At 58.9% G+C, this 115,343-nt stretch carries 94 protein-coding genes and 3 tRNA genes (2 of these 97 cut by a window edge); 43 read left to right on the top strand and 54 right to left on the bottom strand.

What is annotated here, in order from left to right:
• The 7 genes from lon to ACZ3HH_RS23015 form a co-directional block, all read right to left on the bottom strand.
• Positions 1-1,932, bottom strand: the 5' portion of a protein-coding gene (gene lon / locus ACZ3HH_RS22985) for an endopeptidase La (RefSeq protein WP_007901802.1). It extends 465 nt beyond the left edge of the window; 1,932 of the gene's 2,397 nt are visible here — the first part of the coding sequence; its start codon is at positions 1,930-1,932; its stop codon lies off the left edge, out of view.
• A gap of 263 nt (positions 1,933-2,195) precedes the next feature.
• Complete coding sequence (gene clpX, locus ACZ3HH_RS22990; protein ID WP_007946893.1) at positions 2,196-3,479, bottom strand: ATP-dependent Clp protease ATP-binding subunit ClpX; 1,284 nt, start codon at positions 3,477-3,479, stop codon at positions 2,196-2,198.
• 112 nt (positions 3,480-3,591) lie between these two features.
• Positions 3,592-4,227, bottom strand: coding sequence for an ATP-dependent Clp endopeptidase proteolytic subunit ClpP (gene clpP / locus ACZ3HH_RS22995; protein ID WP_007901795.1), 636 nt, complete (start codon positions 4,225-4,227; stop codon positions 3,592-3,594).
• Between the two features lie 93 nt (positions 4,228-4,320).
• Complete coding sequence (gene tig, locus ACZ3HH_RS23000; protein WP_258616129.1) at positions 4,321-5,631, bottom strand: trigger factor; 1,311 nt, start codon at positions 5,629-5,631, stop codon at positions 4,321-4,323.
• Positions 5,632-6,051: 420 nt separating this feature from the next.
• Positions 6,052-6,136 (bottom strand) — tRNA-Leu (locus ACZ3HH_RS23005).
• A gap of 54 nt (positions 6,137-6,190) precedes the next feature.
• Positions 6,191-6,266, bottom strand: a tRNA-His gene (locus ACZ3HH_RS23010).
• 41 nt (positions 6,267-6,307) lie between these two features.
• Positions 6,308-6,384: transfer RNA gene (locus ACZ3HH_RS23015), tRNA-Arg, on the bottom strand.
• A gap of 279 nt (positions 6,385-6,663) precedes the next feature.
• On the opposite strand from ACZ3HH_RS23015, the gene folD reads away from it, so the two are divergent.
• Together folD and pbpG are read left to right on the top strand one after the other, a co-directional pair.
• Entirely contained in the window at positions 6,664-7,518 is an 855-nt protein-coding gene (gene folD, locus ACZ3HH_RS23020; protein WP_192342578.1) for a bifunctional methylenetetrahydrofolate dehydrogenase/methenyltetrahydrofolate cyclohydrolase FolD, read from the top strand.
• A gap of 273 nt (positions 7,519-7,791) precedes the next feature.
• Entirely contained in the window at positions 7,792-8,730 is a 939-nt protein-coding gene (pbpG, locus tag ACZ3HH_RS23025; RefSeq protein WP_465807966.1) for a D-alanyl-D-alanine endopeptidase, read from the top strand.
• A 57-nt stretch (positions 8,731-8,787) separates the two neighbouring features.
• Here the strand turns inward: pbpG and ACZ3HH_RS23030 are convergent, their stop codons facing one another.
• The 3 genes from ACZ3HH_RS23030 to ACZ3HH_RS23040 form a co-directional block, all read right to left on the bottom strand.
• The gene (locus ACZ3HH_RS23030; RefSeq protein WP_465807968.1) at positions 8,788-9,012 is read right to left on the bottom strand and encodes a hypothetical protein; all 225 of its coding nucleotides are present in this window, start codon (positions 9,010-9,012) and stop codon (positions 8,788-8,790) included.
• A 7-nt stretch (positions 9,013-9,019) separates the two neighbouring features.
• Entirely contained in the window at positions 9,020-9,238 is a 219-nt protein-coding gene (locus ACZ3HH_RS23035; RefSeq protein WP_465807970.1) for a DUF6021 family protein, read from the bottom strand.
• 93 nt (positions 9,239-9,331) lie between these two features.
• On the bottom strand, positions 9,332-10,060 hold the full coding sequence (locus ACZ3HH_RS23040) for a peptidase C39 family protein (protein ID WP_465807972.1): 729 nt from the start codon (positions 10,058-10,060) through the stop codon (positions 9,332-9,334).
• Positions 10,061-10,230: 170 nt separating this feature from the next.
• Between ACZ3HH_RS23040 and ACZ3HH_RS23045 the strand changes: the two genes are divergently transcribed.
• Positions 10,231-10,401 (top strand): hypothetical protein, encoded by a 171-nt coding sequence (locus ACZ3HH_RS23045; protein ID WP_465807974.1) that lies wholly within the window; start codon positions 10,231-10,233, stop codon positions 10,399-10,401.
• A gap of 151 nt (positions 10,402-10,552) precedes the next feature.
• On the opposite strand, the gene ACZ3HH_RS23050 is transcribed toward ACZ3HH_RS23045, so the two are convergent.
• Together ACZ3HH_RS23050 and ACZ3HH_RS23055 are read right to left on the bottom strand one after the other, a co-directional pair.
• Positions 10,553-11,302 carry a TerC family protein gene (locus ACZ3HH_RS23050; RefSeq protein WP_123357534.1) on the bottom strand — a complete coding sequence of 250 codons (750 nt, stop codon included), beginning with the start codon at positions 11,300-11,302 and terminating at the stop codon, positions 10,553-10,555.
• Between the two features lie 28 nt (positions 11,303-11,330).
• A complete protein-coding gene (locus ACZ3HH_RS23055) occupies positions 11,331-11,573 on the bottom strand; it encodes a hypothetical protein (RefSeq protein ID WP_465807976.1) in 243 nt (80 codons plus the stop codon).
• A 165-nt stretch (positions 11,574-11,738) separates the two neighbouring features.
• Here ACZ3HH_RS23055 and nhaR point away from each other — a divergent pair, with 165 nt between their 5' ends.
• Positions 11,739-12,638, top strand: coding sequence for a transcriptional activator NhaR (gene nhaR, locus ACZ3HH_RS23060; RefSeq protein WP_465807978.1), 900 nt, complete (start codon positions 11,739-11,741; stop codon positions 12,636-12,638).
• A 4-nt stretch (positions 12,639-12,642) separates the two neighbouring features.
• Here the strand turns inward: nhaR and ACZ3HH_RS23065 are convergent, their stop codons facing one another.
• Complete coding sequence (locus ACZ3HH_RS23065) at positions 12,643-13,797, bottom strand: MFS transporter (RefSeq protein WP_465807980.1); 1,155 nt, start codon at positions 13,795-13,797, stop codon at positions 12,643-12,645.
• Positions 13,798-14,127: 330 nt separating this feature from the next.
• On the opposite strand from ACZ3HH_RS23065, the gene sstT reads away from it, so the two are divergent.
• Positions 14,128-15,366 carry a serine/threonine transporter SstT gene (gene sstT / locus ACZ3HH_RS23070; RefSeq protein WP_465807982.1) on the top strand — a complete coding sequence of 413 codons (1,239 nt, stop codon included), beginning with the start codon at positions 14,128-14,130 and terminating at the stop codon, positions 15,364-15,366.
• 207 nt (positions 15,367-15,573) lie between these two features.
• On the opposite strand, the gene ACZ3HH_RS23075 is transcribed toward sstT, so the two are convergent.
• Complete coding sequence (locus ACZ3HH_RS23075; RefSeq protein WP_465807984.1) at positions 15,574-16,083, bottom strand: DUF1993 domain-containing protein; 510 nt, start codon at positions 16,081-16,083, stop codon at positions 15,574-15,576.
• A 140-nt stretch (positions 16,084-16,223) separates the two neighbouring features.
• Between ACZ3HH_RS23075 and ACZ3HH_RS23080 the strand changes: the two genes are divergently transcribed.
• Entirely contained in the window at positions 16,224-16,871 is a 648-nt protein-coding gene (locus ACZ3HH_RS23080) for a YceH family protein (protein WP_465807986.1), read from the top strand.
• A 169-nt stretch (positions 16,872-17,040) separates the two neighbouring features.
• Here ACZ3HH_RS23080 and ACZ3HH_RS23085 read toward each other — a convergent pair whose 3' ends face one another.
• Complete coding sequence (locus tag ACZ3HH_RS23085) at positions 17,041-17,559, bottom strand: cupin domain-containing protein (RefSeq protein ID WP_465807988.1); 519 nt, start codon at positions 17,557-17,559, stop codon at positions 17,041-17,043.
• Positions 17,560-17,768: 209 nt separating this feature from the next.
• Entirely contained in the window at positions 17,769-18,587 is an 819-nt protein-coding gene (locus ACZ3HH_RS23090; protein WP_465807990.1) for a shikimate 5-dehydrogenase, read from the bottom strand.
• Positions 18,588-18,829: 242 nt separating this feature from the next.
• Here ACZ3HH_RS23090 and ACZ3HH_RS23095 point away from each other — a divergent pair, with 242 nt between their 5' ends.
• The 3 genes from ACZ3HH_RS23095 to ACZ3HH_RS23105 all read left to right on the top strand — a co-directional run bounded on the left by ACZ3HH_RS23095 (position 18,830) and on the right by ACZ3HH_RS23105 (position 19,876).
• Positions 18,830-19,204: a hypothetical protein gene (locus tag ACZ3HH_RS23095; protein WP_192342568.1), complete on the top strand. Its 375-nt coding sequence runs from the start codon at positions 18,830-18,832 to the stop codon at positions 19,202-19,204.
• Positions 19,205-19,398: 194 nt separating this feature from the next.
• Entirely contained in the window at positions 19,399-19,593 is a 195-nt protein-coding gene (locus tag ACZ3HH_RS23100) for a hypothetical protein (RefSeq protein ID WP_007901759.1), read from the top strand.
• A 100-nt stretch (positions 19,594-19,693) separates the two neighbouring features.
• Positions 19,694-19,876: a hypothetical protein gene (locus ACZ3HH_RS23105; RefSeq protein ID WP_007901757.1), complete on the top strand. Its 183-nt coding sequence runs from the start codon at positions 19,694-19,696 to the stop codon at positions 19,874-19,876.
• Here ACZ3HH_RS23105 and ACZ3HH_RS23110 read toward each other — a convergent pair.
• A complete protein-coding gene (locus tag ACZ3HH_RS23110; RefSeq protein WP_465807993.1) occupies positions 19,873-20,934 on the bottom strand; it encodes an AI-2E family transporter in 1,062 nt (353 codons plus the stop codon). The two genes, ACZ3HH_RS23105 and ACZ3HH_RS23110, sit on opposite strands and share 4 nt — an antisense overlap.
• Positions 20,935-21,097: 163 nt before the next feature.
• On the opposite strand from ACZ3HH_RS23110, the gene trhP reads away from it, so the two are divergent.
• Positions 21,098-22,435, top strand: coding sequence for a prephenate-dependent tRNA uridine(34) hydroxylase TrhP (gene trhP, locus ACZ3HH_RS23115; protein ID WP_465807995.1), 1,338 nt, complete (start codon positions 21,098-21,100; stop codon positions 22,433-22,435).
• Between the two features lie 461 nt (positions 22,436-22,896).
• Here the strand turns inward: trhP and ACZ3HH_RS23120 are convergent, their stop codons facing one another.
• Entirely contained in the window at positions 22,897-23,247 is a 351-nt protein-coding gene (locus ACZ3HH_RS23120) for a hypothetical protein (RefSeq protein WP_465807997.1), read from the bottom strand.
• A 301-nt stretch (positions 23,248-23,548) separates the two neighbouring features.
• Here ACZ3HH_RS23120 and bcsQ point away from each other — a divergent pair, with 301 nt between their 5' ends.
• Genes bcsQ through ACZ3HH_RS23165 form a run of 9 tightly spaced genes read left to right on the top strand, consistent with a single transcriptional unit; the run spans position 23,549 to position 38,263 of the window.
• Positions 23,549-24,709: a cellulose biosynthesis protein BcsQ gene (gene bcsQ, locus ACZ3HH_RS23125; protein ID WP_465807999.1), complete on the top strand. Its 1,161-nt coding sequence runs from the start codon at positions 23,549-23,551 to the stop codon at positions 24,707-24,709.
• On the top strand, positions 24,706-26,937 hold the full coding sequence (bcsA, locus tag ACZ3HH_RS23130; RefSeq protein WP_465808001.1) for a UDP-forming cellulose synthase catalytic subunit: 2,232 nt from the start codon (positions 24,706-24,708) through the stop codon (positions 26,935-26,937). Before bcsQ ends, bcsA begins: the two co-directional genes overlap by 4 nt.
• Positions 26,938-26,945: 8 nt before the next feature.
• Positions 26,946-29,237: a cellulose biosynthesis cyclic di-GMP-binding regulatory protein BcsB gene (bcsB, locus tag ACZ3HH_RS23135; protein ID WP_465808181.1), complete on the top strand. Its 2,292-nt coding sequence runs from the start codon at positions 26,946-26,948 to the stop codon at positions 29,235-29,237.
• Positions 29,238-29,244: 7 nt separating this feature from the next.
• The gene (gene bcsZ / locus ACZ3HH_RS23140) at positions 29,245-30,486 is read left to right on the top strand and encodes a cellulose synthase complex periplasmic endoglucanase BcsZ (RefSeq protein ID WP_465808003.1); all 1,242 of its coding nucleotides are present in this window, start codon (positions 29,245-29,247) and stop codon (positions 30,484-30,486) included.
• Complete coding sequence (locus ACZ3HH_RS23145) at positions 30,462-34,325, top strand: cellulose biosynthesis protein BcsC (RefSeq protein WP_465808005.1); 3,864 nt, start codon at positions 30,462-30,464, stop codon at positions 34,323-34,325. The genes bcsZ and ACZ3HH_RS23145 overlap by 25 nt, the downstream gene beginning before the upstream one ends.
• A 17-nt stretch (positions 34,326-34,342) precedes the next feature.
• On the top strand, positions 34,343-35,011 hold the full coding sequence (locus tag ACZ3HH_RS23150) for an SGNH/GDSL hydrolase family protein (protein ID WP_465808007.1): 669 nt from the start codon (positions 34,343-34,345) through the stop codon (positions 35,009-35,011).
• Positions 35,008-35,682, top strand: a complete 675-nt coding sequence (locus ACZ3HH_RS23155; protein WP_465808009.1) for an alginate O-acetyltransferase AlgF — start codon at positions 35,008-35,010, stop codon at positions 35,680-35,682. Before ACZ3HH_RS23150 ends, ACZ3HH_RS23155 begins: the two co-directional genes overlap by 4 nt.
• Positions 35,683-35,699: 17 nt before the next feature.
• Positions 35,700-37,109 (top strand): MBOAT family O-acyltransferase, encoded by a 1,410-nt coding sequence (locus ACZ3HH_RS23160; protein WP_465808010.1) that lies wholly within the window; start codon positions 35,700-35,702, stop codon positions 37,107-37,109.
• Positions 37,109-38,263, top strand: coding sequence for an alginate O-acetyltransferase AlgX-related protein (locus tag ACZ3HH_RS23165; RefSeq protein ID WP_465808183.1), 1,155 nt, complete (start codon positions 37,109-37,111; stop codon positions 38,261-38,263). The genes ACZ3HH_RS23160 and ACZ3HH_RS23165 overlap by 1 nt, the downstream gene beginning before the upstream one ends.
• A 497-nt stretch (positions 38,264-38,760) precedes the next feature.
• Here the strand turns inward: ACZ3HH_RS23165 and ACZ3HH_RS23170 are convergent, their stop codons facing one another.
• Positions 38,761-39,474, bottom strand: a complete 714-nt coding sequence (locus ACZ3HH_RS23170) for a FadR/GntR family transcriptional regulator (RefSeq protein ID WP_465808012.1) — start codon at positions 39,472-39,474, stop codon at positions 38,761-38,763.
• A 366-nt stretch (positions 39,475-39,840) separates the two neighbouring features.
• On the opposite strand from ACZ3HH_RS23170, the gene ACZ3HH_RS23175 reads away from it, so the two are divergent.
• Together ACZ3HH_RS23175 and gudD are read left to right on the top strand one after the other, a co-directional pair.
• Complete coding sequence (locus tag ACZ3HH_RS23175) at positions 39,841-41,187, top strand: MFS transporter (RefSeq protein ID WP_305446236.1); 1,347 nt, start codon at positions 39,841-39,843, stop codon at positions 41,185-41,187.
• Between the two features lie 36 nt (positions 41,188-41,223).
• On the top strand, positions 41,224-42,567 hold the full coding sequence (gene gudD, locus ACZ3HH_RS23180) for a glucarate dehydratase (protein ID WP_465808015.1): 1,344 nt from the start codon (positions 41,224-41,226) through the stop codon (positions 42,565-42,567).
• 197 nt (positions 42,568-42,764) lie between these two features.
• Here the strand turns inward: gudD and ACZ3HH_RS23185 are convergent, their stop codons facing one another.
• Complete coding sequence (locus tag ACZ3HH_RS23185) at positions 42,765-43,637, bottom strand: LysR family transcriptional regulator (protein ID WP_465808017.1); 873 nt, start codon at positions 43,635-43,637, stop codon at positions 42,765-42,767.
• 155 nt (positions 43,638-43,792) lie between these two features.
• On the opposite strand from ACZ3HH_RS23185, the gene ampC reads away from it, so the two are divergent.
• Positions 43,793-44,962 carry a class C beta-lactamase gene (gene ampC, locus ACZ3HH_RS23190; protein ID WP_465808019.1) on the top strand — a complete coding sequence of 390 codons (1,170 nt, stop codon included), beginning with the start codon at positions 43,793-43,795 and terminating at the stop codon, positions 44,960-44,962.
• A gap of 150 nt (positions 44,963-45,112) precedes the next feature.
• On the opposite strand, the gene ACZ3HH_RS23195 is transcribed toward ampC, so the two are convergent.
• Positions 45,113-45,646, bottom strand: coding sequence for a DUF4174 domain-containing protein (locus tag ACZ3HH_RS23195; protein WP_465808185.1), 534 nt, complete (start codon positions 45,644-45,646; stop codon positions 45,113-45,115).
• 179 nt (positions 45,647-45,825) lie between these two features.
• On the opposite strand from ACZ3HH_RS23195, the gene ACZ3HH_RS23200 reads away from it, so the two are divergent.
• On the top strand, positions 45,826-46,194 hold the full coding sequence (locus ACZ3HH_RS23200; protein ID WP_465808021.1) for a VOC family protein: 369 nt from the start codon (positions 45,826-45,828) through the stop codon (positions 46,192-46,194).
• A 226-nt stretch (positions 46,195-46,420) separates the two neighbouring features.
• Here ACZ3HH_RS23200 and ACZ3HH_RS23205 read toward each other — a convergent pair whose 3' ends face one another.
• The 3 genes from ACZ3HH_RS23205 to ACZ3HH_RS23215 form a co-directional block, all read right to left on the bottom strand.
• Positions 46,421-47,779 (bottom strand): erythromycin esterase family protein, encoded by a 1,359-nt coding sequence (locus ACZ3HH_RS23205; RefSeq protein WP_465808023.1) that lies wholly within the window; start codon positions 47,777-47,779, stop codon positions 46,421-46,423.
• Between the two features lie 93 nt (positions 47,780-47,872).
• Entirely contained in the window at positions 47,873-48,658 is a 786-nt protein-coding gene (locus ACZ3HH_RS23210; protein ID WP_465808025.1) for a sulfite exporter TauE/SafE family protein, read from the bottom strand.
• Between the two features lie 290 nt (positions 48,659-48,948).
• The gene (locus tag ACZ3HH_RS23215; RefSeq protein ID WP_465808027.1) at positions 48,949-49,698 is read right to left on the bottom strand and encodes a hypothetical protein; all 750 of its coding nucleotides are present in this window, start codon (positions 49,696-49,698) and stop codon (positions 48,949-48,951) included.
• Between the two features lie 250 nt (positions 49,699-49,948).
• Between ACZ3HH_RS23215 and ACZ3HH_RS23220 the strand changes: the two genes are divergently transcribed.
• The 3 genes from ACZ3HH_RS23220 (at position 49,949) to ACZ3HH_RS23230 (ending at position 52,588) form a co-directional block, all read left to right on the top strand.
• Positions 49,949-51,097 (top strand): aldose epimerase family protein, encoded by a 1,149-nt coding sequence (locus ACZ3HH_RS23220; protein ID WP_465808029.1) that lies wholly within the window; start codon positions 49,949-49,951, stop codon positions 51,095-51,097.
• Between the two features lie 168 nt (positions 51,098-51,265).
• The gene (locus ACZ3HH_RS23225) at positions 51,266-52,087 is read left to right on the top strand and encodes an aldo/keto reductase (RefSeq protein ID WP_465808031.1); all 822 of its coding nucleotides are present in this window, start codon (positions 51,266-51,268) and stop codon (positions 52,085-52,087) included.
• A gap of 30 nt (positions 52,088-52,117) precedes the next feature.
• The gene (locus ACZ3HH_RS23230) at positions 52,118-52,588 is read left to right on the top strand and encodes a DUF1810 domain-containing protein (protein WP_465808033.1); all 471 of its coding nucleotides are present in this window, start codon (positions 52,118-52,120) and stop codon (positions 52,586-52,588) included.
• Here ACZ3HH_RS23230 and ACZ3HH_RS23235 read toward each other — a convergent pair.
• The gene (locus ACZ3HH_RS23235) at positions 52,553-54,913 is read right to left on the bottom strand and encodes a DNA polymerase II (protein WP_465808035.1); all 2,361 of its coding nucleotides are present in this window, start codon (positions 54,911-54,913) and stop codon (positions 52,553-52,555) included. The genes ACZ3HH_RS23230 and ACZ3HH_RS23235 overlap by 36 nt on opposite strands.
• Before the next feature lie 195 nt (positions 54,914-55,108).
• Here ACZ3HH_RS23235 and ACZ3HH_RS23240 point away from each other — a divergent pair, with 195 nt between their 5' ends.
• Entirely contained in the window at positions 55,109-57,817 is a 2,709-nt protein-coding gene (locus tag ACZ3HH_RS23240; RefSeq protein WP_465808037.1) for an RHS repeat-associated core domain-containing protein, read from the top strand.
• A 101-nt stretch (positions 57,818-57,918) separates the two neighbouring features.
• Here ACZ3HH_RS23240 and ACZ3HH_RS23245 read toward each other — a convergent pair whose 3' ends face one another.
• Positions 57,919-62,874 carry an NEL-type E3 ubiquitin ligase domain-containing protein gene (locus ACZ3HH_RS23245; protein WP_465808039.1) on the bottom strand — a complete coding sequence of 1,652 codons (4,956 nt, stop codon included), beginning with the start codon at positions 62,872-62,874 and terminating at the stop codon, positions 57,919-57,921.
• 361 nt (positions 62,875-63,235) lie between these two features.
• On the opposite strand from ACZ3HH_RS23245, the gene ACZ3HH_RS23250 reads away from it, so the two are divergent.
• Positions 63,236-63,676: a CBS domain-containing protein gene (locus tag ACZ3HH_RS23250; protein ID WP_007901706.1), complete on the top strand. Its 441-nt coding sequence runs from the start codon at positions 63,236-63,238 to the stop codon at positions 63,674-63,676.
• A 161-nt stretch (positions 63,677-63,837) separates the two neighbouring features.
• Here ACZ3HH_RS23250 and ACZ3HH_RS23255 read toward each other — a convergent pair whose 3' ends face one another.
• A complete protein-coding gene (locus tag ACZ3HH_RS23255; protein WP_465808041.1) occupies positions 63,838-64,458 on the bottom strand; it encodes a glutathione S-transferase N-terminal domain-containing protein in 621 nt (206 codons plus the stop codon).
• 243 nt (positions 64,459-64,701) lie between these two features.
• Between ACZ3HH_RS23255 and ACZ3HH_RS23260 the strand changes: the two genes are divergently transcribed.
• Entirely contained in the window at positions 64,702-65,103 is a 402-nt protein-coding gene (locus ACZ3HH_RS23260) for a hypothetical protein (RefSeq protein WP_465808043.1), read from the top strand.
• A 79-nt stretch (positions 65,104-65,182) separates the two neighbouring features.
• Here the strand turns inward: ACZ3HH_RS23260 and ACZ3HH_RS23265 are convergent, their stop codons facing one another.
• Complete coding sequence (locus tag ACZ3HH_RS23265) at positions 65,183-66,277, bottom strand: DUF1615 domain-containing protein (protein WP_465808045.1); 1,095 nt, start codon at positions 66,275-66,277, stop codon at positions 65,183-65,185.
• Between the two features lie 193 nt (positions 66,278-66,470).
• On the opposite strand from ACZ3HH_RS23265, the gene ACZ3HH_RS23270 reads away from it, so the two are divergent.
• The gene (locus tag ACZ3HH_RS23270; RefSeq protein WP_465808047.1) at positions 66,471-68,000 is read left to right on the top strand and encodes an FAD-dependent monooxygenase; all 1,530 of its coding nucleotides are present in this window, start codon (positions 66,471-66,473) and stop codon (positions 67,998-68,000) included.
• A gap of 69 nt (positions 68,001-68,069) precedes the next feature.
• On the opposite strand, the gene hemB is transcribed toward ACZ3HH_RS23270, so the two are convergent.
• The 3 genes from hemB to ACZ3HH_RS23285 form a co-directional block, all read right to left on the bottom strand.
• Positions 68,070-69,044 carry a porphobilinogen synthase gene (gene hemB, locus ACZ3HH_RS23275; RefSeq protein WP_465808049.1) on the bottom strand — a complete coding sequence of 325 codons (975 nt, stop codon included), beginning with the start codon at positions 69,042-69,044 and terminating at the stop codon, positions 68,070-68,072.
• 232 nt (positions 69,045-69,276) lie between these two features.
• Positions 69,277-70,119: a PhzF family phenazine biosynthesis protein gene (locus tag ACZ3HH_RS23280; RefSeq protein ID WP_465808051.1), complete on the bottom strand. Its 843-nt coding sequence runs from the start codon at positions 70,117-70,119 to the stop codon at positions 69,277-69,279.
• A gap of 23 nt (positions 70,120-70,142) precedes the next feature.
• Complete coding sequence (locus ACZ3HH_RS23285; RefSeq protein ID WP_465808053.1) at positions 70,143-70,850, bottom strand: glutathione binding-like protein; 708 nt, start codon at positions 70,848-70,850, stop codon at positions 70,143-70,145.
• A 382-nt stretch (positions 70,851-71,232) separates the two neighbouring features.
• Between ACZ3HH_RS23285 and ACZ3HH_RS23290 the strand changes: the two genes are divergently transcribed.
• Positions 71,233-71,907: a histidine phosphatase family protein gene (locus tag ACZ3HH_RS23290; protein ID WP_465808054.1), complete on the top strand. Its 675-nt coding sequence runs from the start codon at positions 71,233-71,235 to the stop codon at positions 71,905-71,907.
• Between the two features lie 159 nt (positions 71,908-72,066).
• On the opposite strand, the gene mnmH is transcribed toward ACZ3HH_RS23290, so the two are convergent.
• Both mnmH and selD read right to left on the bottom strand, forming a co-directional pair.
• Positions 72,067-73,170, bottom strand: coding sequence for a tRNA 2-selenouridine(34) synthase MnmH (mnmH, locus tag ACZ3HH_RS23295; RefSeq protein ID WP_465808056.1), 1,104 nt, complete (start codon positions 73,168-73,170; stop codon positions 72,067-72,069).
• Positions 73,170-74,204: a selenide, water dikinase SelD gene (gene selD, locus ACZ3HH_RS23300; RefSeq protein ID WP_465808058.1), complete on the bottom strand. Its 1,035-nt coding sequence runs from the start codon at positions 74,202-74,204 to the stop codon at positions 73,170-73,172. Before selD ends, mnmH begins: the two co-directional genes overlap by 1 nt.
• A 535-nt stretch (positions 74,205-74,739) precedes the next feature.
• Here selD and ACZ3HH_RS23305 point away from each other — a divergent pair.
• The 3 genes from ACZ3HH_RS23305 to ACZ3HH_RS23315 all read left to right on the top strand — a co-directional run bounded on the left by ACZ3HH_RS23305 (position 74,740) and on the right by ACZ3HH_RS23315 (position 77,298).
• Positions 74,740-75,696, top strand: a complete 957-nt coding sequence (locus ACZ3HH_RS23305) for a nucleoside-specific channel-forming protein Tsx (protein ID WP_465808059.1) — start codon at positions 74,740-74,742, stop codon at positions 75,694-75,696.
• Positions 75,697-75,720: 24 nt separating this feature from the next.
• Positions 75,721-76,755: a purine-nucleoside phosphorylase gene (locus ACZ3HH_RS23310; RefSeq protein WP_465808061.1), complete on the top strand. Its 1,035-nt coding sequence runs from the start codon at positions 75,721-75,723 to the stop codon at positions 76,753-76,755.
• A 315-nt stretch (positions 76,756-77,070) separates the two neighbouring features.
• Complete coding sequence (locus ACZ3HH_RS23315) at positions 77,071-77,298, top strand: DUF6555 family protein (protein WP_465808063.1); 228 nt, start codon at positions 77,071-77,073, stop codon at positions 77,296-77,298.
• A 72-nt stretch (positions 77,299-77,370) separates the two neighbouring features.
• On the opposite strand, the gene ACZ3HH_RS23320 is transcribed toward ACZ3HH_RS23315, so the two are convergent.
• The 7 genes from ACZ3HH_RS23320 to ACZ3HH_RS23350 all read right to left on the bottom strand — a co-directional run bounded on the left by ACZ3HH_RS23320 (position 77,371) and on the right by ACZ3HH_RS23350 (position 84,148).
• The gene (locus ACZ3HH_RS23320) at positions 77,371-77,535 is read right to left on the bottom strand and encodes a metallothionein (protein WP_465808065.1); all 165 of its coding nucleotides are present in this window, start codon (positions 77,533-77,535) and stop codon (positions 77,371-77,373) included.
• Positions 77,536-77,905: 370 nt separating this feature from the next.
• Complete coding sequence (locus tag ACZ3HH_RS23325; protein WP_465808066.1) at positions 77,906-79,588, bottom strand: methyl-accepting chemotaxis protein; 1,683 nt, start codon at positions 79,586-79,588, stop codon at positions 77,906-77,908.
• Between the two features lie 179 nt (positions 79,589-79,767).
• A complete protein-coding gene (locus ACZ3HH_RS23330) occupies positions 79,768-81,084 on the bottom strand; it encodes a Na+/H+ antiporter family protein (RefSeq protein WP_465808068.1) in 1,317 nt (438 codons plus the stop codon).
• A gap of 453 nt (positions 81,085-81,537) precedes the next feature.
• Positions 81,538-82,851, bottom strand: coding sequence for a sensor histidine kinase (locus ACZ3HH_RS23335; RefSeq protein ID WP_465808070.1), 1,314 nt, complete (start codon positions 82,849-82,851; stop codon positions 81,538-81,540).
• On the bottom strand, positions 82,848-83,516 hold the full coding sequence (locus ACZ3HH_RS23340) for a response regulator transcription factor (protein ID WP_007907723.1): 669 nt from the start codon (positions 83,514-83,516) through the stop codon (positions 82,848-82,850). The genes ACZ3HH_RS23335 and ACZ3HH_RS23340 overlap by 4 nt, the downstream gene beginning before the upstream one ends.
• Positions 83,517-83,519: 3 nt before the next feature.
• On the bottom strand, positions 83,520-83,840 hold the full coding sequence (locus ACZ3HH_RS23345) for a PepSY domain-containing protein (protein ID WP_460145261.1): 321 nt from the start codon (positions 83,838-83,840) through the stop codon (positions 83,520-83,522).
• Positions 83,840-84,148, bottom strand: coding sequence for a PepSY domain-containing protein (locus ACZ3HH_RS23350; RefSeq protein ID WP_465808073.1), 309 nt, complete (start codon positions 84,146-84,148; stop codon positions 83,840-83,842). The genes ACZ3HH_RS23345 and ACZ3HH_RS23350 overlap by 1 nt, the downstream gene beginning before the upstream one ends.
• Before the next feature lie 242 nt (positions 84,149-84,390).
• Here ACZ3HH_RS23350 and ACZ3HH_RS23355 point away from each other — a divergent pair, with 242 nt between their 5' ends.
• From ACZ3HH_RS23355 to codA, 5 genes are all read left to right on the top strand, one after another.
• A complete protein-coding gene (locus ACZ3HH_RS23355; RefSeq protein WP_465808075.1) occupies positions 84,391-85,470 on the top strand; it encodes a patatin-like phospholipase family protein in 1,080 nt (359 codons plus the stop codon).
• A 255-nt stretch (positions 85,471-85,725) separates the two neighbouring features.
• Positions 85,726-86,082, top strand: coding sequence for a 6-carboxytetrahydropterin synthase QueD (queD, locus tag ACZ3HH_RS23360; RefSeq protein WP_465808077.1), 357 nt, complete (start codon positions 85,726-85,728; stop codon positions 86,080-86,082).
• 242 nt (positions 86,083-86,324) lie between these two features.
• A complete protein-coding gene (locus tag ACZ3HH_RS23365; RefSeq protein WP_465808079.1) occupies positions 86,325-87,155 on the top strand; it encodes an alpha/beta fold hydrolase in 831 nt (276 codons plus the stop codon).
• A gap of 249 nt (positions 87,156-87,404) precedes the next feature.
• On the top strand, positions 87,405-88,676 hold the full coding sequence (gene codB, locus ACZ3HH_RS23370) for a cytosine permease (protein ID WP_465808081.1): 1,272 nt from the start codon (positions 87,405-87,407) through the stop codon (positions 88,674-88,676).
• Between the two features lie 13 nt (positions 88,677-88,689).
• Positions 88,690-89,934, top strand: coding sequence for a cytosine deaminase (gene codA / locus ACZ3HH_RS23375; protein WP_465808083.1), 1,245 nt, complete (start codon positions 88,690-88,692; stop codon positions 89,932-89,934).
• Between the two features lie 126 nt (positions 89,935-90,060).
• Here the strand turns inward: codA and ACZ3HH_RS23380 are convergent, their stop codons facing one another.
• Positions 90,061-91,053, bottom strand: a complete 993-nt coding sequence (locus ACZ3HH_RS23380) for a diaminopimelate epimerase (protein ID WP_465808085.1) — start codon at positions 91,051-91,053, stop codon at positions 90,061-90,063.
• 168 nt (positions 91,054-91,221) lie between these two features.
• Between ACZ3HH_RS23380 and ACZ3HH_RS23385 the strand changes: the two genes are divergently transcribed.
• Positions 91,222-92,373, top strand: coding sequence for an MFS transporter (locus tag ACZ3HH_RS23385; protein ID WP_465808087.1), 1,152 nt, complete (start codon positions 91,222-91,224; stop codon positions 92,371-92,373).
• A gap of 246 nt (positions 92,374-92,619) precedes the next feature.
• Here ACZ3HH_RS23385 and ACZ3HH_RS23390 read toward each other — a convergent pair whose 3' ends face one another.
• The 4 genes from ACZ3HH_RS23390 to ACZ3HH_RS23405 form a co-directional block, all read right to left on the bottom strand.
• Positions 92,620-95,043 carry a TonB-dependent siderophore receptor gene (locus tag ACZ3HH_RS23390; protein WP_465808089.1) on the bottom strand — a complete coding sequence of 808 codons (2,424 nt, stop codon included), beginning with the start codon at positions 95,041-95,043 and terminating at the stop codon, positions 92,620-92,622.
• A gap of 97 nt (positions 95,044-95,140) precedes the next feature.
• Positions 95,141-96,115, bottom strand: coding sequence for a FecR family protein (locus ACZ3HH_RS23395; RefSeq protein ID WP_465808091.1), 975 nt, complete (start codon positions 96,113-96,115; stop codon positions 95,141-95,143).
• 40 nt (positions 96,116-96,155) lie between these two features.
• The gene (locus ACZ3HH_RS23400; protein WP_465808093.1) at positions 96,156-96,656 is read right to left on the bottom strand and encodes a sigma-70 family RNA polymerase sigma factor; all 501 of its coding nucleotides are present in this window, start codon (positions 96,654-96,656) and stop codon (positions 96,156-96,158) included.
• 127 nt (positions 96,657-96,783) lie between these two features.
• Positions 96,784-97,002, bottom strand: coding sequence for a hypothetical protein (locus ACZ3HH_RS23405; RefSeq protein WP_465808095.1), 219 nt, complete (start codon positions 97,000-97,002; stop codon positions 96,784-96,786).
• A 19-nt stretch (positions 97,003-97,021) separates the two neighbouring features.
• Here ACZ3HH_RS23405 and ACZ3HH_RS23410 point away from each other — a divergent pair, with 19 nt between their 5' ends.
• Both ACZ3HH_RS23410 and ACZ3HH_RS23415 read left to right on the top strand, forming a co-directional pair.
• Positions 97,022-98,143 carry an HlyD family secretion protein gene (locus tag ACZ3HH_RS23410; protein WP_465808097.1) on the top strand — a complete coding sequence of 374 codons (1,122 nt, stop codon included), beginning with the start codon at positions 97,022-97,024 and terminating at the stop codon, positions 98,141-98,143.
• A complete protein-coding gene (locus tag ACZ3HH_RS23415) occupies positions 98,140-99,732 on the top strand; it encodes a DHA2 family efflux MFS transporter permease subunit (protein ID WP_465808098.1) in 1,593 nt (530 codons plus the stop codon). Before ACZ3HH_RS23410 ends, ACZ3HH_RS23415 begins: the two co-directional genes overlap by 4 nt.
• Before the next feature lie 203 nt (positions 99,733-99,935).
• Here the strand turns inward: ACZ3HH_RS23415 and ACZ3HH_RS23420 are convergent, their stop codons facing one another.
• From ACZ3HH_RS23420 to ACZ3HH_RS23455, 8 genes are all read right to left on the bottom strand, one after another.
• On the bottom strand, positions 99,936-100,259 hold the full coding sequence (locus tag ACZ3HH_RS23420) for a hypothetical protein (RefSeq protein WP_465808100.1): 324 nt from the start codon (positions 100,257-100,259) through the stop codon (positions 99,936-99,938).
• 340 nt (positions 100,260-100,599) lie between these two features.
• Entirely contained in the window at positions 100,600-101,604 is a 1,005-nt protein-coding gene (locus ACZ3HH_RS23425) for a tetratricopeptide repeat protein (RefSeq protein WP_465808102.1), read from the bottom strand.
• A gap of 98 nt (positions 101,605-101,702) precedes the next feature.
• Positions 101,703-102,056, bottom strand: coding sequence for a hypothetical protein (locus ACZ3HH_RS23430; protein WP_465808104.1), 354 nt, complete (start codon positions 102,054-102,056; stop codon positions 101,703-101,705).
• A 2-nt stretch (positions 102,057-102,058) separates the two neighbouring features.
• Entirely contained in the window at positions 102,059-106,843 is a 4,785-nt protein-coding gene (locus ACZ3HH_RS23435) for an RHS repeat-associated core domain-containing protein (RefSeq protein ID WP_465808187.1), read from the bottom strand.
• Positions 106,844-107,162: 319 nt separating this feature from the next.
• Positions 107,163-107,603: a carboxymuconolactone decarboxylase family protein gene (locus ACZ3HH_RS23440; RefSeq protein ID WP_465808106.1), complete on the bottom strand. Its 441-nt coding sequence runs from the start codon at positions 107,601-107,603 to the stop codon at positions 107,163-107,165.
• Between the two features lie 243 nt (positions 107,604-107,846).
• A complete protein-coding gene (locus tag ACZ3HH_RS23445; protein WP_465808108.1) occupies positions 107,847-109,292 on the bottom strand; it encodes a mechanosensitive ion channel domain-containing protein in 1,446 nt (481 codons plus the stop codon).
• A 189-nt stretch (positions 109,293-109,481) separates the two neighbouring features.
• On the bottom strand, positions 109,482-110,108 hold the full coding sequence (gene ycaC / locus ACZ3HH_RS23450) for an isochorismate family cysteine hydrolase YcaC (protein ID WP_123357471.1): 627 nt from the start codon (positions 110,106-110,108) through the stop codon (positions 109,482-109,484).
• Positions 110,109-110,235: 127 nt separating this feature from the next.
• A complete protein-coding gene (locus tag ACZ3HH_RS23455; RefSeq protein WP_465808110.1) occupies positions 110,236-111,102 on the bottom strand; it encodes a pirin family protein in 867 nt (288 codons plus the stop codon).
• Positions 111,103-111,207: 105 nt separating this feature from the next.
• Here ACZ3HH_RS23455 and ACZ3HH_RS23460 point away from each other — a divergent pair, with 105 nt between their 5' ends.
• Positions 111,208-112,116, top strand: coding sequence for a LysR substrate-binding domain-containing protein (locus ACZ3HH_RS23460; RefSeq protein ID WP_465808112.1), 909 nt, complete (start codon positions 111,208-111,210; stop codon positions 112,114-112,116).
• A gap of 21 nt (positions 112,117-112,137) precedes the next feature.
• On the opposite strand, the gene ACZ3HH_RS23465 is transcribed toward ACZ3HH_RS23460, so the two are convergent.
• Positions 112,138-115,343: the 3' portion of a transporter substrate-binding domain-containing protein gene (locus tag ACZ3HH_RS23465; protein WP_465808114.1), read on the bottom strand. The gene runs 7 nt beyond the window's last position; 3,206 of the gene's 3,213 nt are visible here — the last part of the coding sequence; the start codon falls outside the window, past its right edge; the stop codon is at positions 112,138-112,140.

The raw sequence follows: 115,343 nt of genomic DNA on the forward strand, positions 1-115,343 counted from the left end.
CGCACGGCTGCGGACAACGGTCAGGGCTGCGGTGATCGATTCGACCATCACGTCACCCAGGGAACCCGTCTTGATCAACTGGCCTTTACCCGGTACGACCGCGGCTTCGATGGTCAGCAATTCGCCGCCCACCTGGGTCCACGCCAAGCCTGTTACCTGGCCGATCTGATCCTGCGACTCAGCCAGACCATAGCGGAATTTACGCACACCCAGGAAGTGCTCGAGCATGTCGGCGGTGACCTTCACCGAGAAGCGTTTTTCCATCGCATGCTCTTTGACCGCCTTGCGGCAAACCTTGGCAATCTGGCGCTCCAGCCCACGTACACCGGCTTCGCGGGTGTAGTAGCGGATGATGTCGCGAATCGCTTCGGCGTCGAATTCCAGCTCGCCCTTCTTCAGACCGTTGGCCGTAATCTGCTTCGGCGAAAGGTATTTGACGGCGATATTGATCTTCTCGTCTTCGGTGTAACCCGGCAGACGAATCACTTCCATCCGGTCCAGCAGTGCTGGCGGAATGTTCATCGAGTTGGAGGTGCAAAGGAACATCACATCGGACAGGTCGTAGTCGACTTCCAGATAGTGATCGTTGAAGTTGTGGTTCTGCTCGGGGTCGAGCACTTCCAGCAACGCCGATGCCGGATCGCCACGCATGTCGCTGCCCATTTTGTCGATTTCATCGAGCAGGAACAGCGGGTTGCGGACGCCTACCTTTGTCATCTTTTGAATCAATCTTCCTGGCATCGAACCGATATAAGTCCGGCGATGACCACGAATTTCCGCCTCATCACGCACACCACCAAGGGCCATGCGGACGAATTTGCGGTTGGTGGCGTGAGCGATCGACTCCGCCAGAGAGGTTTTACCCACCCCAGGAGGACCGACCAGGCACAGCACCGGGCCACGAATCTTCTTCACGCGCTTCTGCACGGCGAGGTATTCGAGGATCCGCTCTTTGACTTCTTCCAGACCATAGTGGTCGGCGTCGAGAATATCTTCGGCACGAGCGAGGTCCAGACGCACCTTGCTCTGGGCCTTCCACGGCACCTGAACCAGCCAGTCGATGTACGAACGCACCACCGTCGCTTCCGCAGACATTGGCGACATTTGCTTGAGCTTATTCAGTTCGGCCTGAGCCTTGGCCAACGCGTCTTTCGGCAGACCAGCGGCATCGATACGCTTTTTCAGCTCTTCGATTTCGTTGTGGCCTTCGTCGCTGTCGCCCAGCTCTTTCTGAATGGCCTTCATCTGCTCATTCAGGTAGTACTCGCGCTGGCTGCGCTCCATTTGCTTTTTAACGCGGCCGCGAATGCGTTTTTCGACTTGCAGCAGATCGATCTCGGCATCCAGCAACGCCAGAACGTGCTCGACCCGGGCCGACAAATCGATGATTTCGAGGATTTCCTGCTTCTGCTCGATCTTCAGGGCCATGTGCGCGGCCATGGTGTCGACCAGGCGACCTGGCTCGTCGATGCTGTTAAGCGACGACAGGACTTCAGCGGGGACTTTCTTGCCCAGCTGCACATATTGTTCGAACTGAGCCAGCAGGCTGCGGACAAACACCTCCGACTCGCGCTCAGGCGCGTCGACTTCGTCGATCAGCGATACTTCGGCACGGCAGTGGCCGTCGACTTCGCTGAAGCGCTCCACGGCGCCCCGCTGCTCACCTTCGACAAGAACCTTGACCGTGCCGTCAGGCAGCTTGAGCAGCTGCAGAACGGTAGCGATGGTGCCTACGCGATAAAGTGCTTCTTCACCGGGATCGTCGTCAGCAGGATTTCGCTGAGCCAGCAGAAGGATCTGCTTGTCGCCCGTCATCGCTGCCTCGAGGGCTTCGATGGATTTCTCGCGCCCCACGAACAGCGGGATAACCATGTGCGGATAAACCACGACATCACGCAATGGCAGGAGAGGCAATTCGATGGTTGTCTTCATGATTTCGCCTCTACGGCGGCCATAAGGCCGTAAACAGATGGATGTAAGCTTGAAACCAAGATGGGGGCTGCTTTCAAAAAAAACAAGCGGATAAAAGAACCACTTTAAAGATCGACGCTTACGGTAGCGCCTGCATGGGTCCGGATACATCCAAAAAGCTCGGATGTCATACCGCCTTCGCAGCGGTGCGGCGATCCGACAAGCCAGCCCCCACAATAGCAAAGGGGCCCGAAGGCCCCTTCTTTATTTCAGCAGTGTGACGCTTAGGCGTCCGGCGCTGCCTTGGCAGCCGGCTCACTGTTTTCGTAGATATACAGTGGCTTGGACTTACCTTCTATAACGCTTTCATCGATCACTACTTTACTCACCTCGGACTGCGAGGGGATTTCATACATAGTGTCGAGCAATACACCTTCGAGGATCGAGCGCAGTCCACGGGCACCGGTTTTGCGTTCCAGAGCACGTTTGGCGACCGATTTCAGCGCGTCGGCCCGGAATTCCAGGTCCACGCCTTCCATCTCGAACAGCTTGGCATACTGCTTGGTCAGAGCATTTTTCGGCTCGGTGAGAATCTGCATCAACGCAGCCTCATCAAGCTCGTCCAGCGTGGCAAGTACCGGCAGACGACCGACGAACTCCGGGATCAGACCGAACTTGACCAAATCGTCAGGTTCGACTTCACGCAGGGACTCACCGACTTTCTTGCCTTCTTCCTTGCTGCGAACTTCCGCGTTGAAACCGATGCCGCCCTTGGTGGAACGGTTTTGAATAACCTTTTCCAGACCGGAGAACGCACCACCGCAGATGAACAGGATGTTACGGGTGTCGACCTGAAGGAATTCCTGCTGCGGATGCTTGCGACCACCTTGAGGTGGAACGGAAGCGACCGTGCCTTCGATCAACTTGAGCAGGGCCTGCTGCACGCCTTCACCGGAAACGTCCCGGGTGATCGACGGGTTGTCAGACTTGCGCGAGATTTTGTCGATCTCATCGATGTAGACAATGCCCATCTGGGCTTTTTCTACATCGTAATCGCACTTCTGCAGCAGCTTCTGAATGATGTTCTCGACATCTTCACCGACATAACCCGCCTCGGTGAGGGTGGTTGCGTCGGCGATGGTGAACGGAACGTTCAGCAAGCGGGCCAGTGTTTCGGCAAGCAGGGTTTTACCCGAGCCTGTCGGGCCGATCAGCAAGATGTTGCTTTTGCCGAGTTCGACGTCGTCATTCTTTTTGTCACGCTGGTTCAAACGCTTGTAGTGGTTGTACACCGCTACGGCCAGAACCTTTTTCGCACGTTCCTGACCAATCACGTACTGATCAAGGATGCCGCTGATTTCTTTAGGCGAAGGCAATTTATGCGCGCTGCTTTCGGCCTGGGCTTCCTGCACCTCCTCACGGATGATGTCATTGCACAGGTCGACGCACTCGTCGCAGATAAAGACCGAGGGGCCGGCAATCAATTTGCGTACTTCATGCTGGCTTTTGCCACAGAAGGAGCAATAGAGCAGCTTGCCGTTGTCCTCGCCGTTGCGGGTGTCAGTCATTCGTTCGATCCAAATCCGATAGGCTTGCAACACAAGATGAAGGCTATTGCGGGCTTTTTCAAGCCCGCTGGTGATCGGACCCGCCGACCAACCTTATTTTGAGCTGCTTATTTTAAGCGGGGCGCTGGTTGATCACTTCATCGATCAGCCCGTATTCACGCGCTGCTTCTGCACTCATGAAATTATCGCGGTTGGTATCGCGCTCGATTTCTTCAAGAGTGCGCCCGCTATGCTTGGCCATCAGCGTGTTGAGACGCTCACGAATGAAGAGGATTTCCTTGGCATGGATTTCGATATCCGAGGCCTGGCCCTGGAAACCGCCCAGTGGCTGGTGAATCATCACACGCGAGTTCGGCAGGCAGTAACGCTTGCCTTGGGCACCGGCCGTCAATAGAAACGCACCCATGCTGCACGCTTGACCGATGCAGGTGGTCGACACGTTTGGCTTGATGAACTGCATGGTGTCGTAGATCGACATGCCCGCCGTCACCGAACCGCCCGGCGAGTTGATATAGAGATGGATGTCCTTGTCCGGGTTTTCCGCTTCAAGGAACAGCAGTTGCGCACAGATCAGGTTGGCCATGTAGTCCTCTACCGGACCAACCAGAAAGATCACTCGCTCCTTGAGAAGGCGCGAGTAGATGTCATAGGCGCGCTCGCCACGAGCAGACTGCTCGACAACCATCGGGACCAGGCCGCCTGCGGCCTGGATATCAGAGTTCTGCTGAATATACGAATTACGGAACATGCTCTGCAGTCACTCCCAAATAGTTATGTCTTGAATACGCATAAGCCAGCACGAAGGCTGGCTTATGGTGTGTACTTCTTACCGCAAAAACGATCAGTCGGCTTGTGGAGCTTCTACCGGCTTGACTGCTTCTTCGTAAGAGACCGATTTGTCGGTCACGCTAGCTTTCTGCAGAACAGTATCCACAACTTGTTCTTCCAGCACAACCGAACGGACTTCGTTCAGTTGCTGGTCGTTCTTGTAGTACCAGGACACAACCTGCTCAGGCTCTTGGTAAGCCGAAGCCATTTCCTGAATCATCTCGCGAACGCGGGCTTCGTCAGGCTTGAGGTCGAATTGCTTGACCACTTCAGCCACGATCAGACCCAGCACAACGCGGCGCTTGGCTTGCTCTTCGAACAGCTCGGCCGGCAGTTGGTCAGGCTTGATGTTGCCGCCGAACTGCTGAACAGCCTGCACGCGCAGACGGTCGACTTCGTTGGACAGCAGAGCCTTTGGCACTTCGATCGGGTTGGTGGCCAGCAGACCGTCCATAACCTGATTCTTGACCTTGGATTTGATCGCCTGACGCAGTTCGCGCTCCATGTTCTTGCGAACTTCGGTGCGGAAGCCTTCCAGACCGGTTTCCTTGATGCCGAATTGAGCGAAGAATTCTTCGGTCAGTTCTGGCAGTTTTGGCTCGGAAACGGTGTTCACAGTCACGGTGAACTCAGCGGCTTTGCCTGCCAGGTCGAGGTTCTGATAGTCCTCTGGGAAGGTCAGGTTCAGAACGCGCTCTTCGCCGGCTTTAGCGCCAACCAGACCGTCTTCGAAGCCAGGGATCATGCGGCCGGAACCCAGTACCAGCTGGGTGCCTTTGGCGGAACCGCCAGCGAACACTTCACCGTCGACTTTGCCGACGAAATCGATGTTCAGTTGGTCTTCATTCTGAGCAGCGCGATCGGCAACTTCGAAACGGGTGTTCTGCTTGCGCAGGATTTCCAGCATCTTGTCCAGATCGGCATCAGCCACGTCAGCGCTCAGGCGCTCAACGGCAATACCTTCGAAACCGGCAACGGTGAACTCTGGGAACACTTCGAAAATTGCGACGTATTCCAGATCTTTACCTGCTTCCATCGATTTAGGCTCGATCGAAGGAGCGCCAGCCGGGTTCAGCTTCTGCTCAACAACAGCTTCATAGAAAGAAGACTGGATCACATCGCCCACGGCTTCTTGACGTGCATCAGCACCGAAACGGCGCTTGATTTCACTCATAGGCACTTTGCCTGGACGGAAGCCAGCGATCTTGGCCTTTTGGGCAGTCTGCTGCAGACGCTTGTTGACCTGAGTCTCGATGCGCTCAGCCGGCACGGTGATGCTCATGCGGCGCTCAAGAGCAGAAGTATTTTCAACAGAAACTTGCATGGATATTCCTCGTTGCACAGACGTTAGCCGGCCGTTTCCGACCCCAGAATCAAGGGCATGCATTCTAGTGGGTCAAACTCAAGAAGTCACCCTACTGAAAACGGGTAAAAAAGCAGCAGGCAGTTTATAGGCGGGGGACAAACGGTTGTGCCTCGCCCTGTTAGCAAATACAGCCAGTCATGCCGGGGCTCTGTACCAATCCTTCTATATAGAAAGAATCGGCAATCCATCCCTGACAGCCGACCCCGCGAGGGGACCGACGGGCGAATCGGCATCATCGAGAAACATAAATTCGACGACCTACCCGCCCTTTCAACCCGGAACATGCGGTTGTTTTGAAAATTCAGGCCTCTAAAACAAAAACGGCGCAGCCCTTTTCAGGTGCTGCGCCGTTTTCTGCTATTAAATAGCTGTTTGTAATGGTGCGGACGGAGAGACTCGAACTCTCACACCTTGCGGCGCTGGAACCTAAATCCAGTGTGTCTACCAATTCCACCACATCCGCATCAAGCTTTTAAAGCAAAGGCGCCAGACTGTTAATCTGGCGCCTTTCTAAATATGGGGTGGACGAAGGGGATCGAACCCTCGACAACGGGAGTCACAATCCCGTGCTCTACCAACTGAGCTACGCCCACCATATTGCCATGTTGCGTTACTTGTGCCAAAGCTGCCTAATTGGCGCACCCGGCAGGACTCGAACCTGCGACCATCCGCTTAGAAGGCGGATGCTCTATCCAGCTGAGCTACGGGCGCCTTGTTAATCTGTATTCTTGGACGATTACAAACTAAGTGCTTTCAGTCTCACCGAATTAAACATCAACTCTGCTCGACCTTCTTAACCAGTGCTAGGCTGTGCCCGACAAGTGCGACGAATGTTATAGGTGAGCCTGAAGGTCGTCAACTCTTTTTTAAAAAAAATTCATTTAATTAAAGGGGTTAGGGGAATTTGCAGACCAAGCGCCTTTGCCCTCACCTCATGACATGCGAGAATGCGTTCTCTTTTTTCCCCCTCTCGATGGTTAATCACGCGCAATGACTGCACAACTAATCGACGGCAAATCGATCGCCGCCAGCCTGCGCCAGCAGATCGCCAAACGAGTCGCCGAGCGTCGCCAGCAAGGCTTGCGCACACCCGGCCTCGCGGTGATCCTGGTCGGCAGCGATCCTGCCTCTCAGGTTTATGTCTCGCACAAGCGTAAAGACTGTGAAGAGGTCGGCTTCCTTTCCCAAGCCTATGACCTGCCTGCCGAAACCACTCAAGAAGCACTGACCGACCTGATCGATCGCCTGAACGACGACCCGGCGATTGACGGCGTTCTGCTTCAGTTGCCTTTACCCGAACATCTGGACGCCTCCAAACTGCTGGAGCGCATTCGTCCTGACAAGGACGTCGATGGTTTTCATCCTTATAACGTCGGCCGTCTGGCCCAGCGCATTCCGCTGCTGCGCCCGTGCACACCCAAAGGCATCATGACGTTGCTGGAAAGCACCGGCGCTGATCTATACGGGATGGACGCGGTCATTGTCGGGGCTTCCAACATCGTTGGACGTCCAATGGCGATGGAATTGCTGCTGGCCGGTTGCACCGTGACCGTTACCCACCGTTTCACCAAGGACCTGGCGGGCCATGTCGGTCGCGCCGACCTGGTGGTGGTTGCCGCCGGTAAACCGGGCCTGGTCAAAGGTGAATGGATCAAGGAAGGCGCGATCGTGATCGACGTCGGCATCAATCGTCAGGAAGACGGCAAGCTGGTCGGTGACGTGATCTACGAAACCGCCCTGCCCCGTGCCGGATGGATCACTCCGGTACCGGGCGGCGTTGGCCCGATGACCCGCGCTTGCTTGCTGGAGAACACGCTGTACGCGGCGGAAACACTGCACGGCTGAGTTCACGCTTGCTTGCAGCGCCGCATAAAAAAACCCCGCCTATCGCGGGGTTTTTTTCGCCAGCAGAAAAAGTTCGACCACCGACTGGTCAGAGATCGGGAAGCAGGAAAGCCAGATTGATACAAAATGGGTACAGCATTAAAAATAATTCATCTTTGGCCCTTTGTTTACAGGCGCCTATGGCTTTCCTGGCACATACTCCTAAAATGCGTCGCTTTTCAAAGAAACAGCCCGTTACAAAACGGTATATCCACCCTTCATGAGTCCACCAGCGTGAAAATCCGTCTTTCAATCCTGAGCTTGTTTTTTGCGTTTACAGGGACTTTCACCACGCAAACGGTCAACGCCGCTGAGACCATCGAGGCGCCCCGAAACATTTCACAACTGAAGATCGCTTCCGGCAGTGCCTTGCTGATGGATATGCAAACCAACAAAGTCATTTATGCCAGCAACCCTGACGTCGTCGTGCCAATCGCGTCCGTCAGCAAACTGATGACTGGTCTGGTGGTGGTAGAAGCCCGGCAAAACATGGACGAATTCCTTTCCGTCAACATCAGCGACACCCCGGAAATGAAAGGCGTGTTCTCACGAGTCAAACTCAAAAGCGAATTGCCGCGCCGGGAAATGCTGCTGATTGCCCTGATGTCATCGGAAAACCGTGCTGCCGCGACCCTGGCCCATCACTATCCGGGCGGTTATGTCGCGTTCATCGCAGCCATGAACGCCAAAGCCAAAGCGCTGGGCATGACCAGCACCCACTTTGTCGAACCGACGGGCCTCTCCCCTCGCAATGTGTCCACCGCCCGCGACCTGAGCAAATTGCTGATCGCCGCGCACAAGTACCCGCTATTGACTGAGCTGAGCACCACCAAGGAAAAAACCGTTTCGTTCCGTAAACCCAACTACAGCCTGGGTTTCCGCAATACCGACCATTTGATCAACAAGCCTAACTGGGACATCAAACTGACCAAGACCGGTTTCACCAACGAGGCCGGTCACTGCCTGGTGCTGGTCACCAGCATGGGTAATCGTCCGATGGCACTGGTAATTCTCGATGCCTTCGGCAAGTACACGCACTTTGCCGATGCCAGCCGTATTCGCAACTGGGTCGAAACCGGCAAGAGCGCCAACGTGCCGTCCGTAGCGCTGCAGTACAAATCTGAAAAGAACCTCAAGCATCGCCAAAGCGGCGTGGTTGAAGCCTCGAAATAAGGTCGAAACGCCTCCAAAAGAAAGCCCCGAATGTTCGGGGCTTTCTTTTGTCCTGGATTAATCATTGGGCAGCGGCATCTGATCGTCATCCGGAATGCCATCCCCGGCACTCGGGTCTTTCCAACCCTGCGGATGCTTCGTCGGCACCACTGTCGGTCTGGCCAAGGGGTCCCTTAACGAGCTGTCCGGATCCATCACCGGATCCAGATCCTCTTCGGGGGTTGTTGGAACACTGTCTGGAGGATCTGGACGTTTGTCGTCAAAGCTCGAGTCGGTAGACATACGCACCTCACTGAGACTTGGGTTTCAGATTACCGAGTGGGTCGTAAGGCTTCGCGGGAGTCTTCTTGCCCTCCTCGCCCGGCTTTACATCCCTGGGCGCCTTGGCAGGCCCGATGGGGTCGACCTGAGGGTCGGCAACGTCTGGAGAGTCGGGATCAAACCCCAACTCATTATCGGACGAATGCTCAGACGAGTGCGGGCCGGTGGGGGTATTGGAATGTGCCATGGCGCCTCCTGTTCATGGTCCCGGAAAAATCCGGGCCCTCTACTTGAGACTTCAGCATAGCGTGGCGGTGCCATGCCGATGACGAGCGGAAACTTACTTCGCGGTCAGCGCCTTCTTCGCCCGGGCTGCCGCCTGTTCCTGACCTGATTGGGCAAGATCGCTCGCCGCTTTCAGCCAGCGCGACTGATCGACGTTGGCCGGAATCTGGTCCGGCTTCTGGATCAATACGGCCCAACCACCGGCATTCTCGAATGCTGATTCAAAGGAACTGAACCCCATCAGTAACCGATGATCCATCCCGGCGCGCAGCAACACGGTCTGCTTCTGACGATTGTAACCAGAGAGAATGGCGTACCGGGGCTCCGCCCAGAATGCCGAGCCTTCGGTGAAGCGCACCATTACCGGATAACCGGCAGCAACCTGGGCCAACAGCGCCGGCAACTGGCTGTCGAGGGGGTAGACCACCATCCCGTACTCGCGCGCGAGGTTCTGCATGTTCTGCTGCAAGCGGCCTTCGGCACCCGGCAAATGCAGAGGTTTGTCGAGCAACCCCGGGGTTATCACGATGCCCTGCTGGGACAGCAGGCTGGCCAGCACCTGAGGCCCGCTTTGATAACTTTGCCCACGATAGAACGTACCGCTGAGTTCGACCCGCTCTGGCAGACGCTTGATCTCAGGCGCCACGCTCCCTGCACAGCCAGCCAGGCCGGCAACGCAGCCAACGATCAATACCAAAGACCGAATTCGAGAAAATACCCGCACCATCATCACTCTCTTGTTCAAACGCCAGGTATTCACACTCCCGGCCTGGCCGTCGATCATAGGATGCCGCGCGGCAGCGGTATAGCCTTAACCGGCAGTTGATTGCATTCGATAGAGCGAACTGGTTGGTGACAGGCGACCTTTGGTCAATAGCCTGAAATACTGCAGCGGCTAGACTGTCATTTACCAAGGAAGAGTATGTGCCCGATGCAGGGCAAGAGGAGGCACTGATGAGCCTGACAATGACAATCGTAATGTTGATTTTCGGCTGGCTGGCCGTGGCCGCCGCCATGCTGTGGGGCGTTTTGCGTATTACCCGCCGACACCATCACCACTCGGCTCAATCGACACCTGTGGCGAAAACCGATCAGCCGACCGCACACCCCGCCACCGCGCACTGACTGACGCTGGTTAGTCGCCCAAACAAAAAAAACGATCGCCTGAACTAATACCCGTGAGCTAAGCCCGCTCCCACAGGCTCCGCGCCTGAACCGGTTGGCATTGGCCGCCTGGACTCTTTCGAATTCAGGCGGCCGTTTCGTTTAACGAAGGTTAAGCTTCAGCGGCGATGCGCTTCTGCCTGGCCCGACGCGACAGCATGTTCAAGCCTTCAATCGTGGCCGAGAACGCCATGGCCGCGTAGACGTAGCCTTTCGGTACGTGGGCGCCAAAACCTTCGGCGATCAGCGTCATGCCGATCATGATCAGGAAGCCCAGCGCCAACATTACTACCGTCGGGTTGTCGTTGATGAACTTGGCCAGAGGGTCAGCCGCCAGCAACATCACCAGTACCGACACCACCACCGCAATAATCATGATCGGCAAATGCTCGGTCATGCCAACAGCAGTGATGATGCTGTCGATGGAGAACACCATGTCCAGCAGCAGGATCTGACCGATCGCGGCGGCAAAGCCCAGGGTCACGGTCGAGGTGGCCGACGTCGGATCATCCGGCGCCGGGTCCATGCTGTGATGGATCTCGGTGGTCGCCTTCCACAACAGGAACAGGCCACCCGCGATGAGGATCATGTCCTTCCAGGAGAACGCCTGGCCGAGAATCTCGATAACAGGCTCCGTCAGCTGGACGATGAATGCGATGGTGCTCAACAGTGCCAGGCGCAGGATCAACGCCATGCCGATACCGATGCGCCGCGCCTTCTGGCGATGCTGTTCGGGCAGCTTGTTGGTGAGGATCGAAATGAAGATCAGGTTATCGATACCGAGCACGATTTCCATCACCACCAGCGTGGCCAGGGCGACCCAGGCAGTGGGGCTTGCAGCAAGTTCTAAAAGGTATTCCATGGGTCAGTCCTGACTCGTTGTAGACGGTTTAGATTTCCTGGGACGAAGATTCGGATTTGCCCGTCTCTTTGGCCGGTTGTTCTTTCTTGCTGATCAAACCGCCCGTGGCATCGCTGAGCGCTTGCTCGGCCGCTTTGTGGGTATCGTCAATTGCCTGCTTGGCGGTTTCGGCAGCCTTGCCCATCAATTGCTGAGCGCTTTTCTCGGCCTGGTCGCAACCGGCCAACACCAGTAAAGACGTGATCAGCAGTGCCGTGGTTTTAAGCTTCATGATGCTTCCCTCGATAGAACAGACAGAACCGAAAAGGCGATCCGTCGATAGCGAGGCATTCTAAGGAAGCAAACACTTCAGGAAAATTCGTATTTTTAGCGGTTATACTTCGGTTTTAACGAATCCAGATCGTGCAGATCATGTGAGCCGGGGATTTCCACCAACATGCTTAATTATCGACAGCTGCATTACTTCTGGGTGGTCGCCAAGACCGGCAGCATCGTGCGTGCCTGCGAGCAGTTGAACCTGACGCCACAGACCATCAGCGGGCAGATTTCCCTGTTCGAGCAAACCTATGGCATCGAGTTGTTTCGCCGGGTCGGCCGGCAGCTGGAACTCACCGAAGCCGGGCGTCAGACCCTGCCCTACGCCGAGCAGATGTTTCAACTCGGTGGCGAGCTTGAGTTGATGCTACGGGCACAGCCCAATGAACAACAGATTCTGTTTCGGGTGGGCGTTGCCGATGTGGTGCCCAAATCCATCGTCTATCGCCTGATCGCGCCAACCATGGAGTTGAGCGAACCGCTGCGTATCACCTGCCGCGAAGACAAACTGGAACGCTTGCTTGCCGACCTGGCGATTCAGCGCCTTGATCTGGTGATTTCCGACAGCCCCATGCCTTCTCATCTGGACATCAAGGGCTACAGCCAGAAACTCGGCGAATGCGGCATCAGCTTCTTCGCCACCTTTGATCTGGCGGCGCGATATGGCCAGGACTTCCCACGCAGCCTGCACGGCGCGCCGCTGCTGATTCCCGGGCCGGAAACCGTGGTGCGCAGTCGCTTGCAACGCTGGTTTGCCGAACAACAGATCCAGCCACGGATCGTCGGCGAGTTCGACGACAGCGCCTTGATGCAGGCTTTCGGCCAATCCGGCAGCGGGATATTCATCGGCCCGAGCGTGATTGCCGACGAATTGAAACGCCAATGCGGCGTGGAGTTGATCGGCCAGACCGACGCGGTGCGCGAGTCGTTCTACGCCATCTCGGTGGAACGCAAGGTCAAGCACCCCGGCATTGTCGCCATTACCGAAGGTGCTCGCCGCGAGCTGTTCACCGCGATGTGAGATGTCAGGCGCAGATTTCGCGAGGTTTAAAGGTCATCAGCGCCATCGCCAACAGGATCGAGACCAGGATAAAACCGGCGGCTGCGAAACCCAGGCCGCCCAGGCCAACACTGTCGATCACCCGCCCACCGACCATCGCGCCCAGACCGATTCCGAGGTTGGCCCCGGCAATGTTCAGCGATGCAGCAAAGGCCGGAGCCTCAGGCGCAGCCTTCATCAGGCGCACGTGGCTGACCAGGAACAGCGCGGCCTGAGTCACACCCCAAATCCCCATCGCTGCCGCCAGACCGAGGGGCGAATGAATGTTCGGCACCAAGGCCACCATGCCGGCGATCATGAAGGCACAGAACGTCACTGAAGCGATCAGCGGATGCCGATCCACCGCGCGACCGCCCAATGAATTGCCGATCAAGCCGACCGCGCCGAAGCCCATCAAGCACCAGCCGACGACAGTGCCGTTGAAACCGGCCAGTCGCTCAAGAATGTCCGCCAGGTAGGTGTAAGCGGTGAACATGCCGCTGAACACCAGGATCGATAACAGCACATGCCCCTGCATCAACGGGCTACGCAGGATTCTGAACTGCGAACGGAAGCTCACTTGATGCTGGTGCAGGTTGGTTTTCGGCAGGTAGATAAACAGCAGCAACGCCTTGGCAAACGCGATCACCGCCAGAATGCCGAAGGCACTGCGCCAGCCGAACGCATCGGAAATCAGCGTACCCACCGGAATACCGAACACCGTGGCGCAGACAATGCCGAAACCGATCTTGGAGATGGCCCGCCCGGCATAGTCCGGCCCGACGATGTCCACTGCGGTTTCACTGGCCAACGCCCAGAACACCGGCAACCCCAGCGCCGGAATCAATCGCGCAATGGCCATCACCCCGATGTTCGGCGCCAGCGCCGCCAGCGTGTTGGCCAGGCCGAACATGATCAGCACGCTGATGAACAGTTTGCGCCGTTCAAACCTTGCAAAGTATGCGGTCAGAAACGGCCCGAAAGCGGCCACGGTAAAGGCGAACAGGGTCACCAGCAAACCCGCTTGAGGGATGCTGACGTCCAGATCACGGGCGATTGCCGGCAACAGGCCGACGATGATGAATTCCGTGGTCAGCACCGTAAAACCGGCGGCGGACAACAGAAGAATGGGCAACAGCATGCAGAACTCCAGGAAAACAACGACACCAGCGACAGCCCGAAGGCTCACTGGCAGAACTTGAAAATGAGGATGGCGAAGCTTAACAGAGTGCTTCCGGACGAGGTTGCACGAACCTGCAAATCGCGTTTAGCAATCGGGTGGCAGATCGTCACAGGTCTGAAGGATCACGGCTACGCTGTGATAAAGTCCGCGGCCCGCGGTACTTACACTTTGCTCATCGGCCATTCATTGGCATTGATGTAGCGACCCTTCGGTTCCCTCCATGTGGCCTGCCCGGCTTTTTGCTGCATGAGCAGAACCCTGCACCCTAATAAAATCAGAGATGCCGTTATGACCGCTTCATCCCCTTCTCTCTTGCAACGCCTGAAACGCAGTAGCCTGGTCACGCAAATCATCATCGGCCTGATCGCCGGGATTGCCTTGGCGCTGTTCGCGCCTGAGCTGGCCAAGTCCACCGCCTTCATTGGCAAAGTGTTCGTGTCGGCGCTCAAGGCTGTCGCGCCGATTCTGGTGTTCGTGCTGGTCATGGCCTCGATTGCCAACCACAAGCACGGCCAGGAAACCCATATCCGGCCGATTCTGTTTCTGTACCTGCTGGGCACGTTTGCGGCAGCCGTGGTGGCGGTGGTCGCCAGTACGCTGTTTCCGTCGAGCCTGGTGCTGGCTACCCAGGACGTCGCGGTGACCGCACCGGGCGGTATCAGCGAAGTGCTGCAGAGTCTGCTGCTCAGCGTGGTCGACAACCCGGTTAGCGCGTTGATGAACGCTAACTTCATCGGCATTCTCGCTTGGGCCATCGGCATGGGCATCGCGATTCGCCATGCCGGCGAGACGACGCGCGAAGTACTGGGCGATCTGTCCAATGGCGTGACCTTGATCGTGCGTTTGGTGATTCGCTTTGCGCCGCTGGGGATCTTCGGCCTGGTGGCTTCGACCCTCGCCACCTCCGGTTTCGGTGCCTTGATCGGTTACATGCATTTGCTGGCCGTGTTGCTGGGCTGCATGCTGTTCGTGGCGCTGGTGATGAACCCGGCCATCGTGTTCTGGAAGCTGCGTCGCAACCCGTATCCGCTGGTATTCACCTGCCTGCGCGAGAGCGGTATCACTGCCTTCTTCACCCGCAGCTCGGCTGCGAACATTCCGGTGAACCTGGAGCTGAGCAAGCGTCTGGGCCTGCACGAAGATACCTATTCGGTGTCGATCCCGCTCGGCGCCACCATCAACATGGCCGGCGCCGCGATCACAATCACCGTGCTGACCCTGGCTGCCGTGCACACCCTGGGCATCGCCGTGGATATTCCGACGGCCATCCTGCTCAGCATCGTCGCGGCAATCTGTGCCTGTGGCGCCTCGGGCGTGGCCGGCGGTTCGCTGTTGCTGATTCCGCTGGCGTGCAGCCTGTTCGGCATCCCGAGCGAAATCGCCATGCAGGTGGTGGCGGTCGGCTTCATCATCGGTGTGTTGCAGGACTCGGCGGAAACCGCGCTGAACTCCTCCACCGACGTGCTGTTCACTGCGGCGGCGTGCCAGGGTGAGGAACTGAAAGCCCAGAAAATCCGCCTGGCGTAATGTAGGAGCCAGGCTTGCCGCGAAACCTGTGGGAGCGAGCTTGCTCGCGATAGCGGAGGGTCAGCCAACATTAATGCTGAATGTAAGACCGTCATCGCGAGCAAGCTCGCTCCCACAGGTTTCGCCAGCAAGTCTGGCTCCTACAGAGGCAAAACGAAAAAGCCCGCCAAGGCTTACACCTTGGCGGGCTTTTTTGTACCTGGGTGTTTAGAACGCGCCCATGTAATCGCGCTTGCCCACTTCCACGCCGTTGTGACGCAGCAGTGCGTAAGCGGTGGTCACGTGGAAGAAGAACTGCGGCAAACCGTAGCTCAGCAGATAAGCCTGGCCAGTGAAGCGTTTCTCTTTAGGCGTGCCTGGACGGGTAACGATCTCGATGCCTTCCTTGCCGTCGATCTGCTCGGGTTTGATCTCGCCGATGAAGGCCAGGACCTTGGCGATCAGCGCTTGCAGTTCGGCGAAGGTGGTTTCGGTGTCGTCATATTTCGGCAGTTCGACTTCAGCCAGACGCGCCGAAACGCCTTTGGCGAAATCAACGGCGATCTGCACCTGACGTATCAGCGGGAACATGTCCGGGTACAGACGGGCTTGCAGGAACGCGTTTGGATCAATGTTTTTCGCGCTAGCGTGGGCTTCGGCCTTGCTCAGGTTGTTGCTCAGGGCATTGAGCATTTGCTGGAAAACCGGAACGGAGGCGGCGTACAGGGAAATAGTCATGATGGTCTCGTGTGGTGACAGGAGTAAAAACGTGGAGCGATTATAGCCATGCCCGACCGCCCTGCGGCTTGTCTTTTATCCTGCAAGGATTAGGCTAGGCGGCTTCGACTGCATGCTTCGACTGCATAGGGAAAAGCGCGATGAGCACTGAGCAAGAAACGACCTCCGACGAACCGCGGCTTAACAGCACGGAAATTCGCATTCTGGGCTCGTTGATCGAGAAACAGGCCACCAGCCCGGAAACCTATCCGCTGACGCTCAATGCGCTGGTGATTGCCTGCAACCAGAAAACCAGCCGCGAACCGGTGATGAACCTCAGTCAGGGCCAGGTCGGCCAGAGCTTGCGCGTACTGGAAGGGCGCGGTTTTACCAGACTGGTGATGGGCAGCCGTGCCGACCGCTGGGAGCATCGGGTCGACAAGGCGCTGGAACTGGTGCCGGCGCAGGTGATTCTGACGGGGTTGTTGTTCCTGCGCGGCCCGCAGACGGTCAACGAACTGCTGACCCGCAGTGGCCGCATGCACGACTTCGAAGATGCCGAACAGGTGGTGCATCAACTGGAGCGCTTGATCGCCAGAGGTCTGGCGCTGTTGATCCCGCGTCAGGCCGGCCAGCGCGAAGACCGTTACATGCATGCGCTGGGCGATCCGGCGGATATCGAAGCGATCCTGGCTGCCCGGCAGAACCCCGCGGAACGTAGCGCCAGTGGCGGTGTGTCGGTGGAGCGAATCGAAGAGCTTGAAGCGCGGATTGCGGCGCTGGAAGAGCGCCTGGCACGCCTCGAATAATCACTGAGGTCCTTGTGGCGAGGGAGCTTGCTCCCGCTGGGTCGCGAAGCGGCCCCAAACCTGTCAACGCATTACGCCAGGCTCACCGGGTTTGCCTGCCTTGCGCCTGCTTCGCAGCCGAACGGGAGCAAGCCCCCTCGCCACAGGGTCCGCGTTCAACTCCAAGTTGCTACTCACCGTCCCAATAATCCACCCCATCGGCTTGCCTGGCGACGGCGACGAAGCCCGAAGCATTGCCCTGGGCATCGACCTTGAAGTCGTCCATCACCACGTATTTTCCGGAATCCGGGTATTCACAAATATCCGGTGATTGCTGGCTACTGACCGCCAGATAGCGCAATTCGCCGTTGCTGGTATTGATGATCTGGTGCGCGGCTTCAGGACCGCCCGCCGGGCAAGCGATCACGTCACCGGCGCGGATCGGAAAGCGTTCGGCGCCAAGGCGAACTTCCCCTTCCCCGGCCACGATATAGAACATCTCTTCATTGACTCGATGGCTATGAAACGGACTGCCACGCATGCCCGGCTCCAGGGCATACAACCGATAACCCAGCTTTTGCGCGCCCAGTTGCTGGCCGATGCGGGCAAAGCGTTGCTTATAACGGCTGGCAGCGTCTCCGGTGGGAGCAAAACCTTCGGGCGGCGGTAAGAGTTCGGCCTGATCCAGGTTGAGAATGGCGGGATGCATGAGAACCTCGGTCACGGTGGCTGGAGAGCAAGTCTTCGCCTGCTGGCGGCCAGTATAGGCGGGGATATTCGCGGGCAAATAATCGAGGCAGGCTGAAGACCGAGTCGCGACAATCGCGGGCAAGCCCGCTCCCACAAGGTCAGCGCTGAACCTGTGGGAGCGGGCTTGCCCGCGAAGGGGCCGGTACATTCAATAAAAAATCGGGATGATCAGCCCCGGGCAAACGCCACGGCTTTCTGGAATTGCTCATCGGTAGGCCGCACGCCGGTGTACAACACGAACTGTTCCAGTGCCTGGATCGCAATCACTTCCAGCCCGGTGATCACCCGCTTGCCTTCGGCACGACCGCGCACGATCAGTGGTGTTTCCGAGGGGATCGCGACTACATCGAAGACAGTTTCGGCCGCAGTGATAGCGTCAGGCTCGAACGCCAATTGATCGGCTTCCGGCCCGCCGGTCATGCCGATGGGCGTGACATTGATCAGCATCTGCGGGCGCTGACCACCCAGCTCCGCCAGCCATGAGTAACCCAACGATTCAGCCAAAGCACGCCCGGCACGCTCGTTACGGGCCACGATCAAGCCGTTTTTGTAGCCGCCATCGCGCAAGGCACTGGCCACAGCCTTGGCCATGCCGCCGCTGCCGCGCAAGGCAAAGGTCGAATCCTTGGGAACCTGATGGGTTTCAAGCAACTGGGCGATGGCGATGTAATCGGTGTTGTAGGCCTTGAGGTGACCATTGGTGTTGACGATAGTGTTGATCGATTGAATAGCCTCAGCCGATGCATCCAGCTCATCGACCAGCGCGATGCATGCTTCCTTGAACGGCATCGACACCCCGCAACCCCGGATTCCCAAGGCGCGGATGCCGCCAACGGCGCCCGGCAAGTCCTGGCTGCTGAAGGCTTTGTAGTAGAAATTCAGGCCCAGTTGTTCGTACAGATGGTTATGAAACCGCAGGCCGAAATTGCCGGGGCGCCCCGAGAGTGACATGCACAGCTGAGTGTCTCTGTTGGGGTTCATCTGCATTCGAATCTCCTTCAATAGCACTTTCGGATGGACGGGATTAACCATTCCACTGGATTGTGGTCGATCGTAAAGGTCTGTCTGAACTTGGCACACAGTACCGTAAAGAAACCGGTACAGACCTTACACAAAATTTACCCAATGGCTGTGCTGATTTTCAAAAAAACACTGTCTTAGAAGTATCCCCGCGACAACTTGTGTCTATTGCAGACGCGAGCGCCGGGTCGAAGAACCGAGGACTTATCATGATCCGTAAAATCCCCACAGTAGCCTTGCTGATCGGTGCTCTTGCTATCGCAGGGCAGGCAGAAGCAGGTGGTCATGGTCATGGCGGCTGGGAAGGTCCGGCTGTGTTTGGTGCGATCGTCGGCTCGGCAATCATCGGCTCAGCAATTATCGGCCGTGACCGGCCAGTGTATGTAGAGCAACCGGTTTACGTGCAGCCACAACCGGTGTACGTGCAGCCACCGCCTGTTTATTACCAACCGGCGCCGGTCTACGTCCAACAGCCGATGTACTACCGCCCGGCCCCGATCTATTACGGTCCGCCACGCGGGTATGGTCCACCGCGTGGCTATTACGGCCCTCCCCATGGTTATTATCGTGGTGACCGCTGGTAACACGCTCATCAGGCCCCGCTTTAGAAGCGGGGCCTTTTTTGTGACCACTGGCAGGACGAAGTCTGAATAAATCTCGTCAAGGTCGCTGTCGGGACAGTACCGGTAGGTAAAGTTGGTCATATTTATGTCATGTCCGATCCGCAAGCTTGGATCTGTCCATAAACAACAGGTTGATAAAAACAAGGACGACCTTCATGCCCACACAAAACCCGCATCGCATTGTCGGCTTGTGCACTTCCGGCAAGGTGTACAACGCACTGACCGAACTCAAACACCTGGAAGGCCATCGCAGCGCAAAATTCCTCTCGCTGCTGGCAGAAAACCTGGTGCGCAAAGGCCTGCTCAATGAGCAGGAAGTGGTGCATATGCTCGATCTAGTGGTGGATTGACCGCAGAACTCATTGGCATCAATGACGACTATCGAAAGCGTTGATTGTCCGTTCAAGCGTCCGATCCGTAAGGTAGCTCCATAGATTAATGGAGGTACTTATGGCTCAGGTTCAGATCATGTCAGTTATCGGCAGCGCCGTTCCCGCACAACTCAGAGCGCGAGGATTACTTGCCTGTTGGTATCTGGTGCAGGACGGCGAACCGATCAGCGGCCCGCTCACCTCGCTTCCCGCCGCCCAAGCCTTGTCGCAACGTATCGACTCAGGCCAGCTCAGCGCTTAAGGCAACTGAACCTTTGGCTTGGAATCGATGAAAATCGCCCAGCTCGACACGAACAACGCCGCGATCAGCGGCCCGATGACAAAACCGTTCAGGCCAAAAAGCGCCAGGCCGCCCAGGGTCGAGATGAGGATCAAGTAGTCCGGCATTTTGGTGTCCTTGCCCACCAGGATCGGTCGCAGGACGTTGTCCACCAGGCCGATCACGAACACCCCGAACAAGGTCAGCACCGAGGCCTGCCAGATCGCGCCGCTGAACAGGAAATACGCCGCCACCGGTATCCAGACGATACCCGCCCCCACCGCCGGCAACAGCGACAGAAACGCCATCAACACCGCCCAGAGCAGCACGCTCGGGATGTCCAGAAACCAGAAAATAAAACCACCCAATGCCCCTTGCGTGATCGCCACCACCACATTGCCCTTCACCGTGGCCCGCACCACTCGATTGAACTTCAGTTGCAAACGACGTTTCTGGTTGTCTTCCAGCGGTATCGCCGCACGTACTTTACGTGCCAGTTCGGACCCGTCCCGCAGGAAGAAAAACAGCAGGTACAGCATGACGAAAAAGCTCACCACGAATTCGAACGTACCCTGACCAAAGTTGAACGCCTTGGTCGCGACAAACTGGCTGCCTTGCATCGTGCTCTTGATGATGTTCTCCCGAAGCCCGCTCAGCTCACCCATGCCGAAACGATCGAGCAAGTACTGAACATAGGGCGGCAGACTTTGCTTGAACTGCGACACATACTCGGCGATGTCCAGTTCACCGCTTTCGATTCGGTTGTACAGCGCCGCACCTTCCTGAACCAGCAAGGTACTGATGGTGATTACCGGCAGGATCGCGATCACCACACAGAGACACAAGGTGAACAGGGCCGTCAGGTTGCGTGGCCAGCCGAACCGCTGTTGCAACTTATGCTGCAAGGGCGAAAACAGAATGCCCAGGATGACCGCCCAGAACACCGCGCCATAGAGCGGCAGCAGAATCCATACGAAGGCAATGCTCACCAGGGTCAGCAAGACCATCAACGATGTGTTTTGCAGCTTCGTTTCGTTCATGTCCGATCCATGTCAGTACGCAGGGGTGCCGATTGCGCATCCTGATATTTAGTCCGCCACGGCTCGCGCGAGTGCCATTCGTTTTTCATCAAGCATAGATCCAGATCAATTACCCCCGCGGGCAAGCCGCTTATCCTTGCCGGCTTTTGCGATCGACACTGCCATGACCAGCGCCATAACGCTCACGCCCCCGGAACTGCTCGCCCCTGCCGGCACCCTGAAAAACATGCGTTATGCCTTCGCCTACGGCGCCGACGCGGTTTACGCCGGCCAGCCGCGCTACAGCCTGCGGGTGCGCAACAACGAATTCGATCACGCCAACCTCGCGCTCGGCATCGCCGAGGCCCAGGCTCAGGGCAAGCGTTTCTATGTGGTGGTGAACATCGCCCCGCACAACGCCAAGCTCAAAACGTTTTTGAAAGACCTGGAACCGGTGATCGCCATGGCACCGGACGCGCTGATCATGTCCGACCCGGGCCTGATCATGCTGGTGCGCCGGCACTTCCCGCAGATACCGATCCACTTGTCAGTGCAGGCCAACACGGTGAACTGGGCCAGCGTCGAGTTCTGGCAGCAACAGGGCTTGAGCCGGATCATCCTGTCCCGCGAACTGTCGCTGGAAGAGATCGCAGAAATCCGCCAGCACGTCCCGGCGATGGAGCTGGAAGTGTTCGTCCACGGGGCGCTGTGCATGGCCTATTCCGGGCGCTGCCTGTTGTCAGGCTATATGAACAAGCGCGACGCCAATCAGGGCAGCTGCACCAATGCCTGCCGCTGGAAATACTCGGCGACGCCGGCCAGCGAAAATCAGCTCGGTGAAATCGTTCAGCAGTTCCGCCCCGAACCGACCCTGGGCATTGGTGCGCCGACCGATCAAGTGTTCCTGCTGCAAGAAGCCAATCGCCCTGACGAACTGATGCCGGCATTCGAGGATGAACACGGCACCTACATCATGAACGCCAAGGACCTGCGCGCGGTCCAGCATGTCGAGCGCCTGACGCAGATGGGCGTGCATTCATTGAAGATCGAAGGTCGGACCAAATCGCACTTCTATTGCGCGCGCACCACCCAGGTGTACCGTCGCGCGATCGATGATGCGGTGGCTGGCCGGGCGTTTAATCGCAGTTTGATGACCGATCTGGAATCCCTGGCCCAGCGTGGCTACACCGAAGGTTTTCTACGCCGGCATGTGCATGACGAATACCAGAACTACCAAAACGGCAGCTCGGTTTCAGAGCGCCAGCAGTTCGTGGGCGAGTTGACCGGCGAACGTCGGGATCAGTTGGCCGAGGTGCGGGTGAAGAATCGCTTTGGTTTAGGGGATCACCTGGAACTGATGACGCCCACGGCTAACTTCCATTTTGATTTGCATCAGCTGCAGAACGTCAAAGGTGAGGCTATTGAAGTGGCGCCCGGAGATGGGCACACGGTGTATTTGCCGATTCCGGATGCGGTGGATTTGCGCTTTGGGTTGTTGATGCGGGATGTGGGCGCGAGTTAAAAGCCGTCAAAAACAAGGCGCCAATTCTACGGCGCCTGCGTATCAAACACTGTCACAACACTGTCGCCCAAGTGCGCAATAAATAAGTGAGGTAATAGCACAGAGGGATTTGTCAGGGTCGAAGTAAATCATGGCTTGTACTTCAACGCGCATTCCGACTCGCGTTCTTTGACCGCGAGGACAATTACAGCTGCTTGTACCAAGTCTGGAAAGACGGCGCGTTCCGACGCGCAACCAAGCTGGCTTTAGGTCGCGAACGTTCACGATCCAAGAGCAAACAGTGAACAAAGTGGGGACCGAATGCACATAGGATGTGCGACCGCCCCGGCATCGCGCCTACTTCATGCTCAAAACGTTGGCGAAAACATTACCCAGGCCAAACTGCAGATGGAACTTACCTCCACGAAAACGTCTTGCTGTATAGAAAAACAAATATAGCCTTCAGCGATCCAATAAGCATTTCAAACGCCCTCTAAAACGGCCGCCGAATAATTCGCCACGTCCATCGCCAGCCCGGCCTCCGCCAGCGCCTCCAGCAAGGCCGCTTGCGCCTCGAAGCGCAACCCGCGCTTCAGCGTCCGCGCTGCGTGCATTTGATCCAGTAACACATGGGTCACTTGATAAGGCGTGCTGATTTTCAGGCGCTGTAGCCAGACGGGAAGTTTCTTTTCGATTTTACGTTGCCTGACATCCGCGACATCCGTTGCCTTATCCGAAAAAGTATTTTTTGAAACCGCCACTATCTCTTCAAACACATCAGTCAACTTCTTTAATATATAACCCAACATCAAATCATCATAAGCGATCAACACTCACACTCCATCGTGCCGAAAATCATTTCTCTCGACCAATACACCCATTACCTGCCGTCACACTACACCTTATTGAACAATCATTAGCGGACACATTTTAACATTCACACTTTCTGCTAATACATAATGTTTTAATAACACACTAACAAGACTCACTGACGTTTTATAACAATCATTGACACCCCAACGCAGACACCCTAGATTAATGGCACTCTGCCAACACCCAAACAAGACAATGCATAAACTTTGTTAAGTTAATTGAATGCTGAGTTTCTGAGTTATTTAATTCCTGGTACAACGCATGAAATATGTAGACGACATTACAAAACTCTTTACACGTTTTGGCGCCAATGCGGAGAGTTACCAGGAAATACAACCGAACTACAAAGATTTCAAAGACGACCCGGTTACGATGGCTGAGCCAGAGCCGACGGTGGCATTGCCTCCCCCAAACCCAGCGTTCCCTGTGTTTCTGCTGGATGAGCCACAGCCTTCTTTATTGATTGGCGCGGCGGTCGAGCCTGTGAAGAATGTTGTCCTCTCGCTACCTTCGCCCAAATCCTCTCCCCTGATCGAGCCACCTGCGAGTTCTGCTACGGGTGACCGTCAGCGTTTGAGCGACCTGTTGCGTGAACTCAATCAGGTTCGTCGAGACGGTCTGCCAGAAACAACTCGCAAGCGGACCCGGGCGAAGGTCATTGCTATCGTTTCGGCGAACGGCGGGGTGGGTAAAAGCACCGTCGCGGCAGGCCTCGCAAAAACACTTCGGCGCCCTGGCGGGCGAACCATCGCGATTGATCTGGACCCTCAGAACGCGCTGTCCAGCCACTTGGGTATCACCAGGCAGGTTCCCGGGCTGCTACAGCTAAAAGAGCAGGACGCAGACTGGGGCGCTCATCGCCTGTCGGGCTTTAGCGACAGTGAGTGCCTGCCGTTCGGCACTGGCGAGGTGAACGATCGCCGATTGCTCAGGCAGTTGATGCTTGAAGATTCTGACTGGTTGAATCAGCACCTTGCGTCAATGAACCTCAGCGAAAACGATACCGTGATCCTGGACACGCCTTCGGGTGCGACCGTCTATTCGCAACAGGCACTCGACGCCGCCGATCTGGTGCTGGTGATGACGGTGGCCGACGCGGCTTCCTACCTGGCACTGGACACTATGACCCAGTGGCTGGAAACCAGCCGGCGACGCGCGCAGCGACACCGGTATGTACTCAACCAACGGGATGACTCACGTTCGTTCAGCAGGGACATGGGCGTGCTGTTTCTGCGGCGGCTCAGCGCTAACCTGATCGGGTCAATTCGTCTCGATCACCAGTTCAACGAGTCGCTGGCCTATGGTCGGGACCCACTGCAGTACGCACCTGAGAGCATTGGCTGTCAGGACATTCTTTCGCTGTCAGGCGCGGTCCATGCCCTGCTTTTCGCGGATGCCAACAGCCAGCAGGGCACGCCATGACCGCCCAGCTGAATCAGCTACCTGCAAAGACGTGGTGGTTGCAGGGGTTACTGGATACTGTCCAGGCTCGCGTCAGTCGATGGCCCCTGCGTGGGCGCCAAGGCCTGAAGATCTCAGCCGGGCTGATCGCTGCATTGTTGGTGCTGGGTATCCTCACTGCGCCGCTGAATCTGTATTCCCAGGCCGCGTTTGCCGCCGTCTGTTTTGCCGCCAGCCTGATCATCCGCAAGCAAGCCGGGCGTCTGGCGATCCTGACCCTGATCACCCTCTCGCTGATCGCTTCGTTGCGTTACATGTACTGGCGCCTGTCCGACACCCTGGACTTCGACAACTGGCAGGATGCCGTATTTGGCTACGGGCTGGTGCTGGCCGAACTGTATGCCCTGCTCGTCCTGGTCTTCGGCTATGTACAGACCGCCTGGCCGCTGCACCGCAAACCGCAGTTTCTGCAACAGCCGCCCGCTGAATGGCCGACGGTAGACGTCTTCATTCCCACCTATAACGAAGCATTGGGTATCGTCAAACTGGTGGTACTCGCTGCTCAGGCCATTGACTGGCCCGAGGGCAAACTGCGGGTGCACATGCTCGATGACGGACGCCGGGAGGAATTCAAGGTTTTCTGTGAGCAGATTGGTGTCAACTACATCACCCGCGACAACAATCAACATGCCAAGGCCGGCAACCTCAACGAGGCACTCAAAGTTACCGATGGCGAGTTCATTGCCATATTCGACGCCGACCACGTGCCCACCCGCTCCTTCCTGCAGATCGCCATGGGCTGGTTTTTAAAGGACCCGAACCTGGCGCTGCTGCAAACGCCGCACTTTTTCTATTCACCCGATCCGTTCGAAAAAAACCTCGATACCTTTCGCTCGGTACCCAATGAAGGTGAGCTGTTCTACGGCCTGGTGCAGGACGGCAACGACCTGTGGAACGCGGCCTTCTTCTGTGGCTCCTGCGCGGTCATCCGGCGGACTCATTTGCTGGAAGTCGGCGGCATCGCCACCGAAACCGTGACGGAAGATGCGCATACGGCACTCAAGCTCAATCGCCGTGGTTTCAATACCGCTTACCTCGCCGTTCCACAAGCGGCGGGACTGGCCACCGAAAGCCTTTCCCGCCACATCAGCCAGCGCATACGCTGGGCGCGGGGCATGGCGCAGATTTTTCGGACCGACAATCCGTTGTTTGGCAAAGGACTGAACCTGGGGCAGCGCATCTGCTACCTCAACGCCATGATGCACTTTTTCTACAGCCTGCCCCGTCTGGTGTTCTTGACCGCACCCTTGGCCTACCTGTTTTTCGACGCGCAGATTTTCCATGCCTCGGCGTTGATGGTCACGGTCTATGTACTGCCGCATATTTTCCATTCCAGCCTGACCACCTCCAGCATCCAGGGACGCTTCCGTCATTCCTTCTGGAACGAAGTGTATGAGTCGGTATTGGCCTGGTACATCATGCGACCGGTGCTGTTGGCCCTGATCAGCCCTTCGCTGGGCAAATTCAACGTGACCGACAAGGGCGGCACCATTGAAAAGGATTATTTCAACTGGAAGCTCGCGCGGCCTTATATCGTCCTGCTGACCTTGAACATGATCGGTCTGGCGATCGGCGTGGTGAAACTGATCGGGAGTGAGTCTGCCGAGGCCACTACCCTGCTGATCAACCTGGCCTGGACCGTGTACAACATCGTCATCGTCAGCACCGCTGTGGCGGTGGCCACTGAGTCCTCTCAGGTGCGCAACGAACCCAGGGTGCCCGCAGACCTGCCCGTGCGCGTCTATCGCGAAGACGGCACCTGGTTCGATTGCATAACCCGGGACTTCTCACAAAACGGCGTGGGCCTGGCACTGCCACCGCAGGTTCTGCTCAGCGTCAATGAGAAGCTGCAACTGTGCATTCTGCGCACACCACCCTCAAGCCTCTTTCCCGCAAATACGGTCTTCAGCAACGACAACGTAGCGGGCGTGCAATTCGAGGGTTTGACCCTGCGCCAGCAAAGTGAGCTGGTGCGATTGACCTTTTCACGGGCCGACACCTGGGCCAACACGTGGGGTAACGGCCGCCTCGACGCGCCAATGTCGGCGTTGCGCGAGGTCAGCAGCATTGGCTTTCGCGCCATCCTGCGCTTGTTCGTTGCAACCCTAAAGGACAGCCAGGCGCTGCTGCGCAGACGCCCGGACACTCCATCACCCATCGACTCCACCGCGGACACGCAACGATCTTGAAGCCTTCCATTCGCCGGACCTTTCTTCCTCGTCGCTCACTCATGCTGATCACCTGCTCGCTAGTGAGCTGGAGCGGCTGGGCATTGAGTGCTGCCGCCCAAATCAGCGCCACAGAGCCGGTGATGATGCCGGTCGCATCGTTGCCCGGGGCCGATGCCCCGAGCAACAGCTATACCCGCACCCTCAAGGAGCTGGGCAAAAGCTATTCGATGACCCTTAAAGGCGCGGAGGCTACCGACAGTGTGAATTTCGATGTGCGCGCCGATGAAGTCGTCACGGCTGCGCAGGTCACGCTGCAGTACAGCTACTCACCGGCGCTGCTGGCCGATCTTTCGCAGATCAATGTGCTGGTCAACGATCAAGTGGCCGCCAGCCTGCCCCTGCCCAGGGAAGAGGCCGGTAAACTGCAGACCCGGACCGTGCAGATTCCGCCGCAGACCATCACCGAATTCAACCGGCTCAGCCTGCAGTTCATCGGTCACTACACGATGCAATGTGAAGACCCTTTGCACTCCAGCCTGTGGGCCAGGATCGGCAACGAGAGTCAGCTGAGCCTCCAGGTGTCGTCGATTAAACAGCCCAACGACCTGTCTGCTCTGCCACTGCCCTTGTTCGATCGTCGAGATGCCTCGCCCCTGAAGCTGCCCTTCGTGTTCGCCGGACGCCCGGGCGGTCCTGAGCTTGAGGCCGCCGGTATCCTGTCGTCCTGGTTTGGCGCCCTGGCCAGCTACCGCGGCGCAGCCTTCCCCGCCAGCCTCACCGGCCTGCCGGCCAAAGGCAACGCCGTGGTGTTTGTCAGCGGCAGCGAATCAACGGCCTTGAGTGGCTTGCCGATCAAAGAGGCCACGGGACCGACATTGACACTCGTGAGCAACCCGAATGATGCTCAGGGCAAACTGTTGATCGTCTCCGGGCGCGATGGCGCCGATCTCAAGGTCGCCGCGACAGCGCTGGCCCTCGGTGGCTCGGCCTTTTCCGGGCAGAGCGTGGTGATCGACCGGATCGACTCGCTCAAGCCACGCCGACCGTACGACGCGCCTAACTGGCTGCCCTCCGATCGCCCGGTTCGCCTGGGTGAACTGGCGCAGCCCGCAGAGCTCAATGTATCGGGTTACAACCCGGGACAAATGACGGTTGCGCTGCGCTTGCCACCCGACCTGTTCAACTGGCGTGAACCCGGCGCGCAACTTGACCTGAAATACCGCTATACGCCGCAACCGGTCTCTACCAATTCCGCATTGCTGGTCAACTTCAACGACACCTTCATCAAGTCGATCGATCTGCCCTCGATCGAGAAACTCGGCAACAGCGACAGCCTGCTGGCGATGCTCAAAACCGACGACAGCCTGGCCCGTACGTCGCGCATGCTGTTGCCGCTCAATTCCGTAGCGCTGCAATCGCGCCTGCAATTTCGCTTCATGTATGACTACATCAAACAGGGCGAATGCCGCGACATCATCATCGACAACATGCGCGGTGTGATCGACCCGGACTCGACCCTGGATCTCAGCCAATACGAACATTTCATGGCCATGCCCAACCTCGGAGTGTTCAAGGACAGTGGCTTCCCGTTCACCCGCATGGCCGACCTTTCTGAAACATCGGTGATCCTGCCCAACGAGCCAGGCACGGCCGATCTGAGCGCCTACCTGACCCTGCTGGGGCGCTTCGGCGACTCTACCGGTTATCCGGCCACCGGCGTGAAGGTGGTCCACGCCGACCAGTTGGCCGAGCAACGCGACCGGGATTTGCTGGTGCTCGCCTCGGGCAACAATCAGCCGCTGCTGGAGCAGTGGCAAAGCCTTCTGCCGGCCAAGGACGAAAACGCTGTGCAGTACTTGGAACTGTCTGACCTGCCCTTGCGTCTGCGCAACTGGATCAGCCCGGATACGAAAACCAATCTGCGTGAAGCTCGCAGCAGCTTCAGGTTTACCGCTGAGGACGGCAGTGCTTATCTGACTGGATTCGAATCCCCGCTCAAGAGTGGGCGCAGTGTGGTGTTTATCGCCAGCGCAAGGCCCAGCGGTTTGTCCGACGTGACCAACGCGTTGCTCAGCAGCGAAGAAAATGCCCACGAGTTGCAAGGCAGTCTGGTGGTGGTCAGGGGCAAGCATGTCAAATCGCTGGTCGCCGAGCAGGATTACTACGTCGGGAGCCTGGGCCCATTGCGCTATCTGCAGTGGTACCTCTCGCAAAATGTAATAGCGCTCATGCTGTTCACCCTCCTCGGGGTCCTGCTGCTTGCTTCGATGGCCTACCTGGCCCTGCGCTTACGGGCCAAACGTCGTCTTGGTCAATGAGCCGCGCATGCCTGTGTCGTCCATGAGCAGCCGGGGTGTTTCATTTCGCCGGTGCCTGCGCGGTAACACGCGCAGGTTGAGCGCTGTGCTTGCGCTTGCCCTGCTGGCGCCTGCGGTAGCGGCCGCAACCCCCTGTGAAGTGTCGGCCTGGCCACTGTGGCAAACCTACGCAACGCGCTTCGTTCAAGACGACGGCCGGGTTCTGGAATCGAGCCTGGAGAACAATCACAGCACCTCTGAAGGGCAGTCCTACGGCATGCTCTTCGCACTGATCGGCAACGATCAGCCACGCTTTGACAAACTCTGGCGCTGGACCTCAGCCAACCTCGCAGGCTCGGCCCCTGCCACACGCCTGCCCGGCTGGTTATGGGGGCAAGGCACGGACGGTCAGTGGCGCCTGCAAGACGCCAATTCGGCCGCCGACGCCGACCTGTGGATCGCCTACGCCCTGCTCGAAGCCGCACGCCTGTGGCATCGACCGGACTATCACCAGGACGCCCTGCACCTGATGGCGACGATTGAAGCGCAATTGGTCGTCAAGCTCCCCGGGCTGGGCCCGATGGTGTTGCCTGGACGACAGGGCTTCGTCCACCCAGACGCTCTCTGGCGCCTGAACCCCAGCTACCTGCCACTGCCACTGTTACGGCGGCTGGCCAAGGAAGCACCCTCCGGGCCCTGGCAAGCGATTGCCAACAACACCGCGACGATGATTGGCCAATCAAGCCACCACGGTTTCGTCGCGGACTGGGTCGCTTATCAAGGCACTTCAGCACAATCGGGTGCCTTCACAAGCGACCCGATCCACGGCGACACGGGCAGCTACGACGCCATTCGCGTGTACCTCTGGCTGGGCATGAGTGATACCTCAGAACCGCTGGCAGCGCTGCTGCTCAAACGGCTGGACGGCATGGCCCGCAGCACCGTCGCGACGGGTTCCCCCCCGGAAACCGTCCAGGTTCTCCACGGCAGTGTTCAGGGTCAGAGCCCGTTCGGGTTCCGGGCTGCACTGATTCCCTACCTTGAGGCCAAGGGGCTACCCGGGTTGGCCGATCAGCAACGACGACGCGTGGAACTCGCCTTGCGCGAGGCACTGGCCAGGCCTGATGCCGACGCCGGTCCGCCGCGTTACTACAACTTCATGCTTAGCCTGTTCGCCCTCGGATGGGCAGATAAATATTACCGATTCCGGGAAGACGGAACGCTGAAACTCTCCTGGGAGACCGCATGCACGCGCACCACCGCACGCTAGCCATCGCCGTCATGAGCGCATGGACGGCCGCTGCTGCCCACGCTCAAAGTCCGACACCACAGACATTACTCGTCGAGCAAGGGCAGTACTGGCAGTCGCACAACAACCCTCAACGCGCTGCGGAAGTCTGGCTGAAAGTCCTGCTGCTGGACTCGGCCCAGGTTGACGCACTGTATGGCCTGGGCTTGATCGGCGTGCAACAGGGCAAGCCACAACAGGCGCAGCAATACCTCGCCCGCTTGCAGGCCATCCAGCCACCGCCTCGTCAGGCACTGCAATTGGCGCAAGACATCAGCGTGGCCCAACCGCAGAACCAGCAGCGTCTGGAAGAGGCTCGGCGCCTCGTCGATGCCGGTGAGCGTGACAAGGCGACCATCGTGTTTCGCTCGCTGTTCGATGGCCGTCCACCCCAAGGTACGATCGGCCGCGAGTACTACAACAACCTTGCCTTCAATCAGGCTGACTGGTCCGAAGCACGCAGCGGATTTCAGCGCCTGCAACGCGAGATGCCCAACGACTCGATCGTCGCGCTGTTTTACGCCAAGCATCTGGTCCGCCGTGAAGACAGCCGTGCCGAGGGCATCCGCGCCCTGGCCGCGCTGACCCAGCGTGCCGACATTGCCGGTGATGCCGACGAAAGCTGGCGCCTGGCGCTGACCTGGATCGGTCCGCCCAATCCGGCACAAGTGCCGTTGTTCGAGGCGTACCTCAAGACGCATCCGGATGACGTGGAAATCCGGACGCAGATGAACAAGGGCAAGCAACAGCTGGCAACGACGGCCAGCAAGGAATGGCAACCGCCCGCCGAAGTCGCGCGCGGCCTGAAGGCGCTCAAGGAAGGCGATCAGGCCACCGCCGAACAGGCTTTTCAAGCACGTTTGAAAACCCGGCCCGATGATGCTGACGCGCTGGGCGGCCTCGGGGTTATTCGCCAGCAGCAACACCGGCTGGCCGAAGCGGAAAAGCTCTTGAGTCAGGCCACGCGACAAAACGACGGCAGCCGCTGGCAAGTTGCGCTGAACGAAGTGCGCTACTGGTCGGCGTTGCAGCAAGCCCGCGACGCCCAGGCCAAAGGCCAGACAGCCCAGGCACAAGTCCTGGTCAACCAGGCGCTGCGGCTCAATCCAAACGGGGTGGATGCTCGCCTCGCCCTGGCGGATATTCAGGCCAGCGCGGGCCAGTTCGATGTCGCGCAGGGCAACTATCGCCAGATCTTGAAACTGCGCCGCGACGACCCTCAAGCACTGGAAGGGCTGGTCAATGTGCTGCTCAAGAGCGGCAAAAACGATGAAGCCCTGCAACTGATCAACAGCCTGCCCGCCACCGGACAGGCAAAGATCGGCCAGTCCGCACGCCTGCAAGCCTTGCGCGCGACGCAACTGGCCGCCCTCGCCGAACAACGCAACGACCTCCCCGCTGCGCGCAACGCCTTGCAAGACGCGCTGCGCGTTGAGCCGGACAACGTCTGGACGCGTTTCGCCCTGGCCCGCCTGAACCTGGCGATGGGCGAACCGCAAAAGGCTCGGGACCTGATCAACGCCATGCTTCAGGCCCATCCCGACAATGCCGATGCGCTTTACGTCAGCGCCTTGCTGTCGGTGCAGATGGGTGAGTGGAAAGCCGCCCAGACAACGTTGGGACGCTTGCGCCCCGACCAGCGCACCCCGGACATGGACGCGCTGGCCGCTGATGTCAGCCTCAACCTGCAACTCAGCCAGGCGATCGAGTTGGGCAAACGCGGACAGCGCCAGGAAGCCCTGACCTTGCTCGATCGTATTCAACCGATGGCCAACAACAGTCTGGATCGCACGGCGAGCCTGGCCTCGGCGTATGTCGACATCGGCGAGCCAACCCGTGCGCTGACCCTCATGCGCGGCCAGTTGCAAAACACCACGGCGCCCTCGGCGGACTTCATCCTGCAATACGCCGCTGTCCTGCTTAAAACCGGAGAAGACGCACAGGTCAACGAGATTCTGCGCGACCTTCAGAACAGGCCCTTGAACGCGCCGGCTCGCAAGCGTTTCGACGACCTGCTCTATCTCTATCGCATCCGCCAGGCTGACCAGTTGCGTGAACGAGGCAATCTGGCCAGCGCTTATGACACGCTAGCGCCCGCATTGGCGCAACGTCCCGGTGACAGCGCTGCCGTCGCGGCCCTGGCGCGGATGTACTCGGCCAACGGCGACACGGCAAAAGCCCTTGAACTCTACAAACCGCTGTTACAACGTCAGCCAAATGACCCGCAACTGTTGTTGGGTGCCGCCAACGCGGCGGTGTTGGCACATAACACGGCCTTTGCCGAACAGGCACTGCAACAGCTGCTCAAGACTGAATCCGGCAACCCTCAAACGTTGACAGAGGCCGCCCGCCTCTACCAGAACATGGGCAAGACTGGCACGGCGACCGATCTGCTGCGCAAAGCAGTGGCCATTGAACAGAGCGAGAAACGCAGAAGCCAGAGCGGCCAACTGGCTGGTTCGACGGTGGCGCCCAACCCTTTTGCTGGGGTGTCGGGTCCACGCAGTGAAGTCAGTCGCGACACCTTGCTGGCAGCGATCCCGCCACCGGTTCAGGAGATGCCGGGCAGCGTGAGGTCTCACACCCCTTTTGGCATCGACGCCCTGCCAAGACCGCAGCAGGCGAGCAATGCATTCGAGTCGCAGCTGCCGCGCGCAGCACTGGTGAGCGAGGACATTAGCCCCGCGCAACTGGCGCTGAATAAGATCCTTCAAGAGCGCAGTGCCTACGTCACCCAGGGCGTGAGCATTCGCAGCAACAACAGTGAGTCGGGGCTAAGCAAACTGACCGATATCGAGACACCGCTGGAAATCAATATCCCGCTGGATGAAAGCCGCGTCGCCCTGCGCGTTACGCCGGTCTCGCTGAACGCCGGCAGTGTCAGCGACGAGGCGCTGTCGCGTTTCGGTAATGGTGCGCAGAGTGGCAGCGTCGGTTCGCAAAAAGCCGAGGGTGTCGGCCTTTCCGTCGCTATTCAACGGCCTGCGGATGGGCTCAAAGCCGATCTCGGCACCACCCCGCTCGGCTTCAAGTACACCACCGCCACCGGCGGCATCAGCATTGATCGCCCGGTGAGCGACACCTCTAATGTCCGTTACGGCGTGAGCGTTTCCCGGCGACCGGTGACTGACAGCGTCACCTCGTTTGCCGGCACCACGGACAAACGCAGCGGGCAGTCCTGGGGCGGCGTGACCGCTAACGGCGGGCGTGGCCAGTTGAGCTTTGACGACAACGAAGTCGGCGTCTATGGCTACGCCTCCTGGCACCAGCTATTGGGCAACCATGTCGAGTCCAACAACCGCAGTGAACTGGGCAGCGGTGTGTACTGGTACCTGCAAAATGCAACGGACAGCAAGCTGACCGTCGGCCTGAGCATGACCGGCATCAGCTACGCCAACAATCAGGACTATTTCACCTACGGCCACGGCGGCTATTTCAGCCCGCAGACATTCTTCGCCCTGGGCGTGCCAGTGACCTGGGCACAACGCTCCGGACGCCTGACGTATCAAGTCAAGGGCTCGGTCGGTGTGCAGCATTTCGAGCAGGACAGCGCCGACTATTTCCCCAACGACAAAGCCCTGCAAGCGGCCTCGGGCCTGCGCTACGAAGGGCAAAACAAAACCGGGATCGGCTACAGCGTTGCCGCGGCGGCTGAATACAAGGTCGCTTCGAACTTCCTGCTGGGCGCCAACCTGGGCCTGGACAATGCCCATGACTACCAACAACTCAGCGGTGCCCTGTCTTTGCGCTACCAGTTCGAGGAGATCAGCGGTCCCATGAGCCTGCCGGTCAGCCCGTACACCTCGCCTTATTCCAACTGATCATTCTGGAGCTTTCGATGCCCACTTCTGCCCTTGCCGGTCTGTCTCTCCTTGTTCTTGGGGAGAGCCATATGAGCCTCGCGGACCATTTGCTGGAGCCGCTGCACGACAACCTGACTCGCCAAGGCGCCCAGGTTCATTCCATCGGTGCCTGCGGCGCCAGCGCCGGCGATTGGCTGATCAGCAAAAAGGTCGACTGCGGCGCCGAGCGCAAAGGCAACGACAAGATCGTGATCAAAGGGCGTGAGGCAACCACCACACCGATCCAGGACCTGATCGCCGCCGACAAACCCGATCTGGTGGTACTGGTCATCGGCGACACCATGGCGTCCTATGACAAGCCGGTGTTTCCGAAGGCCTGGGCCTGGCAAAGCGTCACCGGCCTGGCCAAGGCCATCGCGGCCACCGGGACCCGTTGCGCCTGGGTAGGCCCGGCCTGGGGTAAAGCCGGTGGCATGTACCAGAAGAATGATGCCCGCGCCCAGTTGATGTCGCAGTTTTTGGCCGCGAACGTAGCGCCTTGCGCCTACATCGATTCGCTGACGTTCTCCAAACCCGGGCAGTGGATCACCACAGATGGGCAGCACTTCACCGTCGCCGGTTATCAAGCATGGGGCACTGCAATTGGCGGTGCGTTGGCCAAACTGCCCGCCGAGCGCGTCAGCAGCGCAGGTGCCGGCAAATGATCCGGTCCGCATGTGGCTGGGCGCTGTTCGCGCCCTTGATGCTGAGCCTGCACGCCCAGGCCGCCGACATTGCCCTGTACCCGACGGGCCCGGATCAAGACTCGGCTTTCCTGCGTTTTATCAACGCCGCCGACCGACCGTTGCAACTGCTGGCCGAAGGCTCTCGGGCAAGCCTCAAACTGGAAGGCTCGAATGCCGTGTCCGACTACCTGCCCGTGCCCGCCAACCAGCCGATCAAGGGCACCCTGGAACGCAACGGCAAAAGCCAGCCGCTGGACATTCAGGTGGCGGCAGGCGAATTCGCCAGCGTGATCGCTTTGCCAGACAGCGCTCAAGGTATTCGCCAGGTCGTCATCCGTGAGCAACCCGACGACTTCAATAGCCTGAGAGCCTCGCTGGCGTTTATCAGCGCTGATCCAGCATGCACCCAGGCCGGTTTGCGCGCTGCGGGGAAGAACGCCGATCTGTTCAAGGAAGTGGCCGACGGCAGTGTGCAACGCCGAGCGATCAACCCGGTCAGCCTGACGGTTCAATTGGTCTGCGCTCAAACCAACGTCGGTGCCCCGCTTGACCTGGGCCAGCTCAAGGCTGGCGAGCGTTACAGCGTTGTGCTGCTACCTGGCGCAAATGGCCCTTACCTGCTGCTTGCGACTGACGTCCTGGCCCACTGATCGGATCGCGCCACCCCATGGTTTTTGCCTCTCTCGAGTTTCTGACGTTGTTCCTGCCGCTGTTCTTGTGCACTTATGCAGTGTGCCCAGTCGCCTGGCGCAACGTCACGCTACTGATCGGCAGCTGGCTGTTCTATGGCTGGTTGAGCCCCCGGTTTCTCGCAGTGCATGTGGTACTGACGATCACGGCGTGGGCTGGCGGTTTGCTGATTGACGCCTGGCGGGAAGAAGGCAAGGGCCGCGTGCGGCTACTCGCGATGCTGATCGTGCTCAACACGGCGGTGCTGTGCTGGTACAAGTACGCCAACATCGTCGCTGGCACGTTGATCGATACCGTCACCTGGTATGGCGCCATGCCGCTGGACTGGCAGCGGGTCATCATGCCGGCCGGGCTGTCGTTTATCGTCTTGCAGGCGATTTCCTATCTGGTGGATGTACACCGTCGCACCGTGCCGGTCGAACGCAGCTTCATTGATTACGCCACCTATATTTCGATGTTCGGCCATTCGGTCGCCGGCCCCATCATTCGCTATGACTGGGTTCGGCGTGAGTTGAATCAGCGTTACTTCAACCTGCAGAATTTCTCGCTGGGCGCACGCCGATTCATGGTCGGGATGTGCATGAAGGTCCTGGTGGCCGACACCCTGTCGCCGGTGGTCGATGTGGCGTTCAGTTTGCCGAACCCCAGCTTCTCCGACGCCTGGGTCGGCTGCCTTGCCTACTCCCTGCAACTGTTCTTCGACTTCGCCGGCTACAGTGCCATGGCCATTGGGTTGGGACTGATGCTGGGTTTTCACTTTCCCGAGAACTTCGACCGTCCGTACCTGGCCAACAGCATTCAAGACTTCTGGCGCCGCTGGCACCTGTCGTTGTCCAGCTGGTTACGTGACTATCTTTATATTTCGCTGGGTGGCAATCGCAACGGCACCTGGAAAACGTATCGCAACCTGTTCCTGATCATGGCCATCGCCGGCCTCTGGCACGGCGGTGACAGCTGGAATTATCTGCTGTGGGGCAGCGCCCATGGCATTGCATTGTGTGTGAATCGTGCCTGGAACAGCTCTACCCTGCCCCCGGTACCGCCGGTGCTTTCTCATGGGCTGACACTGTTGTTCGTCTGCCTGGCCTGGACACTGTTCCGCGCCCCTGATTTTCATAGCGCGCTGAGCCTGTACGCCGGACAGTTCGGCCTGCAGGGCATCGCCCTCGGTGATGAACTGTCCTCGACCCTGCGCCCGGTACACGGCCTTGCAGGTTTGCTGGGTGTGTTCGGTGTCATCGCACCGCTGCTGCGCCCTTACTGTGAGAATCGACTGGGCGGCCTTTTTTTCCACACCGCCGCCCTTTGGCCCATCGCCGGTTTAATGCTGTCGTTCGCGTTGATCGCCAGTCGCGAAACCGTACCCTTCCTGTACTTTCAATTCTGATGACGAGCCTAAAGCACACCCCGCCCCCTCCTCACCCAGATGATCTGGCGACACGCAGCAGTCGGTTGGCAGGCGTGGCGCTGCTGATATTCCTGTTCGTCGGGCTGCTGTCCTCAGGCCGTCTGATCGTTTCAGGGCAGATCTCGCTGTTACCCGATAAAGTGCTGACCTCGCAGATTTTTGACGGCGATATCACGCATCGAATTGCCAAGGAACTGTCGAACGCTTACCTCCCCACGACCTTTGCCGAGCTGGAGCGCGGAGTCAGTTGGCTGCTGCTCAGAGACACCGGGCCGAGGGTTCGCTCGGGTTGTCCTGACTGGTTGTTCTTGGCCGATGAGCTCAAGGTCAATCATCAAGCACAGCGCAATGCCGATGCGAAAGTCCAGGCTGTGATTGATCTGAAGCAGCAACTCTCCCAACGTGACATCAGCCTGCTGGTGGTCATCGTTCCAGACAAGAGCCGCATCGCTTCCGAGCAGCGTTGCGCACTGCACCGCCCAGCCGTTCTCGAAGGGCGCATCCAGGCCTGGACCTCGAAGCTGGATGTGGGTGGCGTGGCGAATCTGGACCTCACCGGTGCGCTGACGCCACTGGGCGCCAGTGCCTGGTTGCGCACCGATACGCACTGGAGCGAATCCGGCGCGAAGGCGGCGGCCGAGGCCATCACACAGCGCCTGAAAACCCTGGGCATCAGCGCAACGCCACGCAGGTCGTTCAACGAAAGTCATGCCCCGCTCGCGGTGCGACCTGGCGATCTGGTCCATCTGGCGGGCATCGACTGGCTACCGCTCAAATGGCAACCCGCACCCGAAATGATCGCCCAAACCAGCACCCATGAGCTTCCTGTTGCGTCAGCCGACAGCCTCGATACTGAGGCAGACCTCTTTGGCGATGCCGACCTCCCCGACACCGCGCTCATCGGCACTTCATTCTCGCGCAACTCCAACTTCGCAGGGTTTCTGCAGCAGGCACTGGGCGCCCCCGTCGGTAACTTCGCCAAAGACGGCGGAGCGTTCTCCGGCGCGGCAAACAGCTACCTCAACAACCCGGCATACAAAGAAACGCCGCCAAAGCAAATCATCTGGGAGATCCCGGAGCGGGACCTGCAGTCAGCTTACATCGACCCCATTGCCTATCGCTCGTTGCGGTAGGCCAATCGCATCCGACGGCGGTGCTTTTCTGTGGCGAGGGAGCTTGCTCCCGTTGGGCTGCGCAGCAGCCCTCTTTTGTGAGCGCTTCGCACTCAAGCGGGAGCAAGCTCCCTCGCCACAAGGATTCAGGCAAGCCTTAAGTGAACAGCATTACGGCACATCGGTCGGGTTGGGTTTATCGCCTGACGTCGGACAATGGCGTTTCTTCATCCGGCGCTGGAATGTCGTCATCCAGAGCGGAGTCCCTCCAGTCTTCAGGACGATCAACGTCCGTATCGGCCGGGTCTCGTGAAGGGTCCATGCCGGGGGGGCGTCGTGATCCATCGACGTATCGTCCATATCGGGAATGGGTCTGACAGGGTCGTTATCGCAAGTCCCACCTTGAAGAATTAGAGCGTTAGCCTTGACGCACCTCACTGACGAGGTCCAGCGAATCCGGGCCGTACAGGTTGGAAACGAGCCTGCAAACGGGGTGCTATCGAGGAGACCAACGGCGGCTACCGATCAGCCGAAAAGCGGTCTCGGCTGTTGGTCAGGTGCAACCACATTGCCGCCCGCGCTGCATCTGGGTCCTGGCGTCTGATGGCGTTGAGAATCGCCTCGTGTTCGAGGTTGGCGAGCTGCCCGAGCTTGCTCAAATCCGCCGACCCGCGCTCGGCGGCATTGACACGGGTCCGGGGGATCATGGCGCTGCCCAGGTGTTGCATGATCTCGGTGAAGCACACATTGCCGGTGGCTTCGGCGATCAGCAGATGGAAGCGTTTGTCCGCCTCGACACAACTGTCGTTGTTGGCCAACAGGCTTTGATAGTCATCCAGTGCTTGACGCATCTGCGCCAACTGCTGGTCTGTGCGACGAATCGCTGCCAGCGCGGCGGCCTGGGTTTCCAGGCCCATGCGCAGCTCCAGAATACTGCGCACGCCCAGCGCGGTATCGACATTCAGCCGCAGCCCCTGATCCGGTGCTCGCTCGAGAACAAAGGTACCGATGCCGTGACGGGTTTCCACCAACCCCGAAGCCTGCAACTTCGAGATTGCCTCGCGCACCACCGTGCGACTGACGCCATGCTCCTGAACAATCGAGTTCTCCGATGGCAGCTTGTCCCCCGGCGCCATCTGCCCAAGCAGGATGCCCTGAGTCAGTTTGCTCACCAAATCATGGGCCAGGTTATGGGTACGCTTGCGGGCGGGTGCGTCGATGTCTTCTTGCATGGTGGTAATCCGTAAAGCGGGTATCCGGATCGTAGCACTGCGTTCGCTTCTCGGTGACTGGAATCTCCACAAAGCGCCGCCCAACTTGTATGACAACACTCAATAAGAACGCTGAAAAAGACGATTGAAGCTATCGGATTCAAGCGTCGCATCGTGAGATGCGAAAAATTTTCGAATGAGCAGACCATGACACAGCCCAACAAATACGCCACATACAACCGAAAAAAGAATAAAAACCCTCCTGCCTAGCACCATTTTGTTGAGAGACAGCACTTGTAGGACAAAAAAACCTAGTTGTATGATGTCTATCAACAACGCAACACCCAGCAATACCCCGCATAAAAATAACGAGTGGGAGAAAAAGAAGTGAATACATCCATATCCGGGATGAACGATGGCGCCGATTCGGTCCTGAAGTCCGCCATCTCGAAAGTGAAACGCCACGTCCTGCCGCTGTTCGTGATCATGTTCATCGTCAATTACATCGACCGTGTGAACATCGGCTTCGTCCGCGCCCATATGGAACATGACTTAGGGATTGGCGCTGCCGCCTACGGCCTCGGTGCCGGTCTGTTCTTCATCGGTTATGCGCTGTTCGAAGTCCCCTCCAACATCCTCCTGCAAAAAGTCGGCGCGCGAATCTGGCTGACCCGCATCATGCTGACCTGGGGTCTGGTGGCCGCCTGCATGGCGTTCATCCAGAACGAAACCCACTTTTACATCCTGCGATTTCTACTGGGCGTGGCCGAAGCCGGTTTCTTCCCCGGGGTGATTTATTACTTCACTCGCTGGTTGCCCGGTGTGGAGCGCGGCAAGGCGATTGCGATCTTCCTCAGCGGTTCGGCCATCGCGTCGCTGATTTCCGGTCCATTGTCCGGGTTGTTGCTGCAAATCAGCGGTTTGGGCATGCACGGCTGGCAGTGGATGTACTTCATTGAAGGAATGTTCTCGGTCGGCCTGTGCGTGTTCGTCTGGTTCTGGCTGGACTCCAAACCCCACGACGCCAAATGGTTGACCCGTCCCGAGCAGGACGCACTGGTCAAAGCCATCGATGACGAACAACTGGCCCGCGAAGCCGCGACGCCGATCAAGCCGTCGCTGGGCACACTGCTCAAGGATCGCCAGATCATCCTGTTCTGCCTGATCTATTTCTTCATCCAGTTGACCATCTACGCCGCGACCTTCTGGCTGCCGAGCATCATCAAGAAGATGGGCGATCTGAGCGACATTCAGGTCGGGTTGTTCAACTCGATTCCGTGGTTGCTGTCGATCGTCGGCATGTACGCCTTCGCCACGTTGTCGGCCAAATGGAAGCATCAGCAAGCCTGGGTCGCTGCTGCACTGCTGATCGCTGCGGCCGGGATGTTCATGTCCACCACCGGCGGGCCGATCTTCGCCTTTGTCGCCATTTGCTTCGCTGCGCTGGGTTTCAAGTCCGCCTCGTCGTTGTTCTGGCCGATTCCCCAGGCGTACCTGGATGCACGGATCGCGGCTGGCGTGATCGCACTGATCAACTCGGTAGGCAACCTCGGTGGCTTCGTTGCGCCGACCACCTTCGGCCTGCTTGAAGAACACACCGGGTCGATTCAGGGCGGGCTGTACGGCCTGGCCGCTACCTCGATCATCGCGGCAATCATCGTCTTCGCCGCGCGTAATAAACCGAAACCCGCACCTGTGGTTGCCCCGGGCAAACCAGCACCTAATCACGCCTGAACACTCATGTAAGAGCACGGTTTAAAGGACAAAAAAATGAACCCACAAGAAACCGCAAAAGCCCCGATCATCACCAGCATGCAGGTTGTGCCGGTGGCCGGCCACGATGGCATGCTGCTCAACCTGAGCGGCGCCCACGGCCCGTTTTTCACCCGCAATATCGTGATCCTCAAGGACAACGCCGGTCACACTGGCGTCGGCGAAGTGCCGGGTGGCGAGCGTATTCGCCAGACGCTGGAAGACGCGCGCACATTGGTGGTCGGCAGCCCGATCGGCACTTACCAGAAGATTCTCAATCAGGTGCGCCAGACCTTTGCCGATCGCGATGCCGGCGGTCGCGGCCTGCAGACCTTCGACCTGCGCATCACCATTCACGCGCTCACCGGCCTGGAAGCCGCCCTGCTCGACTTGCTCGGTCAGCACCTGGATGTGCCAGTCGCGGCCCTGCTCGGCGAAGGCCAGCAGCGCGATGAAGTGAAGATGCTCGGTTATCTGTTTTATGTCGGTGATCGCAACGAAACCGATCTGGCCTACCGCAGCGAACCGGACGCCGACAACGACTGGTTCCGTGTGCGTCACGAAAAAGCCATGAACGCCGAAGCCGTGGTGCGCCTGGCGGAAGCCGCCCACGCCCGCTATGGCTTCAAGGACTTCAAACTCAAGGGCGGCGTGTTGAGTGGCGACGAGGAAATCGAAGCGGTCACCGCCCTTGCCGAACGTTTTCCCAATGCGCGCATCACCCTTGATCCGAATGGCGCCTGGTCGCTGAAAGAAGCGATCCGCCTGTGCCGGGATCAGCATCACGTTCTGGCTTACGCCGAAGATCCTTGCGGTGCGGAAAACGGTTATTCGGGCCGGGAAGTCATGGCCGAGTTCCGTCGGGCCACTGGCCTGAAAACCGCGACCAACATGATCGCCACCGACTGGCGGGAAATGGGCCACGCGATTCAGCTGCAATCGGTGGACATTCCTTTGGCCGACCCGCATTTCTGGACCATGCAGGGCTCGGTCCGGGTGGCACAGATGTGCCACGAATGGGGCCTGACCTGGGGCTCGCATTCCAACAACCACTTCGATATTTCCCTGGCCATGTTCACCCACGTCGCCGCCGCTGCGCCGGGTGAAATCACCGCCATCGACACCCATTGGATCTGGCAGGACGGCCAACGCCTGACCAAAGCGCCGCTGCAAATCGTCGACGGCTGCGTGCAGGTGCCGAAAAAACCTGGCCTGGGGGTTGAGCTGGACATCGATCAACTGGCCAAGGCTCATGAGTTGTACAAAGGCATGGGGCTGGGCGCGCGCGATGACAGCGTGGCGATGCAGTCTCTGATTCCGGGGTGGAAATTCGATAACAAGCGGCCGTGTCTGGTGCGCTAAACCTCTGGAAGCACCGCAATACCTGTGGGAGCGGGCTTGTGTGGCGAGGGGGCTTGCCCCCGTCGGAGTGCGCAGCACTCCCAATACCATCACCGGGTTTCGTCTGACAGAACAGATTGGCTACTTTTGCGACTGCTTCGCAGTCGAACGGGGGCAAGCCCCCTCGCCACACAAACCCTCTCCCACAGGGTTTTGTATTAAAGCGAAGCTTGCAGCAACCAGTCCTTGAACGCGGCCATCGCGGAGGTTTCAGGGCGCGACTGCAAGCGGGTCAGCCAGTAGCTGCCGGTGGTGATCCCGATGGCAAACGGTTGCTCGATTACGCCCGCCGCCAGTTGCCGGGCAAACATCCGCGGCGGTGCCAATGCAACGCCTGCCCCTTGCAGCGCCGCTTCCATCATCGCCAGCGATGAGTCGAAGACGATGCTCCGGGGCGGTGCGGCATGGGCCGAAAGACCGGTCGCCTGAAACCACTCAGGCCATTCGTCCGTGCGATAGGAGCGCAACAACGTTTGCTGCAACAGATCGGCCGGTGTGTGCAATTGTCGCGCAATCTCGGGAACGCAAAGCACCGACAGCGGCGCCTCGATCAACCGTACCGCTTCGATCCCATGCCACGCCCCCGCACCAAATCGAATCGCGTAATCCAGGCCTTCGGCAGCCACGTCCACCCGGTTATTGTTGGTCGACAGGCGCAAATCTATGAGCGGATGTTTCGACTGAAAATCCGCCAGCCGCGGTAGCAGCCAGCCGACTGCAAACGTGCCCACGGCCCCTACCGTCAACACCTCGCGAAAATGCCCGCCCTCGAAACGCTCCAGGGTCTCGGCAATTCGGTCGAAGGAGTCGCGCAATACCGGCAACAGCGTTTCACCTTCGCTGGTCAGCATCAGGCCTCGGGGCAGGCGTTTGAACAACGTCACGTTAAGCTGAGCTTCAAGGATTTTGACTTGATGACTCACCGCCGCCTGTGTGACGCACAGCTCCACCGCCGCCCGGGTGAAACTCAAATGGCGTGCCGAGGCTTCGAAAGCGCGTAGTGCATTCAGGGGTAACTGCGGTCGGATCATGTCCACTCACAAATTTTTCTAATGACTAATCCAAGATATCGTCGTTTGTCGGTCTTCGCCAAACTGCATAGATTTGGCTCGCCCAGCATCGGACCGGCTAAAAAACCGCTCGGAGTGTAGCGGTTAGCACCCCGTAAAATCATGGAACCGAAACAATGACACACAAAAAAAGTATTGCCAGATTGAAGATTCTTGCGGCCTGCATCGCGGTATTTGGCGCAAGCCATTGTGTTGCCGCGACCCAGACAGATCAGTCCATCGAGACGATTGTTAACGACGCTGTGCGGCCTGTCCTGAAAGCCGAGGGTATTCCCGGCATGGCCGTGGCCATAACGGTCAACGGAAAGAAGCATTATTTTAACTATGGCGTGGCGTCGAAAGAAACCGGGCGCCCGGTCGCAAACGACACCCTGTTCGAGATCGGTTCGGTGAGCAAAACCTTCACCGCAACACTGGCAGCCTATGCTCAAGCCACTGGCAAACTTTCCCTGACCGACACTGCCAGCGCTGTTCTGCCAGCATTGCATCGCAGCGCGTTCGATAGCATCAGCGTACTGCAACTCGGCACCTACACCGCCGGCGGCCTGCCACTGCAGTTCCCCGGTGATGCCGATCATCAGGACAAAATGCTCGGCTACTTCAAGCAGTGGAAACCGACCTACGCCGCCGGCACTCATCGCCAGTATTCAAACCCCAGCCTGGGGTTGTTCGGCTATCTGGCAGCCCACAGCATGGGTGCGCCGTTCGATGAGCTGATGGAAAAAACCTTGTTGCCGAAACTCGGCCTCAAGCACAGCTACCTCAAGGTGCCGCAGGATCAGATGGCGCTTTACGCTTGGGGTTACAACAAAGACGACCAGCCTGTGCGGGTCGGGCCGGGCGCATTGGGTTCCGAAGCATATGGCGTGAAAACCAGCGCCTCGGACCTGCTTCGCTATGTTGAGGCGAACATGAATCCCGCTTCGCTGGAAAAGCCCTTGCAGCAAGCCATCGCCATCACGCACACCGGCTACTACACAGTGGGCGACACGACTCAAGGGTTGGGCTGGGAGTTCTACAATTACCCGGTAACGCTCGATACATTGCTGGCAGGCAACTCATCGCAGATGGCGATGGAGGCTCATGAAGTCCAACCGCTGAATCCTCCGCAACCTCAACGCGACAATGTGTTGATCAACAAAACCGGCTCAACCAGCGGATTCGGCGCCTATGTAGCCTTTGTCCCGGCAAAGGACATCGGCATCGTGATCCTGGCCAACAAAAACTACCCAAACCCCGAGCGAGTCAAAATCGCCCATGAAATTCTGAGTGCACTGGACAAATAGCCGAGAGAGTGACGCAGCCCCGTAGCAGCTACCGAACGCAGCCTCGCGGGCTCGGCAGCGGCTACGGACGTTCGGGGGATACACGAAAAATGGTCAAGACGCTCCCACAGGATTTTCGTCGCTCAAATTTCTTAACTGACCAGCGAAAATTCAATCATCCGGCATTTCAGGCGGTTTGGCGGGTTTCGCCGGTTTGCCTTTTGCACCTTTAACCGGTGCAACTTCAGCCACCGGCGCTGGAACCGGGACCGTTGCTTCCTTTTCAGCGGCTGGCAGCTCGTCGATGGTGCTGAAAATCTCTTTCAGCTCGACCACATCCTTTTCAAGCTTCTTTTCGCCGTCCTTGCCAACCAGGATGATTTTGCTCTTCGCCCCGGCGCCCAGCTTGAGCGAGCGGATCAACGCCATCGTCGTTTGCGGGTCGAGGTCTTTGCCGTCGCGCTGGCCCATCGTATTGATCACGGTGTACAGCACCATGTTTCGCTCGGTGAAGCCTTTGCGGCTGGCGGGTTCATCCAGGGATTTTTTCAGGCTGACCCAGGTGGGATCGACCGAACTGGGCGCGATGACAATCAGGGGACGGGCCCTGCCCACGTCGTTAACCAGAGGGGAATCGTCATCGGCGGCGAACAGGGGACCGACGAAAGCCAGCAGAGTAGCCAGGGTCAAAGACCTGATGAGCATGCGCATCTCCTTTTGATATCCACGCTCTAATGATTGCGCATCGCGGCGAACGTTCCGGGTGACGCACCGCAATTGTGATTCGCCTTGCCCCAAGCTTAGGTCAGGGCGGTCATTGCGCAACAGCCTGAGCTAATCTCATGACACAACACGCACGACCTGATTCGCCGTGAGGATTTTCCATGAGCGCTCAGCTGAACCACACCATCGTCTGGTGCCTTGAAAAACAGGTTTCGGCCCGCTACCTGACCGACCTCCTCGGCCTGCCCGATCCGGAGCCGTTCGGACCGATGCTGATCGTCAAATTCGATAACGGTGTGTCGCTGGACTTCTACAACAACGACCCGCCGATTGCCTCCCAACACTATGCGTTTCTGATCGGCGACGAAGACTTCGATGCGGCCTTCGCTCGCCTGCAAGCGCGCAAGCAGCCCTGGTGGGCCGATCCAGGCAAGCAGAGGCCGAACGAGATCAATGATTACGGCGGGGGCCGAAGAGTGTATTTCGATGACCCGGACGGGCATCTGCTGGAGATTTTTACCCGGGAATAGATACCCGTCACTGGCGCAATGTTGTTCACTTAAGCGCTACTCTCAGTCATACCTACCTTTGTGGCGAGCGAGCTTGCTCGCGTTGGGCTGCGTAGCGGCCCCAAAAATCTGATAACAATCGCCGATTTGGTGAGTGCTACGCACTCAAGCGGGAGCAAGCTCCCTCGCCACAGGTTACTCACTGACTCAAGACTCTTAAGTGAACAGCATTGCCGTGATTAGCGGGTCATATACCGAACGGAAAGGTGTCGTCCTCGTGTTCCATGTATTCAGGCGCCGGCAACGGTGAGACCGCATGGGTCTTTTCGATCCAGACGAAAGCGTCGAACTGCTCCGCCAGCACTGCCTGAAAGTAATGGCTCTGGCGCTCGGTCCTGGGTCGATAGATGACGCCAATGGCGCGCTCAAGTAATGGCTCGGCCAGCACGTCCAGCAATTCCTCGCTCGGTGACGTCCGCCAGTCCAGCAGTGCTGCGGGGACGCCGGCCTTGAGGAACAGTTGTTCCCAGCTGTCGGCCAATGCCGGGTTTACCTGTTTGACCTGCATCGGCTCATCCCAGTCATCGGCGGCAGCGACGGTGCCGTGGTCGGTGCCCATGCCGATCAGCACCGCTTGTGAGCCGTAGGCCGTGCGGCACAACTGGCCGATGTTGAACTGTCCCTCCCAACCCATTTGCGTGGCGGCGGCGTTGCCGATGTGTGAGTTATGCGCCCACACCACCGCTTTGGCGCCGGCCCCACGATGCTCCATCAGGGTCTGCAAGGTATCGAACATGTGCAGGTCACGCAGGTTCCACGAGGCGGTCGAACCGCGGTACATGGCGCGGTAATACTGCTCGGCGGCCCGCACGACGCGGGCGTTTTGGGTGGCGTTGAAAAACGCTTCGTCGTCGGCGACCACCGGATCGAGCCGTTCGCCCAGCAGCACATTCAATTGCTCGACCACCACATCCTCGCACGTGGCCATGTTGCCCCGCTCGACGAAATGACCGTACAGCGCCGGGTCGTCGTGCCACGGCGTCAGGCAGCTGTAGCGATGGCGGGCCTCCTTCGCCAGCTGCGGGTCGGTCTTATCGAGATAGCCCAGTACTTCGTCGATGGAGTGACGCATGCTGTAAACATCCAGCCCCCGAAACTCCACACGCAGCGAAGGCGTCAGCCCGCGATTATGGTGGTGCAGCCAGCGGGTAAAAGTCTGCACGGCCGTGTTGCGCCACATCCAGGTGGGGAATCGGGCGAAGGCCTGTTTTTTCCAGGCGGAGCGGCCCAGTTCGCGGACGCATCGGTCGATCTGGCCGGCATCGGGCCAGTCGGCTTCTACCGCAACGATGCCGAAGCCGTGCTGCTCGATCAGGCGGCGAGTGATCGCCGCTCGGGCCTGGTAGAAGTCCTGGGTGCCGTGGCTGGCTTCACCGATCAGCACTACGCTGGCATCGCCAAAGCGGTCGAACCGTTCGCCGAATTCAGGTGAGTCGAGTTCAGGCAACGGTTCGACATGTCGGCGTAGCACTTCGGCTGCATTGCCGGGTGGCTCGCCGCGGGAGCGGCGGAACCGTCGCAGAAGACCGCTTACGGGGCTGTTCATGGACGTCATGACCTCATCTGCACGTGGTCATAGTTTTGACTACGCCAGCGAGAGCATGATTCAGCTAAATTCAATGATCTATACGGTGCCGGATCAGAACGCCAGTTTGTAGCCGATCAACACCAGCATCGTGGCCAGGCACGGACGCAGCAGTTCGTCGGAGATGCGCCCGGTCAAGTGGCTGCCCAGGTAAATCCCCGGCAACGAACCGACCAGCAAGTAGCCCAAGACGTGCCAATCCATGTTGCCCATGCTTGCGTGGCCAAGGCCGGCGACCAGGGTCAGGGGCACTGCGTGAGCGATTTCGGTGCCAACCAGGCGGCGGGTAGGCAGCAGCGGATACAGAATGAACAGCGCGACGGTGCCCAGGGCGCCGGCGCCGATGGAGGTCAGGGCCACCATGGTGCCCAAGACCAGACCAGTGATGACGGTCAGTACATTCAACCGCGAGCCGCTGGGGTTGTAGTGGCCGCCCGCCCGTTTGTGGGCGAAATCGAGCAAGCGTTTCTTGAAGAAAATCGCCAGCGCCGTGGCGAACAATACGAAGCCCAAGGCTTGTTTGATGACGGCGTTCATCGCCTCGGGTGAGGTCTGCAAAGTGCTGAGGAACCACAGCGTCAGCGCCACTGCCGGCACACTGCCGAGGGTCAGCCAACCGGTGATCGCCCAATCGATGTTCTTGTTCTTGCGATGAACCAGCACGCCGCTGGATTTGGTAATGGCCGCGTACAGCAAGTCCGTACCCACCGCTGTAGCCGGGTTGACGCCGAACCACAACAGAATGGGGGTCATCAACGAACCGCCCCCGACGCCGGTCATGCCGACAATAAAGCCGACCACCAGACCTGCAACGACCAACCCGAAATTACCGAATTCCATTAATACGCCTAGAGAATCGCAGGAGAATAACCGGCTCGCAGCATAGCGATTTTTCTTATAACCAGTTATATCGATGCGGTCTATCGTTATGCCAACTCATTGGGCCGGAACACGATCTTCTTTCTTTCAAATCCCTGTGCGGTCGAGCTTTTGTGGGAGCTGGCTTGCCTGCGATGCAGACGGCTGGGTTTAACGTCGAACCGAGTTGATGCCATCGCAGCGGTGCGGCGATCCGACAAGCCAGCTCCCACAAAAGCTCTCTCCCACGGGGATTGGGTTCAGCACTCGTTTCATTGCACCGGCAAGAAATTCAAAAACAGCAAACTCTGGGCGTAGTTGAGGCCGATCCGTCGGTAGCGTTCGTCGAGCATCTGGGTCAGCAGGTCCAGCCGTGCGACGATTTTGCCGAACTCCACGGCAAAACTCAGGTTGCTGCCCTCCTCCGAGATTTCGTTGGAAAACAGCAAGGGCTCGCCTTGCTTGTTTTGCCGCTGGCTCAAGATCCAGGTGGCTTTTTCGATGTTGCGCGCGGCATTGCTGACGAAAGTCGGGTTGATCGCATCCGTCATGTAGAACTCCAGCCGATTGCCATGGGCCGTCACCAGCATGCTGCCGATGGCATAGATGAAGGCACCGACCCGGTCGCCGAGGAATTCCGGGCTCATGGCGTAGCTCAGCGCGGCGAGGTCTTTTTTGTCGCCAAGAGTGGGTAGCGGCTCTTGTTGTTCGATGGCCATGCGCACTTGTTTTTCCGCGGTGCCGACATCGAGGAAGCCGGATTTCTTCAGCTCCTCCGGGTTGCGCAGGTAGAGCTTGTTCATCAGCAGGTAGAGGCTTTCGAGGTTGTCACGCATCGTCAGGGTCGCCATACGGTCGACGCTGGTCTGGAGGAATTCCTGAGGTTGGCCGTTGCGAAACTGGCTGACGATATCGTTGCCCGGCTGATGGCTGCAGCCACTGGCGAAGAGCATCGACAGGCCAATCAGCAGCCAGCAATAACGGCGAATGTGCGGGGTAAAGCGGGGTAAAACTCGAGCCATGGGTTCTTGAACTTGGGCATGGGCCGGCGGTGGGGATCGCCGCGGGCTGGCCAAGGATAGAACCGTGAAAGCTGGAAAAGTGCAGTGCCGGTGGTCCGTAAACGCTGATCACCGTGAAAGCGCTCGCACATTAGTCATACTTTATAATTGCAACACTGCATGAATAAGCTATAAATCCTTCCTTGATCGCGTTAACACTCGATTATTAGTATGACTACTTCTCACAAAACAACAAAAAGGAAGGTCAACCATGCCTCAATCTCGATACCTGCTCTCCAGCCTCGGACTGTCCCTGATGATCGCCACCCTCCCCGCTCACGCCGCCGGCTTGTCCAGCGAACACAAAGCCTTTGGCAAAACCAATGACGGCACGCCCGTCGAGCAATACATCTTGCGCAACAGCCATGGCCTGCAAGCCACGGTCATTACCTACGGCGGGATTCTGCAGTCGCTGAAAGTGCCGGACAAAAACGGCAAGCTCGACGATGTGGTGCTGGGCTTCGATGATGTGCAGGGTTATCAAAGCGGCACCGCGTACTTCGGCGCAACCATCGGCCGCTTCGGCAACCGCCTGGCCAACGGCGCATTCGAACTGGACGGCAAACGCTATCAAGTGCCACTCAACGACGGCAGCAATTCACTGCACGGCGGGGCCCAGGGTTTCGACAAGCGTGTATGGAAAGCCGAACCGAGCAAAGGCAAGGATTCGGTGGGGGTGACCCTGACATACCTGTCGGCGGGCGATGAAATGGGTTTCCCGGGCAACCTGCAAACTGAAGTCACCTACAGCCTCACCGAGAACAATGAGCTGCGCATCGAGTACAAGGCCAGCACCGACAAACCCACAGTGCTGAACCTGACCAACCACAGTTATTTCAACCTGGCCGGCGCGGGCAATGGCGACGTCCTGAAGCAGCTTGCGACCTTGCATGCAACCCGCTACACGCCGGTCACCGGCAAACTGATCCCCACCGGTGAGTTGGCCCCGGTCGCCGGCACGCCCATGGACTTCACCCAACCGACCGCCATCGGTCAACACATCAAGGCTGATCACCCGCAACTGAAGTTCGCCGAACCGAAACAAGGCGGTTTCGATTTCAACTGGGTGCTGGACGCCAAGGGTGATCTGGGCAAACTCGCCGCCGATGTCAGCGATCCGCAATCCGGGCGCCGGTTGCAGCTCTACACGACTGAACCGGGTGTGCAGTTCTATACCAGCAACTTCCTCGATGGCACGGTCAAGGGCAAGGCTGGCAAGATCTATCCGCATTGGGGGGCATTTACTCTGGAAACGCAGCATTATCCGGATTCGCCGAACCAGCCGAATTTCCCGTCCACACGGCTGGATCCGGGCAAGCGCTATAGCCAGACTACGGTGTATAAGTTTTCTACCCTGTAGATCAAAAAATCGCAGCCTTCGGCAGTTCCTACACCGGCCCCGAATATCGGGTATGCCCCCGCCCCTGTAGGAGCTGGCGCAGGCTGCGATCTTTCGACATATCCACGGAACCACCGGGCTATTTTGCTGCCAACTGAAGTATCGATCGGGCTTCGGTAAGGAGGATTCATGCGTACTCTTGAGTTGGCCGGCAGCAATGTGCCGGTCATCGGCCAAGGAACCTGGCGCATGGGAGAGGAACGCTCCCGACACACAAAGGAAGTTGCAGCGTTGCGTTTGGGCATTGAGTTGGGCATGACCCTGATCGACACCGCTGAAATGTACGCTGAAGGAGGCGCTGAAGAGGTGGTGGGTGAAGCCATCGCCGGCCTGCGTGATCAGGTCTTTCTGGTCAGCAAGGTCTATCCCTACAACGCCAGCCGCAAAGGCATCCCCAAGGCTTGCGAACGCAGCCTGCGGCGGTTGAATACCGATCACATCGATCTCTACCTGTTGCACTGGCGCGGCGACTATCCGCTTGAGGAAACCGTCGAAGCCTTTGAACGCCTGCGCGAAGACGGCAAGATCGGCCGTTGGGGCGTGTCCAATTTCGATCTGGATGACCTGGAAGAACTGGCCTCCCCGGCCTGCGCCACCAATCAGGTGCTGTACAACCTGGAAGAGCGCGGCATCGAATTTGATTTGCTCCCCTGGAGCCAACGCCAAGGGATGCCGGTGATGGCCTATTGTCCGATCGGCCAGGGCGGGCACATGCTGGCCAACTCGACGCTCAAGCAGATTGCCGCCCGTCACGAGGCGACACCTGCGCAGGTAGCGCTGGCATGGATTCTGCGTCAGAACGGCGTGATCGCCATCCCCAAGGCGGTCCGTCCCGAGCACGTACAGCTCAATGCGCAAGCGGCGCAATTGCGGCTTGAGGTCGGGGATCTGGAGGCGCTGGACCAAGCTTTTCGCGCGCCACAACGCAAGCAGCGGTTGGCCATGGTCTGAGCCATCGCGGTGCTGTCAGAGGGCATCGGCATGAGAAGTACCGATCAGCTCGACGCTTTCAATTTGCCACGCTTCGTCCAGGCGCAGGACCCTGTGTTCGAGTGGGTGCAGGAGGAACTGCGCGCCGGCCAGAAGCGCCGGCACTGGATGTGGTTTATCTTTCCGCAGTTTTCCGGGCTGGGCGACAGCGAGATGTCCCGCTACTTTGCCATTCGCTCCAGCGAAGAAGCCACGGCGTACCTGGAGCATCCGTTGCTGGGGCCACGCTTGCGCATGTGCACGCAATTGGTCCTGGACGTTCCTCATCAGTCGATCGCCAAGATTTTCGGCCATCCCGATAACCTCAAGTTTCACTCATCGATGACGCTGTTCGCCCAGGTTTCGCCAAAAGGCAGCCTGTTCCATCAGGCGCTGGATCAGTATTTTCACGGCATACCGGATGGCTGGACGTTGTCGCTGCTGGACTCAAAACAGGCCCAGTTGCCCACCAATCAGCGTTGAGAAATCGTCATCCACGAACGGCAGGATTGCATCCGCCACCGGTTGCAGCTGCCGAGTGACGTAATGGTCGTAATCGATGGGCGCGCTGCGGATTTCCAGCGGCTCGGGGCCGGCGACGGTGATTACATAACTGATCCAGCCGCCGTTCTGATATTGCCGCGGGCGCCCTTGCTGGTCGTTGTAGTCGTCGGCGATCCGCGCGGCCCGCACATGCGGTGGCACGTTACGTTGATAGTCATCGAGGGTGCGACGCAGGCGCTTGCGATAGATCAGGCGCTCGTCGAATTCACCGGCCAACGTCTTGCGCACATAGTCACGTACGTAATCCTGATAGGGCTTGCGATTGAAGATGCGCAGGTACAACTCCTGCTGGAATTGCCGGGCCAACGGCGACCAGTCGGTGCGCACGGTTTCCAGGCCTTTGTAGACCATTTCATCGGTGCCATCGGCGCGGGTGACCAATCCGGCATAGCGTTTCTTGCTGCCCTCCTCGGCGCCACGAATGGTCGGCATCAGAAAGCGCTTGTAGTGGGTTTCGAACTGCAGCTCCAGGGCACTTTCCAGCCCGTATTCCTGTTTCACATGCTCGCGCCACCACTGGTTGACGTGATCCACCAGCGCGTGACCGATCTGCGCGGCTTCTGCCTGACCGTGGGCGCGTCGCAGCCAGACGAAGGTCGAGTCGGTGTCGCCATAGATCACCGCATGGCCTTGGGCCTCTATCAACTGACGGGTACGTAACATGATCTCGTGGCCGCGCAAGGTGATGGACGAGGCCAGCCGTGTATCGAAGAATCGGCAACCGCTGGAACCGAGCACGCCGTAGAAGGCATTCATGATGATCTTCAGGGCCTGGGACAACGGCGCATTGCGTTCGCGCTTGGCGGTTTCGCGGCCTTCGGCGACCCGGGCGACGATGGCAGGCAGGCAATGCCGGGTTCTTGAGAAACGCGCACCGCGAAAACCCGACACCGACTCGCTGTCGTCGGGATGCTTGAGCCCCTCGATCAAGCCCACCGGGTCGATCAGGAAGGTGCGGATGATCGACGGATAGAGGCTTTTGTAGTCGAGTACCAGCACCGATTCGTACAGCCCGGGTTGCGAGTCCATGACAAAACCGCCGGGGCTGGCCTCCGGTGGTTTGCCGCCGAGGTTCGGCGCGACGAAGCCCTGACGGTGCATCAACGGCATATACAGGTGAGTGAACGCCGCCACCGAGCCACCGCTGCGGTCCGCCGGTAAACCGGTGACGCTGGCGCGCTCGAGCAGGAAGGTCAGCAACTCGGTCTTGGCGAAGATCCGCGTCACCAGTTCACAGTCCTTGAGGTTGTACTTCGCCAGGGCCGGTTTGTCCTCGGCAAACATGCGATTGATTTCGTCCATCCGCTGGTAGGGGTTGTCGATCGACTTGCCTTCGCCCAACAGGGTTTGTGCGACGTTTTCCAGGCTGAACGAGGGGAAGCTCCAGGTCGCCGAGCGCAGCGACTCGATGCCGTCGATGATCAAACGGCCGGCGGCCGAAGCGAAGTAATGATTTCGGCTGCCATGCTCGCGCCACTGCATTTCTTCGCCACCACGCCCCAACTTCAGCGGCACCGCCAAGCGGCGAGCATGTTCGTGCAGTACGCGCAGATCGAACTGCACGACATTCCAGCCGATGATCGCGTCGGGATCATGCCGGGCGAACCATTCATTGAGTTTTTTCAGCAGCAGAGTTCGCGAGTCGCAGTATTCGAGCTGGAAATCCACCTCGCTGTCATCGCCATTGGGTGGCCCGAGCATGTACACCTGACGCTCGCCGCAGCCTTCCAGGGCGATGGAATACAACTCGCCCTGGGCGGTGGTTTCGATGTCCAGCGAGACCAGCCTGAGCTTCGGTCGGTAGCCCGGGTCGGGTTTCATTTGCGCGTCGAGCAGCAGGCCTTCGGCGCTGGGTGTGCCGCCGAACAGAACGGGCGCGGTGATGAAACGCTCCATCATGTAGCGTTCCGGCGGGCGGATGTCGGCTTCGAATACATCGACGCCTGATTTGCGCAGCGTCGTTTCAAGACGCATCAACTGACCGTGCTGCTGGCAATACAGGCCAAGCACCGGGCGATGTTCAAAGTCCAGCAGCGTCAAGGGCTTCAGCTCGAGGTTTTTCTCGCCGCGCAGCAGCGCTTCGGCTTGCTCGCGTTGGACTGCCGGAATGAACGCTACCGACGGTTGATGCGGCAGGCGAATGCGTCGGGGACCGGCATCGGTCGCCAGCCAGAACTCGACTTCCGTGCCGGCCGGGGTATCGCGCCAATGCCGGGTCAGGACGAAGCCCTGCTGTAAATCCACCACTGCAACCTCAAAATTGATTCAGAGGCATGATTCTACGCGCCATTGGGCAGCTGTGTGGATGCATTGGGGCAGGTGCTGCCCCTTCTGACCTGTCATATCTGACAGGTTACATACCTCTCGTGCGTTGATAGCATCGAGCCTTGGAGAAACCCTTTGCCCTGCCCCATGCAACGCATTGACGGAGGTTGAAAGATGGATCTCACCGTGCATCGGAAAACTCCTTCAATTTCTGTCAATGATGGCCGCGCCTTGGCAGTTCGCCAGGTGGCCTACCTGCGCAAGAGCGTTGGCGCGCCTCTGGAAACACTCATCACCCGACAGCGTCATGACGTCGCAGGCAGACCGGTGGAGCACTGGGATCCACGTCTGTATGGCTCCAGGCCTAATCTGACGACGATCCATGGCCTGGCCGGTCAACCGCTGAAGGTCGACAGCGTCGACTCTGGTTGGCGCCTGAGCCTGCTCGGGATTGCTGGTGAAGTCCTCAGTCGCTGGGATGGGCGCGGCAATCAATGGCGAACGACCTACGATGATCGATTGCGCGTGTTGGCGGTTGACGTCAATGCTCAACCGAACGTCGAGGTCTTTACCTATGCAAAGGCAGATGCGGCCCCTGGGCATAACCTGCGAGGGCAGTTGACCCAAAAAGTCGATCCTTCGGGGTCGATGGCATTCGGTTCCTTCAGCTTGCAATACTTGCCTTTTGCCGAAACCCGCACCTTATTCGATGGTAGCGTCTACACCACACGATGGCTTTACGGTGCAGACGGCAAGTCTCTGAGCCAGACGGATGCCGGCAACCATCAGCAGCATTCACGCTATGACATTGCCGGGCAACTCAAGCACGTGACGCTGCAAATCGATGCCAGCAATACCATTCAGGACATCCTCAAGGACGCGAAGTACAACGCCGCCGGCCAGGTCATCGAACAACAACTCGGCAACGGCGTGGCCAAATTCTGGATCTACGACCAAGCGGATAGTCGGCTGACACTCATGAAGGCCGGTGTGCCTGGCCAGGCCCTGCGGCAAGATCTGGAATACGGCTATGACAAGGTCGGCAACGTGCTGTGCATTAAAGATCACACCTTTAATCCGGTGTTCTTCGCCAACCAGTACATCGATGGAACCCGCAAGTTCACCTATGACTCGCTGTACCGGCTGACGAGCGCCACCGGCCATGACACCCTCCCGCCGTCCAGCATGCCGGGCCGCCCGTTGCCGAATGACCCTAACAGTCTCCTGAACTACACACAAACCTACGAGTACGACACGGGCGGCAACCTGATCAGGCTGACTCATGGCCGCGCGGTAGGCGGTTATACCCATCAGATGCGCATTGATCCGTCCAGCAACCGTGGGGTGCGCTGGAAGGAGGAAGACCCTGAACCGGATTTTTCCAGGTTATTTGACCGTCATGGCAATCTCCAGGCCTTGCAGCCGGGTCAGGCCTTGCACTGGAACAGCCGTAATGAGCTGGCCTCCATCACGATGATCGAACGCGAGACCGGCCTCGACGACAAGGAAACCTATCGCTACAGCAATGGCGAACGTGTCTATAAACGCCACGAAACCCATACGTCATCGACCAGCCATTTTCACGAAGTGCGCTACCTTCCCGGATTGGAAATACGCACCCGCGACACGGGTGAAGAGCTACACGTCATCACCTTGCCGAACGTGATTGGCAACGTGCGTTGCCTGCATTGGCTCAGCGGTAAACCGGGAGACATCGATGCCAATCAGGTGCGCTACTGTCTCGACGACAGCCAGGGTTCCAGCCTCATCGAACTCGATCAAACGGCCCGTCTGATCAGTCACGAACACTATTATCCCTTTGGCGGCACGGCCTCGCTGACAGCGAATTCGGAGCGGGAAGTCAGCTACAAAACCATCCGCTATTCGGGCAAGGAGATGGATGGCAGCGGACTTTACTACTACGGACGGCGTTATTACGCACCGTGGTTGCAACGCTGGATCAGCGCCGATCCGGCGGGGGCTGTGGATGGGTTGAATCTGTATGCGATGGTGGGTAATAACCCGATGACGCTTGTAGACAAGTTGGGGCTGACCGGGGATTTTCCGCAGCGCATGAGTAACAGGACAACGTCAATATTGACGACCAACACTTTGCGCCCTCCACCCACCGGCGGTACTGTGACCAAACAGAAGAAAGCGGCGGAAGAACACTACAAGAATTTTCCGGATGCGAGGTTTTCAAAGAAATTGCTTGGCGATCTTGTCGCCCATGCCGGTTTTGAATACTCGGATGGAGATCCTGAAAATACCGTCAGTGCTACCGACGTTTTCAACATACCGCTACCCAAAGGCGGAGTGGCAGCCATACCTGGTGTCTCGATTCATAAACCGTTCAACGCTGACATGGGACCCGGAAATCCAGCGAATCTAGGGATACTGAAAGTCGAGCCACATCAGTTCCTTCCTGAATTGAATAAACAATACAGGACCGCTTTCAACGATAAAACGTTTCCAGTGAAAATTTATAAGGCAAGCACCAATGAGACATTGGACATGAGCGGAGTCGAATATGAAGCATCTCCGCTCCACCCACTGACAAGAGAGTTCGTTGAAAGTCATATCACTCAAAGCGATGGATATATCCCCCAAGGAGCAGGACTTCCGGGTTTTCATGCAGAAGTAAAGATGCTCAATATAGCCGCGCTGATGATCCCCAATCTTGGCCAACAACTTGAGCATCTCACCATCGTCACTCAAAAATTGGTTAACGAAAAAGCCGCAATAGCTTTTCCGGGCTGTTTCAACTGCGCCAACATATTGGTTGATTCCTACAACGGTGGACGTGGAATAAATATTCCAACAGGGCGAGGAGATTTGTCTCATGCCCAGTGGAAGAAAATTGTTGAGGAGTACCCAGGTTGACAATGTTACGTACGGACATCGCGTAGCAGTTTGCATTGCCAGTCAACGCTTCTGAAAGCAGGAGCGTTGACTGGCAATCCGAGGTAATCGGCGGGCCCAGATTACTGTCGGGTACCTGTCGAGTTCATCGCTGTACGAGTCAATGTCCTGAGCAAAGCCTTGTGCGCGAAGGCCAACTCAGTGAGTTCATAATCATAGGCCTGCGGAGAAAGTGAACCTGTCAGGTGCCGATCAAGCAACACATCGGACTTTTCGTTATATACCGCCGAGTTTTGCGCAAACTCTCGTGGATAGCGACTTTTCAGGTACTTGCGCCAAAACCGCTGTTCGATGATCCGGTTCACCAGCCCCTCACCCGCCTCAAGCGTCAAAACCGATTCATACGCCTGATCTATCTGTGCGTTACCCACCTCGGCCATCTCCCGGAACAACATCCCCCGCGACTGCCACGGCAGTTCAAGTCGATCCGCCAGACCGGTCTGAAATGCCAGATAAACCTCCACTTCGTCGATAGTCCCGGTGATGTCCCCGTCTTCATCGATCGCCATAAAGGTTTCACCGGCCTGCAATCGGGACTGGACGGTGGCGCGGGCGATTTCATTGACCTGATCCAGACGGGACTTGCCCTTCGCCAACCTGAACAGGCTGGCTTCCACCTGCTCAGGGCTGTCGGCCAGATACGCTTCGTGAACCAGTACTTTGATCCCCATTTCATTGAAAATCTGCGCACCGGCGTCGGCGCATGAATCAGGGTTGCTCGCCATACGAAACAGCTCTTCACGCAGCGGAGTGTCCTGGGCGACGGCGTCGAGCATTCGCCACACCCGTTGCGTCAGCCCGGGACGATTGGCTTGTTCGACATAATCGGCTGAGTCAGAGAGTTGCTCCAGCACTTCGAAAAAACCTTGGGCATTCGGCTCCCCTTCAAGCTCATCCCAGGTCGCTTGCCTGCCTTCTCGTTGTACGCCCGACAAACCTTCCAGCCAGTACACACTGGTTTCCTCGCCCTTGGGCGGGTAACTGCGTGCCGGGTCGTACCCTACCGAGCGCATATAGCCCTGAAATTGTTCACGACCTTGATCAGACAACCGATCGCGGCTCAAGCGGGTGCGAGCAACAAGACGTGCCTGCTCCGAACCGGGTGTCACCTGGGGCACCTGTTCAATCGGATTGCCCTGCAGATCTAGTTCAAAGGCGTGCGGTCGCGGCAGCGTGAGCAGGCCGGTGGGCCAATCCGTGAGACCGGTATCGTGCAAATCCAACAGTTGGAGATCAGCCATCCGGCTGACATCCGGTACCTGCGACAGCTCGGAGTTGCCAGCCAATCTCAGCGTTTGCAGACGGGTCAGGCCAGCCATATCCGCCACGTTTTCAGCGGTCAGCGTCAGTTGGTTGTTGGAAAGGTTCAGACTCTCGAGCGCCGGCAAATTTTCCTGCCAGCGAGGGGGCGCGACCAGCGCGTTGTCACTCAAGTCCAGCGCCCTCAGATTGGGGAAGTAATGCAGTAAACCGGTGATATCGGTACGCAATTCGACATGGCGGAACTGCAGCGAACTGACATGCCGGAAATCAGCGTTCAACGCTGGCAAATACTCCAGAAAATCACTCGTCCAGTGAAAATCCAGGTCCAGGGCGTAGCCGTCCGGCCCCGACGTTTGTGCAGCCTGCCAGCATTGCTTGATCGCCTTGGAAAAGCGCCCCTTGTGGTAGCGCTGATCCATGGGCAGAAGCTCGCCTCGCTCGATCGCCACCCAGCTATCCAGGGTTCCGGTCAGTTCCTCGAACTCCAACTCCCGTTCGCCGATGACCCGCAACGCCTGAGCCTGCGAGCCGGATGATCGGACAAAATCGGCAAACGTGTCCGCACTCGCCTGCGGATACAGCACCTTGAACCGATCCTCCAGGCTCAACGTCCCCCCCGTACCGAGCAGAGGCTCATTGATCCGCGCATACCCCTGAACGGCTCCGCGCAAACGGGTTGCGGCTGCGGTGTCCAAAACATCTCGCACGGAGGGATCGGGAAGAATTTCGCGCAACTGCGCATGTGTCAGCGGTGCGTTCTGCAATGTCTGTCGCAACTGGATACCTTGACCAATTTCGTGGCCCAGTTTCTTGCGCGCGGCATCAGGCAAGGCTTGTAGCAGGGCGGTATAGAAATCGTCAGCACCATGCAGTGTATTTCCCTCTTCGTCATAGGGTTGAAAGGTGTTCTGCGTGGTTCGCGCCAGAACTTTGCGAATGGGCGCGTGCTCCGGCCCGATACTGTCGAGCAGCGGCCCATCGAACGACTGGTTGCGCATCTCGATGCGCACCCCGGGCGACCAGCCTGGCAGTCGCTCGAGACTGTGCAACGCCAGCCGACTGGTATCCAGATTCGCGCTCGAGGGCAAATACAACCCCTCATATGCCCGGACAATCCGCCATTCACGCATCGCCGTGCGGGCCTTCTGTCGCAGACGTAACGGCAAACGTTGCTCGTCGCTCATCTGTCGTCGTTCTGCCTCGGTGATGCCGACCAGCAGCTCATCCATGAAGGCACCCGGCATTTGAGGAAAATCGCGAAGCAACAATTCAACGTGCGCCACAAGGTCAGGATCGATTGGCGATTCATCGAGTCTGAAGCGAGCATCCGCCAACGCGGTTTTTTGCTCCCTGGCTGCCGTGGCAATGAGCGCGCGCAGTCTGGTCGCCCGCACATTCAGGGCGATGGCTCCATCGCCAAACGCTTCATCCAGCAGCGTCTTGACCTCCTGATCTTGCAGTTGGGACAGCAAAGTTGCGGCCAGATCGTTGTAACCGGACTGCCCGGATCTGACCTTGACCATCGGTTCGCCCAAGTCTGGCGAAGACTGCCAGAGCACCTCGTCTTGAGCGTCGAGCCACTGCACGATACGGTTCTTCGGCCACTTGCGATGACGCGTCAGCAGTTCCAGTTGAGTCTGCGTATCGGCCTGGCCATACACTTGCGGATCATGGCTGCTCATCCGCTCGATGAAGGTTTTAACCTCCTGGTCAGCGGTAAAACGCTTGATGGTTGCGACCAGCAACGCCGGCGGCCGCTCATGCTCGACATGCAACTTGCGCAATACCGCTTCGTCAACGCCACTGACGATCCGGATCTGCTCCAGGGTTTGATCGGAAAACGAATCGACGCGATGTCCCAGGCGTCGCATCAGGTTAACGCCCTGCCATGCCTGAGGACGCTCAACCTCATGCACCCACGCGCCAACGCCGTTGTGTTCAAGACGCGGGGCGTAGGCGTCGGCCCGTCGGGGATGCTGGATGCGGTACTGGTCCGATCCAGGATCAGGCTCAACCACAAACTGCCTGCCATCGAGCGACAGCACCTCCTTTCCTGCATGCCGATAAATGCCCTTTTCATCTGGCCGCACAGCCTCATCAAGTGTGACCGATTGTGCGTAGCGCCCCAGATCCGGATCCCATAATCGCAACCGACCATCACTCGTTTCCACGACCCGCATGCGCTCGATAAAAGGCGACGGCTTGAGCGACAACAGAGCGCCCACCACTTTTCCTCCTGCCGCAAATGTACCCAACTGGATCAGGCTTTCAGCCACACCGATCAAATGCCCGGCAGCTTCGCTTCGCTGCCCTTCTGACCACTCGACAATCCCTTCGAACGTTTCATCAAGCAGTTGATAGGCGGTATAGGCCAGCATCAGTTCGCCAAGCAAAGGCACGAAGGGCGCTGCCACAAAAGCGGCCACTTCAAGAACGGCTACGGCAATTTTTTGAAAACTATCCCACCGTGCCCAACGGGATTTTTCATCCTCATCGCCAGTGGGAACCGCCATCGCTCGAGCGTCATTGAGGATTTTATTCAGTTTCTGGTGAAAGTCATGGGTCCAGAAGTCACCGCGGCTTTGCCGATATGCCATCTGCAGATCAGGATTGATAATTGGCTCGTCACGCCACGCCGGCTTTTGTTCAAACGGCAACGATGCATGCCATTGAATCCTTGAAAGTCGGTTATTGAGCTGGAAAAAGAAGGTGCCACGCTGTTGGTGAGGGACAAACCGGCTAAAAAAACGCTGATACTCAGGCACACGTAATTGGGCGGTCAGTTCGCTGCCGAACCTGGCCAGGGAGGGGTAGTGTTTGACCGGGTGTTCCGGGTCATGGGGGACATAGGCAATGACTTGTTCGGTCTGACGGCTGCGATCGAGGTCCGCCGCAATCAGAACAATACCCGTCAGGGCAGTGTCCATCATCGTCAACTCGTAACAGTGCATCGGTTTGCCGTGCAAAGTCAGTGCTTGATGCCCCGCAACCAAATTCAACAGCGTGCGATGAGTTTCGTGATCAATGTCTCGTTTCATGAGCGCCATAACACTGGCCGCACGCAACGCATCCCGTTGACTCGTCTGTACTTTACCTTGTAACACCGCCCTCGCCGCCGGGTTGGCGAACCCCATGAACGCCTTCAAGTAAACCTGGTATCGCGCGCCGATATCCAGTTCACGACACAACGCTGCGAAGGCCTCGACAGACAGTTTATGTTTGATCGGCACGACGTCGAATTGCCCGGAAGCAGAAGGCTTCGTAATGAAGTCGCTCGCCCTGTCGAAATAACCCTCTCGGGTTTCTTTAACTTCGAAGTTATGCAACGCAGCCTCAAGCAGCGACAGCGTCCGCACATCAAATCCGACAATAATACCCTTGGGACAATATAGCCGCAGGTAGGTCGCTTTGACATCCAGGGTAATGTTGTACTTATCTTTCAGCGCAGTGATTAAAAGTGGTTCTGCGAATGTTTCGATTTCCTGAATTTTGCTCAGAATTCTATTACTTTCGTTTTGTGACGCCCAACTTTCCTCAAACGCGCTTTTCATCTCATCACGTAACTGCATCGAGGCCATGTCATACCAGGGCATGGCAGGTCCAACAAGCTGCTTTAAACCGGCGCGATTTTCTGCGCGGGTGCTTGAAAGCCAGCCTGGAATAGCCTTGGCGATGAAAGGTGCGTGCGGATTCTGAGTAATAGACTCAGGAAATGAACGTTGTGTAAATTTAGCAGCAGTTAAAGCATCAAACATAATGACCAGTCATCCATGACCTATTGGAAGTGCGAGCCTATTCGAATTTCCTTATTTTATTTTCCTTCATCTATTTCAAGGTATTAGCTAAAAAAATCTATAGCCATCCAGTGCCCGGGGTCAAACGATGTCGACCATAAACCGCGCCCGTGCCAACGCGCTGCAAAACTGGATGCGCGCCCTGTCCCAACCTCTGTCTTTATTTTCCTGGCCAACAGACGCATTCCCGGTGGATTGCGACGTTTACGAAAGAAAAATCGCCGAATGACGCTTTTCGCGCTGTATGTGCCGCTTTCTGCCTTGCTCTGTGAGCGCGTCTCTACGATTCTTCAAGAACAACGACAACACCCGAGAATCCGTCATGAAAACCGTCGCCCAACTGCTCAAGTTAAAGGCCCAACAAAATCAGGAAGTCCACACCATTGCGCCTCATCAAATGGTGCTGGAAGCGCTGATGGTGATGGCCGCAAAAAACGTCGGCGCGTTACCGGTGCTGAAAGAGGGAAAGGTCGTCGGCATCATCAGCGAGCGTGACTATGCGCGCAAACTGGTGCTCAAGGGGCGCTCCTCTGTCGGCACACCGGTCAGCGACATCATGGTGGCGCCGGTCATCACCGTGGACACCCATCAAACCGTCGAAACCTGCATGGGCATCATGTCCGAAAAACGCCTGCGGCACTTGCCGGTGGTGGAAAACGGAGAGTTGATCGGCTTGCTGTCCATCGGCGACCTGGTCAAGGAAGCCATTGCCGAACAGGCTGAACTGATTCGGCAGTTGGAGCAGTACATTCGCGGCGAGTGATTCTGTGGCGAGGGGGCTTGCCTGTGGCGAGGGAGCTTGCTCCCGTTGAAATGCGCAGCAGTTCCTTTTTTGGGGCCGCTTCGCAGCCCAACGGGAGCAAGCTCCCTCGCCACAACCCCCCCCTCTCCACAAGTCCGCTCCCACATAGGTTTGATGTGTTCCTATGGCCAATGCCGCGCGAAAACCGGTGCCAACGCAGGGTGCCGGTCGAAGCGTTCGAGCCAGGCGGAGAACCCCGGCCGCGCACCGCGCAAGTGCTCCCGAGTGCCCGCCCAGCGTGTCACCACCGCCGCCAGGATATCCAGCGCGCCCGGTGTTCCGTCGCCCAAGTACAATTTGCCGGCGAACTGATCGGCAAACACCTCCCAACTCCAGTGCAGGCGCTGGCGGGCACCGGCCATAAGGTTTTCCCTGGCAGATTCGTCCGCCTCGGCCAGCCAGCGCTCGGGGTAATCGATGATGCCGATGGCCGCATAGCAATTGCTGACGATGTACACCAGGCCCCGAATAACCTGATCACGCTTGAGCGGGTTTTCCGGCAGCAGGTTCGACTCCGGGAACGTGAGGCCCAGATGAATCAGGATGGCCGCACTCTCGGTCAGAACACCGCCATCGGGCAGTTGCAGGGTGGGAATCTGTTTGAGCGGGTTGAGCTTCTCCAATGCCTGAACCGCCTCCGGGGACGATGAAACATCGATGAAGCGATAAGGAACCTCGCACAGTTCCAACGCGGCTTCGATGGCGGCCGCACCTGAGTTCTGATGCCCGTAGAGCTGGTACATGACTAAATCTCCTCTGCGACTCTTTCTTTGTAGCAGCTACCGAAGATTGCGCTCGGCCAAAGCGGTGGGCCAGTCAATTCATCCGTCAAATGCAGTACCGCTTTCGCGAGCAGGCCCACAGGGCCGTAGTTGCAATCATCATCAGCGTCGATGTTCACCATCACGTCAATGAAGTTCTCATAAAAAATCCGCGGCGTAACATCCGCTCCATACCCAACCAATAACACCCCGGAGCACACCACCATGAAACGCCAAATCCTCCTCAGCATCGCTTTCTCGGTTTTTGCAGTTAACGCTTTCGCCGCTTCCTCTGCTCACCCGGTCGTCGCCGAAGGTGGTTCGGATCGTCTGATTGAAAGCCGTTTGGCTGAAGGTGGTTCCGATCGTCTGATCGAGAATCGCGTGGCTGAAGGTGGCTCTGATCGCCTGATCCAGAATCGCGTCGCTGAGGGTGGCTCGGATCGCCTGATCCAGAATCGCGTGGCTGAGGGTGGCTCGGATCGCCTGATCCAGAATCGCGTCGCCGAGGGTGGCTCCGATCGTCTGATCCAGAATCGCGTCGCCGAGGGTGGCTCCGATCGTCTGATCCAGAATCGCGTGGCTGAAGGTGGTTCGGATCGCCTGATCCAGAATCGCGTTGCTTGAATGAAGGGATTTACCGCAGTACTCAATAAAAAACCCGGCCTCATCAGCCGGGTTTTTTTATAGTCATTTTTTGGTTCGGTTACATCCCCGCGCGCTTCATGCAGCGTTGATAACGCTCATCGACCCGCTTGGCGAACCACGCCGTGGTGAGTTTACGGGTGATTTTCGGGCTTTGCAGGAGGATCCCCGGCAACACCGCTCGGGGTAATGGCCGGCCTTCGGCCTGTTCGGCCAAAGCAAATACCCGCCGATAAAGCTTGGTGTCCTCGAATTCAAGACCTTTACCCTCCTCCAATTGATCCCGAATAGTGAGGTTGCGCATGTCCAACTGCTTGCCGAGAGTGCGCACCGCCAATTCCGTGGTGCCCGGCATGATCGAACCGTAGCGCACCAGATCGCCATCCAGCGCCAGCGCAATACCCGTCGCACGACTTAGCGCGTTCTGAAACGCCGCATTGCGGCTGGCGTACCAACCGGCGTTGAAATCGGCGAAGCGATACAGCGGCTGCTTGTAGCTCACCGGATAACCGAGCAAGTGGGCAATACCGAAATACATACCGCCGCGACGCGTGAACACTTCGCGGCGAATCGAGCCGTTCACCGGGTAGGGATAATCCCGCGCCTGCTGCTCTGCAAAATCGATGCTGACCTGCATCGGCCCGCCAGTGTGCACCGGGTTGAAACCATCGAACAGCGTCCGCCCCATGGGCACCATGCCGATGAAGTCATCGAAAATCGCGCTGAGCTCTTTTTCGCTGCGCGCGGCATTCAGCCGGTCGCTGTAGCTTTTGCCATTGGGGGAACTTACCTGCAAGGCACCGCTCACCAGCAGGCCGGGAATGTGGGCCTTGGCGGCGCGGCGGTCGATCTCGTCCCGGGCGATCTTGCCCAGGCCCGGCACCCGCGGATCAGCCTGAAACGTCGATTCCTGCTCAGTGACCGCGAGTACCGAACACAGGTTTTGCGTGGTCGGTGGAATCTTTTGCGCGGCAAACGCCGCGTAGATGTCCGTGGCCCAGCCTTGGCTGTCAGCTGTCTTGGCCGGGAGCAGACGCATGATCTCTGCCTTGACCTCGGCAGGCTTGCGGGCCGGCGATTCCTGCGTGCGTTGGCTACCGCAACCGGCCAGGACCAACAACGCCGCGATGCTCATGATCAATCGATTGGCTTGCATGGTGCTCCATCAAAATCCGTTGAGCCGGGTTAACCATACGATCAATGGCATGGCGCAGGCTATGACTGTGACAGTCGCGGACTGTTCCCCTGCGCTGTAGCGCTACAGGGGTGGTCTTTTCCGTTGGGCAGCCGGGCGGCCCGTGCATCCGGGCTGAACCATACTTGATCCACATACTGCGGAGGACAGGCTCATGAACCGTAGCGACGTGCTGATCATCGGTGCCGGCCCGACCGGGCTGGTACTGGCGCTGTGGTTGAGCAAACTGGGGATTGCGGTGCGGATTATCGACAAGACGTCGACACCCGGCACCACTTCACGTGCGCTGGCGGTACAGGCGCGAACGCTGGAACTGTATAGCCAGCTCGACCTCAGCGACGCCGTTGTGCAAAACGGCCATAAAGTGGCCGCAGCGAATTTCTGGGTCAAGGGCGAGCCCGTCGCGCGCCTGCCGCTGAGCACCATCGGCGAGGGTCTGACGCCCTACGCGTTTCTGGAAATCTATCCGCAAGACGAGCACGAACGCCTGCTGATCGAACGCCTGGAGGCCTTCGGTATTACGGTGGAGCGCGATACCGAACTGCAAAGCTTCGAGGAAACCAGCGACGGCATCACCGCCCGGCTGCGCTTGCCCGATGGCCAGCAGCAAACCTGCCAGGCCTGTTACCTCGCCGGCTGCGACGGCGCCCGGTCGATTGTGCGCAAGACGCTGGACACCGGTTTTCCGGGTGGCACCTACCAGCAAATTTTCTACGTGGCGGATGTGCAGGCTCGTGGCCCCACGTTCAACGGTGAACTGCATGTGGACCTCGACGAAGCCGACTTCCTCGCCGTTTTCCCCTTGTCCGACGAAGGTCGCGCCCGCCTGATCGGCACGGTTCGCGACGAGCGTGCCGACCGCGCCGAAAACCTCCAGTTTGAAGACGTCAGCAGCCGGGCCATTGAGAATTTAAAGCTGCGGATAGATCAAGTGAACTGGTTCTCGACCTACCGCGTGCATCACCGGGTTGCGGATCACTTTCGCACAGGGCGCGCGTTTCTATTGGGTGACGCTGCCCATGTCCACAGCCCGGCGGGTGGCCAAGGCATGAACACCGGGATTGGCGATGCGATCAATCTGGCCTGGAAACTCGCAACAGTGTTGAGCGGCGGCGCCACGCCCAAACTGCTCGACAGTTATGAAACCGAACGCATCGCCTTTGCCCGGCGCCTGGTAGCCACCACTGATCGGGTCTTCAGTTTCGTCACGGCCGATGGGCCAATTGCCGACTTGGTGCGGATGCGCGTGGCACCTTTTTTGATCCCGAAAATGATCTCGCTGGAACCGGTTCGGGAGTTCATGTTTCGCACGGTGTCGCAGACCACCCTCAACTATCGCGGCATGCCGTTGAGCGAAGGGGTTGCGGGCCATGTTCACGGCGGTGATCGTCTGCCCTGGGCCCACGACGGTGAAGGAGACAATTTCGAGTCGCTGAAAAATCCAACCTGGCAGGTGCATGTGTATGGCGAGACCAGCGATGAAATGATTGCCTGGTGCACCGAGCATCACCTCCCATTGCAGGTGTTCGACTGGCGGCCGGTGTTTGAAACGGCGGGGCTGGCGCGCAACGGTTTTTACCTGCTGCGGCCGGATACGTATGTGGCGATTGCCGAGTACAGCGCCGATCCGAAGGTGATTGAGCGATATTTCCGGGACCGTGAGATTCGGCCTTTCGTCGGCTGAACCCGGGACCACTGAAGATCAAATGTGGGAGCGGGCTTGCTCGCTCCCACAGTGATTATGTGGTGATCATTAGATCCCGGCCAAGGCCAGGTCCATCGCGAAGTAGGTGAAGATCAAATCCGCCCCGGCCCGCTTGATCGCCCCCAGGCTCTCACGCACCACTCGGTCTTCATCGATTGCCCCGGCCTGGGCGGCGAATTTGATCATCGCGTACTCGCCACTCACCTGATACGCCGAGAGCGGCAAACGCGAGGCTTCGCGGATGTCGCGGATGATGTCCAGGTACGCGCCGGCCGGTTTGACCATCAGCGCGTCGGCGCCTTCCTGCTCGTCCATCAGCGATTCCCGCACGGCTTCGCGGCGGTTCATCGGGTTCATCTGATAGCTTTTTCGGTCACCCTTCAGCGCACTGCCACCGGCCTCGCGAAACGGGCCATAGAGTGCCGAAGCGAACTTGGTCGAATAGGCCATGATCGCGGTCTGGTTGAAACCCGCTTCATCGAGCGCCCGGCGAATGGCCTGGACCTGCCCGTCCATGGCCGCCGACGGAGCGATCACATCAGCGCCGGCCCGGGCAGCCGCCACGGCTTGTTTGCCGAGGTTGATCAGGGTCTGGTCGTTGTCGACTTCGTGGTGGTGCAGCACACCGCAATGGCCGTGGTCGGTGTACTCGCAGAAACAGGTGTCAGACATCACGATCATTTCCGGCACGGCGTCCTTGGCGATGCGCGACATGCGCGACACCAGACCATTGTCGCTCCAGGTGTCGCTGCCGTTGCTGTCCAGATGATGGGACACGCCAAACGTCATTACCGATTTGATCCCGGCCCGAGCGTAACGCTCGATCTCGCCGGCCAGCTTCGACTCGGGAATGCGCATCACCCCGGGCATGCTCTTGATCGGCACGAAATCGTCGATTTCTTCCTCGACGAAAATCGGCAGCACCAGGTCGTTCAAGCTGAACTCGGTTTCCTGGAACAGGCTGCGCAGGCTCGCATTGCGGCGCAGACGGCGTGGACGTGCTTCGGGGAACTGACTGGGCATGGGTCTTCCTGAAAAACGGCGAATGAGACAAAAGTCGTAGGGGGCGAAGCTTATGCGCTGCAAGGCGCGGGGCACAAACCTTGCGCAGCAGAAAAACGCTTACCGCTTCGGTAACAATCACCGCATTCTCTGTGGGAGCGAGCCTGCTCGCGATGGCGGCATACCATACAACAATGATGTCGACTGATAGTCCGTCATCGCGAGCAGGCTCGCTCCCACAGGTTCGGTGCGATTAAAGCGTCATCGTACCGCTGATGCAGGTCACCACCGCACCGCCAATCCAGATCTCATCTCCCACCTGTTCGACCTGAATCCGCCCGCAGCGGCCCATGGTCAGGCCCTGGCTGACGACATAAGACGCCGCAGCCAGTCCTTCACTGAGCAGCCATTGGGCAATCCCGGCGTTCAGGCTGCCGGTGGCTGGGTCTTCTGGCATGCCGTCGCCAGAGATGAACGCACGCACTTCGAACTGCGCATCGACGCCATCGCGCTCGACGCACCACGGCGCGATGACACCGACGGCGAGGCCAAGCATCTGCGAATGATCCGGCTGCAAATCCAGTACCTGCTGACGATCCTCGACCATCACCGCCAGCCATCCGGCACCGTTGTCGACCCATTGCGCCCGCACAATCGCACCCGGCGCCAATCCGAGGCCCCGCCGTAAGCGCTCGACCAGTTCGGCGTCCACCGGACCGGACCTGAGCAGCGGTGGCGCGAGAAACGCCAGCTCAGCGCCCTGCCGACGCAACCGCACCAGTCCGACACCGCATTCCTGAATGATCTCCACGCCCTTGGGTACCCCGCCGGCCTCGAGCCAGGCATGACAGGTGCCGAGTGTCGGATGACCGGCGAACGGCAACTCCTGAAGTGTGGTGAAGATGCGTACCCGATAGTCGGCCCGGGGGTCTCGGGGTTCGAGCACGAATGTGGTTTCGCTGAGGTTGGTCCAGGATGCGAACGCCGCCATGCGCTCATCACTAAGCCTGTCTGCGCCCAATACCACCGCCAACGGGTTGCCTTTGAGCGCGACGCGGCTGAAGACATCTACTTGCTTGAAATCGAATGAGCTCATTGCCTGCCTTGGTGATGAGGGATTCAAAGAGGTTGCTTGGGGATTTCCAGCCCGCGAATCACCGCCGGCCTTGCCAGGAAACGCTCCAGCACGCGGGTGACGTTGGGGAAATTCTGGATACCGACCAGATCACCGGCCTCATAGAAGCCGATCAGGTTGCGTACCCACGGAAAGGTCGCGATGTCGGCGATAGTGTAGCGCTCGCCCATGATCCAGTCGCGTCCGTGCAGACGGCTATCAAGGACCTGGAGCAAGCGCTTGCTTTCGTCGACGTAGCGATCACGGGGACGCTTGTCTTCGTAGTCTTTGCCGGCGAATTTGTTGAAAAAACCGAGTTGGCCGAACATCGGCCCGATACCGCCCATCTGAAACATCAGCCACTGAATGGTCTCGTAACGCGCCGCCGATTCCTTCGCCAGCAGTTGCCCGCTCTTGTCCGCGAGGTAAATCAGAATCGCCCCGGACTCGAACAACGCCAGCGGTTTGTCCCCCGGACCGTGGGGGTCGAGGATCGCCGGGATCTTGTTATTGGGGTTCAGCGACAGAAACTCGGGAGACAGCTGATCGTTGGTCTCGAAGCCCACACGATGCGGCTCGTAGGGCAGCCCGATCTCCTCAAGCATGATGGAAACCTTGACGCCATTGGGCGTTGGCAAGGAATAGAGCTGGATCCACTCCGGGTACTGGGCCGGCCATTTTTGAGTGATGGGGAATGCAGACAAATCGGTCATAAGGGGCATCCACGAGAAAATCGGACTGAAGATCATAATGTAGGAGGCTGCCGAAGGCTGCGATCATTTGGCGCCCTCAGGGGGGTGCCGAAGAGAAAGATCAACAAATCGCAGCCTTCGGCAGCTCCTACAAAGGGTAAGGTGTATGCCGTGTCCATAAATCCGCAACATCCTGTCGATAAGCTTTCCGCCAATCCGTTCAAGTTTGCCGCTAAAGTGCCGGGCACCTCACTCAGATCGAACCAAAGGGCTTCAAAGGACTCTGAGCATTGCCCCGTAGGAAACGGACCGGGTCAACCACATGGAAAACACCCGGATGCTGGGAGCTGGCGGTATGAAGGTTTGTCAGCCCTAACCGAATACGCTGAAGATGACCTATTGGATGAGGAATCTATTGAAATTCGCCCAACGCTTCAAACATCGCGCCTATATCTGCCTGCCTGCCCTGCTGGCGGCCAGCGTGTTGTTTTTGTCGCTGGAGTCCAGTGAAAGCCGCGCACAACCGGCGGACGGCACTCAGACGCTGGTATTTCTGCGCCACGCGGAAAAACCTGCCGGCGGCCTGGGTCAGCTCAATTGTCAGGGGCTGAATCGCGCCATCGACCTGGCCACCTTGTTGCCGGAAAAATTCGGCAAGGCCAACTACGTGTTCGCCGCCAACCCGACGCGCAATGTCGAAGAAGGCGAATTTGATAATTCCTACAGTTACATCCGCCCCCTGATGACCATAAGCCCCAGCGCAATCAAGCTCGGCTTGCCGGTGAACATCGACTTCTCGGCCAACGACACCAGCGACCTGGCGGATGAACTGCTGCACGACAAGTATCACAACTCGGTCATTTATACGGCCTGGTCCCATGGCTACCTGCCCGAACTGATCAATAAAGTCGCAGGGGAAGCCGTCGGCAAGAAACAGAACATCGCCGATGACTGGGCATCCAGCGACTACGATTCGCTGTACGTACTCACGCTGACCTGGCGCAACGGCAAGGCCAGCCTGCAGAGCCACAGCTACAAGCAAGGGCTGGATAACGGTCAGGAGAGCTGTCCGACGTAAGCTGTGATCGTGGTGGTGCTTCGAGTTTTATAGTGCCTGTCACGGCCTCATCGCGGGCAAGCCCGCTCCCACAGTGGCCTGTGGTGGAACACAGATTTGTGATCGACGCGGCCCCTTGTGGGAGCGGGCTTGCCCGCGATGAGGCCGGCAAAAACAACATCAAAGCAGCTGTTTGCCACGCTCCCGCAGATACTCAATGACTGCCCCCCGCTCCCCGACAAACTCGATCCGCGTCCCCTTCTTCTCCCGCTGAAACGCATACATCGGGTCGTAATACTCGCGCAGCAACCCTTCGATCCAGCCCCGGTGCAAATCCACCGCACCGCTGTTCGCCTGTTCTGCCAGCGCGTCTTCCATCAAGGTCAACATCCGCTGATGACGTTCGCCGCCCAGACGCTTCTGTACATTGTTCAGGCTCGCCAGCAAACGCTCGGAAAACAGCGCGAAGCCTTCATCGCCATGCACCTCGATGAACTCGGCGCACAAATCCACCACGTAATCGCGCAAGATCCGCTCGACCCGCCCTTCCAGGCTGTCTTCCAGCCAGACCATCGGAAACTGCTGCATCCCCTGATACAACGGCAACGGCAGCGCGCAACTGCCAATCGCGCGACTCTCGTCTTCCAGCACGAACTGTTCGATGCCATGGGCGCGCTTCTTCAGCACGTCCACGGCCAGGCGGTTTTCAAAGTCGATGTTGGAGGGTTGGCCGGTGGCGCGTTTGCCGAAGCTGGAGCCGCGATGATGGGCGTGCCCTTCAAGGTCCAGCCCGTTGCTCAATTGCGTGAGCACCTCGGTCTTGCCAGTGCCGGTCATGCCGCCCAGCAAAACGAAGTCACACTGGGCAATGGCCTGGTCGAGCGTGTCGAGCAAGAAGGTGCGCATGGCCTTGTAGCCGCCACCGACCCGCGGATAGTCGATACCCGCTTCGTCCTTCAGCCACTGCTGAACGATCTGCGAGCGCAGCCCGCCGCGAAAACAATACAAATAACCATCCGGATGAGCCCGGGCAAAATCGGCCCAGGCCTGGATGCGCTCGGCCTTGATCTCGCCAGACACCAATTGATGTCCCAGCGTGATGGCTGCTTGTTGACCTTGCTGCTTGTAGCAAGTGCCGATCCGTTGCCGCTCAAGGTCATTCATCAGCGGCAGATTGACCACGCCGGGGAATGAGCCCTTGAGGAATTCGACCGGCGCGCGGGTATCCATCATCGGACGGTCGTTGAGAAAGATGTCGCGGTAATCGGTGAAGTCGATGGACATCAAAACACCTCTACCGCGTTAGTCTGTCGCTCAACCAGTTCGCCGATCGGCTCAAGGGTCAGACCAAGCTCGGCGGCTATTTTGAGGAATTGATCGTTACCTTCAGGGGTGACTGCAATCAGCAGGCCGCCGCTGGTCTGCGGGTCGCAGAGCACGCGTTTGTGCAACTCCTGGAGCCGGCCAACCTTGTTGGCGTAACTGTCAAAATTGCGCAGCGTGCCGCCCGGCACACAGCCCTGATCGAGGTAATACTCGACGCCCGGCAGGCGCGGCACCCGGTCATATTCGATGCGGGCGGTCACGTTGCTGCCGTCGGCCATCTCCACCAAGTGCCCGAGCAGGCCAAAACCGGTGACGTCGGTCATTGCGGTCACGCCGTCGAGTTTGCCGAAACGGCTGCCGGGTTTGTTGAGGGTGCACATCCAGTCGCGGGCCAGGCCGATATCGGCAGTGCGCAACTTGCCCTTCTTCTCGGCCGTGGTGAGGATGCCGATGCCCAAGGGTTTGGTGAGGTACAGCAAGCAACCGGCAGTGGCGGTGTCGTTGCGCTTCATGTGGCGCTTTTCCACCAGCCCGGTCACGGCCAGGCCGAAGATCGGCTCTGGCGCGTCGATGGAATGGCCGCCAGCCAGTGGAATCCCCGCCTCATCGCAGACCGAACGCCCGCCGCGAATCACTTCCCGGGCTATCTCCGGCGCCAGCACATTGACCGGCCAGCCGAGGATCGCAATCGCCATCAACGGATCGCCGCCCATGGCGTAGATATCGCTGATGGCGTTGGTGGCGGCAATGCGACCGAAGTCGAACGGATCGTCGACGATCGGCATGAAAAAGTCGGTGGTCGATACTACGCCGCGCTCTTCGTCGATGGCATACACCGCTGCGTCATCGCGCGAGGCATTGCCGACCCAGAGTTTCGGGTCCAGGTTCTGGGCGCCGCTGCCGGCCAGAATCACCTCCAGCACCTGGGGCGAAATCTTGCAGCCACAGCCTGCGCCGTGGCTGTACTGGGTCAGACGAATCGGCTCGCTCATCGGGGGGGCACCTTGTGAAGTCAATGCCGAGGATTCTACAGCAACCCCATTCCTACAGGGTCTTCACAACCCGCAGGAATAAGCGATCCATTGTGGCGAGGGAGCTTGCTCCCGCTCGGGTGCGAAGCACCCGCAATACTGGCGGGCGGGGATTTTGAGTCACCGTTGCAAGGTTTTGGGGCTGCTGCGCAGCCCAGCGGGAGCAAGCTCCCTCGCCACAAAAGCTCCTTTGCCATCTTTGTCACAACATCTCTATTGCCACCCATCGGGTTACTGATCTGACAGTCGACACCACTTTGGTGCATATCCCCGCCATATCCCCTTCGCCCTGAATACAACGCCCTCTGCTCCCCCCCCCCGAAATCCTTGACCAAAGGGACAGCAAAACCACCGTTTCCCCCTATTTTTCAGCCAATTGAACAAAACTGGTATGCCTTATGCAAACGTTTGCGAGTGACCGATACCGGCCTGTTCGCCACCTAACCGCGCAAACCCGCTCCACCGGGCTTTCGATCCGCACGAAAAGGGACTTTTAATGTATTGCACCTCCAGCCACGTGATTTGCTCGCGTACTTTTGCTGTTTCCTTGCTGCTGGCCAGCGTTACAGGACTACTCAGCAGCCACGTTTTGGCCCAACCGGCCACCGCCAAAGAATCCGCCCAGGGCGAAGCCCTCAGCCCTGAAGCCATCCCGCCGAAAAAAGGCGTCTACCTGTCGGACTGGTTCAACCAGGACCTGACCATCATCGGCAGCAAAGACATCAGCTTCGGCCCGCAACCGGCCGACGATATCTACCTGGAATATGAATATTTCGGCCGCAAGGGGCCGTTCGAGTTGTACGGCTACATCGACATTCCAAAGATCTTCGACATCGGCAACAGCCATGACAAAGGCGTCTGGGACCACGGTTCGCCGGTGTTCATGGAGCACGAACCGCGGATTTCCATCGACTACCTGGCCGGCCGCAGCCTGGCCGTCGGACCGTTCAAGGAATGGTACGTGGCGTTCGACTGGATCTACGACCACGGCAGCAACAGCGCCAACCGCGCCAACACGCTGTACAGCGGCCTCGGCACCGACATCGACACCCATTCGCGGGTCAACCTGTCGGCCAACTTCTACGGCCGCTACCAATGGGAAAACTATGGCGCCAGCAATGAGTATTCGTGGGACGGCTACCGCGCCCAGCTCAAGTACATCGTGCCCATCAGCAGCTTCAGCAACGGCGCTTCGTTGACCTACATCGGTTTCACCAACTTCGACTTCGGCTCCGACCTGCACAAGGACAACCCTGCCCGCACCGCCAATGCCACCGTGGCCACCAACGTATTGCTCTACGCCTTCACCCACTTGCGTTTCACCCTGGTCGGCCGTTATTTCCACAACGGCGGCAACTGGGAGGATGGCAGCGAGCTGAATTTCGGCGACGGTGACTTCCGCGCCCGTTCCAATGGCTGGGGCTACTACGCCGGTGTCGGTTATCAGTTTTAAGGCTCATTTGAATCAGGAGGTTTTATGAAAGCAATAACCCGTCTTTCCCTGTGCGTGGGCCTGGCCTGCGGCACCCTGCTCTCTTCTGCAGCCTGGGCTGGCGACGCGCCGATCCAGCCGAAAGTGATGCTGATTACCATGTTCGCCCCCGAAGCGCAGAACTGGATCGATCGCCTGGAGCTCAAGCAAGAAGTGCGCGTACCGGGCCTGTCCGCCGAGTACCCGAATATTCGCTGCAACACTCAACAGGTGTGCCTGATGGTCACCGGCATGGGCCAGACCAATGCCGCAGCCTCGACCCTGGCCCTGGCGCTGTCACCGAAATTCGACCTGCGCAAAAGTTACTTCCTGATCGCCGGGATTGCCGGCATCAGCCCGCACCACGGCACCATCGGCACCACCGCGTGGGCGCACTATCTGGTGGAATTCGGCACCCAGTGGGAGCTGGATTCCAGGGACGCGCCGAAAGACTGGCCGACCGGTTACCTGGGCATCAACACCAAAGGCCCGAACGAAAAGCCGCCGCTGGACTACAAGACTGAAGTGTTCGAACTCAATCCGAAGTTGCAGGCCAAGGCATTCGCCCTGAGCCACAAGGTCCAGCTGAGCGAGAGCAAGGAATCGGCGGCGTGGCGCTTGAAGTATCCGTCTGCGCCAGCCAATCAGCCACCGGTGGTGACCCAGTGCGACACGCTGGCGGGCAATACCTGGTTTTCCGGGACGCGGTTGAGTGAGCGGGCAGAAGTCTGGACCAAGCTGCTGACCAATAACGAAGGGGTCTATTGCACGACTCAGCAGGAAGACAACTCCACCTATGAGGCGCTGCTGCGCGCCAGCCGCGAGGGGTTGGTGGATGTCCGGCGTCTGGCGGTGGTGCGCGCCGGCTCCGACTTCGACCGGCCGGCGCCGGGCCAGAGCGAGGTGGATAACCTGCTCAAATACGCCGATCAGGGCGGTTTTGTGCCGGCGCTGGAGAACCTGTACCGCACGGGAAATCCGTTGGTGCAGGAAATCTTGCAGAATTGGTCGGCTTGGGAGAAAGGTGTGCCTGAGGTCTGAGTCCGGCTTCAGGCCGTCATCGCGAGCAGGCTCGCTCCCACAGAGGTCTGTGTTGGTTACAAAGCATGTGAGCGGCGCAGATCAACTGTGGGAGCGAGCCTGCTCGCGATAGGGCCAGAACATTCAACATAAATGCCGACTGTGACGGTTCCGCCGGCGCACCTTGGGCCATAGGCTAGGATCATCGGGGGTCAGGAAGGCTCCATGATCACGAGGCGTCCGACTGTCGCCAGTCACTGTCACCGTCCGACATTCGACTGAATTTTCCCCGCGCCTCGCGATCCCTCTATTACAACAGGGAGGAATACAGGCTTTATGAACAATGCAAAACTTTTCGTTATTGAATACACCCTTCATGGCCAGCCCAAGTCTTTCATTATCCGCCTGGACAAAATGGACAATGCAGAGGCTTGGCACTGGGCAAGTTGCGACGCCGGAGTCGGCCGGATCCCGCGCTTTGGCCGTGAACGGGTGCAAAAGACCAGTAAACCGCTGGCGGAAAAATTCGGCATCGAAAATGTTACCTGGCGACCGGCAAATTGAGCTTTGAGAGAAAGGGCAAACATTCAAACTGAAAGTGGAGCCTGGACGGCTCCACTTTGTTTGGCTGGACTGTCAGTGTTTGGCACACTTGCAGCCTTTGGTGGAGCATTCTTCGCCGTGTTCGTGATGTTTGGCGCAGCCTTCACAGCAGTAGTGCTTGCCGTGGCGCGCGATCGGATGTTCGCCCAGTTTGCAGGAACATTTGGGGCAGTCGCAGATACTTTCACTGTCGATCATGAGTCTGACTCCATTGTTGTGGTCGTCAAGGTGCCACGGGTGCGCGACACCTGAAGCAAATGACCGCCCGTTCCGCAAACCAGTTCAAACAAACGCTAGGACGGTGTTTGCTTACTAATGAGGGTAGTCGCGATGCGGCGACTCATGGACGAACACCGTCCTGTGGTGAGGGGGAAACCCTGATGCCGGTAAGTCAAGGCGCAGAACCTGTGGGAGCGTGGCTTGCCCGCGAAGAACGATGACGCGTAAACCCTGAAAAACTGCGGAGCATTCTTCGCGGGCAAGCCACGCTCCCACAGGATTTCCGTTGCTCAAATTTCTTGACTTACCGGCATTGGAGTAAGCCCCCTCGCCATACGAGCACGATCAATCAGATACGGAACTGCCCGACCAGTTGCCCCAGGCGCTGACCGAGAGCAGCCAGGCTGCGCGAGGTCTGGGCGCCGAGTTGGGTTTCGTCGGCGACGCTGTCTACCGCCACGGCAATTTGATGCACGCTGCGGTTGATTTCTTCGGCCACGGCGGTTTGCTCTTCGGCGGCGCTGGCAATCTGGGCGTTCATCGAGTTGATGGTGCCGATCAGCTGAGCCATGGCATCCAGAGATGCCCCCGCCTCGTTGGCCTGGGCCGACGTGCCGTCGCCGGCCTCGCTGGAGCGGCGCATGGCCTCGACTGCCGATTGGGTGCCGGCCTGCAAGCGGTCGATCATGCCCTGGATTTCCTGGGTGCTGATTTGCGTGCGACTGGCCAATGCCCGCACTTCGTCGGCGACCACCGCGAAACCACGCCCGGCCTCACCGGCGCGGGCCGCTTCAATGGCGGCGTTGAGCGCCAGAAGGTTGGTCTGTTCGGCGATCGAACGAATCACCCCGAGTACACTGACAATCGACGACACGTCTTTCTGCAAGCTGTCGAGGGACACGCCACTGCTGCGAATGTCGTTCACCAGCGCATGAATCTTCACGATGCTGCCGGCCACCACGCGCTTGGCGGCTTCGCCCTCTTCGTCGGTCTGCTGGGCAGCGACCGCCGCGTTTTGTGCGCTTTTGGCCACTTCCTGGGCCGCCGCCGACATTTCGTTGATCGCCGTGGCCACCTGATCGGTTTCGTGACGCTGACGCTCCATGGCCTGATCCGAGCGCTGGGCCTGATCGGAGACCTGATTCACCAGCCCGGTCAGTTGCGAGGTCATTTCGGTGATCTGGCGCACCAGGCCGTGGATCTTGTCGACAAAACGGTTGAACGAACCGGCCAGTTCGCCAAGTTCATCCTGGCTGGTGATGGTCAGGCGCCGAGTCAGGTCGCCCTCGCCCGCCGCGATGTCGTCGAGGTTGGCTTTCATCAGGTTCAGCGGACGCAGAATGGTGTTGGCCAGCAGCATCCCGGCAGCGGCGATCAGCAGCAATACCACCACCGCAATCCCGACAATGCTCAGCACCACGCCTTGCATGCGTTCCTGGACCTTGGCCTCAACCACCACCACCTGCGCTTCGATGCCGTCGAGGTTGACCGAGGTGCCGACCGCCATGTCCCACTTCGACAGGTATTCGGTGTAGCCGAGTTTGGGCACCAACACTTGCGTGTTACCGGGCAGCGGCGAACTGTATTGCAGGTAGTGAGTACCGTCCTTGGCGACTTTCACCAGCTCACGGTTGACGTAGACGCCGTTCGGGTCGCGGTTGTCCTTGAAGCTCTGACCCACGCCTTCGGCGCTGCTGGCCTTGAACAGGCGCACGGTATTGGAGTCGTAGCCGAAGAAGTAGCCGTCCTTGCCGTAGGTGATGCTCGACAGCAACTTGATCACCTGCGCCCGCGCCGCGTCATCGCCGGGAGCAGCCGCGTCGTACAGCGGTTTGATCGAGGTCATGGCCACGGCAACGTAACTTTGCAGGGTCGCCTTGGCATCGCTGAGCAGTCGCTGACGGGTTTCCTCGACTTCCTTGCGAGCCTGTTCTTGCAGAATGAACAGCGTGGTCAGGCTGATGACCAGCGCAAAGAGCAGCACCGGGAGGACGGCAAGGGACAGGACTTTAGCCTTCAGGCTCATGCGCATGACGTTCACTCTTTTGATTTTTTTGGCGTGGTTAAAGGCTTTAACGGCAGGCCAATTCAAAAGTTGAACGCGGTCATTGCGGGAGCGTGGCTTGCCCGCGATTCAGGCGCCGCGGTTTATCAGGCACACCGCGTAATCGTTCATTGCGGGCAAGCCACGCTCCCACAAGGTAAATGTGGTTACAACACCATCGCTGCCACCCAGCCGAACACCAGCAACGGCAGGTTGTAGTGCAGGAAGGTCGGGACCACGGTGTCCCAGATGTGGTGATGCTGGCCGTCGATGTTCAGGCCGGAGGTCGGGCCCAGGGTCGAGTCCGACGCGGGTGACCCGGCATCGCCCAACGCACCGGCGGTGCCGACGATGCACACGATGGCGATCGGGCTGAAGCCCAACTGCACGCACAACGGTACGAAAATCACCGCCAGAATCGGAACAGTGGAAAACGACGAGCCGATGCCCATGGTCACCAACAGGCCCACCAGCAACATCAGCAGCGCGCCGATGGCTTTGCTGTGGCCGATCCACGAAGCCGAGGTTTCGACCAGTGTCTGCACTTGCCCGGTGGCTTTGATCACTTCGCCAAACCCGGACGCGGCGATCATGATGAAGCCGATCATCGCCATCATCTTCATGCCTTCGGTGAACAGGTCATCGGTGTCGCGCCATTTGACGATGCCCGACACCGAAAAGATCAGGAAGCCCACCAGCGCCCCGATAATCATCGAGTCCAGCAGCAACTGAACAATGAACGCGACGGCAATGGCCAGACCGGCGATCATCAGGCTCATTGGGTTGTACTGCACCGCGACCTGTTCGACCTGCTCGATCTTTTCCAGGTCATAAACGCGCTTCTTGCGGTAGCTGATGAACGCTGCCGCGAGGCCAAAAACCATGCCCAGCGCCGGAATGCCCATGGCACGGGTGACGTTGATGCCGCTGATATCCACGCCACTACGGGCGACGTTGGCCAACAGGATTTCGTTGAGGAAGATGTTGCCGAACCCCACGGGCAGGAACATGTACGGCGTGATCAGACCGAACGTAATGACGCAGGCAATCAGTCGACGGTCCAGTTGCAGTTTGGTCAGCACATATAACAGTGGCGGCACCAGCAACGGGATAAAGGCGATATGGATCGGCAAGATGTTCTGGGAGGCGATGGCCACCACCCACAGCAAACCGATCAGCAGCCATTTGACATTGCCGCCCCCGTTGGCGTGCTGACGATCGACCATGGCCAAGGCTTTGTCAGCCAGCGCATGGGCCAGGCCGGACTTGGCGATGGCCACGGCGAATGCGCCGAGCAAGGCGTAAGACATCGCCACCGTCGCCCCGCCGCCAAGGCCATTGTTGAAGGCTTTCAGGGTCGCGTCGATGCCCAGGCCACCGGTCAGACCGCCCACCAGCGCGCCCACGATCAGCGCGATTACCACATGCACGCGGGACAGGCTGAGGATCAGCATGATGCCGACCGCGGCAATTACTGCATTCATTATTGCTACCTCAAAAACAGCGCGGTGAGGCAATCACCGCCAAACGGAATGAGTCCGGCCGGCAGTCTGCACAGGCCGCCAGCGGATTAAAGAAAAAGGGTTTTATTAGAGGGCGCGCACTGTGCCGGAGCATTGCCGCCTTGTCAAAGCCAAAGCCAACCCTCGTAGGCGCTGTTGAAGGCTGCAATCCTTTGATTTTCAACGACCTTGATGACGCCAGAAGATCAAATGATCGCAGCCTTCGGGTCAAGTCGACCCTGCAAGCCAATCGCGGGCAGGCTCGCTACCACAGGGTTAGTGGTTGTCCGCAAAATTTGCAGGCAACTCAGATCCAATGTGGGAGCGGGCCTGCCCGCGATGAGGTCATAACATCCAACATCTATGTTGACTGTTACATCGTCATCGCGGGCAAGCCCGCTCCCACAGGGTTAATTGGCGTTCTTCAGATTGGGGTCAGCGTTTGGGCAACTCGATCATCACCATCAACCCGCCCCACTCGCTTTCCTGCAACTTCAACACCCCGTCCCACGTGCCGACGATGTCGCGCACGATGCCCAACCCCAGCCCATGTCCATCCGTCTGTTCATCAAGCCGGGTACCGCGGCTGAACACCTGAGCGCGCTGGTCTTCGGGAATCCCCGGTCCATCGTCTTCCACGCTCAACTCAAACCTTTCTGCCGTTTCGACCACGCTCAACCGCACCTCGGCATCCGCCCATTTGCAGGCGTTATCCAGCAGGTTGCCGAGCAACTCCAGCAGATCTTCGCGATCCCACGGCAGTTGCAAACCGGCAGGCGCGCGGTAGCTCAGCTCAAGATGTTCACCATGAATCATGTTCAACGTGGCCAGCAACCCCGGCAGCTCGGCATCGCAATCAAACAGCGCCCCCGGCAGCGCATCGCCGGACAGCCGGGCGCGGTTGAGTTCGCGATTGAGCCGTTGCTGAACCTGTTCCAGTTGTGCCTGCATGACTTTGCGCAGCTGCGGGTGAGCATCGAGTTTTTCGCTGGAAGCCAGGCTCAACAACACCGCCAGAGGGGTTTTCAAGGCATGGCCAAGATTGCCCAGCGCATTGCGCGAGCGCTTGAGGCTGTCCTCTGTATGGGCCAGCAAATGGTTGATCTGCGCCACCAGCGGTTCCAGCTCCAGTGGCACTTCTTCGTCGAGTTGCGAGCGCTGGCCCTGCTGCAACTGGGCGATTTGCTCACGTGCCCTTTCCAGCGGGCGCAAGGCGCGGCGCACGGTGATCCGTTGCAGCAGCAGAATCAGCAGCAGCCCAACCAGCCCCAACCCCAGACCGACCTGCTGCATGCGACAGAAACTCTCGCGCACCGGGGTGTAATCCTGGGCGACGCTGATGGAAATCGCCTGCCCCAGCCGGCGGTAGTCCGAACGCAGCACCAGCAGCTGCTGCCCTTCCGGCCCCAATTGCAGGTTGCTTTGCAGACCTGCGTGTTCGAGCCGCGGCAGGTCCTGATCCCATAACGAGCGGGAGCGCCAATGGCTGTCGGCAAAGTCGATACGAAAGTAGTGCCCGGAAAACGGTCGCTGATAGGCCGGCGACAAGTGCCGCTCATCCAGTTGCAATCCCTGCGGCCCACGCACCAGCGCCACCAACAGGTTTTCGCTGTCGTTGCGCAGCCCGGCTTCGAGGTAGCGCTGCAAACCCATTTCGAACAGCCACAGGCTGGTTTGCGCCAGCACCAGGCCGACGATCACCATCACGCTGATCAGGCCCAGGCTCAAACGTCGCTGGATCGACCTCACTGGGCTTGCCCGCCGAACAGGTAACCCTGACCGCGACGGGTTTCGATCACGCTGCGGCCGAGCTTGCGTCGCAGGTGATTGACGTGGACTTCCAGCACGTTGGAATCGCGCTCGGTTTCACCGTCGTAGAGGTGTTCGGCGAGGTGGCTTTTGGAAAGGATCTGTTCGGGGTGCAACATGAAGTAGCGCAGAAGGCGAAACTCGGCGGCGGTGAGCTGGATGTCGGCGCCGTCGCGGGTCACGCATTGGCGACCTTCATCCAGATGCAGACCGGCGGCCTTGAGCGTCGGCTGATTAGCGTGACCATGGGAGCGGCGCAACAATGCCTGGACTCGCAGGTGCAGCTCTTCAGGGTGAAACGGTTTGGTCAGATAATCGTCGGCACCGGCCTTGAGGCCTTCGATCCGCTCGGCCCAGGAACCGCGCGCGGTGAGGATCAGCACCGGCGTGGCCAAGCCCCCGGCTCGCCATTGCGCCAGCACGTCAAGCCCTGGCAAACCCGGCAGGCCGAGGTCGAGGATGATCAGGTCATAGGGCTCGCTGCTGCCCTGGTACACCGCATCACGGCCGTCGGCCAGCCAGTCCACGGCGTAACCCTGCCGGTTGAGGCCAGCCATCAATTCGTCGGCCAGCGGCACGTGGTCTTCCACCAGGAGCAAACGCATCGATCAGTCTTCCTTGTCTTTCAGTAAATGCCCGGTGGTGGCGTCAAGGTCCAGCTCGCGCACCACGCCTTCGGCGGTCAGCAGCTCGACCTCATAAACGTAGACGTCGTGCTTCTCTTCAAGCTCGGCTTCCAGCAGTTTGGCCCCGGGATAGAGGTCCAGCGCTTGCTGCAAGAGCTGCTCCAGCGGCAGGATCACCCCTTGTTGGCGCAGGCGCAGGGCCTCGTCCTGATCCAGGTCGCGGGCCATGACCACCGAGCAAAAAGCCAGGAGCGCCAGCGCCATTCGACTGCTGGCACGTCGATTTAAAGAAAACACCTTCATTACGTTTCCTGATGATCCTTGAGAACCTGCCCGCTGACAGCGTCCAATTCCAGGTCCCACTCAAGGCCCTGCGGGTCGCGCAGTTCCACCTGATAGATGTACTTGCCGTACTCTTCTTCGAGCTCGGTTTCGGTGATTTTGGCGCCGGGATGTTTGGCCAATGCCGTGGCGTTGAGCTTCTCGAAGGACACAATGGTACCAGCGTCGCGCAGTCTCAGGGCTTCGTCGGGGCCCAGGTCGCGCGCGTGGGCAATGCTGGCGGTCATGGCGATGATGGAGGCGGTGAACAGGGCAGTCAGGATTTTCATCAGTGTCTCCGTATTTTTTTATGTGTTGCTACGAGAGCTACCTTAGTGATTCGAACTTAACTGAAACTGAATTGCCATCATTGGGACTGGCACCACGACATCGCAGCCATACACAAAACCTGTGGGAGCGGGTTTGCTCGCGAAGGCGGTTCAACATTCAACAAAAATGTCGACTGTGACACCGCTTTCGCGAGCAAGCCCGCTCCCACATAATCCCCCGCCTGCCAGACATCGAGACCGGTATGACCGCGATCCACATCAAGTTCCCTTCCCTGACTATCAAGGCCGGCCCGCGTGCCTTGGCGCGCATCCGTGCAAATGGCTTGAGCGCCGCTGATGTGGGCACGTTGCCGGGCGCCGCCGGTGGCCCGAAAGCGTTGGGGATTCAGGGGCTGGATCTGGCGCTGTTCGGCGAGTGGCTGCCGGCGGCGCCCCGGGAACGTTCGCTGATCGGCGCGTCGGTGGGCTCTTGGCGGTTCGCCAGCGCCTGCCTGTCGGATGCCGCTGAAGGCATCCGCCGCCTCGGTCACCTGTACACCGAGCAGAATTTCGCCAAGGGCGTGACCATGGCGCAGATCAGCCAGAGCTCCCGGCGCATGCTCGATGACTTGCTCGACGGCCGCGATGCCTCGATTCTGGATAACGCTCACTACCGACTGAACATCATGGTGGTCAAAAGCCACGGCCTGCTGGCGGACGATCATCGTGGTCGGCTGGGGCTGGGGCTATCGTCGGTAATCGCCGATAACCTGCGCGGACGAGCGCGGCTGTCGCGGCATTTCGAGCGGCTGATCATCCACGACCCGCGCCTGGCGCCACCGGTCAACGCATTGAATGACTTCCCGTCGCGCTTCGTTGCGCTGGATGCCGGCAACCTGCGCCAGGCCCTGCTCGCCTCGGGCTCGATCCCGATGGTCATGCAAGGCGTGCGCGACCTGCCGGGTGCCGGTGCCGGGACGTTTCGCGATGGCGGACTGCTGGACTATCACCTCGACCTGCCCTACAGCGGCAACGACATCGTGCTGTATCCGCACTTCACTGATCGAGTGATTCCCGGCTGGTTCGACAAGACCCTACCGTGGCGCCGCGCCTGCCCGGTGCGTTTGCAGGATGTTCTGTTGCTGGCGCCGTCCAAGGAATACCTGGCGCGCCTGCCCTACGGCAAACTGCCGGACCGTAACGATTTCAAGCGCTTCATGGGCGACGCCCCGAGCCGGCAGAAATACTGGCGCACGACGATGGATGAAAGCCGTCGTCTGGGCGATGAGTTCCTTGAACTGGCCGCCAACGGTCGCCTCGGCGAGCGCTTGCTGACCCTCTAGTGCCCTGTCTCGCCAATACTGTTCCTTTTTGACGGTGGCTGTTGTCGCCATGCTGCGTTGCCGCTCCTCGCCATAGCGGGCTATGACTCGTCGCGGCGCCTTGCCTGACGACAATAGCCACTCGCAAAAAGAAGAACGTATTGGTGAGACAGGACACTGGTCAGTGTTTTCCCGCATCACCAAACGCAAACTGTTAAACTCGCCGCCTGCCCATATCGCCGCGGCGATCGCCACCTGACAGAGCTGAACATCACTGTGGAAATCTTCAAAGAATTTACCTTCGAGTCCGCCCACCGCCTGCCCCACGTGCCGGACGGCCACAAGTGCGGTCGCCTGCACGGTCACTCGTTCAAAGTGGCGATTCACCTGAGCGGCGACCTCGATCCGCACACCGGCTGGATCCGCGACTTCTCGGAAATCAAGTCGATCTTCAAGCCGCTCTACGAGCGCCTGGACCACAACTACCTGAACGACATTCCCGGCCTGGAAAACCCGACCAGCGAAGTGCTGGCCAAGTGGATCTGGAATGAATTGAAACCCCTGCTGCCGGAACTCAGCGCGATTCGTATCCACGAGACCTGCACCAGCGGTTGCATCTATCGCGGTGAGTAAACCGATCTAAAGACAACGAAAATCCCTTGTGGGGGTGGGCTTTTGTGGGAGCTGGCTTGCCTGCGATGGCATCAACTCGGTTCGACGTTAAACCGAGTCGTCTGCATCGCGGGCAAGCCCGACTCCCACACAAGCCCGACCACACAAGAAATGCGTTTCGTCAGTGAATAGAGAAACAGCCTTCAATGGCTGTTTTTTTATGCCTATGCTTCTTGGCTCGCACATGCCAAGAGGACGCTCCCATGGCTGACTGGCCGCTGGCTCAGACCTATCGCTTCAACGGGCATTCCGTGCGCTACGCCGTGCGTGGCGACGGTCCGCCGCTGGTGTTCGTGCATGGCACACCGTTCTCTTCTTATGTGTGGCACCGGATTGCGCCGCACTTCATCACCACGCACCGGGTGCACTACTTCGATCTGCTGGGTTACGGGCAATCCACTCAGCCGGACGGCGATGTGTCGCTGGGCGTACAAAACCAACTGTTGGCGCAATTGCTGGAGCACTGGGGCCTGGAACGGCCAGACGTGGTGGCCCACGATTTCGGCGGCGCCACCGCGTTGCGCGCACATCTGCTCAATGGCAAGGATTACCGCAGCCTGACGCTGATCGATCCAGTGGCGCTGTCGCCCTGGGGTTCGCCGTTCGTACAGCATGTGCGTCAGCATGAAGCGGCGTTCAGTGGACTGCCCGACTACATTCAGCAGGCGATTGTGCCGACCTATATTCGTGGCGCGATCAAGCGCGAGATTCCCGATCATGAGCTGGCGCCCTACGTGCGGCCCTGGCTCGGAGATCCGGGGCAAGCGGCGTTCTACCGGCAGATCGCGCAGATGGATGAACGTTATACCCGCGAGATCGAAGGGCTGTACCCGACGGTTCGCTGCCCGGTGCAGATCCTTTGGGGTGAAGACGATCAGTGGATTCCCATTGAGCGCGGCCAGGCGCTGCATCAGATGATTGCGGGGTCGCAATTTCACGCCATTGCCAATGCCGGGCATCTGGTTCAGGAGGATGCGCCGGAGGCGATTGTGGCCGCGATATTGCGGTTTTTGCCCCTGCACAAATCCCCCTGAAAAAACCGCATTTAATGTGGGAGCGAGCCTGCTCGCGATAGCGGTCTGACAGTCACCCGAGTAGTGAATATGCCACCGCTATCGCGAGCAGGCTCGCTCCCACATGGGTGCCGTGTTCCTTCAGGTGCACCGCTTTCGAGCCCTCTTCGGGCCAAATCCGCCTGCTCGTCTATAAATAACAACACCCTCGCGCCATTGGCACGAGCACTGCAACACCCCCCGCGTCCTCCATCCAGCAAGGAACGCCATATGACGCAGAACGATTCGGGCAACGATTACCCCCTCAGCGAAGTCCCGATGCATGCCCGCAAGGGACTTGCCTCCACCGCCATGGTGCTACTGGGTTTTACCTTCTTCACCGCGACCATGTTTGCCGGCGGCAAGCTCGGTGTAGCGTTCAGTTTCGGCGAGATGATGGCGGTGATTATCGTCGGCAATCTGCTGCTGGGGATCTACGCCGCGGGGCTGGGCTACATCGCCTTCAAAAGCGGCCTCAACTCGGTGCTGATGGGACGTTTCTGCTTCGGTGAAGTGGGCAGCAAACTCAGCGACCTGATCCTCGGTTTCACCCAGATCGGCTGGTACGCCTGGGGCACCGCGACCGCCGCCGTCGTACTCGGTAAATATTTCGAACTGAGTGACGGCACGGTTCTGGGGCTGATGGTGCTGTTCGGCCTGGGCTTCTGCGCCACGGCGTACATCGGCTATCGCGGGCTGGAGATTCTGTCGTACATCGCCGTGCCAGCCATGATGTTGCTGCTGATGCTGTCGATGTGGGTCGCGACGGTGAAGGTCGGCGGGCTCGAGGGCTTGCTCGCAGTGGTTCCGACAGGAACGCTGGATTGGTCGACCGCCATTACGCTGGTGTTCGGCACGTTCGTCAGCGGTGCGACGCAAGCAACCAACTGGACACGCTTCTCCCGTTCGGCGCGGGTGGCGGTGTTGGCGAGCCTGATCGGCTTCTTCGTCGGCAATGGTCTGATGGTGTTGATCGGTGCCTACGGCGCCATCGTCTATCAGCAACCGGACGTGGTCGAAGTGCTGCTGTTGCAAGGCTTTGCCATGGCCGCGATGGCGATGTTGCTGCTCAACATCTGGAGCACCCAGGACAACACCATCTACAACTTCGCCGTCGCCGGCTGCAACCTGCTGCGCACCGGCCGGCGCAAAACCGTGACCCTGGCCGGCGCGGTGATCGGCACGCTGCTGGCACTACTGGGCATGTACGACATGCTGGTGCCTTACCTGATTTTGCTGGGCACGGTGATTCCGCCGATTGGCGGGGTGATCATGGCCGACTTTTTCTTCCGCTATCGTGGCCGCTACCCCCGCCTGGCCGACACACAGTTGCCGGCGTTCAACTGGCCGGGACTGAGCGCTTATGCGGTCGGCACGGTCGCGGCCTTCAGTTCGCCGTGGGTCGCGCCGCTGGTAGGGATTGCCGCTGCCGCGCTAACGTATGTGTTATTGACCGGCGTACTGGGTGCCCGTACCGCCGACGCGCCACTCCAAGATCTCTAGAAGGATTCGCCCGATGCACATCATCAACGCCCGCCTGCGCAACCAAGAAGGCCTGCATGAGTTGCACCTGGAAAACGGCCTGATTCACAGCATCGCCCGGCAAACCGAAGCCCCGTCCCTGGGGCCTGATGACCTGGACGCTGGCGGTAATCTGGTGGTGCCGCCCTTCGTCGAGCCGCACATTCACCTCGATGCCACCCTGACCGCCGGTGAGCCGCGCTGGAACATGAGCGGCACGCTGTTCGAAGGCATCGAGTGCTGGGGCGAGCGCAAGGCAACGATCACCCAGGAAGACACCAAGACCCGCGCCAAAAAGACCATCCAGACCCTCGCCGCCCATGGCATCCAGCATGTGCGCACCCACGTCGATGTCACTGACCCGGAGCTGACGGCGCTCAAGGCGATGCTTGAAGTCCGCGAGGAAAGCCGCCACCTGATCGACCTGCAAATCGTCGCGTTCCCTCAGGAAGGCATCGAGTCGTACCGCAATGGTCGGGAGCTGATGGAAGAAGCAATCCGCTTGGGCGCCGATGTGGTCGGGGGCATTCCGCATTTCGAGTACACCCGGGATCAGGGCGTCAGTTCGGTGAAGTTCCTCATGGACCTGGCCGAGCGTACCGGCTGTCTGGTGGACGTGCATTGCGACGAAACCGACGACCCGCATTCACGCTTCCTTGAGGTACTGGCCGAAGAGGCCCGCAGCCGCGACATGGGTTCGCGCGTCACCGCCAGCCACACCACGGCCATGGGTTCTTACGACAACGCCTACTGCGCCAAACTCTTTCGGCTGCTCGGGCATTCGGGGATCAGCTTTGTCTCCTGCCCCACCGAAAGCATTCACCTGCAAGGGCGCTTCGACAGCTTCCCGAAACGCCGCGGCGTGACCCGGGTGAATGAGTTGCTCGAAGCGGGGATGAACGTGTGTTTCGGTCAGGACTCGATTGTCGATCCGTGGTATCCGTTGGGCAATGGCAACATCCTGCGGGTGCTCGAGGCTGGGTTGCACATCTGCCACATGCTCGGTTATCGCAATCTGCAAAGTGCGCTGGATCTGGTGACCGACAACAGTGCCAAGGCCATGAACCTGGGCGATCGTTATGGGCTGGAACAAGGGCGACCGGCGAATCTGTTGATTCTGTCGGCGGACAGTGATTATGAGGTGATTCGGAGCCAGGGTTTGCCGCTGTACTCGGTTCGCGAGGGCAAGGTGTTGATGAAGCGGCAGATGCCGGTGGTGGAATGGGCGGATCAGCTCTGAGTTTTCGCTGACTGGCGGGCCTCTTCGCGGGCAAGCCCGCTCCCACAGAGATCTGTGTTGAATGCAAAATTTGCAAACAATAGAGAACCTGTGGGAGCGGGCTTGCCCGCGATAGCGATCTTGAATTCAACCCATCAACCGCGCCGTACCAAACAACCTGACCCGACTCAGTTCACCGCCCCGTTCTTCCAGCAAAATCGGCGCCGTGCCGCCAGGCATGACCACTTTGACCTCCCCGGCGCTGACCCAACCCACCCGCCATGCGGCGCAAGCCACCGCACTGGCGCTGGTGCCCGACGACGCGGTCGGCCCTTCTCCACGCTCGAACACCCGCGCAACCACTCGCCCCTCGGATTCAAGCATCGCCCATTGCAGGTTCACCCCAGCCACACACGGCTGCCCTGCCCCGGTCGGCACGGAGTAAGCGATACGGGTCAATCCTTCGGCCAACGCCGACTCGCGCATCTGTGTGTTACTCGGCAACGTATCGGCGGCTGTCACCAACGTCACGCAATGCGGATTGCCGATACGCACGAACTGGCTGCGGTTCCAGGCAGGATCGAGCGCCGACAGTGGCTGCACATGACTGACTTCACGCCCCTTCAACGTCACGGGTTCAACGCCTTGCGCAGCCACCGCTTCAGGCCCGAACGAGGGCTGTCCCAAATCCAGCCAGAACCCTTGCACGCCATCGATTTCAGCGGGCTTCACTGAAGTCTCCACCGGCGAAAACGCGTCGCTCTTGTCGTGATGAACCCGGAGCAGACAGGCCTTTTCCTTCGGCATCAGCCCTTGCTCGCCAAGGGCCTGGGAAAAAATCGTCAGGCCATTGCCACTGCGCTCGGCGAGCGTGCCATCGGTGTTGACGATCAACAGGTCAAAAGGCGGTGACGATTGAAACGGCCCCACCAGCAGCCCATCGCAGCGATGCGCCTTGCTGCCGGGCGGTTGCGTACCGGGCGCCCAGGCGCAGAACGCCTCTATGGCCGACATTGCCCAAGCCTCACGTGTCTGCGCTGCATGGCTGGCCAGCGCAGGCAATTCGATTCCGTTACCGCGCACATTGTCCGGCGTCACGACCGCGTAGATATTCCCTCGAGCATCGTACATCCGCGTCATGGCGCCCCCTCTATGAACAATTGATGCGTCGACGATATCGCGAAACAGCGGCTGGCTGTGCAAGGATGTCACCCTGCCTGACTGCAATTCCACCCGGACGTGATGAGCGAACCCTTTGCGGTTGTTCACTGTCCCTTGGGGACGCGACGTTTTTTGCCAAGGATTGATATGACCAACCTCAACACTCAAACCGCATTTGTTCCCGGACGCCTGGAACAGATGTCCACGCGCATCGCCTTTTTCATTGCCGGTTTCGGCATTGCAGCATGGGCGCCGCTGGTGCCCTATGCCAAGGCTCGGGCCGGGCTGGATGAAGGGACGCTCGGTTTGCTGCTGTTGTGTCTGGGGGTGGGGTCGATTCTGGCGATGCCGATGGCGGGGCTTTTGGCCACGCGTTTCGGCTGCCGTCGAGTGTTAAGCGGCGGGACTTTGTTGATCTGTGCGGCACTGCCGCTGTTGGCGACGGTGTCTTCGATTCCGGCGTTGATCGCCGCGTTGTTCATGTTCGGCGCGGGCCTGGGCACAGTGGATTCGACGGTGAACTTGCAAGCGGTGATCGTCGAACGGGCCAGCGGCAAGACCATGATGTCGGGGTTTCATGGGCTGTTCAGCCTTGGCGGGATCGTCGGCGCGGCGGGTGTCAGCGCGCTGCTCGGCTTGGGGATGTCGCCGCTGGGGGCGATGCTGGTGGTGATCGTGCTGCTGGTGGTGGCGTTGCTCAAGGCCGCGCCGCATCTGTTGCCCTATGGCAGCGAAAGCTCCGGCCCGGCGTTTGCCGTGCCGCATGGCATCGTGCTGTTCATCGGCGGAATGTGTTTCATCGTGTTCCTCGCCGAAGGCGCGGCGCTCGACTGGAGCGCGGTGTTCCTGGCGCAGGAACGCGGGATCGACACCGCTTATGCGGGGCTGGGTTACGCGGCGTTTGCGTTGACCATGACCGTCGGACGTTTGACCGGTGATTCGATCGTGCGTCGTCTCGGTGCTACTCGGGTGATTGTGTTCGGCGGCCTGACGGCCGCGGCAGGTCTGGCGCTAGCGACATTTGCACCGAGCTGGCAAGCGGCACTGGTGGGGTATGCGCTGCTGGGCGCTGGCTGTTCGAACATTGTGCCGGTGCTCTATACCGCCGTGGGTAAACAGACCGTCATGCCGGAAAGCATTGCCGTGCCGGCCATTACTACATTGGGCTATGCAGGGATTCTCGCCGGGCCTGCAGTGATCGGCTTTATCGCCCATGGCAGCAGCTTGAGTTTTGCCTTTGGGTTGATGGCGGTATTGCTGGTGGCCGTGGCGATTGGCGGGAAGGTGTTGAAGGTTTAAAAGCTTCGCGGGCAAGCCCGCTCCCACAAGGATCTTCAGTGACCACAGATTTTGTGTACGCCAAAGATCCTGTGGGAGCGGGGCTTGCTCGCGAAAGCGTTGTGTCAGGCGACGGCTTTATCGGCTGGACGTCAGTCTTCGCGGGCAAGCCTCGCGCCTACAATAAATCTTCAGCGAACATAGATTTTGTGTACGCCAAAGATCATGTGGGAGCGGGCTTGCCCGCGATGAAGTTAACTCGGTCGATCAGAACCCGACACTGGCCTGCACAAAAAACGTACGCGGCGCACCGACGTACATCCCCGAGTTGTTGTCGCTGGAACGGGTGAAGTACTGCTTGTCGAAAATGTTCTTCACCCCCGCGCCGACTTTCAGGTTCGACAGTTGCGAGCCGAAGTCATACCCCCCACGCACGTTCCAGGTGACGTAACCCGGGATGTCGCCGTATTGGCCGTCCGCACTGCCTTGCGTGATGTAGTTGCCGCTGAAACTGCCATCAGCGTTCACCGCGGTGCCTGGTGAGCGCTGTTTGGACTGGGCAAAGGCATCGAGGTTGTAGGTCCAGCGGTTGATGTCGTAACGCAGGCCGGCGGTCGCCACCTGACGCGAGTAGAACGGTAGGTCACGGCCCTTGAAGCCTGGAATCTCACCTTCATAAACGGCGCGCGTGTAAGTGAAACCGGCGTTGGCGGTCAGGCCGTCGAGTCGTGGGTCCAGCGCCGCCATGTCGTAATGCACCGAGGCTTCAAGGCCCTGGTGCGTGGTCGCGCCGAGGTTGGTCCAGCCCACATCGTTGCTGATGTATTGCAGTTCTTTATCGAAGTCGATGTAGAACAGCGTCACTTCCCCGCCCCACACGTCATCGTTGTAGCGCGTGCCGATCTCGTAGGTCTTGGCCTTTTCCGGGTTCAGGCCGTTGGCGGTGTTGTCTCCCGAGCCTCCCTGACCGAGCTGGAAATATTGCAGGCTGCCAAACGAGGTTTCGTAGTTGGCGAACAGCTTCCAGGCCTCGGACAGGTGATACATCACGCTCAGGGCCGGCAGCGGTTCGTTGCTGTCGATGCTGCGGCGTTTTTCCTGCACAGGTTTGCCGGCGGTGTCGAGAACCGGTCTGTCGTGCCATTCGGTGCTGATGCTTTCAAAACGGATGCCGGGTGTCACGGTCCAGTTGCCGACGTCGATCTTGTCATCGATGTAGACGGCATGGGCTTCGGTGCCACCGGTGCGATCCTGGAACACATGACCATCGGAGGTTCTGGTGACCACCGGCTGATTGTTCACCAGCGCCAGACGGCTCGCCTCTTCATGCATGCCTTCTTTCAGGTAGCGATAACCGACGCTGGCTTCCTGAGTGGTCGGGCCCAGATCGAACACATGGGACACCCGCGGTTCGATGCCGAAGGTGTAGTAAGTGCGCGGATAGGAACTGAGGGTTTTCTGGTCGCGAGCGGCGATGGTGCTGCCACGGAAGCTGTCGGAATAGTAGGTCAGCACTTCGGCCTGGGTGCGGTCGTCGATCTGCCGAATCCACTTGAAGGACACGTCCTTGCGACGGCCGCTGAAGTTGTCATGGTCACGATCGGACTGGAACGGATCAGCGTCGTACTGCTTCTGCGTCAGGCCACCGGGCATGTCGGCGCTGGCGTCGTAGTAATGGAAATTGAGGCTGAAATCGTCCTGATCGGTGGGCGCCCAATGGGTCTTGAGGATCACGTCGTCGATGTCATTGCTGTTGTTGCTTTTGCGATAACCGTTGCCGTTCACGCCGGAATACAACAGCGCCACGCCCATGCCGTTATCGGCGGTGCCCCCGAGAAACGCGGTGTCGATGTGCTTCCAGCCACCGCGCTGGGTGGTTTCCAGGGTGGTGCCGATTTCACCGGTGGCTTTCTCCGGGATCGCGCGGGTAACGAAGTTGATCACGCCACCGACGTTCTGCGGCCCATAACGCACCGAGCCGGCGCCACGCACCACGTCGATGCTGTCGAGGTTACCGGAAGAAATCGGTGCCATGGACAGCTGCGGTTGCCCGTAAGGGGCGAAGGCGGCAGGCACGCCGTCGATCAGCACGGTGGAGCGTGGCGACAGGCGCGAGGTCAGGCCACGCACGCCAACGTTCAGGGAAATATCGCTGCCGCCGGTGCCGTTGGCGTCCTGCACTTGCACGCCGGGTACGCGACGCAATACATCGCCGACGTTCATGGCGCCCTGCTCAACCATGGCTTCACGACGGATCACCGTGCGCGCGCCGGGATGGTTTTGCACCACGCCAGCATCGGCGTCACCGAGCCAGTCGCCAACCACTTTGATGTCGGTCACGCCCAGTTCCAGCGGGCCATTGGCGGCGGAAGTCGGGGCTGGCATCAGGGTCACCGAGCCTTCATCGATCTGGTATTCCAGACCGCTGCCTTGCAGCAATTGGCGCAAGGCTTGTTCCGGCGAGAGGTTGCCATCGACTGCCGGAGCCTGTTTGCCGGCCACCAGTTCAGGGCTGAAAAAAACCTGCAGCGAGGTTTGCTGGCCCAACTGGCTCAAGGCCTGACCCAACGGCTGCGCCTGAATATGAATGGCATCGGCAGCGAATGCCTGGGGCAGCGCCGAGCTGACCGCCAGGGCAAGAGCGAGGGGCAGCCAGGATGATTTGTTATTTTTAGCGGTGGTTTTCTTCACGTCGAACATTGTCCTGTGGATCGCAAGAGTGTGCGGCTGTTAATGCAAACCAGTTGCAGTTGGACAAGAAGACGAAGAACTCGAAAAAAACCTGAATCTATCGGGCAATTATTTCCTGACTGCCGTCATCGAGGGTGCGGATGGCCACCGGCAGAATGCTCGGCAAGGCCTTGAGCAATGCGTCGGTGTTGTCGGATTTGAACACGCTGGTCAGGCGCAGATCGCCCACTTTGGCGCTACCGACCGTCAGCGGCTTTTCCCGGTAACGCGACACTTCTTCGGTCACTTCGCTGAGGCTGGCGTTGTTGAACACCAGTTTGCCGCTGCGCCACGCGATCAGTTCTGCAGGGTTGACCGCATAGGCAGCGGCGACAAAGCCCTGAGCATTGACGCGAGTGCCAAGGCCCGCGGTGAGGCTGATGAAATCAGCGCCGCTACCTTGAACCTTGACCGTGCCCTGCTCTACGACGACCCGGGTTTCGGCGCTGTCGCGACGCACGTCGAAACGGGTGCCGGTAACCGTGACCTTGCTGCTGCCCGCCTCGACCACGAACGGTCGGCTGCTGTCATGCTCGACGCTGAACATCGCCTCGCCTTGCGTCAACTCGATACCGCGACGATCTTTTTCATAGCGCACCTGCACCCGGCTGCGGCTATTCATATCGATCACCGAACCGTCCGGCAACGCTACATGACGGCGTTCGCCAAGGGCCGTGGAATATTCAGCCGTGTAGGTCGCCGGATGGTTCAAGCCACTGAACAACCCCAGGCCGAGCGCCACCGTCAACACACTCGCGGCCACTGCGTAACGCACCAACGGATGACGTGTACGGCGTGCCGGCGGGGTTTCGCACAAGGCATGCAAACGCTTGGCGGGTAGCAGATCAGCCGCCGCCCACAGGCTCTGGAGCATTTGATATTCGTCGCGATGCTGAGGGTGTTCGTCCAGCCAGACCTCGAAGCCTCGCCGGTCTTCGGCGTTGACGGCAGGTTCCTGCAAACGCACAAACCACCGCGCCGCTTCATCGCGAACCGTTGTTTGCCCGCACGCACAATCACGAGTATCCATCATGGAAAGTCCTGTTTGGCCGGGGATGAGAAGGCGCGGCGAGTCATGGTTGTAACCCGTCCAGGCGATCACGCAGATGCCGCAGGGTGCGGATCATATACTTTTCCACCATGTTCCTGGACAGCCCCAGGCGCTCAGCGATTTCGGCCTGGGTCAGGCCTTCGATCTTCTGCCAGACGAACACCTTGCGGCAGTTGACCGGCAGCTCGGTGAGCGCCCGTTCGATGGAATCCGCCAACTGGATCGCGTGCATGAAATGCTCCGGGTCGCCGGACGACGACACACTGTGATCGATCGCCTCGGACTCCATGGCGCCCCGCCGATCCTCACGCCGATAACCGTCCACCGCAATGTTGCGCGCGGTCTGGTGCAAATACGCCCGAGGTTGTTGCACCGCCGCCGAATCGGACTCAAGCACCCGCACGAAGGTGTCGTGGGCCAGGTCCTCGGCCTGCTGACGATTTCTCAGGCGACGGGTCCAGGTGCCGATCAACTCTTCGTAATGCTCGAAAAAGCCGGGTCTGCGGGGCAGCTTGGGGGTCATTGCGGTGTGCTGTGGAGAGGAGGCGTGAATAGTAATGCTTCGTATTAACCAGAAGCAATGGATTCCTCGGACCTCATGGATTCTCAGCCCCACATCCCGTTTGCAGTTGCCCGCCAGTTTTTCCTTTTCAGCGGGCGCAGCCTTCTTGAACAACTGCTTTGCTTGCCGTCATCGTCAGCAGCAATGCCAGCGCAGCGCACAGTATCAAGGTTTCGCCCAATGCCTGAGCCCACGCCGCGAGCATCAACCCCGCAGCTGGCTCAAATGAGCAACCGACGATCGGCAGGGAAAAACAATTGTCAGCGAATATTACATACGTCATATTACAGCTGTAATAAGGCGTCATTCCTCACAGGTATTTCTTTATGACCAGCATGCCCAGCCTTGAACCCGACCTTGCTGTCGCGGTGAACACACCCAGGACTCCCCTGCTTAAAAGGCTGCTCTTGATGACGGCGGCCATCGCGGCGCTGGTGTTTATCGGGCTGTACGCGACCCATTGGTGGACCGCCGGGCGTTTCATCGAAGAAACCGACGATGCCTACATCGGTGGCGACATCACGGTGATCGGGCCGAAAGTTGCGGGGTATATCGAAGAGGTGCTGGTCACCGACAACCAGAGGGTCAAGGCCGGGGATGTGCTGATTCGGCTCGACGCCCGTGACTACCGCGCCAACCTGGCCAAGGCCGAAGGTGCAGTGGCTGCCGAAGAGGCGTTGCTCGCCAACCTCGACGCCACCGAACAACTGCAACACGCGGTGATCGGCCAGGCCCGCGCCGGTATCGATGCTACAGGCGCCGAAACCGCGCGCTCGCGGGACGATAACGCTCGCTACAAACGCCTGGTGAACAGCAATGCCGTCTCGGTGGAAAGCGCGCAACGAGCCGATGCCACCTTCAAGACTGCACAGGCGCAGAGTGCTCGGGCCCAGGCCGAATTGCTGGCCGCGCAACGCCAATTGAACGTGATTGAAACCCAGAAACAGCAAGCGCGAGCCGCGTTGATCCAGGCGCGGGCCGAGCGTGATCTGGCGCAGTTGAACGTCGGTTACACCGAGTTGAAAGCCCCCGTCGACGGCGTGATCGGCAATCGTCGGGCACGGGTCGGCGCTTACGCCCAGGCCGGTTCGCAACTGTTGTCGGTAGTGCCGGCCAGCGGGTTGTGGGTCGATGCCAATTTCAAAGAAGATCAGCTGTCGCGGATGACGCCGGGCCAGCGTGTGATCGTTCATGCAGACGTGCTCAAGGGGCGTGAATTCCACGGTCATCTGGACAGCCTCGCGCCGGCCAGTGGTTCGCAGTTCAGCGTGCTGCCACCGGAAAACGCCACTGGCAATTTCACCAAAATCGTTCAGCGGGTGCCGGTGCGAATCCTGCTCGATCCCGCTGACGGCGTGCTCGGTCATCTGCGCCCCGGTTTGTCGGTGACTGCCGAAGTGGACACCCGCGCCGAACCTGAAACCCCGACCGTGGCCAGCGCACCATGAACCGCGCTCTCGCCGCCCCCGCGCAGCCGTTCAACGCCGCCAACATGGCGACGGCGACCAAGGTGTTTGCCTTCGCCACGATGTGCATCGGCATGTTCATTGCGCTGCTGGATATTCAGATCGTTTCGGCGTCGCTGCGTGACATCGGCGGCGGGCTCTCGGCCGGCACCGACGAAACCGCGTGGGTACAGACCAGTTACCTGATCGCCGAAATCATCGTGATTCCGCTGTCGGGTTGGCTGTCCCGGGTGTTCTCGACCCGTTGGTTGTTCTGCGCTTCGGCGGTGGGTTTCACTTTAGCCAGCCTGCTCTGCGGCGCGGCCTGGAACATCCAGAGCATGATCGCCTTCCGCGCCCTGCAAGGCTTTCTCGGTGGTTCGATGATCCCGCTGGTGTTCACCACCGCATTCTTTTTCTTCACCGGTAAACAACGGGTGATCGCCGCCGCGACCATTGGCGCAGTGGCCTCGCTGGCACCGACGCTGGGGCCGGTGATCGGGGGCTGGATCACGGACATTTCGTCCTGGCACTGGCTGTTCTACATCAACCTGGTGCCGGGGATTTTCGTCGCGGTGGCGGTGCCTATGCTGGTGAAAATCGACCAGCCGGAACTGTCGCTGCTCAAGGGCGCCGACTACCTGAGCATGCTGTTCATGGCGGTGTTTCTCGGTTGCCTGGAATACACCCTCGAAGAAGGCCCACGCTGGAACTGGTTCAGCGACAGCACGATTCTGACCACCGCCTGGATCAGCGGCCTGGCTGGACTGGCTTTCATTGGTCGCACCCTTCACGTGGCCAATCCGATCGTCGATCTGCGTGCCTTGAAAGACCGTAACTTCGCCCTCGGCTGTTTCTTTTCATTCGTCACGGGGATCGGCCTGTTCGCGACGATTTACCTGACGCCACTGTTTCTCGGTCGTGTACGTGGCTACGGTGCGCTGGACATTGGCCTGGCGGTTTTTTCCACCGGGGTGTTCCAGATCCTGGCGATTCCGCTGTACGCCTTTCTGGCCAACCGCATCGACCTGCGCTGGATCATGATGACGGGCCTTGGGCTGTTCGCCTTGTCGATGTGGGATTTCAGCCCGATCACCCACGATTGGGGGGCCAAAGAATTGATGCTGCCACAAGCGTTGCGCGGGATCGCTCAACAACTGGCAGTGCCGCCAGCGGTAACCCTGACCCTCGGCGGACTGGCGCCCGCGCGGCTCAAACATGCGTCGGGATTGTTCAACCTGATGCGCAATCTCGGCGGCGCGATGGGCATCGCCGCGTGCGCGACCATCCTCAATGACCGCACCAACCTGCATTTCACCCGGTTGGCCGAGAACCTCAATAGCACCAACGAAGCACTCAATCAGTGGCTGTCCCAGGTCGGCAATAACTTCGCCGCCCTCGGCCAAAGCGGTGACATCGGCATCACCGCCAGCCTGCGTCAGCTATGGCTGCTGACCTACCGCGAAGCGCAGACGCAAACCTATGGCGACGCGTTCCTGATGATCATGGTCTGCTTCATCCTCGCCACGGCGATGGTGCCCTTGATGCGCAAGGTACAACCACCGGCGGCACCGAGTGCCGATGCTCATTAAGGTTTACCCCAGCTGGGTCGCGAAGAGGCCCCAAGATATCCCGGCCAACCAAAACCCTGTGGCGAGGGAGCTTGCTCCCGTTGGGCTGCGCAGCAGCCCCAGAACCAACGCCACAAGTTTGTCAGGTACACCCCGGGGCTTGATTTGGCGCCTGCTACGCAGTCGAGCGGGAGCAAGCTCCCTCGCCACAACAACGCCCGCCGCTACTCCGAAGGCCGTGCCCTCAACCGCCGCCCAATCACATCCAACACATCACACCCATCCCTCAGAGGAATGGCGCAGAGCAAGGCGAAGTCGCTGAGAATCATCGAATCGCATTCAACCGAGCCGCGCATGGAAAGGTTCTCAAGCACTTGGGTGACAGCACGAATTCGATAGCTTGCGGCGTCGGTCAAGATATCGAGCGGCGCGTGGGTGTCGACGAACAGGGTGGGCATGTCAGTGCAGTTGCTAGTGAGCGCCATGAAGCGGCTTTTAGGGTGGGGAATTGGTTTTTCGTAGGGTGGATCGGGATGAAGATTTTTCATTTTTAAACCTCTGGTAGAAGTGGAGCTACCATCGGCCTTCCTACAGGCTTGGGTGGCAGCTATACGCGGGGTAGGAATATCGAGACCAGAGCAAACTCGACCACACCGAAGCGTGCCCGCGCACAGCCGCCGCAACTAATCTTACGGACGCACGTCGATGGCCGCAATTCAGGTGTCGACGCCGAAGCGTCCTCTCTAGTCTTGAAGGGTTCCTACACCCTGCCACTGAATCTTCAGTGACCACCAGAGACTATCGATGGAAAACATTTCGCACCAGTTCATGGAAACCGCTACGAGTTGAAGGAAACTTCCGATGACCTTGTCCCCAAAAAAATCGCCCCTAGCGCTGTCTTTCAAGCTCCTTAATCGCCAATGGATTCCAAGAGCTCGCAGACTCTTTAAGCCAGTACATTGACTTCTCTTCACTACGAACCATCCCAATTAAGCCTTTTGCATATATCATCCCGAGCTCAAACTGAGCATTAGAGTCGCCGGCCTCAGCCGCTTGATGAAACAGCTGAAGCGCCAGTTTTTCATCCCGTGGACCGCCCCTACCACTCCGATACATTTTAGCCAAGCCAGTCTGTGAATATATATCATCTTGAGCGGCAGCCTTTTTATACCAACTCCTAGCCTCCTCATAATTTTGATCGACACCACGACCCTGCTCATACATACGTGCTAATCGCCATTGCGCGGAAGAGTTTCCTTTTTCAGCAGCTTTTCGATTCCAATATGCTGCGACCACCTCATTTTTTTCTTCACCATTGCTACCAGTCTCATAAATATGAGACAGGACAAACCAAGACATCTCATGGCCTGCCGCAGCGGCTTCTTTGTACAACTTAAGAGCCAACTTATCATCTTTTCGCAGATTATCCGACTTGGTCTTTCCACGCCCATACATTTGGGCCAGACCAAATTTTGCGTCCGCATTCCCCTGATCTGCCGCGCGCTGATACCAGACTAAAGCCTCTGTTTCGTTCTCGCGATTCCAATGGGTTGCAAGATACTTTGCAAGTGCTGCTTGCGCAGCAGCGTTTCCCTGCTCGGCAGACTTTCGATACCAATAAAATGAATACTCCCACCACATTTCTACTACACCACATAAATCTTTATCGGCTGCGTTAGCAAAAGCCAGCTGGCTTACAGCGTCACCCGTCAAGGCCAAATCATGTAGCATTACGGCCTCAGGATTACACTTCCCCGACTCCATCGCGGCAAGCAAACCCTCCGACTGATTGGCCCAAGCGTTACCAGCCAACATTAAAGCCACGACTGGCAAACCAAATCTAATTTTTTTCAACGAGCAAACCACAAAAACACCCTTCCATAGCGCCAACACTCATATATGTCATTCAGACTGACGTCATATCAAACGCCATTCAGACACAAAGAAGACAAGCTTGTTTAATCACCATCATACAAAAACTGACGGCAACTTTATTTTACTAATTCAGCCTGATACCTCAACAAACACTCCAATAGAACCCGCATAAATCTCCGCCGATCTTCCACCTCATCATCAAAATAGGTTGTTATTTTATCAAATATAGAATCGAAGCTTTCACCACTACCTAAATAGTAATTTAATGTATCTATGAACCATTCGCGATCACTTCCGCTATAGGAGGCAAACTCCGGACGCATAAGTATGTCGAACAGCTCAGAGAGCTCAACTTCATCATTTACATTTTTTGAAACTATGATCTCTTCTCTTTCATCGCCATCAACATTATCAATATCGAACAAAAATAGCAGACCACGCAAAATAGCAAGTTCAGGGGGACGTTTCATATTCAAAAATCCGCAAAAGTCGTTATTGGAGCACCAGTCGTATCTAATATGGCGATTGCATCCTTTTGCCTTCCATACACTAAACCACCGCGCTTATATCCCTCACCAATTTCTTTACCCATATTCATCGGCAATTTCGAGGCTGCATGACCATTTCGCCTGAATATTAGCTGAGCACGTTGAATGACGTTCAATTGATCCCTATAGCTAAAAAAACGTGTCGCTGCAGTAGGTATTTTCGGTTGACCGGCCCTCCTTCCTGTTGTGTACCTTTCAATTTCTCCTGTTGCTGGGTTCCTGCCCGTCATAGCTCGATCACGTTGAGACTCCAAACTAGTCTGTTTACCGTGTTTTTTTAGAAAATGAGCACCTTCTGTGGACTTCTCCATCTCATCTAAACGTCGATATGCGTTCGCCTCCGCAAGCTCATCAATCCGCGCCCTCCGCTCCGCACCCGTCAGCTTCGGCAGCGCCGGCTCACCTTCATCAACCCTAGCGCCAGTCGTATCATCCGGCGCCCCACACCCAGGCTTATTCGGTGGCGGACAGTTCCCGCTCAACCCCAACGGATCAACCCACCCCGTCGGGTTCGGCGTGTACTGGTACTGATTCAGCCCACCCGCCAACTTGATCGGATCCGGCGTCAGGTACCGTCCAACCTCCGGATCATAGTAGCGATGCCGGTTGTAATGCAGACCGCTCTCGGCGTCGAAGTACTGGCCCTGAAAGCGCAGTGGCTGGTCGAGCTGTTCGCCCCCACCGAACGCCAGATGCGTGACCTTGCCGTAGGCGTTGTACTTCGCCGACCACACAATCTCGCCACCGAAATCCGTCAGTTCCTGCGGCGTACCGAGATGATCGAGTTGGTAGTAGAACGGGCAAGCCTTGCGCGGGCCTTTGCCGTCGAGCATCGCCAGCGGACGGAAGCTGCCCGGTTCGTAGACGTAGCTGCGGTAGTGTTCGCGGCTGCTTTCAGCGACGAGGTTGTCACCCTGCCAGAAGAACTCAGTGGTTTTGCCGTCGACGGTTTTCTTGATACGCCGCCCGAAGGCGTCGTAGCGGTAACTGGAGCAACGACCGTCCGGCGTGGTGACGCCGACCAGCCGATGCTGGCCGTCGTAGCGGTATTCGGTGACGAGTTTTTGCGCGGTGCCGCGACGTTCGCGGATCAGGTTGCCGAAGGCGTCGTAGTCGTAGTGGCGGTCGCCCTGCATCAATAGGCAATTGCCTTTGACGGTCGTCGGGCCGGGCCGATCCTGCATCAGCAGGTTGCCGGCCGGGTCGTGGGCGAAGCTTTCCGCTGGGTCGTCGCGGGTGTGGCGCACGCGAGTCAGGCGGTTGAGCGGGTCGTATTGGTAATTGCGTTGGCCGTGGCGGGTGTCGGCGATGTGGTCGAGATTGCCGTTGAGGCTGTAGGCATAGTCGCGGCGGTACAGGTTTTTTTGCTGTTGGCTGACGGCATGGGCCTTCAAACGGCCTTGGTCGTCGTAGGCATATTCGCTGAGCAGCAGACCTTGCTGACGGTTTTGTTCGCGTCCGAAGGCAAACTGGTGAGTGGTGAGCCGCGCGCCGTTGAGGTCGATGGCCGTCAGCGCGCCGCCCTTGGCATGGTGGTAATCGAGTTTGCTGCCGTCCGGCAGGCGCAGGCGGTTGAGCTGGCCGCAAGCGTCGTAACCATAACGCAAGGTGCCCCAGCCTTGGTGCTCGGTGATCAGGCGATCCTGCTGGTCGTACTCGAATTCCAGCGGATGGTCGTGGCCATCGTCGACGCTGGTCAGTCGGCCCAGCGAGTCGTAGCGGTATTCGACACTGATGCCGTCGGGCAGCGTCTTGACCAATAGGCGTCCGGCCGAATCCCGTTGATAGGCCGTGATCAGCGGCGAGCCGTCGTCGCCGAACTCGGTTTTCTCCAGCAGGTGGCCGTTGAGGTCGTAGGCGTACGCGGTGCGGCGGCCGTCGAAACCGGTTTCCTGTCGGATCAATCCGTTCGGCGTGTAGTCCAGGCGATATTTCTCGCCGGATTCGTTTTCGATTTGCGTCAGCTGTAACTGCGCGTTGTCGTAGCGATAACGCAGTTGCGTGCCATCGGGATTGATCCGGCGGCTGACCAGGTGCAGGTCGTCGACGTATTCGTAACGGGTGATGCGCCCCAGTTCATCGCGTTCGGCGGTGATCTTGCCGTAGGCGTTGTAGCTATAGGCGCGGCTGGCGCCAGTAGGAAGGGTCGTCTGAATCAGTCGGCCAATCGCATCCCATTGGTACTGTGTGAGTGCACCGTGTTCGTCCTGACGGGTCGTCTGCCGCCCCAGCGCATCGTAGGAAAAGCGTCGCTGCCCGCCATCCGGCAGCGTTTCCTCGACCAGCTGCCCCAAGGCATTCCAGACGAACACATGGCGGCTGGCGTCCGGGTAGCGGATCGACAGCAGCTGACCTTTTTCGTCGTAGTGATAGTAGGTGACCTGGCCGTCGGGATCGGTGGCTTCAGTGACTTCGCCCTGAGCATTGCGCTGATAGGTCCACACCGCTTTGCCGCGATAGCGTGCATGCAGGAAACCGTTGCGATACTCGTAGGCCGTTGGCTCGTCTTCCGGTGGAATCAGCGCCACCAACCGTCCGACTTCGTCGTAACGGTATTCAGTGACAGCCCCGAGCGGATCCTGCTCGGCAATTAGCCGACCTTGGTCGTCATAGGCCTTGAGCTTTTCGCCGCCGTCCAGCTCGACCTTGCGCACCAGCCGCGCCCGGTCGTCATGAAGGTAAACCTCTTGGCTGCCGTCGATGTTCTGGACGGTGACGCTGCCCTGGTCATCCCAGACATAGCGCGCCTCCATCTGCGCGAACGACGCCCAGTGCCGAACGCAACGCGCCGCCTTGCCGGAGCGTTCCCACGCCCAGAAGAAACTCGCGCCACCGGCCAGTTGCCGCTGCAGGATGACGTGCCGGTCGTCGTAGTCGTAACGCTCGCTTTCCCCCGCGGCGTTGCTCGCTTCGATCAGTTGATCGCGTTCGTCGTAGCGGTAACTGGCCAGCGTTTGTTCGGTGTGCCAGGCCTCGGCGAGGGTCTGGGCCGGAGCAAATCGCTGGTAGTCGACGGCGATCAGATGCGCGCGGTCATAACGCAACAGCAAGGCGCGGCCGGCGCCGTTGTCGAGGCGCTGGATGCGCTGCTGGCGGTCGCGAGTGACGCGCAGGCGGTTGTCGTACGCGTCGCTGATCGCCGTCAGCCGACCGTGGTGAAAGTGGTAGAACCGCGTGTCGTCGCCGGCTTGGGCGAGGATCAGTTCCTCGGGGTCATTGCCGAGATAAATCGCGGCGCGAGAGAGGCTGTTGTGGATCGCCGGGCGTTCATTGTTCGGCAGCGGGAAGGGGGTGCGACGGTTTTCGTGGTCGATCCAGATGACCTGATCGCCATCGATTTCCAGTCGATGCGCGAGCGAATGACTCCAGCCAAAGCCCAGCCCGCAGTCGATCTCGACGGCGCTGGTGCGGTAGAGCCGGGTGAAGTCGAACGGCAGAATGCCGTCCAGCGCACCATCGGTGAGGGTCAGCAGTTCTTCGCCGGTGACCATCGACACCGGGCAGCCGTTCTTGCAGGTGGACGGCACGCAAGTGGCGCTGTCACCGTTGGGGTTTTTTGCTTGATCGGGGGAGTCGTCGTGGTGTTCGTTTTGCTTGAGCGTGGTGTTGCGTTTGGCATCCCAACGCAGTTGCATCCGACCTTTTTTCAAACCCGCGACCACACCGCGTGCGGCGACGGCTTTGTATTGGTCGACGTACTTCATGAAGGCGCTGAGGATATTGAAAGTCGCCTCGACGAAACGCATCGCAAGACTGGCCAGCCCCATCCCGTATTTGAGCCCGCGAGCGGTTAGATAGGCTTTGGCGGCGGGTAGACCGACTCGCGTGAAAGCCAGCGCTGAAGCAATCAGAATGTCGATCAGCACCGAGACAATGACGTAGCTGGCCGTCTCTGCCGCGTTGCCGGCGATCTCGCTGGGTGGGAGCATTTCCAGCCAGAGAGTCGCGGTACGCAGCAGTAAACAGAGCGCCGCTTCGTCACTGGCCAGCAGCTGGACTTTGGCCATGACCTCCGGCGCTGTCTGCGCAAGACTGGCCAACTCATCGGCGCCGCTGCCCAGCCGTTCAACGAACTTGCGGGGATCCTGAAGAATGTCCGAGAGCAGGCTGAGGCTGTCCCAAACACCGATGACCGCCGCCCAACTGCCCGCCAGCATGCCGTTACCGACGGCCGCAAATGTCGATTGCGACCATTGCGGTTTAAATCCTTCCCACTCCTTGCGTAGCCAACCCTCCAGTTCGTTGGTCAGGCCTTTGTAGGAATCAAAAAGGTCATTGATTTTCGAGGGTGCAACTTCACCCTGGACATGAACGCGGTAGAACTTACCCTCTTCCCCTCGGAACGTTCCCTTGCCGTTTTCATCGAGCGTGACCGGCGTCGACTTACCCCCATCCATGGCAATCACATCGACCTGAATGTTCCCCAACGGAATGTCGTAAACCGATTCGAACTTGCTCTCGATTTCCAGAATCCCGCCTTTCGGGCACTGGACGACAGTGGAGATAAAGTCGTCGTCGCCACTGCTCACAGCGGTGCTGACATTGCCGAACCAAATGATCCGTTCCATGCCCATCAGCGATGGCAGATCCGCCACATGGCTGGCCTGGTCGGCGGCCTGGCTGAGCCAGTGATTGAGCTGTTCGCGATAGAGCGAGAGGGTGTGCGGGAAGCTGTCGAGTTCCTGCTCGATGCGGGCGATGTGCTCCATCAACGCACTGAACGGCATGAAGTGGAGTGAAAAATCGGGTCAGGCATCAGCAATCCCTCGCGCAGAAAATTAGGCGCGGGGACTTTGCGGGGGATCGATCAGGAAAGAAGTCGGGAAAGGTGGAAATAGCTGTAGGGAGATTCGCTGATTAACAGCGACTCAATAACGCGTAATCCAGGTGGGAGCGAGCCTGCTCGCGATGACGGCGGTACATTCAGCATCAATGTTGGCTGACCCGTCGCTATCGCGAGCAGGCTCGCTCCCACAGGGGCTGCGGTGTTCAACTCCTTAACTGATTGGCATTAGAAATGCCAGGGCGTTACACCTGAGGCATTTTGCGAAAGCCCACGGCCAGGCGGTTCCAGCTGTTAATGGTGGAAATCGCCACGGTCAGGTCGACCATTTCCTTGGGACTGAACTCGGCGCTGAGCAGCGCATAGTCCTCATCCGGGGCATGGGTCAGGCTCAGTTGGGTCAGGGATTCGGTCCAGGCCAGAGCCGCCCGTTCACGATCAGTGAAGAACGGTGCCTCGCGCCAGGCCGTCACGGCGAACAGTCGGCGTGGAGTTTCCCCGCCCTTGATGGCATCGGCAGTGTGCATGTCGATGCAAAAGGCGCAGCCGTTGATCTGCGAAGCGCGCAGCTTCACCAGTTCGATCAGCGACTTTTCCAGGGGCAGCTTCGAGACGGCGGCTTCCAGGGCCATCATGGCTTTGAGACCGTCCGGGGAGGCGGTGTAGAAATCGATACGAGGTTGCATGGTGAGCTCCAATTACGGGTGGGGTTGGCGCTACGTTAATGCGGACCTGCCGTTGAACAAATAGCCAATTATTGGGAAGTTGAGGATGCCAATGGACCACTGGATTGGGGTGACTCTTCTGGCCCCTTCGCGAACAAGCCCGCACACACATTAGATCTTCGCCGGACACAAAACCTGTGTTCACTGAAGATCAAATGTGGGAGCGAGCCTGCTCGCGAAGGGCCGGAACAGGCAACCAACACATCAGCCGCTACGCTTGCGCAACCACTGCAAAAACCCTTTCTTCTCCACCACCTTGGGTGTTTCCTGAATCAGTGTCTGAGCCTTGTTTAAGCGGAAATCCAGCAACGCCTTCATCGCTTCGCCGATGTCATGCCGCGCATCCAGGCACGGTTGGAGGTATTCCTTCTCGATTCGGTACAAGCTGCAGACCGTCTTGGCGATAAAGTCTGCCGGCATCGCCGTATTGGACAAAATCCCGCCCTCGCCGATCACCTCGCCCGGCCCCATGCGCCCGGTTTCGAACTTGACCCCGCCGCGGCTCAGCTCCACCGACACGACGCCGGATTCGATGATGAACAAATGATCGCTGACCTCCCCCGCCGGCAGGATCATTTCACCGGGGCGGAAAGTTTGCAGTTTCATGTTCTGACTGAAGGTTTCTTTCTCTTCCTGACGCAGGGTCGAGAAAATGTTCGAGGCGTCCAGCAGTGCTCGTGGCCGCGACAGGTTGGCAGGTGCATTCGGTTCGACGTTCGACAACAGGCTGACACCGCTGGCTTGCAAGTGCCGGAACGCCAGGTCGAACAGCAGATTGCGAACCATGCGTTTCTGGTCCATCGAGACGACGAAACCACTGATTTCGTATTCCACGCCCGTGGCGCTTGAGCCTTTCAACGCTACGCATGGCGCCGGTTTATTCAACAGATAGCGGCATCCTTGCATCGCCCGTTCCAACGCGTCGATCACCGTTTGTGGACGTGCGTGCGGGCTCAGTTGCAAGCTGACGGAGACGCCGAAAATGTCACTGGGCCGGCTGAAGTTGATGATCTTGGCCTTGGCTGCCAGTGAGTTGGGGATCACCGCCATGCTGCCCTGGGCCGTTTGCAGGCGCGTCGCGCGCCAGTCGATGTCGATGACCCGGCCTTCGGTGCCGTCGATGGAGATCCAGTCATCCAGTTGATAGGGTTTGGTGGTGTTGAGGACGATCCCGGAGAACACGTCGCTGAGGGTGCTTTGCAAGGCCAGGCCGACGATAATCGCCAACGCTCCGGACGTAGCCAGCACGCCCTTTACCGGCAGATCGAGTACGTACGCGAGGGCGGCGATAATCGCGATCAGGAAGATCACCGCGCCAAGCAAATCCTGCAGCAAGCGCCCGGTGTGCCCGACCCGTTGCATCATCACCGCACCGATCAGCACCGTCAGAGTGCGCGCGCCAAACAGCCACCAGCCGATCTGCAAACCGGTGGCCGCCAGGTGCAGCGGGACGTTGTCGACCCAGGGCGCCGTCTCCATGGGGTTCATGCCTTCGTTGAACAGCAGCATGCTGAACAGCGCGAAAATCACCAGCCGCACGACCAGTTTCCAATTGCTGCCGCTGGCGGTGATCAAACGCCACAATCCCAGATCGATCAGGATCAGAATCAGCGCGCTGAGCAACGGGTGATCGGTGAGCAGTGACAGCATCGAGCGACTCCAGCAATAGTACGGATGAGCACAGTGTAGGAGGATTTGATGTCTTCAGAACAACACAAAACACTGTGGGAGCGGGCTTGCCCGCGATGGCAATTGATCAGTCAATGTGATGTTGACTGATCGACCGCTATCGCGGGCAAGCCCTCTCCCACAGGTTATGTGTGTATGTGCTGCCAGGGTTTACTTGCTGTTGGTGAGGGTGTTGTAGCTGGTCATCAGGTTGCGGTAGTCCGGGATGTGGTTGGAGAACAGGGTCGCCAGACCTTCCACGTCGTTGCGCCAGTCGCGATGCAGCTCACAGGCCAGGCCAAACCAGGTCATCAGCTGGGCGCCGGAGGAAGACATGCGATCCCACGCCGATTGACGGGTCAGTTCGTTGAACGTGCCGGAAGCATCGGTCACCACGAACACCTCAAAACCTTCGGCCAGGGCCGACAGCGCCGGGAACGCCACGCAGACTTCGGTTACCACACCGGCGATGATCAGTTGCTTCTTGCCAGTGGCTTTGATCGCCTTGACGAAGTCTTCGTTATCCCAGGCATTGATCTGGCCAGGGCGAGCGATGTACGGCGCGTCCGGGAACAGTGCCTTGAGTTCCGGCATCAGTGGGCCGTTGGGGCCGGTTTCGAAACTGGTGGTCAGAATCGTTGGCAGCTTGAAGTACTTGGCCAGGTCGGCCAAGGCCAGCACGTTGTTCTTGAAACGGTCCGGATCGATGTCGCGCACCAGAGAAAGCAAACCCGCCTGGTGATCGACCAGCAGAACGGCGGCGTTATCTTTGTCGAGACGTTTGTAGGAAGTAGTCATGGGGTAATCCTCGCTTTTTATCGATGCCGAACGGGCCGGCGTAAGTGAACTCTGTTTTTTCGTTTCAACGTGACCAGGCATGCGTTGTCAGCCAAGCCCGGCACGCCATAGCGCTACAACAATGATTTCAATCACTCATCCGGCCGAACCGACCCGACTGGAAGTCGGCAAAGGCCTGGTGAATCTCTTGCTCGGTGTTCATCACGAACGGGCCGTGGCCGACGATGGGTTCGTCGATCGGCTCGCCGCTGAGCAGCAGCACCACGGCGTCGTTATTGGCTTCCAGACTGAGCTGATCGCCGTCGCGCTCGAACAACGCCAATTGCCCTTCTCGCACCAGTTCCTTTTGATTGACCTGAACCGTGCCACGCAGCACCACCAGTGCCGTGTTGCGCCCTTCGTGCAGGTCCAGGGTCAGCAACTTGCCGGCGTTCAAGCGAATATCCCAAACGTCGATTGGCGTGAAGGTCCGCGCCGGGCCTTTACGGCCGTCGAACTCACCGGCGATCAGGCGCAAGCTGCCAGTATTGTTCTTGAGCGGGAGGCTCGGAATGTCACCGTCGAGAATCGTCTGGTAACCGGGCTCGGCCATCTTGTCCCTGGCCGGCAGGTTGACCCACAGCTGCACCATTTCCAGGGTGCCGCCGCGCTTGGCGAAACCTTCGGAGTGGAACTCTTCATGAAGAATCCCCGAGGCTGCGGTCATCCATTGCACGTCGCCGGGACCGATCTTGCCGCCGCTGCCGGTGGAGTCGCGGTGTTCCACTTCGCCCTTGTAAACGATAGTCACGGTTTCGAAACCACGGTGCGGATGCTGACCAACGCCACGACGCTCGGTGGTCGGGGTGAATTCGGCGGGACCGGCGTGATCCAGCAGCAGAAACGGGCTGATGTGTTTACCCAGGTTGTCGTAGGAAAACAGCGTACGAACCGGAAAACCGTCGCCGACCCAATGGGTTCGTGGGCTGGTGTAGACACCGATGATGTTTTTCATCTTTTCCTCCAAATCTGTTGTGTGACGCGATGGACAAAGCTTAAAACCGGCGCCTTTTGTGCGCTAGACTGCAAAAATCAGCCTTAGCGTTCTATTTGGAGAACGATGGTGGAAGACCTCAACACCCTGTACTACTTCACTCAGGTGGTGGAACACCGCGGTTTCGCCCCCGCCGGGCGTGCGCTGGACATGCCCAAATCCAAGCTCAGCCGACGCATCGCCGAGCTCGAAGAACGCCTCGGCGTGCGGCTGCTGCACCGCACCAGCCGGCATTGCTCATTGACCGAAATCGGCCAGGCTTATTACCAGCGCTGCCTGGCCATGCGGGTGGAAGCCGAAAGCGCCGCCGAACTGATCGAACGCAATCGCTCCGAACCCCAGGGCCTGGTGCGCATCAGTTGCCCGACGGCGTTGCTGAATACCTGGGTCGGCCCGATGCTCACCCGCTACATGCTCAAATACCCGTTGGTGGAGTTGTTCATCGAAAGCACCAACCGCCGGGTCGATCTGATTCATGAGGGGTTCGACATCGCCCTGCGGGTGCGCTTTCCACCGCTGGAAAACACCGACATGGTGATGAAGGTACTGGGCAACAGCACCCAGTGCCTGGTGGGCAGTCCGGCGTTTTTGCAGCATTTGTCGTCACCGGCCACGCCGGCCGACCTCAGTGGCCTGCCGAGCGTGCATTGGGGTGGCGCGCAGCGTGAATATCAGTGGGAATTGTTCGGTGCCGACGGTGCCAGCGCGCTGATTCGTCATACCCCGCGGATGGTCACCGACGACTTGCTGGCCTTGCGTCACGCGGTGCTCGCCGGCATCGGCATCGCCCACCTGCCCAGTGTGGTAGTGCGTGATGACATTGCCGCCGGCCGACTGGTGGAGCTGGTGCCAGGCTGGACACCCAAGTGCGGGATCGTGCATGCGATCTTCCCCTCACGACGCGGATTGCTGCCATCGGTGCGGACCTTGATCGACTTTCTGGGGGAGGAATTCAGCCATAGCGATATTGCTTGAAAAGATCAAAAGATCTTCCCGTTAGCCTTGGTTCAAATGCTTGTCCAACGATGACATCGCGTGCTGCAACTGGTCGATAGCTTCATCAACCGCCGCCGGGTCAGCTTTGTCGATGACATGCTCCAGATGCTCGCAGCTCCTGATCAAGCGTGCCGCCCGGACCATGCGCGCACTGCCCTTGATACGGTGCGCCAGGTCTCGCAGAACATGGCGATTGCCGCGCGCTTGAAGCAGGTTCTCCCGATCAGCCCGATTGGTCACGATCAGTTCGCGCACCAGGTGATCAAGCAACGTGCGGTCCGCACCGACGTACTGCTCCAGGCCACTCAAATCCATCTCGGGCCCGGGTTGCTCTTCGAGCGCCTCTGGCAATTCGCTCACAAACCTGGACGCCAACCATGCGCTCAAATCCGCCAGCAGGATGGGTTTGAACAGGCAATCGTCCATACCTGCCTCCAGGCAGCGGACTTTTTCCTCGGGTTGCGCATTGGCGGTAAAGCCCAGAATCAGCGTCGGCGGTAATCCCTGGGCGCGCTCTTCATCGCGGATTGCCCCCGTCAGTTCATAACCACTGAGTCTGGGCATATTGCAGTCGGTAACCACCAGATCGAACTCATGCTCCTGCCACAGCTCAAGTCCTCGCTCGCCATCCGCAGCCTGCATAACGTGATGCCCCAGATCACACAGTTGCCATGACAATAACAGCCGATTAATCGGGTGATCATCGACCACCAGAATCGTCAGTGGCCGCGTCTGCGTCTGCAACCCGCTATCCACTGCCTCAATGGAAGACAACGGTTGCAATGCGATCAGCTCAAGATTGATGTCCACCCGCGTGCCTTGCCCGAGCACGCTGTCGAGTTGCAACCGACCGCCCATCATTTCGCACAAAGTGCGGCTGATCACCAGGCCCAACCCGGAGCCGCCGCGAGCCGATTGCCGGTTATTGCTGGCTTGTGCGAACGGGCTGAATAGCCGTTGCCGGTCGACGTCGCTGATGCCGATGCCGGTGTCCTCAATGCGCACACTGACCGCCAGATGCCCCGGCGTAACGGGCGTCACCCGCAGCGTCAGGCTGATCTCACCTTCACGGGTGAACTTGATGGCGTTGCTCAGCAGATTGGACAGCACCTGCTTGAAACGGGTGGGGTCGATCAACACGTCGCAGTCGCTGTGTTCATCCAGATCGATGCGCCACGCCAGCTCATTCTGCCGTGCAAGGCCTTCGAAAACCCGACACACCGATTCCACCAGCCCCCGTAGATTGGCGCGCTCAGGTGTCAGGAATAAATGCCCGGACTCGATACGGGCGATGTCCAGAATGTCACCGATCAGCGCCAGCAATTGTTGTGCGGCACCGGACGCCAACTCAATGGCGAAACGGTCGGTGACGCCCTCGTCGGCACGTTTGAGGGCCAATTCAAGCATGCCGATCAGGGCGTTCATTGGCGTGCGAATCTCATGACTCATGGTCGCCAGAAAGGTGGTTTTGGCGCGGTTGGCATCGTCCGCCTCGTTTTTGGCGTCCTGCAATTGCTGCAACCATTGCTGGCGCTGGCGGATCTGTCGGCGCTGCCAGGCGATCCAGCCAAAGGCGAACAACAGCAAGGCGCCAGCCACGGCAAAGGCCTGAAAAATACTCTTGCGGTGACGCAGCCAATAGCTGTCATCCAGCACCACGTCATTGCTCCAGCGAGCCACCAGATCGTCCATTTCCTGAGGCGAAATGCTCAGCAATGCCTTGTTCAGAATCGAGTGCAACTCTTGCGCGCCGCGGTGCGTGGCCAAGGCGATTCGGGCGGGTTGATCGCCCACGGTGCTGCTGACGCGCAGACGATCACGGTAATGCCGAGCGATCAGGTAACGGGCGACGATCAATGAACTGAGCGTCGCATCAGCCTGCCCCTTGATCACCCATTCCATACCCTCGGCCGGGCTTTTCACTTCGACCAGGCGCACCTGCGGCGCCCGGGCCTGCATGAACCCGAACAACGGATGACCGCGATAAATCGCCAGGCGTTTACCGGCCAGATCGTCCAGCGTCCTGGGGCTGCCCGTCGTCGTTGCACTGACCAGTACAAATGGATTGCTGAGGTAGGCGCGGGTAAAGAGCAACGTGTCTTCACGCTCGGTACTGGGGGTGACCACAGGTAATAGATCGATCTCGCCGTCCTGGAGTTGCTCGATTTGCCGGTCCAGAGAGTGGCCGCGTTGCACCTGAAAGGTCACACCGCTGCGTTGGCTGATCAGCGTCAGCAACTGCGCCGTCAACCCGCTGAGCCGGCCTTGGGCATCGTAGAACGTCAGCGGAGCAAAGTTGTCGATCGCGCCGACAGTGACCGTCGGATGCCGGTCCAGCCAGCGTTGTTCACTGGGGCTCAAACGCACCGGCTGTTGCCCCGCCGTATTGGCCCTGCCGGCACTCCAGCGCACCTCGATGACCGCGCGCTGGTCCATCGGAATCGCTGCCAGAGCCTTGTCGATGATGCTTTTGAGACGCGGATTGTCCTTCGCCAACGCGAAGCCGAACGGATTGGCATCCAGACCGGAAGGCCCCGCCAGATGGACATTGTTGAGGTAGTTATTGTTGATCAGGTAATTGGCGCTGATGAAGTCGCCGAGGTACACATCGTCCGGCCCGAACGCTACCGCTCCGAGCGCATCGAGTGCCGAGGGATAGCGCTGCAAGGTCGCGTCGGGGTAGAAGGCCTCCACCGTCTGGGCTGACAGATAGTCTTCGACCATGGCGATACGTTTGCCGGCAAGATCGACAGGCATTCGCTCGTCCAGTCGAGTGACCAGCATCGGCTGATCTTCGGCATAGGCTCGGGACCGGGTCAGCGCGGGGTCGGTCGCTTCGAAGTTATTCGAGGTCCCGAGCAGATCCAGCTCATGACGTTTCAGGGCGTCCATGGCTGCCTCGCGAGAGGCATAACGCAACACGTCGATCTTGACGTGCAGCAGTTGCCCCAGCAGCTCGGCGTAATCAGCCGTGATGCCCTCCAGCTCATCGCGGTGGCGCGTCACTTCGAACGGCGGGTAATCCGCCCCCGTCACCCCGAGGCGCAGAGCCCGTTTATCGCGTAGCCATTGCCAGTCTCTTTGATCCAGCGTGACCTGAAAACCCTCCACGCTGGAGCGACCCAGCAATTGCAACCGCTGCGGCTCGTCGGCCATCGCCGCGGATAATTGCGCTAAAAGGCTCAGTGCCAAGGCCGACAGAAATA

The organism is Pseudomonas sp. PME37.24/025, assembly GCF_055556615.1.

What these genes read in the sequence shown, in the direction of transcription:
- ACZ3HH_RS23215 (WP_465808027.1), bottom strand. Translation starts at nt 49,698, where the DNA reads ATGGCTCGAGTTTTACCCCGCTTTACCCCGCACATTCGCCGTTATTGC.
- ACZ3HH_RS23460 (WP_465808112.1), top strand. Translation starts at nt 111,208, where the DNA reads ATGGTGGAAGACCTCAACACCCTGTACTACTTCACTCAGGTGGTGGAA.
- ACZ3HH_RS23305 (WP_465808059.1), top strand. Translation starts at nt 74,740, where the DNA reads ATGTATTGCACCTCCAGCCACGTGATTTGCTCGCGTACTTTTGCTGTT.
- ACZ3HH_RS23325 (WP_465808066.1), bottom strand. Translation starts at nt 79,588, where the DNA reads ATGCGCATGAGCCTGAAGGCTAAAGTCCTGTCCCTTGCCGTCCTCCCG.
- ACZ3HH_RS23280 (WP_465808051.1), bottom strand. Translation starts at nt 70,119, where the DNA reads ATGAGCTCATTCGATTTCAAGCAAGTAGATGTCTTCAGCCGCGTCGCG.
- ACZ3HH_RS23355 (WP_465808075.1), top strand. Translation starts at nt 84,391, where the DNA reads ATGACCGCGATCCACATCAAGTTCCCTTCCCTGACTATCAAGGCCGGC.
- sstT (WP_465807982.1), top strand. Translation starts at nt 14,128, where the DNA reads ATGACCGCTTCATCCCCTTCTCTCTTGCAACGCCTGAAACGCAGTAGC.
- ACZ3HH_RS23445 (WP_465808108.1), bottom strand. Translation starts at nt 109,292, where the DNA reads ATGCTGTCACTGCTCACCGATCACCCGTTGCTCAGCGCGCTGATTCTG.
- gudD (WP_465808015.1), top strand. Translation starts at nt 41,224, where the DNA reads ATGAACCCACAAGAAACCGCAAAAGCCCCGATCATCACCAGCATGCAG.
- ACZ3HH_RS23350 (WP_465808073.1), bottom strand. Translation starts at nt 84,148, where the DNA reads ATGAAAATCCTGACTGCCCTGTTCACCGCCTCCATCATCGCCATGACC.
- ycaC (WP_123357471.1), bottom strand. Translation starts at nt 110,108, where the DNA reads ATGACTACTTCCTACAAACGTCTCGACAAAGATAACGCCGCCGTTCTG.
- ACZ3HH_RS23050 (WP_123357534.1), bottom strand. Translation starts at nt 11,302, where the DNA reads ATGGAATACCTTTTAGAACTTGCTGCAAGCCCCACTGCCTGGGTCGCC.
- ACZ3HH_RS23455 (WP_465808110.1), bottom strand. Translation starts at nt 111,102, where the DNA reads ATGAAAAACATCATCGGTGTCTACACCAGCCCACGAACCCATTGGGTC.
- ACZ3HH_RS23435 (WP_465808187.1), bottom strand. Translation starts at nt 106,843, where the DNA reads ATGGAGCACATCGCCCGCATCGAGCAGGAACTCGACAGCTTCCCGCAC.
- ACZ3HH_RS23210 (WP_465808025.1), bottom strand. Translation starts at nt 48,658, where the DNA reads ATGGAATTCGGTAATTTCGGGTTGGTCGTTGCAGGTCTGGTGGTCGGC.
- ACZ3HH_RS23185 (WP_465808017.1), bottom strand. Translation starts at nt 43,637, where the DNA reads ATGATCCGACCGCAGTTACCCCTGAATGCACTACGCGCTTTCGAAGCC.
- ACZ3HH_RS23200 (WP_465808021.1), top strand. Translation starts at nt 45,826, where the DNA reads ATGAGCGCTCAGCTGAACCACACCATCGTCTGGTGCCTTGAAAAACAG.
- ACZ3HH_RS23310 (WP_465808061.1), top strand. Translation starts at nt 75,721, where the DNA reads ATGAAAGCAATAACCCGTCTTTCCCTGTGCGTGGGCCTGGCCTGCGGC.
- ACZ3HH_RS23245 (WP_465808039.1), bottom strand. Translation starts at nt 62,874, where the DNA reads ATGTTTGATGCTTTAACTGCTGCTAAATTTACACAACGTTCATTTCCT.
- nhaR (WP_465807978.1), top strand. Translation starts at nt 11,739, where the DNA reads ATGCTTAATTATCGACAGCTGCATTACTTCTGGGTGGTCGCCAAGACC.
- ACZ3HH_RS23045 (WP_465807974.1), top strand. Translation starts at nt 10,231, where the DNA reads ATGAGCCTGACAATGACAATCGTAATGTTGATTTTCGGCTGGCTGGCC.
- ACZ3HH_RS23265 (WP_465808045.1), bottom strand. Translation starts at nt 66,277, where the DNA reads ATGCAAGCCAATCGATTGATCATGAGCATCGCGGCGTTGTTGGTCCTG.
- ACZ3HH_RS23255 (WP_465808041.1), bottom strand. Translation starts at nt 64,458, where the DNA reads ATGTACCAGCTCTACGGGCATCAGAACTCAGGTGCGGCCGCCATCGAA.
- ACZ3HH_RS23430 (WP_465808104.1), bottom strand. Translation starts at nt 102,056, where the DNA reads ATGAAACGTCCCCCTGAACTTGCTATTTTGCGTGGTCTGCTATTTTTG.
- ACZ3HH_RS23100 (WP_007901759.1), top strand. Translation starts at nt 19,399, where the DNA reads ATGCCCACACAAAACCCGCATCGCATTGTCGGCTTGTGCACTTCCGGC.
- ACZ3HH_RS23395 (WP_465808091.1), bottom strand. Translation starts at nt 96,115, where the DNA reads ATGATGGATACTCGTGATTGTGCGTGCGGGCAAACAACGGTTCGCGAT.
- bcsZ (WP_465808003.1), top strand. Translation starts at nt 29,245, where the DNA reads ATGCCTGTGTCGTCCATGAGCAGCCGGGGTGTTTCATTTCGCCGGTGC.
- folD (WP_192342578.1), top strand. Translation starts at nt 6,664, where the DNA reads ATGACTGCACAACTAATCGACGGCAAATCGATCGCCGCCAGCCTGCGC.
- ACZ3HH_RS23225 (WP_465808031.1), top strand. Translation starts at nt 51,266, where the DNA reads ATGCGTACTCTTGAGTTGGCCGGCAGCAATGTGCCGGTCATCGGCCAA.
- ACZ3HH_RS23155 (WP_465808009.1), top strand. Translation starts at nt 35,008, where the DNA reads ATGATCCGGTCCGCATGTGGCTGGGCGCTGTTCGCGCCCTTGATGCTG.
- ACZ3HH_RS23315 (WP_465808063.1), top strand. Translation starts at nt 77,071, where the DNA reads ATGAACAATGCAAAACTTTTCGTTATTGAATACACCCTTCATGGCCAG.
- ACZ3HH_RS23035 (WP_465807970.1), bottom strand. Translation starts at nt 9,238, where the DNA reads ATGGCACATTCCAATACCCCCACCGGCCCGCACTCGTCTGAGCATTCG.
- selD (WP_465808058.1), bottom strand. Translation starts at nt 74,204, where the DNA reads ATGAGCGAGCCGATTCGTCTGACCCAGTACAGCCACGGCGCAGGCTGT.
- trhP (WP_465807995.1), top strand. Translation starts at nt 21,098, where the DNA reads ATGACCAGCGCCATAACGCTCACGCCCCCGGAACTGCTCGCCCCTGCC.
- ACZ3HH_RS23230 (WP_465808033.1), top strand. Translation starts at nt 52,118, where the DNA reads ATGAGAAGTACCGATCAGCTCGACGCTTTCAATTTGCCACGCTTCGTC.
- bcsQ (WP_465807999.1), top strand. Translation starts at nt 23,549, where the DNA reads ATGAAATATGTAGACGACATTACAAAACTCTTTACACGTTTTGGCGCC.
- ACZ3HH_RS23440 (WP_465808106.1), bottom strand. Translation starts at nt 107,603, where the DNA reads ATGCAACCTCGTATCGATTTCTACACCGCCTCCCCGGACGGTCTCAAA.
- clpX (WP_007946893.1), bottom strand. Translation starts at nt 3,479, where the DNA reads ATGACTGACACCCGCAACGGCGAGGACAACGGCAAGCTGCTCTATTGC.
- codA (WP_465808083.1), top strand. Translation starts at nt 88,690, where the DNA reads ATGCACATCATCAACGCCCGCCTGCGCAACCAAGAAGGCCTGCATGAG.
- ACZ3HH_RS23240 (WP_465808037.1), top strand. Translation starts at nt 55,109, where the DNA reads ATGGATCTCACCGTGCATCGGAAAACTCCTTCAATTTCTGTCAATGAT.
- ampC (WP_465808019.1), top strand. Translation starts at nt 43,793, where the DNA reads ATGACACACAAAAAAAGTATTGCCAGATTGAAGATTCTTGCGGCCTGC.
- ACZ3HH_RS23260 (WP_465808043.1), top strand. Translation starts at nt 64,702, where the DNA reads ATGAAACGCCAAATCCTCCTCAGCATCGCTTTCTCGGTTTTTGCAGTT.
- ACZ3HH_RS23075 (WP_465807984.1), bottom strand. Translation starts at nt 16,083, where the DNA reads ATGACTATTTCCCTGTACGCCGCCTCCGTTCCGGTTTTCCAGCAAATG.
- ACZ3HH_RS23090 (WP_465807990.1), bottom strand. Translation starts at nt 18,587, where the DNA reads ATGCAGATGAACCCCAACAGAGACACTCAGCTGTGCATGTCACTCTCG.
- ACZ3HH_RS23105 (WP_007901757.1), top strand. Translation starts at nt 19,694, where the DNA reads ATGGCTCAGGTTCAGATCATGTCAGTTATCGGCAGCGCCGTTCCCGCA.
- ACZ3HH_RS23270 (WP_465808047.1), top strand. Translation starts at nt 66,471, where the DNA reads ATGAACCGTAGCGACGTGCTGATCATCGGTGCCGGCCCGACCGGGCTG.
- ACZ3HH_RS23380 (WP_465808085.1), bottom strand. Translation starts at nt 91,053, where the DNA reads ATGACGCGGATGTACGATGCTCGAGGGAATATCTACGCGGTCGTGACG.
- bcsA (WP_465808001.1), top strand. Translation starts at nt 24,706, where the DNA reads ATGACCGCCCAGCTGAATCAGCTACCTGCAAAGACGTGGTGGTTGCAG.
- ACZ3HH_RS23285 (WP_465808053.1), bottom strand. Translation starts at nt 70,850, where the DNA reads ATGACCGATTTGTCTGCATTCCCCATCACTCAAAAATGGCCGGCCCAG.
- ACZ3HH_RS23250 (WP_007901706.1), top strand. Translation starts at nt 63,236, where the DNA reads ATGAAAACCGTCGCCCAACTGCTCAAGTTAAAGGCCCAACAAAATCAG.
- codB (WP_465808081.1), top strand. Translation starts at nt 87,405, where the DNA reads ATGACGCAGAACGATTCGGGCAACGATTACCCCCTCAGCGAAGTCCCG.
- ACZ3HH_RS23340 (WP_007907723.1), bottom strand. Translation starts at nt 83,516, where the DNA reads ATGCGTTTGCTCCTGGTGGAAGACCACGTGCCGCTGGCCGACGAATTG.
- ACZ3HH_RS23385 (WP_465808087.1), top strand. Translation starts at nt 91,222, where the DNA reads ATGACCAACCTCAACACTCAAACCGCATTTGTTCCCGGACGCCTGGAA.
- ACZ3HH_RS23055 (WP_465807976.1), bottom strand. Translation starts at nt 11,573, where the DNA reads ATGAAGCTTAAAACCACGGCACTGCTGATCACGTCTTTACTGGTGTTG.
- ACZ3HH_RS23205 (WP_465808023.1), bottom strand. Translation starts at nt 47,779, where the DNA reads ATGAACAGCCCCGTAAGCGGTCTTCTGCGACGGTTCCGCCGCTCCCGC.
- ACZ3HH_RS23345 (WP_460145261.1), bottom strand. Translation starts at nt 83,840, where the DNA reads ATGAAGGTGTTTTCTTTAAATCGACGTGCCAGCAGTCGAATGGCGCTG.
- ACZ3HH_RS23065 (WP_465807980.1), bottom strand. Translation starts at nt 13,797, where the DNA reads ATGCTGTTGCCCATTCTTCTGTTGTCCGCCGCCGGTTTTACGGTGCTG.
- ACZ3HH_RS23110 (WP_465807993.1), bottom strand. Translation starts at nt 20,934, where the DNA reads ATGAACGAAACGAAGCTGCAAAACACATCGTTGATGGTCTTGCTGACC.
- ACZ3HH_RS23195 (WP_465808185.1), bottom strand. Translation starts at nt 45,646, where the DNA reads ATGCTCATCAGGTCTTTGACCCTGGCTACTCTGCTGGCTTTCGTCGGT.
- ACZ3HH_RS23405 (WP_465808095.1), bottom strand. Translation starts at nt 97,002, where the DNA reads ATGACGCCTTATTACAGCTGTAATATGACGTATGTAATATTCGCTGAC.
- ACZ3HH_RS23095 (WP_192342568.1), top strand. Translation starts at nt 18,830, where the DNA reads ATGATCCGTAAAATCCCCACAGTAGCCTTGCTGATCGGTGCTCTTGCT.
- ACZ3HH_RS23145 (WP_465808005.1), top strand. Translation starts at nt 30,462, where the DNA reads ATGCACGCGCACCACCGCACGCTAGCCATCGCCGTCATGAGCGCATGG.
- ACZ3HH_RS23160 (WP_465808010.1), top strand. Translation starts at nt 35,700, where the DNA reads ATGGTTTTTGCCTCTCTCGAGTTTCTGACGTTGTTCCTGCCGCTGTTC.
- ACZ3HH_RS23040 (WP_465807972.1), bottom strand. Translation starts at nt 10,060, where the DNA reads ATGATCGACGGCCAGGCCGGGAGTGTGAATACCTGGCGTTTGAACAAG.
- ACZ3HH_RS23170 (WP_465808012.1), bottom strand. Translation starts at nt 39,474, where the DNA reads ATGCAAGAAGACATCGACGCACCCGCCCGCAAGCGTACCCATAACCTG.
- ACZ3HH_RS23400 (WP_465808093.1), bottom strand. Translation starts at nt 96,656, where the DNA reads ATGACCCCCAAGCTGCCCCGCAGACCCGGCTTTTTCGAGCATTACGAA.
- ACZ3HH_RS23365 (WP_465808079.1), top strand. Translation starts at nt 86,325, where the DNA reads ATGGCTGACTGGCCGCTGGCTCAGACCTATCGCTTCAACGGGCATTCC.
- ACZ3HH_RS23030 (WP_465807968.1), bottom strand. Translation starts at nt 9,012, where the DNA reads ATGTCTACCGACTCGAGCTTTGACGACAAACGTCCAGATCCTCCAGAC.
- ACZ3HH_RS23330 (WP_465808068.1), bottom strand. Translation starts at nt 81,084, where the DNA reads ATGAATGCAGTAATTGCCGCGGTCGGCATCATGCTGATCCTCAGCCTG.
- ACZ3HH_RS23165 (WP_465808183.1), top strand. Translation starts at nt 37,109, where the DNA reads ATGACGAGCCTAAAGCACACCCCGCCCCCTCCTCACCCAGATGATCTG.
- mnmH (WP_465808056.1), bottom strand. Translation starts at nt 73,170, where the DNA reads ATGTCCATCGACTTCACCGATTACCGCGACATCTTTCTCAACGACCGT.
- ACZ3HH_RS23220 (WP_465808029.1), top strand. Translation starts at nt 49,949, where the DNA reads ATGCCTCAATCTCGATACCTGCTCTCCAGCCTCGGACTGTCCCTGATG.
- hemB (WP_465808049.1), bottom strand. Translation starts at nt 69,044, where the DNA reads ATGCCCAGTCAGTTCCCCGAAGCACGTCCACGCCGTCTGCGCCGCAAT.
- ACZ3HH_RS23320 (WP_465808065.1), bottom strand. Translation starts at nt 77,535, where the DNA reads ATGATCGACAGTGAAAGTATCTGCGACTGCCCCAAATGTTCCTGCAAA.
- ACZ3HH_RS23150 (WP_465808007.1), top strand. Translation starts at nt 34,343, where the DNA reads ATGCCCACTTCTGCCCTTGCCGGTCTGTCTCTCCTTGTTCTTGGGGAG.
- ACZ3HH_RS23290 (WP_465808054.1), top strand. Translation starts at nt 71,233, where the DNA reads ATGAGGAATCTATTGAAATTCGCCCAACGCTTCAAACATCGCGCCTAT.
- ACZ3HH_RS23420 (WP_465808100.1), bottom strand. Translation starts at nt 100,259, where the DNA reads ATGAAAAATCTTCATCCCGATCCACCCTACGAAAAACCAATTCCCCAC.
- clpP (WP_007901795.1), bottom strand. Translation starts at nt 4,227, where the DNA reads ATGTTCCGTAATTCGTATATTCAGCAGAACTCTGATATCCAGGCCGCA.
- ACZ3HH_RS23085 (WP_465807988.1), bottom strand. Translation starts at nt 17,559, where the DNA reads ATGCATCCCGCCATTCTCAACCTGGATCAGGCCGAACTCTTACCGCCG.
- ACZ3HH_RS23415 (WP_465808098.1), top strand. Translation starts at nt 98,140, where the DNA reads ATGAACCGCGCTCTCGCCGCCCCCGCGCAGCCGTTCAACGCCGCCAAC.
- ACZ3HH_RS23410 (WP_465808097.1), top strand. Translation starts at nt 97,022, where the DNA reads ATGACCAGCATGCCCAGCCTTGAACCCGACCTTGCTGTCGCGGTGAAC.
- ACZ3HH_RS23080 (WP_465807986.1), top strand. Translation starts at nt 16,224, where the DNA reads ATGAGCACTGAGCAAGAAACGACCTCCGACGAACCGCGGCTTAACAGC.
- tig (WP_258616129.1), bottom strand. Translation starts at nt 5,631, where the DNA reads ATGCAAGTTTCTGTTGAAAATACTTCTGCTCTTGAGCGCCGCATGAGC.